Source organism: Streptomyces sp. NPDC048361 (assembly GCF_040651795.1).
GTDB lineage: Bacteria > Actinomycetota > Actinomycetes > Streptomycetales > Streptomycetaceae > Streptomyces.
On the sequence record NZ_JBEZKW010000033.1, the window covers coordinates 1 to 84,326 of the forward strand.

At 71.9% G+C, this 84,326-nt stretch carries 74 protein-coding genes and 1 pseudogene; 39 read left to right on the forward strand and 36 right to left on the reverse strand.

Translation table 11 applies throughout. From position 1 onward, the window contains the following. Positions 1–76: 76 nt before the first annotated feature. A complete protein-coding gene (locus tag AB0D31_RS19870; protein ID WP_362724578.1) occupies positions 77–1,795 on the reverse strand; it encodes a sigma-70 family RNA polymerase sigma factor in 1,719 nt (572 codons plus the stop codon). A gap of 300 nt (positions 1,796–2,095) precedes the next feature. Between AB0D31_RS19870 and AB0D31_RS19875 the strand changes: the two genes are divergently transcribed. From AB0D31_RS19875 to AB0D31_RS19895, 5 genes are all read left to right on the forward strand, one after another. Next, entirely contained in the window at positions 2,096–3,358 is a 1,263-nt protein-coding gene (locus AB0D31_RS19875) for a Dyp-type peroxidase (protein ID WP_362724581.1), read from the forward strand. Positions 3,359–3,465: 107 nt separating this feature from the next. After that, positions 3,466–4,617, forward strand: coding sequence for an FAD-dependent oxidoreductase (locus AB0D31_RS19880; protein ID WP_362724584.1), 1,152 nt, complete (start codon positions 3,466–3,468; stop codon positions 4,615–4,617). Positions 4,618–4,630: 13 nt separating this feature from the next. Next, positions 4,631–4,945 (forward strand): (2Fe-2S)-binding protein, encoded by a 315-nt coding sequence (locus tag AB0D31_RS19885; RefSeq protein ID WP_362724587.1) that lies wholly within the window; start codon positions 4,631–4,633, stop codon positions 4,943–4,945. Between the two features lie 115 nt (positions 4,946–5,060). Beyond that, positions 5,061–6,521: an NAD(P)/FAD-dependent oxidoreductase gene (locus tag AB0D31_RS19890; RefSeq protein WP_362724760.1), complete on the forward strand. Its 1,461-nt coding sequence runs from the start codon at positions 5,061–5,063 to the stop codon at positions 6,519–6,521. A 97-nt stretch (positions 6,522–6,618) separates the two neighbouring features. Continuing rightward, complete coding sequence (locus AB0D31_RS19895) at positions 6,619–7,311, forward strand: GntR family transcriptional regulator (protein ID WP_362724590.1); 693 nt, start codon at positions 6,619–6,621, stop codon at positions 7,309–7,311. An 82-nt stretch (positions 7,312–7,393) separates the two neighbouring features. Here the strand turns inward: AB0D31_RS19895 and AB0D31_RS19900 are convergent, their stop codons facing one another. From AB0D31_RS19900 to AB0D31_RS19910, 3 genes are all read right to left on the reverse strand, one after another. After that, positions 7,394–7,726: a MerR family transcriptional regulator gene (locus AB0D31_RS19900; RefSeq protein WP_362724593.1), complete on the reverse strand. Its 333-nt coding sequence runs from the start codon at positions 7,724–7,726 to the stop codon at positions 7,394–7,396. Between the two features lie 167 nt (positions 7,727–7,893). Further along, on the reverse strand, positions 7,894–8,202 hold the full coding sequence (locus AB0D31_RS19905; protein ID WP_362724596.1) for an SCO5918 family protein: 309 nt from the start codon (positions 8,200–8,202) through the stop codon (positions 7,894–7,896). Positions 8,203–8,572: 370 nt separating this feature from the next. Then, entirely contained in the window at positions 8,573–8,776 is a 204-nt protein-coding gene (locus tag AB0D31_RS19910; protein ID WP_267058905.1) for a cold-shock protein, read from the reverse strand. A gap of 330 nt (positions 8,777–9,106) precedes the next feature. Here AB0D31_RS19910 and AB0D31_RS19915 point away from each other — a divergent pair, with 330 nt between their 5' ends. Further along, a complete protein-coding gene (locus tag AB0D31_RS19915; protein ID WP_362724599.1) occupies positions 9,107–12,265 on the forward strand; it encodes a BTAD domain-containing putative transcriptional regulator in 3,159 nt (1,052 codons plus the stop codon). Here the strand turns inward: AB0D31_RS19915 and AB0D31_RS19920 are convergent. From AB0D31_RS19920 to AB0D31_RS19985, 14 genes are all read right to left on the reverse strand, one after another. Further along, complete coding sequence (locus AB0D31_RS19920; RefSeq protein ID WP_362724602.1) at positions 12,243–13,037, reverse strand: ABC transporter permease; 795 nt, start codon at positions 13,035–13,037, stop codon at positions 12,243–12,245. The genes AB0D31_RS19915 and AB0D31_RS19920 overlap by 23 nt on opposite strands. Then, positions 13,034–14,029: an ATP-binding cassette domain-containing protein gene (locus tag AB0D31_RS19925; protein ID WP_362724605.1), complete on the reverse strand. Its 996-nt coding sequence runs from the start codon at positions 14,027–14,029 to the stop codon at positions 13,034–13,036. The genes AB0D31_RS19920 and AB0D31_RS19925 overlap by 4 nt, the downstream gene beginning before the upstream one ends. A 395-nt stretch (positions 14,030–14,424) precedes the next feature. Continuing rightward, on the reverse strand, positions 14,425–14,841 hold the full coding sequence (locus tag AB0D31_RS19930; RefSeq protein ID WP_362724608.1) for a TOBE domain-containing protein: 417 nt from the start codon (positions 14,839–14,841) through the stop codon (positions 14,425–14,427). 161 nt (positions 14,842–15,002) lie between these two features. Beyond that, positions 15,003–16,106, reverse strand: a complete 1,104-nt coding sequence (gene menC, locus AB0D31_RS19935) for an o-succinylbenzoate synthase (RefSeq protein ID WP_362724763.1) — start codon at positions 16,104–16,106, stop codon at positions 15,003–15,005. A 5-nt stretch (positions 16,107–16,111) separates the two neighbouring features. Beyond that, positions 16,112–16,939, reverse strand: coding sequence for a GNAT family N-acetyltransferase (locus AB0D31_RS19940; RefSeq protein ID WP_362724766.1), 828 nt, complete (start codon positions 16,937–16,939; stop codon positions 16,112–16,114). Positions 16,940–16,947: 8 nt separating this feature from the next. Next, positions 16,948–18,030 carry a M20 family metallopeptidase gene (locus AB0D31_RS19945; RefSeq protein WP_362724769.1) on the reverse strand — a complete coding sequence of 361 codons (1,083 nt, stop codon included), beginning with the start codon at positions 18,028–18,030 and terminating at the stop codon, positions 16,948–16,950. A 240-nt stretch (positions 18,031–18,270) separates the two neighbouring features. Continuing rightward, a complete protein-coding gene (locus tag AB0D31_RS19950; RefSeq protein ID WP_362724611.1) occupies positions 18,271–19,374 on the reverse strand; it encodes a membrane dipeptidase in 1,104 nt (367 codons plus the stop codon). 74 nt (positions 19,375–19,448) lie between these two features. Then, positions 19,449–20,141, reverse strand: a complete 693-nt coding sequence (locus AB0D31_RS19955) for an ATP-binding cassette domain-containing protein (RefSeq protein WP_362724614.1) — start codon at positions 20,139–20,141, stop codon at positions 19,449–19,451. Then, positions 20,141–21,955: a dipeptide/oligopeptide/nickel ABC transporter permease/ATP-binding protein gene (locus tag AB0D31_RS19960; protein ID WP_362724617.1), complete on the reverse strand. Its 1,815-nt coding sequence runs from the start codon at positions 21,953–21,955 to the stop codon at positions 20,141–20,143. Before AB0D31_RS19960 ends, AB0D31_RS19955 begins: the two co-directional genes overlap by 1 nt. After that, complete coding sequence (locus AB0D31_RS19965; protein ID WP_362724620.1) at positions 21,955–23,037, reverse strand: ABC transporter permease; 1,083 nt, start codon at positions 23,035–23,037, stop codon at positions 21,955–21,957. The genes AB0D31_RS19960 and AB0D31_RS19965 overlap by 1 nt, the downstream gene beginning before the upstream one ends. Next, positions 23,034–24,608, reverse strand: a complete 1,575-nt coding sequence (locus AB0D31_RS19970; RefSeq protein ID WP_362724623.1) for an ABC transporter substrate-binding protein — start codon at positions 24,606–24,608, stop codon at positions 23,034–23,036. Before AB0D31_RS19970 ends, AB0D31_RS19965 begins: the two co-directional genes overlap by 4 nt. Positions 24,609–25,089: 481 nt before the next feature. Continuing rightward, positions 25,090–26,001 carry a serine hydrolase gene (locus AB0D31_RS19975; RefSeq protein ID WP_362724626.1) on the reverse strand — a complete coding sequence of 304 codons (912 nt, stop codon included), beginning with the start codon at positions 25,999–26,001 and terminating at the stop codon, positions 25,090–25,092. Further along, the gene (locus tag AB0D31_RS19980; RefSeq protein WP_362724629.1) at positions 25,998–27,047 is read right to left on the reverse strand and encodes a serine hydrolase; all 1,050 of its coding nucleotides are present in this window, start codon (positions 27,045–27,047) and stop codon (positions 25,998–26,000) included. Before AB0D31_RS19980 ends, AB0D31_RS19975 begins: the two co-directional genes overlap by 4 nt. Beyond that, positions 27,044–28,543: a serine hydrolase domain-containing protein gene (locus tag AB0D31_RS19985; protein WP_362724631.1), complete on the reverse strand. Its 1,500-nt coding sequence runs from the start codon at positions 28,541–28,543 to the stop codon at positions 27,044–27,046. Before AB0D31_RS19985 ends, AB0D31_RS19980 begins: the two co-directional genes overlap by 4 nt. Positions 28,544–28,712: 169 nt before the next feature. Between AB0D31_RS19985 and AB0D31_RS19990 the strand changes: the two genes are divergently transcribed. Further along, positions 28,713–29,300, forward strand: a complete 588-nt coding sequence (locus AB0D31_RS19990; protein ID WP_362724634.1) for an isochorismatase family protein — start codon at positions 28,713–28,715, stop codon at positions 29,298–29,300. A gap of 152 nt (positions 29,301–29,452) precedes the next feature. Here the strand turns inward: AB0D31_RS19990 and AB0D31_RS19995 are convergent, their stop codons facing one another. Both AB0D31_RS19995 and AB0D31_RS20000 read right to left on the reverse strand, forming a co-directional pair. Next, complete coding sequence (locus AB0D31_RS19995; protein WP_362724772.1) at positions 29,453–31,087, reverse strand: helix-turn-helix domain-containing protein; 1,635 nt, start codon at positions 31,085–31,087, stop codon at positions 29,453–29,455. A 64-nt stretch (positions 31,088–31,151) separates the two neighbouring features. Continuing rightward, a complete protein-coding gene (locus AB0D31_RS20000) occupies positions 31,152–31,949 on the reverse strand; it encodes an amino acid racemase (protein WP_362724637.1) in 798 nt (265 codons plus the stop codon). Between the two features lie 583 nt (positions 31,950–32,532). On the opposite strand from AB0D31_RS20000, the gene AB0D31_RS20005 reads away from it, so the two are divergent. The 6 genes and pseudogenes from AB0D31_RS20005 (at position 32,533) to AB0D31_RS20030 (ending at position 38,563) form a co-directional block, all read left to right on the forward strand. Further along, a complete protein-coding gene (locus AB0D31_RS20005) occupies positions 32,533–33,489 on the forward strand; it encodes a hypothetical protein (RefSeq protein WP_362724640.1) in 957 nt (318 codons plus the stop codon). 67 nt (positions 33,490–33,556) lie between these two features. Further along, positions 33,557–34,603, forward strand: a complete 1,047-nt coding sequence (locus AB0D31_RS20010; protein ID WP_362724642.1) for an FAD-dependent oxidoreductase — start codon at positions 33,557–33,559, stop codon at positions 34,601–34,603. A 31-nt stretch (positions 34,604–34,634) separates the two neighbouring features. Next, positions 34,635–36,434 (forward strand): carbamoyltransferase C-terminal domain-containing protein, encoded by a 1,800-nt coding sequence (locus AB0D31_RS20015; protein WP_362724645.1) that lies wholly within the window; start codon positions 34,635–34,637, stop codon positions 36,432–36,434. A 44-nt stretch (positions 36,435–36,478) separates the two neighbouring features. Then, complete coding sequence (locus AB0D31_RS20020; RefSeq protein ID WP_362724648.1) at positions 36,479–36,958, forward strand: SRPBCC family protein; 480 nt, start codon at positions 36,479–36,481, stop codon at positions 36,956–36,958. A gap of 11 nt (positions 36,959–36,969) precedes the next feature. Beyond that, positions 36,970–37,599 (forward strand): annotated as a pseudogene (locus tag AB0D31_RS20025) (histidine phosphatase family protein); the annotation flags it as partial. A 460-nt stretch (positions 37,600–38,059) separates the two neighbouring features. Beyond that, positions 38,060–38,563 (forward strand): nucleoside deaminase, encoded by a 504-nt coding sequence (locus tag AB0D31_RS20030; protein WP_362724651.1) that lies wholly within the window; start codon positions 38,060–38,062, stop codon positions 38,561–38,563. A gap of 191 nt (positions 38,564–38,754) precedes the next feature. Here the strand turns inward: AB0D31_RS20030 and xdhC are convergent, their stop codons facing one another. Genes xdhC through AB0D31_RS20045 form a run of 3 tightly spaced genes read right to left on the reverse strand, consistent with a single transcriptional unit; the run spans position 38,755 to position 43,467 of the window. Beyond that, entirely contained in the window at positions 38,755–39,564 is an 810-nt protein-coding gene (xdhC, locus tag AB0D31_RS20035; RefSeq protein WP_362724653.1) for a xanthine dehydrogenase accessory protein XdhC, read from the reverse strand. A 1-nt stretch (position 39,565) separates the two neighbouring features. Continuing rightward, positions 39,566–41,992, reverse strand: coding sequence for a xanthine dehydrogenase molybdopterin binding subunit (gene xdhB / locus AB0D31_RS20040; protein WP_362724656.1), 2,427 nt, complete (start codon positions 41,990–41,992; stop codon positions 39,566–39,568). Further along, positions 41,989–43,467, reverse strand: a complete 1,479-nt coding sequence (locus tag AB0D31_RS20045; RefSeq protein WP_362724659.1) for an FAD binding domain-containing protein — start codon at positions 43,465–43,467, stop codon at positions 41,989–41,991. The genes xdhB and AB0D31_RS20045 overlap by 4 nt, the downstream gene beginning before the upstream one ends. 531 nt (positions 43,468–43,998) lie before the next feature. On the opposite strand from AB0D31_RS20045, the gene AB0D31_RS20050 reads away from it, so the two are divergent. Further along, positions 43,999–44,904, forward strand: a complete 906-nt coding sequence (locus tag AB0D31_RS20050) for a polysaccharide deacetylase family protein (protein ID WP_362724662.1) — start codon at positions 43,999–44,001, stop codon at positions 44,902–44,904. A 132-nt stretch (positions 44,905–45,036) separates the two neighbouring features. Here AB0D31_RS20050 and AB0D31_RS20055 read toward each other — a convergent pair whose 3' ends face one another. The 11 genes from AB0D31_RS20055 to AB0D31_RS20105 form a co-directional block, all read right to left on the reverse strand. Further along, positions 45,037–45,297, reverse strand: a complete 261-nt coding sequence (locus AB0D31_RS20055; RefSeq protein WP_362724664.1) for a hypothetical protein — start codon at positions 45,295–45,297, stop codon at positions 45,037–45,039. A 113-nt stretch (positions 45,298–45,410) separates the two neighbouring features. Further along, entirely contained in the window at positions 45,411–46,685 is a 1,275-nt protein-coding gene (locus AB0D31_RS20060; protein WP_362724666.1) for a hypothetical protein, read from the reverse strand. A gap of 172 nt (positions 46,686–46,857) precedes the next feature. Continuing rightward, complete coding sequence (locus AB0D31_RS20065) at positions 46,858–48,126, reverse strand: HAMP domain-containing sensor histidine kinase (protein ID WP_362724669.1); 1,269 nt, start codon at positions 48,124–48,126, stop codon at positions 46,858–46,860. Next, positions 48,117–48,770, reverse strand: a complete 654-nt coding sequence (locus AB0D31_RS20070) for a response regulator transcription factor (protein WP_362724671.1) — start codon at positions 48,768–48,770, stop codon at positions 48,117–48,119. Before AB0D31_RS20070 ends, AB0D31_RS20065 begins: the two co-directional genes overlap by 10 nt. Positions 48,771–48,895: 125 nt before the next feature. After that, positions 48,896–49,285: a DUF2267 domain-containing protein gene (locus AB0D31_RS20075; protein WP_362724674.1), complete on the reverse strand. Its 390-nt coding sequence runs from the start codon at positions 49,283–49,285 to the stop codon at positions 48,896–48,898. A 159-nt stretch (positions 49,286–49,444) separates the two neighbouring features. After that, a complete protein-coding gene (locus AB0D31_RS20080; RefSeq protein ID WP_362724677.1) occupies positions 49,445–49,891 on the reverse strand; it encodes an Hsp20/alpha crystallin family protein in 447 nt (148 codons plus the stop codon). A gap of 479 nt (positions 49,892–50,370) precedes the next feature. Then, a complete protein-coding gene (locus tag AB0D31_RS20085; protein WP_362724680.1) occupies positions 50,371–50,532 on the reverse strand; it encodes a hydrophobic protein in 162 nt (53 codons plus the stop codon). A gap of 1,312 nt (positions 50,533–51,844) precedes the next feature. Next, positions 51,845–53,446 carry a metallophosphoesterase family protein gene (locus AB0D31_RS20090; RefSeq protein WP_362724683.1) on the reverse strand — a complete coding sequence of 534 codons (1,602 nt, stop codon included), beginning with the start codon at positions 53,444–53,446 and terminating at the stop codon, positions 51,845–51,847. Between the two features lie 310 nt (positions 53,447–53,756). Then, complete coding sequence (locus AB0D31_RS20095; RefSeq protein WP_362724686.1) at positions 53,757–53,906, reverse strand: hypothetical protein; 150 nt, start codon at positions 53,904–53,906, stop codon at positions 53,757–53,759. A gap of 246 nt (positions 53,907–54,152) precedes the next feature. Next, on the reverse strand, positions 54,153–54,908 hold the full coding sequence (locus AB0D31_RS20100; protein ID WP_362724688.1) for an anti-sigma factor: 756 nt from the start codon (positions 54,906–54,908) through the stop codon (positions 54,153–54,155). Beyond that, positions 54,905–55,489: a sigma-70 family RNA polymerase sigma factor gene (locus tag AB0D31_RS20105; protein ID WP_362724691.1), complete on the reverse strand. Its 585-nt coding sequence runs from the start codon at positions 55,487–55,489 to the stop codon at positions 54,905–54,907. The genes AB0D31_RS20100 and AB0D31_RS20105 overlap by 4 nt, the downstream gene beginning before the upstream one ends. A gap of 640 nt (positions 55,490–56,129) precedes the next feature. Here AB0D31_RS20105 and AB0D31_RS20110 point away from each other — a divergent pair. From AB0D31_RS20110 to AB0D31_RS20155, 10 genes are all read left to right on the forward strand, one after another. Further along, complete coding sequence (locus tag AB0D31_RS20110) at positions 56,130–57,731, forward strand: molybdopterin-dependent oxidoreductase (protein WP_362724694.1); 1,602 nt, start codon at positions 56,130–56,132, stop codon at positions 57,729–57,731. A gap of 96 nt (positions 57,732–57,827) precedes the next feature. Further along, positions 57,828–58,484: a fasciclin domain-containing protein gene (locus tag AB0D31_RS20115; protein ID WP_362724696.1), complete on the forward strand. Its 657-nt coding sequence runs from the start codon at positions 57,828–57,830 to the stop codon at positions 58,482–58,484. 474 nt (positions 58,485–58,958) lie between these two features. After that, on the forward strand, positions 58,959–59,540 hold the full coding sequence (locus tag AB0D31_RS20120) for a fasciclin domain-containing protein (protein ID WP_362724698.1): 582 nt from the start codon (positions 58,959–58,961) through the stop codon (positions 59,538–59,540). A gap of 207 nt (positions 59,541–59,747) precedes the next feature. Then, complete coding sequence (locus AB0D31_RS20125; protein WP_362724700.1) at positions 59,748–60,011, forward strand: hypothetical protein; 264 nt, start codon at positions 59,748–59,750, stop codon at positions 60,009–60,011. A 177-nt stretch (positions 60,012–60,188) separates the two neighbouring features. Further along, positions 60,189–62,681, forward strand: a complete 2,493-nt coding sequence (locus tag AB0D31_RS20130) for a nitrate reductase (RefSeq protein ID WP_362724703.1) — start codon at positions 60,189–60,191, stop codon at positions 62,679–62,681. Then, complete coding sequence (locus tag AB0D31_RS20135) at positions 62,678–63,169, forward strand: hypothetical protein (RefSeq protein WP_362724706.1); 492 nt, start codon at positions 62,678–62,680, stop codon at positions 63,167–63,169. The genes AB0D31_RS20130 and AB0D31_RS20135 overlap by 4 nt, the downstream gene beginning before the upstream one ends. Before the next feature lie 79 nt (positions 63,170–63,248). Then, the gene (locus AB0D31_RS20140) at positions 63,249–63,725 is read left to right on the forward strand and encodes an SDR family NAD(P)-dependent oxidoreductase (protein WP_362724709.1); all 477 of its coding nucleotides are present in this window, start codon (positions 63,249–63,251) and stop codon (positions 63,723–63,725) included. A gap of 177 nt (positions 63,726–63,902) precedes the next feature. Next, the gene (locus AB0D31_RS20145; protein WP_362724712.1) at positions 63,903–65,369 is read left to right on the forward strand and encodes an ornithine decarboxylase; all 1,467 of its coding nucleotides are present in this window, start codon (positions 63,903–63,905) and stop codon (positions 65,367–65,369) included. A 146-nt stretch (positions 65,370–65,515) separates the two neighbouring features. After that, entirely contained in the window at positions 65,516–65,674 is a 159-nt protein-coding gene (locus AB0D31_RS20150; RefSeq protein ID WP_359966748.1) for a DUF6381 family protein, read from the forward strand. Between the two features lie 36 nt (positions 65,675–65,710). Next, positions 65,711–66,805, forward strand: coding sequence for a glutamate--cysteine ligase (locus AB0D31_RS20155; RefSeq protein WP_362724715.1), 1,095 nt, complete (start codon positions 65,711–65,713; stop codon positions 66,803–66,805). Between the two features lie 91 nt (positions 66,806–66,896). On the opposite strand, the gene AB0D31_RS20160 is transcribed toward AB0D31_RS20155, so the two are convergent. Next, positions 66,897–67,223 carry an STAS domain-containing protein gene (locus AB0D31_RS20160; protein WP_362724718.1) on the reverse strand — a complete coding sequence of 109 codons (327 nt, stop codon included), beginning with the start codon at positions 67,221–67,223 and terminating at the stop codon, positions 66,897–66,899. A gap of 555 nt (positions 67,224–67,778) precedes the next feature. On the opposite strand from AB0D31_RS20160, the gene AB0D31_RS20165 reads away from it, so the two are divergent. Further along, the gene (locus AB0D31_RS20165) at positions 67,779–68,735 is read left to right on the forward strand and encodes a SigB/SigF/SigG family RNA polymerase sigma factor (RefSeq protein WP_362724721.1); all 957 of its coding nucleotides are present in this window, start codon (positions 67,779–67,781) and stop codon (positions 68,733–68,735) included. A 232-nt stretch (positions 68,736–68,967) separates the two neighbouring features. Here the strand turns inward: AB0D31_RS20165 and AB0D31_RS20170 are convergent, their stop codons facing one another. Next, positions 68,968–69,381, reverse strand: coding sequence for a hypothetical protein (locus AB0D31_RS20170; RefSeq protein WP_362724724.1), 414 nt, complete (start codon positions 69,379–69,381; stop codon positions 68,968–68,970). Between the two features lie 541 nt (positions 69,382–69,922). On the opposite strand from AB0D31_RS20170, the gene AB0D31_RS20175 reads away from it, so the two are divergent. The 14 genes from AB0D31_RS20175 to AB0D31_RS20240 all read left to right on the forward strand — a co-directional run. Continuing rightward, a complete protein-coding gene (locus AB0D31_RS20175) occupies positions 69,923–70,483 on the forward strand; it encodes a hemerythrin domain-containing protein (RefSeq protein WP_359966627.1) in 561 nt (186 codons plus the stop codon). A gap of 156 nt (positions 70,484–70,639) precedes the next feature. Beyond that, entirely contained in the window at positions 70,640–71,056 is a 417-nt protein-coding gene (locus AB0D31_RS20180) for a CBS domain-containing protein (RefSeq protein WP_362724727.1), read from the forward strand. Between the two features lie 382 nt (positions 71,057–71,438). Continuing rightward, entirely contained in the window at positions 71,439–72,698 is a 1,260-nt protein-coding gene (locus AB0D31_RS20185) for a cytochrome P450 (RefSeq protein ID WP_362724730.1), read from the forward strand. A gap of 190 nt (positions 72,699–72,888) precedes the next feature. Then, entirely contained in the window at positions 72,889–73,851 is a 963-nt protein-coding gene (locus tag AB0D31_RS20190) for an NAD-dependent epimerase/dehydratase family protein (protein WP_362724733.1), read from the forward strand. 166 nt (positions 73,852–74,017) lie between these two features. Further along, entirely contained in the window at positions 74,018–75,649 is a 1,632-nt protein-coding gene (locus AB0D31_RS20195) for a carbamoyltransferase C-terminal domain-containing protein (protein ID WP_362724736.1), read from the forward strand. 3 nt (positions 75,650–75,652) lie between these two features. Then, the gene (locus AB0D31_RS20200) at positions 75,653–76,657 is read left to right on the forward strand and encodes a glycosyltransferase (RefSeq protein ID WP_362724739.1); all 1,005 of its coding nucleotides are present in this window, start codon (positions 75,653–75,655) and stop codon (positions 76,655–76,657) included. Next, positions 76,654–77,247 (forward strand): HAD family hydrolase, encoded by a 594-nt coding sequence (locus AB0D31_RS20205; protein ID WP_362724742.1) that lies wholly within the window; start codon positions 76,654–76,656, stop codon positions 77,245–77,247. The genes AB0D31_RS20200 and AB0D31_RS20205 overlap by 4 nt, the downstream gene beginning before the upstream one ends. Further along, entirely contained in the window at positions 77,244–78,233 is a 990-nt protein-coding gene (locus AB0D31_RS20210) for a glycosyltransferase family 9 protein (RefSeq protein WP_362724745.1), read from the forward strand. The genes AB0D31_RS20205 and AB0D31_RS20210 overlap by 4 nt, the downstream gene beginning before the upstream one ends. Continuing rightward, positions 78,230–79,180, forward strand: a complete 951-nt coding sequence (locus AB0D31_RS20215; protein ID WP_359966651.1) for a glycosyltransferase — start codon at positions 78,230–78,232, stop codon at positions 79,178–79,180. Before AB0D31_RS20210 ends, AB0D31_RS20215 begins: the two co-directional genes overlap by 4 nt. Then, complete coding sequence (locus tag AB0D31_RS20220) at positions 79,177–80,394, forward strand: glycosyltransferase (protein WP_362724748.1); 1,218 nt, start codon at positions 79,177–79,179, stop codon at positions 80,392–80,394. Before AB0D31_RS20215 ends, AB0D31_RS20220 begins: the two co-directional genes overlap by 4 nt. Next, positions 80,394–80,981 carry an SIS domain-containing protein gene (locus AB0D31_RS20225; RefSeq protein ID WP_362724751.1) on the forward strand — a complete coding sequence of 196 codons (588 nt, stop codon included), beginning with the start codon at positions 80,394–80,396 and terminating at the stop codon, positions 80,979–80,981. Before AB0D31_RS20220 ends, AB0D31_RS20225 begins: the two co-directional genes overlap by 1 nt. 2 nt (positions 80,982–80,983) lie before the next feature. Continuing rightward, positions 80,984–82,402, forward strand: a complete 1,419-nt coding sequence (locus tag AB0D31_RS20230) for a PfkB family carbohydrate kinase (RefSeq protein WP_362724775.1) — start codon at positions 80,984–80,986, stop codon at positions 82,400–82,402. Positions 82,403–82,650: 248 nt separating this feature from the next. Next, a complete protein-coding gene (locus AB0D31_RS20235) occupies positions 82,651–83,652 on the forward strand; it encodes a glycosyltransferase family 9 protein (protein ID WP_362724754.1) in 1,002 nt (333 codons plus the stop codon). Further along, a partial coding sequence (locus AB0D31_RS20240) for a glycosyltransferase (protein WP_362724757.1) occupies positions 83,649–84,326 on the forward strand: 678 nt, incomplete at its 3' end. The genes AB0D31_RS20235 and AB0D31_RS20240, both read left to right, overlap by 4 nt.

Genomic DNA, 84,326 nt, shown 5'->3' on the forward strand with positions numbered 1-84,326 from the left:
CCGCCCCTCCCCGACCCTCCCCCGCCCCCGCTTCGACCCGGGCCCGCCCCCGTTCCCATACCGCCGCCCCCGCCCGCTAGCCGCGGGTCCCGAAGTCCTGCGTCCACCACGGGCCGCCCGACCCGTAGTGCACGCCTATCCCGATCTCCTTGAACCCGCAGTTCAGGATGTTTGCGCGGTGGCCGGGGCTGTTCATCCAGGAGTCCATGACGGCGGCCGCGTCGGCCTGGCCCCGCGCGATGTTCTCGCCGTACGCGCTCCACTGGTACCCCGCGGCCGTGATGCGCTCGCCGGGGCCCGCGCCACTCGGGTCGGTGTGGTCGAAGAAGTTCTGCGCCGCCATGTTCTCGGAGTGCTTGAGCGCGGCGTCGTACAGCTTGGAATTGCTGGTGAGCGCCGAACAACCCGCCTTGCTGCGCTCGGAGTTGACCAGATCGAGCACCTGCTGCACCGCGGCCGGTGTACCGGTGTCGGCGGCGCTCGGCGTCGCACGCTTCGTGCTCGGCGCGGGCTTCGGCGGGGCCGGCCGCGGCGACGGCTTGGCGGGCGCCGCCGAATGCTTCGACGGGCGGGGCGCCGGTGAACTGCTGTGCGTCTGAGGCGACTTGGAGGCCGAAGGGGTCGGCGGCAGGGGCTGGGTGCCGATGCCGTCGGCGGCCGCGTCGGTGGTGGTGGCGGGGGCGTCCGCGACGGAACGGGACGCGTCGTCACCGGAGTCCGTCACGAAGTGGTACGCCCCGCCGAGCGCGGTGACGATCGCCAGGGCGGCGATGACGGCACCGGCCCTGCGCCGCCGCCGTGCCCGCTGATCGCGCAGGTCGCGCCGGGATGCGGGGGCCCGCCGCCGGCCCGCGGCGTGCGCGCGGTGGGAGGCCCTGGGCGCGTCCGGGACGGGCTGGGCGCCGGGCTCGGTGCCGGCCTGGGCGAGGGGCTGCGTGGTCGCGTGCGCGGCGCTTTGGAAATCCGGGTTCTGCGGGCCGGGATGGTGTGGCCCGGGGCGCTGCCCGTGGAGCGCGGCGAGCAGACCGGCGGTGGTCGCGGCGACCGGGACGAGGGCGAGCCCGACGAGCAGGCCCTCCGCGGGTATGAGCCCGCTCCAGTGCCCGGCGCAGGCTCCGCAGGTGCGGGCGTGCCGGGCTATGCGCTTGCGCCACAGGGCGGACGGCACACCGTCCCAGGCGAGCGTGAGCCCGGACAGCTCGCCGCAGCGCCGGGTCCCGGCGAGCGCGCGCACCACGACCCGGGCGGTCTCCAGCTGGCCCTTCATGCGCTGGACGCGCACGGCCGCGTGCTCGGCCGACAGGTCGAGCGCGGAGGCGACCTCGCCGCGGGTGAGGACACCGGCCGCCTCCAGCCACCACAGCGACAGCAGGGCCCGGTCGTCGGTCTCCAGCCAGCGGGTGGCCTCGGTGACCTCCTTGCGCTGCCCGGACAGACCGAGCCGCACGATGGTGAGGTCGACGAAGTCCGCGCCGGGGTCGGCGACGTCGTAGGCGTCCTGGAGCCCGCCGTCGACGGGGGCGCGGCGGTGGCCCTGCCAGTAGCGGCGCACCTCGTTCATGGTCACGGCGACCAGCCACGAGCGGAACGCCGCGGGGTCGCGCAGCGAGCCGAGCCCGTCGAGCATCCGCAGCAGGCTCTCCTGCACGACGTCGTCGACGTCGGCGTGCCCGTTCAGTGCCCGGCCGACGATGTTGTAGACGAGCGGCAGATACCCGGCGACGAGCTCGTCCCGCGCCCGCTGGTCCCCGCTTCGGGCCGCGACGACCACCGCGGCTTCCTGTTCACTGATCACGCCTCGTCCACTCTCCCGGAGCACCGAACCCAACCGACCCGACACAGTGGAGACCTTCGACAAGTGGTCGGATAACAGAAAACGGATAACAGATATCGGCCGCCTTCCGTCAGACGCTGCATGCTGCCAGCCATGGGGGAGGTAACACGTGACAGGTGACGAAGCCCATATCCGTGCCCGCCGGACGGGGCACACGGGACGCCACCGGATCGGGCGGTGCGCAGCGGACCGGCGCGGCGGTCCCCCGGGTGTATCGTGCCGAGCACTTCTCTCATGAAATGTACCGTTTTGTACGACCACTTGAGTGACCCCGACCCCGACGCCGACTTCTGCTCCGGCTCCGGCTCCCGCTCCGGCTCCGACTTCGGCTCCCGCTCCGGGTTCCGGCGCCGTGCGCTCCTCGCCGGCCTCCCCGTGGCGTTCGCGCTGAGCGGGTGCGATGCCGCCGTGCCCCGCCTCCCGCGCGGGGAGCGGCCCGTCGAAGGCCCCCCGCCCGGCCCGGTGCGACAGGCCGGGGTGGTCGATCCCCCGCAGCGGCACCTGCTCTTCGTCTCCTACGACCTCACCCCGGGCACCCGGGGTGCGCCGGGCCGGGACGCGGTACGCAGGCTGCTCGCGCGGTGGAGCGAGCTGCTCGCCGGGACGGCTCCGGGACCCACCGCCACGGTGGGCATCGGGCCCGCGCTCCCGCGGCGCATCGGCACCGGGGCGCCCGAGGCGCTGCGGGAGCTGCCCGCGCCCGCGGGGGAGCACCTCGACGCGGGGCTCGGGGGCGGCGAGATCGGCGTACAGATCTGCGCGCGCGATCCCCAGAGCTGTGAGCGGCTGGCCGGGCTGCTCGCGGCCGCCGGGGCCGGTGTGCTGCGACCGCGGTGGCGCCAGAGCGCGTTCCTGCCGCCGGCGCGGGCCGGTGGTGGTGCCGGTGCCGGTGGCGGGGCGGGATCCGGTGCCGGGTCCGGGTCCGGGTCGGGGCCCGGGTCGGGGCTGTTGGCGCCGCTGCGGGACGGGGAGATCCCGCGCGACCTCCTCGGGTTCAGGCACGGCACCGCGAACCCCACGGCGGCGGAGAGCGACCGCTGGGTCTGGCTCTCGGACCGGGGGCCCTACGCCGACGGTACGTTTCTGGTCGTGCGGCGGGTGCGGCTGCGCGTGGAGGAGTTCGGACGGCTGCCCGTCGCCCGGCAGGAACAGATCATCGGGCGGCGCAAGCGGGGTGGCGAACCGCTCGGCGGGGGCCGCGAACACGACCCCGCCGACGTGAACGCCCGTACGGCGGACGGTGGTTACGTCCTGCCTGCCGACGCCCACGTTCGCCTCGCCGACCCGCGGCTCGACGGAGGTGCGCGGATGATGCGGCGCGCCTACTCCTACGAGAACAGCGCCGCCGACCGAGGGCTGTTCCTCCTGGCGTACATGAAGGATCCGGCGCTCTTCGTACGGGTGCGGCAGCGGCTCGCCGCCGGGGACGCGCTCAATCCCTATGCGGAGCAGTACGGTTCGGCGCTCTTCTACGTGCTGCCGGGGGCGAGGGCGGGGCGCCCGCTCGGCAGCACGGTCCTCTGAACACGTCCGGTCGGGCACGTGCGCACCCCGTCGGGCAGGTGCCCGCACTCCGGTCGGGCACACCCCTTGGCAGGGCTAGTGCCATGTGAAATATTACTGACGTGCCCATGAGATCCATGAGAAACACCACGGACGTCATCGTGGTGGGCGCAGGGGTCGTGGGGGCCGCCTGCGCCTACTACGCGACCCGTGCCGGTCTGCGGGTCACCGTGCTCGACCGGGGCCCGGTGGCCGGCGGAACCACGGGGTCGGGGGAGGGAAACCTCCTGGTCTCCGACAAGGAGCCCGGCCCCGAGCTCGAACTCGCCCTGCTCTCCACCCAGTTGTGGCAGGAGCTTGCCGAGCTGCTCCCGTCGCGGATCGAGTACGAACCCAAAGGCGGTCTCGTCGTCGCCCGTGACGAGACGGGGATGACCGCGCTGCGGGAGTTCGCGGCGGGCCAGACCAAGGCGGGCGTCACCACGCACGAGGTCGCGGGCGACCGGCTGCACGACCTGGAGCCGCATCTGGCGCCGGGCCTCGCAGGGGGCTTCCACTATCCACAGGATGCCCAGGTCATGCCCGCCCTCGCCGCCGCCCATCTGCTGCGCGCCTCCGGCGCCGAGGTCCGGCTCGGCCAGGAGGTCACCGCGCTGCTCACCGGCCCCGGCGGCGCGGTGACCGGGGTGCGGACCTCCCGCGAGGTGCTGTACGCACCGAACGTGGTGAACGCGGCCGGCACCTGGGGCGGTCAACTGGCCCGCCTGGCAGGCACGTTGCTCCCCGTGCTGCCACGCCGTGGCTTCGTCCTCGTGACCGAGCCGCTGCCGCGCCTGGTACGGCACAAGGTGTACGCGGCGGACTACGTCGCCGACGTGGCCAGCGACTCCGCCGCGCTCCAGACCTCCCCCGTGGTCGAGGGCACCCCGGCCGGCCCCGTCCTCATCGGGGCGAGCCGCGAGCGGGTCGGCTTCGACCGCACCCTGTCCGTCGACGCGGTGAGCCGCCTCGCGGCCGGTGCGAGCGCGCTCTTCCCGGTCCTGGCCGGGGTACGGGTGCTGCGTACGTACGCGGGCTTCCGGCCCTATCTGCCGGACCACCTCCCGGCGATCGGGCCCGATCCGCACGTGCCGGGCCTGTCGCACGCGTGCGGGCACGAGGGGGCCGGGATCGGGCTCGCCCCCGCGACGGGATGGCTCGTCGCGGAGAGCCTGTTCGGCGCCCAACTCCCGTCGTACGCGGGCGCCTTCGACCCGGGGCGGTTCGATGAGACGCGATGAGAGGAGACCCGCGGTGCGCCGAAGCCCGAGGGAGCTGGCCGGGGCGCGCCCCGGGCCGGAGTTCGAGATCACGGTCGACGGGCGCGCGGTGTCCGTGCTGCCCGGCCAGTCCGTCGCGGCCGCGCTGTGGAGCGCGGGCATCCTGGCCTGGCGCACCACGCGCGTCGGGGGCCGGCCCCGGGGGGCGTTCTGCGGGATCGGCCAGTGCTACGACTGCCTCGCGACGGTGAATGGCGTGCCCAATCGGCGGGCCTGCCTGGTGCCCGCGGCGCCCGGCGACGCGATCACCACGCAGGAGGGGGAGGGGCGTGCGGGACGTGGTGTCTGAGGGGGACAGGGGCTCCGCGGAGCCGGGATCCGCCGATACGGATTCCCTCGATACGGATTCCCTCGATACGGGTTCCGCCGATACGGGTTCCGCCGATCCGGGGGCGTACGACCTCGTGGTGGTCGGAGGCGGACCCGCCGGCCTGGCGGGAGCCGCAACCGGAGCAGAACTTGGCCTGCGCGTAGCCCTGTTGGACCTCTCCGAGCAAATCGGGGGCCAGTTCTACCGGCAGCCCGCCGTCGGCCTCGGGGCCCGGCGCCCCGAGGCGCTGCACCACGACTGGGACGCCTTCGTCGAGCTGCGCGAGCGGCTGACGGCGAACGGGAGCGGGGTCGCGCACCTCGCGCGCCATCACGTCTGGGCGATCGAGCGCCACGGCGACACCGAGTGGACCGTGCACGCCGTCACCGGTGCCGACGGCGACGGTGAGCGGCCCGTACGGGTGCGGGCGCGCGCCGTGCTGCTCGCGACCGGCGCGTGCGAACGCCAACTGCCCTTCCCTGGGTGGACGTTGCCCGGTGTGCTCGGGGCCGGCGGCGCGCAGGCCATGCTCAAGGCGGGGCTCGTGCTGCCCGGCAAGCGGATCGTCGTCGCGGGAAGCGGGCCGCTGCTGCTGGCCGTCGCCTCCTCGCTCGTCACCGCCGGCGCCGCCGTCCCCGCGGTGATCGAGGCGGCCGGCTACCTCGGCTATGCCCGCAGACCCGGCGCGCTCGCCGCCAACCCGCACAAGCTCGCCGAGGCCGCGGTGCACGGCGCGGCACTGCTACGCCACCGGGTGGCGCTGCGCACCCGCAGCGCGGTGACCGCGGTGCACGGCGCCACGCGCGTCGAGGCGGTCACCGTCACCCGGCTCGACCCGCGCTGGCGTCCGGTACCGGGCACGGAACGCGAGATCGCCTGTGACGCGCTGGCCGTCGGGCACGGCCTGGTCCCGGCGATCGATCTGGCCACCACCCTCGGCTGCGCCACCCGGCCCACCCCCGACGGCGCCCTCGCGCTCGCCCTCGACCGGCGCCAGGAGACGTCGGTACGGGGGCTGTGGGCGGCGGGTGAGCCCGGCGGTGTCGGGGGTGCGCAACTGGCGCGCGCGGAAGGCGAGTTGGCGGCCATGGCGATAGCGGCCCGACTCGGGCGCTATCCCGGACCCGGCACGCGTGTACGGCAGTTGAGGAATCGCCGGGCCCGTCTGCGCGCCTTCGCCGAGACGATGGCGGCCGCGCACGCGCCCGGACGCGGCTGGCTGGACTGGCTCCGCGACGACACCGAGGTGTGCCGCTGCGAGGAGGTGAGCGCGGGCGGGATCCGAGAGGCCGTCGAGGAGTACGGCGCCCGCGACGCCCGCACGGTGAAGCTGTTCACCCGGGCCGGCATGGGGTGGTGCCAGGGGCGGACGTGCGGCACGGCGGTGTCCTGCCTTGCCGGCGGCGCCGAACCGCCCGCGCAACGACGCCCGTTGGCGGTTCCCGTCCCGCTCGGGGTGCTGGCCTCCTTGGCTGCTCCGGCCACGCCGGACGGTCCGGAAGGGCCGGCGGGGGGAGGGGAGGCGGGGGGTGACGGCTCCGGTACGGGCGCGTAACCGTACGCGTCCGTGAGCCGCAACCGTACACAGCGCGGCCGCCTGAAAAGCAACGTGACATTGTACTCTGGTGCTCCGCTCGGTACGGAGGAACAGCATGGGGCACCTGAAGCAGAGCAAGGTCATCACCACCACCGAGCGACTGCGCGACCAGGTGGCCCACGCCCTGCGCGCGGCGCTGATCTCCGGCGAACTGCGCCCCGGCCAGGTCTACTCGGCACCCGGCCTCGCCGAAGACTTCGGCATCTCCGCGACCCCCGTACGCGAGGCCATGCTCGACCTCGCGCGGGAGGGGCTGGTGGAGCCCGTACGCAACAAGGGGTTCCGGGTCACCGAGGTCAACGAGCGCGACCTCGATCAGTACACCGAGATCCGGGCGCTGATCGAGGTCCCCATGATCGGCCGGATCACCCGCAGCGCGAACCGCGCCGACCTGGAGGCACTGCGGCCGGTCGCCGAGGAGATCGTGCGCGCCGCCCGCGACCACGACCTCATCGGGTATCTGGAGGCCGACCGCCGGTTCCATCTGTCGCTGCTCGCCCTGTCCGGGAACGAGCGTCTGGTGGAGACGGTGGGTGACCTGCGCAAGCGCTCACGTCTGTACGGTCTGACCGCGCTCGACCAGCGCGACGAGCTGATCCCCTCTGCCGAGGAGCACATCGAGCTGCTCGACCTCATGCTCGCGGGGGAGGCCAGGGCCGCCGAGAAGTGCATGACGCGTCACCTTGGGCATGTCCGCTCGCTGTGGGCCAGAAGCGAGGCGGCGTCCCCCACCCCAGCAACCCCCTAGGGGGTGTCTGACGGGCCGAGGTTGCCCATACGGGCCGGCACCGAGCACCTGAGGGGCGCGGGGAGCTGCCCGAGACGCGGGGTCAGGGCGCGGGGTCCGGGTTTGACGCTGCGCGGTACTCCGCGTTGAGCCGCTGCGCCTCCTCCAGCTGATCCTCAAGGATCACGATGCGGCAGGCCGCCTCGACCGGCGTGCCCTGGTCGACGAGCTCCCGGGCCCGCGCGGCGATCCGCAACTGGTAGCGGGAGTACCGCCGATGTCCCCCCTCCGACCGCAGCGGCGTGATGAGCCGCGCATCGCCGAGCGCCCGCAGGAACGCCGGGCTCGCGCCGATGAGTTCGGCGGCCCGACCCATCGTGTAGGCGGGGTAGTCGTCGTCGTCCAGCCGGCCGGGCAGGGGGCTATCCGCTGTCATGTCACCTCTTTGTGCAACGCGTCGAAAGGCCCGGACACCGCACGGCACCGCGCACCGAGACCCCGGGGAATTCAACACCATCGGACGGGCACGGCTGCGCGGCGCATGGCGAAGGGCCCCGCCGGTGTGTCGGCGGGGCCCGGACAGCGGTGCGGTGCGGGAGCGCGTTACGCCAGCGCGGACACGCCGAGCAGCGCGGACGCCGTTTCGAGCGGGGTCAGCGCACGCGCCGGCTCCGGCTCGGGCAGGGCCTGGCAGGTGAACCCGAGGCGGGTCATGGCCCGGGTCACTTCCTGCGCGCTGAAGTCGCGGCGGTCCTGGCGTGTGACGACCTCGCCCACCTGCTTCACCGGGTAGTGGCGGCGGCCGATGAGGACGGACTCACCCACGATGGGCTCGGGCTTGATGCCCTTCATGGAGGCCACCACCCCACTCTTGGTGAGATCGAACGGGAAGCGGGCGATGACGCAGCGCATGATGCCTCACAGAGAGCAGAAGGAATGGAATTCCCGGGGAAAAAGGGGGGTGCGGGGAAAGTCTGGGGAATGCGGGCGGGCCTGTGCGGCGTACCTCATTGGCCATAAGGATATGGGTAATGCAATGCGTGAGGGGCGGCGTGGATGCTGCTGGGGCGAGTACGGTCCGGCCCCTGCACGCCTGCCTTCCCCTGCGCGCCTGCCTTCCCTGCACGCCTGCCTTCGCGTTCCGCGGAGCGTGAACCGCTGCTCGCGGCGCGGCGCGGCGCCCGGATTGCGCGGCCATCGCCCGCTCCCGCAGGGCCGGAAATGCGACGAGCCGGGGCTCGCACCCCAAGGTGCGGGCCCCGGCTCGCAAGTGCGCGTCGCGTCAGGCGGGAACGATGTTCTCGGCCGTCGGGCCCTTCTGGCCCTGCGCGATGTCGAAGTTCACCTTCTGGCCTTCCAGAAGCTCACGGAAGCCCTGGGCGGCGATGTTCGAGTAGTGGGCGAACACGTCCGGGCCGCCACCCTCCTGCTCGATGAAGCCGAAGCCCTTTTCTGCGTTGAACCACTTCACGGTACCGGCAGCCATGTCAATCTCCTTCGGGGCATTTCCCGGAACCCACACCGTGCGGGCTCCGCGTCACTGCGATGATTACCCCGCCCGGAGAATAAATGCCCGGGACATACAAAAGAGCACCCGTCGGCACTGGGGCCGACACGGTTGCCCGAAGTTTTGGGAACCACAACTGCAACTGATATCGACCTTAGCACGGTCTCTCGTGAGGGCGCGGTAAGCAATTCCTTTCCGCCGGTCGCGTAAGAAATCCTTACGGGGCGTCGCGTCGATTTCTCTCACGGCGGAGACAGATATCTCCGACCGTCCGGGTCCGCGGGGCGCTGCGCTGACTACGCTGCACGGGTGACCACCGAGTTGACCTTGCTGACGCGTGTCGCCTACCGGGGCCGGGAAGTGACCGCGCCGCGCCTGCGCGGCCTCCTCGCGCTGCTCGCCGACGATCTGCGGGCCGGATGCAGTACCGGACGGCTCGTCGAGGGGCTGTGGACCGAGGAGTTGCCGGAGCGGCCCGGCAAGGCGGTCCAGGTGCTGGTGTCGCGGGTGCGGGCGCAGCTCGGCGCCGAGGTCATCGTCAGCACCCCGGCCGGCTATCGCCTCGCGCTCGCCGACGAGCAGGTCGACAGCTCCGCGCTGCTGTTGCACGCGGCGGCGAGCGAGGCGCGGGCCGCGGCCGGTGAGCACGAGGCGGCGCTCGCCGCGGCGGAGGCCGGGCTCGCCCTGTGGGACGGGGTCGTGGACAGCGCCGCGGGCGAGGATCTGCACGACCCGGTCGCCGCGCTGCGCCTGGCGCGCTCCGGGGCGCACGCCGCCCTGGAGCGGTCGCGGGCGCTCGCGCTGGCCCGGGTCGGCCGGCGTGCCGACGCGCTGCGCCCGCTGGTCCGCCTCGCCCGCGAGGTGCCGCGCGACGAGGAGGTACTCGCGGAGCTGCTGCGCTGCGAGGCCGCCACTACGGGGCCGGCCGCCGCGCTCACCCGCTTCGACACCTACCGGCGCGCCCTGCGCGACGAGCTGGGCGCCGACCCCGGTGGCGAACTCACCTCCGTACACCAGGAGTTGCTGCGCGGCGAGGCCCCACTGGTGCGCCACGGTGTGTTGCACGAACCCAACCCGCTGCTCGGCCGGGACACAGATGTCGCCGCTCTCACCCGGCTGTTGCGCACCGTGCGGGTCGCCACCGTCGTCGGGCCCGGCGGGCTCGGCAAGACCCGGCTCGCCCACGCCGTGGGCCGCGAGGCCGAGCAGCGGGTGGTGCACTTCGTGCCGCTGGCCGGTGTCACCGCAGACGACGACGTGGCCGCCGAGGTGGCCTCGGTGCTCGGCGCGAGCCCGGCGCGCGGCCTGGCCGGGCCCGCCGGGGTCACCGCGGGCATCGCCGGCGCGCTCGGCCCGGGCCCCGCGCTGCTCGTCCTGGACAACTGCGAGCACGTCATCCGCGGCGCCGCCGAACTCGTACGGGCCCTGGTGTCGCGCACCAAGGAGCTGCGGGTCCTCGCCACCAGCCGGGCGCCGCTCGGCCTCACCTCCGAGTCGGTGTACGCGCTGCCGGAGCTCGGTCTCGCCTCGAGCGTCGAACTGTTCCGCCAGCGGGCCCGGGCCGCGCGCCCGGACGCGGAGCTCGAAGAGCGGGCCGTCCACGAGCTGTGCCGTCAGCTCGACGGGCTGCCGCTCGCCGTGGAGCTGGCCGCGGCCCGCGTACGGGTGCTGTCGGTGCCCGAGATCGCGCGGCGCCTGGGCGACCGGTTCGCGTTGCTGCGCGGCGGGGGCCGCGACGTGCCGGAGCGCCACCGCACCCTGCGCGCCGTCGTCGAGTGGAGCTGGAACCTCCTCGAACCCGAGGCGCGGGCGGCGCTGCACGTCCTGTCGGTGTTCCCCGGCGGCTTCCGCGAGGAGGCGGCCGAGCACGTCCTCGGCGACGACGCGCTGTTCCTGCTCGAACAGCTCGCCGACCAGTCGCTGATCAAGGCGGCCGACACCCCGTCCGGGGTGCGGTTCCACATGCTGGAGACGGTCCGGGAGTTCAGCGCGGGCCGCCGCGCCGAGGCCGGGCAGGAGGAGGCCGTCGTCGACCGGTTCCTCGCCTGGGCGCGGGACTTCGGCCGGGCCCACCACGACGCCCTGTTCAGCCCCGAATCGCTGCGGTCCTGGGAACTGACCCGCGCCGAGCAGGACAACCTCTTCCTCGCGCTGCGCCACGCCGTCACCCGCGACGACGGCCCCACCCTGGCCGGCCTCACCGCGGCCCTCGCCTCGCTGTGGGCCACCGACTCCAACTACAGCCGGCTGACCGGGCTCGCCGCCGACACCGCCGGACCGCTCTCGCGCTTCCGGCCGGGCCCCGACGACATCGAGCCCGCCCGCAGCGCCGCCGTGGTGTGCACCCTCAGCCTGTTCATGGGCTACGGACCGCACGCGGTACGGCAGTTGGTGACCCTGCGCCGGCTGCCGGCCGCCGAACCGGACACCTTGGTGCGGGCCCTTGACGCGGTCCTGCGCGCCCTGCCCGAGGTGCACCCGCCGCACTACGAGCGGCTCCTGGAGCTCTGCGCATCGGACAAGCCGCTGCTCGCGGGCGTCGCCGAGTGCTTCGCCAGCTATGTGTGGGAGTACGAGCGTGACGTGGACCGCGCCCTCGCATCGGCCCGCCGGGGCCTCACCGCCCTGACCGGCCTGGGCAATCCGGCCACCGAGATGCTCGGCCACGGCCGCATCGGCGAGCTGTGCCTGCAGACCGAGCGGGGCGAGGAGGCGTACCGGCATCTGATGGCGGCGCTGGCCGTCCTGGAGCGGACCGGGGACTGGGCGGACGCGGCCGGCTGGTACGACGCGGCCGGGGTGCGCTGGGCCCTGGTTCTGGCCTGTCTGCAGCGCGGCGAGATCGACGAGGCGGAGCACTGGCTGGAGCTGGCCGCGCTCGAACAGCCGCCGGAGCCGGCCCAGGTGTTCAGCGCCGAGCTCGGCTCGCGTGCGGAGATCGCGCTGCTGCGGGGCCTGACCGAGGTCGGGCTCGGGCTGTGGCGCAAGGCGGTGGCGCAGCTGCGTGAGGCCGACGTGCTCTACCCGGACGACCCGTTCGTGGGGACGTGGTCGATGCAGATCCTGTCGACGGCCGTCGCCGCGCACGCCCGGCATGGACGCCTTGAGCTGGTGGCGGACGTTGCTGCCGAACTGCGCGCCAGAGCACAGGAGTTGCTGTCCCGCGCACCGGAGGAGGGCAGCCCCGCCGAGCTTCCGGTGTCCGGCACGATGCTGCTCGGCCTCGGCCTCGCCGAGCTGGCCGGGGGTGAGCGTTCGGGCGTACGGCTGCTCGCGCTCGCGGAGCGGATGCGGGTGCACCGGGACTTCCCGACGATGTCCGCGGCGCGGGCCCGGCAGTCCGCCGAGGACGCCGACGGGGCGGCGTACGCCGACGCGGTGTCGGAGTACGCCGCCCTGGGGCGGAACGAGTTGGAGGGGGCCGCGGCGCTGGTGCTGAGCGGCATCAGCGCTGCGGGTCGCGGTTGAACTTGGCCTTCGACCAGAAGTAGCCGAGGACGGTGAGGCCGGCGGCCCAGCCGATGGCGAGCCAGCCGTTGGCGCCGATCTCCGTGCCGAGCAGCAGCCCGCGCAGGGTCTCGATGGCCGGGGTGAACGGCTGGTACTGGGCGATCGGCTGGAACCAGCCCGGCATGGAGTGCAGCGGCACGAACGCGCTGGACAGCAGCGGCAGCAGGATCAGCGGCATCGCGTTGTTGCTGGCGGCCTCCGCGTTCGGGCTGATCAGACCCATGCCGACGGCGATCCAGGTGAGCGAGAGGGCGAAGAGCACGAGCAGTCCGAACGCCGCGAACCATTCGACGACGGTGGCGTCGGTGGAGCGGAAGCCGATGGCCACGCCGACCGCGCCGACGAGGACCACGCTCAGGATCGACTGGAGGACGCTGCCGATGACATGGCCGATGATCACCGAGCCGCGGTGGATCGCCATGGTGCGGAAGCGGGCGACGATGCCCTCGGTCATGTCGTTGGAGACGGAGATCGCGGTGCCGACCACGGTGGAGCCGATGGTCATGAGCAGCACGCCCGGCACGATGTAGGCGATGTACTTGGCCCGGTCGGGGCCGCCCGTCCCGATGCCCATGCTCATCGCGTTGCCGAAGATGTAGACGAAGAGCAGCAGCAGCATGATCGGCGTGAGCAGCAGGTTCAGGGTGAGCGAGGGGTAGCGCCGGGCGTGCAGCAGGTTGCGGCGCAGCATGGTCGAGGAGTCACGCAGGGCGAGGGAGAGGGAACTCATCGGACGGTCTCCTTCTGGGTGCCGGCGACGGCCGGGGCGGTGGTGGCGGCGTCGGTGAGGGGGTGGGCGGTGAGGGCGAAGAAGACGTCGTCGAGGTCGGGGGTGTGCACGGTCAGCTCGTCGGCCTCGATGCCGGCGGCGTCCAGCCAGTCGAGGATGGCGCGCAGCTCGCGCTGGCTGCCGCCGCTGGGAATCTGCAGGGAGAGCGACTCGTCGTCGCGGGTCGCCTCGCGCAGCCCGGTCGCCGCGTTCTCGTACGCCTCCGGGTCGGTGAAGCGGAGCCGGACGTGGCCGCCGGGCACGAGCCGCTTCAGCTCGCTCGCGGTGCCCTGCGCGACGAGCCTGCCGTCGTTCAACACCGCGATGCGGTCGGCGAGTTCATCGGCCTCGTCGAGGTACTGCGTGGTGAGGAAGACGGTCACGCCGCCCGCGACGAGGCCGCGGATGATGTTCCACATGGTGTGCCGGCTGCGCGGGTCGAGGCCGGTGGTGGGCTCGTCGAGGAAGATGATCCGGGGGCTGCCGACGAGCGTCATCGCGATGTCGAGGCGCCGGCGCATGCCGCCGGAGTAGGTGGAGGCGGGCTTCTTGGCCGCCTCGGTGAGATCGAAGCGTTCGAGGAGCTCGGTGGCGATGCGGCGGCCCTCGCGCCGGGGCAGGTGGTGCAGGTCCGCCATGAGGAGCATGTTCTCCTCGCCGGTGATCAGGTTGTCGACCGCCGAGAACTGCCCGGTGACCCCGATCGCGGCGCGGACCGCCTGGGCGTCGGTGGCCAGGTCGTGCCCGGCGACCCTGAGCTCGCCGGCGTCGGCGTGGATCAGGGTGGAGAGGATCTGCACGGCGGTGGTCTTGCCGGCGCCGTTGGGTCCGAGGAGGGAGAAGACGGTGCCGGCCGGCACGTGCAGGTCGATGCCGTCGAGGACGGTCTTGTCGCCGTAGGCCTTGCGCAGCCCGGTGGCTGAGATCGCGAGTTCCGAGGTCGTTGTCGTCATGCCGCGAAGCGTGCGGCCAAGCGGATTCAACCGGGTTTCAGCCCGGTTTCACCCGGCCCTTGGCAGGGTGCCCGGCGTGGGCATCCTGAGCCAACCCGGTCTTCGTCCACGGATCGTGCCCGCGTCTCGCGCAGTTCCCCGCGCCCCTAGGTGGGTGGGTCTTGGCAGGGTGGCACGGCTCGGCATCCTCAGCCCGTCCGGCGATTGAGGACGAGCGCCTTTCGGGCGCGGACCGGGGTCTGGGGCGGAGCCCCAGGGGCCCCGGTCTTCGGCTGCGGATCGTGCGTGGCTGGTCGCGCAGTTCCCCGCGCCCCTGGCTACTCGGCGCCGCCCGGCATGCGCATAGCCGGCCCGTCCGGCGATTGAGGACGGGCGCCCTGCGGCGCCGGGGGGCGTCAGATCGCGAGGGAGATCTCCGTGGACTTGATCAGGGCGACGACGGACGTGCCGGCCGTCAGGGACAGGTCGGCCACCGCGTCCTTGGTGATCGCGGCCGTCAGCTCCCCGCCCTCGACGTCGACCTTCACCGAAGCCATCGCGCCGCCGGTGGCGACGTCGGCGACGGTGCCGGGGATCTGGTTGCGGATGGACAGGCCCTCGACCGGCCCGGTGGCCAGGGAGACCTCGGTCGACTTGATGAGGGTCTTGACCGCGGAGCCCTCGGCGAGACCCAGCTCCTTGACGGCCTCAAGGGTGATCGCCGCGGTGATCTCCTGGCCGCCGCCCAGGCGCACCTTGACGGTCGCCATGACCTCGCCCGCGGTGACGGAGGTGACGGTGCCGGCGATCTGGTTGCGGATGCTCAGGCTCATGAAAAAACGCCTCACGTAGATGGTTCCGGTTTGTCAGGCTTTGGCCTGCAACAGGGTCCACGCTAGCGGTACCGCACGAGCCCGTTCGGCGACGCGTCGCAGGTGCCACCCTCATGCGGCGACGGGGCTCGCAGCCGCCCGGTGTCCTACAGCCGCAAGGGTCACAGGGCGAGCCACTCCGTCGACGTGGTCACCTCCTTGAGGACGTCGGGGAGCGGCTCGACGCCCAGGCCCGGGCCGGTCGGCACGGTCAGGTGGCCGTCGGCCAGGACGAACGGCTCGGTGATGTCGGTGGCGAAGTAGCGGCGGGAGCCCGAGGTGTCGCCGGGCAGCGTGAACCCGGGCAGCGCGGCGAGCGCGACGTTGGCGGCGCGTCCGATGCCGGTCTCCAGCATGCCGCCGCACCAGACGGGGATGCCGTGGGCGCGGGCGAGGTCGTGGATGCGGCGGGCCTCCAGATAGCCGCCGACGCGGGCCGGCTTGATGTTGATGACGGAGCAGGAGCCCAGCGAGATGGCGGCCGCCGCGTGCGCGGCCGACTCGATGGACTCGTCCAGGCAGATCGGCGTACGCAGCAGCCGCGCGAGCTGGGCGTGCTGCACGAAGTCGTCGTTGGCCAACGGCTGTTCGACGAGAAGCAGACCGAAGTCGTCCAGCTTCGCCAGGTGTTGGGCGTCCACCAGGGTGTAGGCGGCGTTGGCGTCGACCTGGAGCAGCAGGTCGTCCCCGAAGCGCTCCCGCACCGCGCGGACGGGCTCGACGTCCCAGCCGGGCTCGATCTTCAGCTTGATCCGTACGTAGCCCTCGGCGACATAGCCCTCGACTGCGTCGAGGAGTTCGGGGATCGAGTCCATGATGCCCACCGACACACCGCACGGCACCCGGTCGCGGGCGGCGCCCAGATAGGAGCCGAACGAGTCGCCGGTGGCGCGGAGTTGGGCGTCGAGGACGGCGCTCTCCAGGGCCGACTTCGCCATGTGGTGCCCGGTGAAGGGTTCCAGCGCGCGGCCCACGGCGGCGGCGTCCACGCCGTTCTTGGGCAGCGCCGGGACGAGGAACGTGCGCAGCACGTCCTGGGCGCCGTCGACGTACTCCGAGCAGTAACGGGGCTCGGACATCGCGGCGCACTCGGCCCAGCCCTCGCCGTCCTCGGTGACGACGCGCACGAGCAGGACGTCGCGGCTCGTCTCGACGCCGAAGGAGGTACGGAACGGCGCGACGAGCGGCATCGCGATCCGGCGCAGTTCGACGCCGGAGATCTTCACTGTGGTCACGGGGTGCTCCTGGTGGGGGCGTGGGTGGTCGTCGCGGGGGTGGGCGCGGGCGCCGTGCGGGGGCGGCGGCGGAGCACATAGCTGCGCCGGTCGTGGAGGCCGAGGACGTGGGCGCCCTCGGCGAGCAGGTCGCCGAGGGTGGCGCGCACGGCATGCCGCCAGGCCTGCGCGGCTGCGGGGTCGGTGCGGCGCAGCGCCTCGACGTCGTCGGGCAGGTCGATGAGCACGAACTCGGCGTCGCAGGCTGCCGGTTCGGGGCGCCCCGCGCGGTCGCGGAGGGCGTGGGCGGCGCCGGCGGGCCGGGGGATGCCGGCGCCGCCGGGGGCGGGTGGCGGCGCGGTGAGGTCCCAGGCGGCGAGGACCCGGTCGGACTCGTCGCCGCCGTTGATGGCGTCGTCCATCGCACCGTAGAAGGAGCGCAGGTATTCCTCGGGGCGGGCGCCGAGTTTGGTGAGGTTGAAGTGGGCGTTGCGGCGGATCAGGGGGTCGTAGGTCCACGTGATCCGCTTCAGGCCGCGGAACAGGGCCCACTGCCGCTGGTGCAGCTTGAGGGCGAGGCCCGCGCCCCGGCCGGGCAGGGCGCCCGTGATGTGGGAGTGCAGGGTGGTGCCGAGGGGCTCGCCGAAGAACGCGACGGACGCCCCCACGAGCCGGCCGTCGTCGTAGGCGCCCGCCACATAGTTCCCGGCATGGGACAGCGCGCGCATGACCTCCGCGGACATCGGCCCCTGGTCCGGTGGCGTGCCCCAGATGCCGGCGTACAGCCGGTCGACGGCGTCGAACTCCGCCGTGCTGTGCAGTTCGCGTACCTCGGGCGTGTTCACAGGAGCGTTCACAGGAGCGCTCCGACCAGGTCGGCGAGGAGCTGGGTGCGGGGCACCATGGCGGCGGTCACCACGTGCTCGTGGTCGGCGTGGGCGCCGTCGCCGACCGCGCCGAGCCCGTCGAGGGTGGGGCACCCCGCGCCGGCGGTGTAGTTGCCGTCGGACGCGCCGCCGACCGCCGCCTCCCGGAGGGCGCCGAGCCCCGTGCGGCCGGCCACCTCGCAGGCGAGCGCGAACAGGTCGTGGGAGCTCTCGGCGTCCAGGGGCGGGCGGTTGGGCCCGCCGGCCACCTCGATGCGGGCGCCCGGGTGGCGGGGCGTGAGGGCGCGCATCAGCTCGTCGACCGTCCGCTGCGCCGCCGGAGTGGGGACGCGTACGTCGATGCTCAGTTCCGCGCGGGCCGGCACGGTGTTGGTGGTGGTGCCCGCCGACATGACGGTCGGGGTGATGGTGGTGCCCGGGCCCGTGCGGGCGGTGACGGTGTCGCTCATCTCCCCCAACGCGAGGAGCTGGTGGGCGAGTTCGGTGGCCGCGTTGATGCCCTTCTCGGGTTCGAGACCGGAGTGTGCGGCGCGCCCGTGGACGGTGAGCTCGTAGTGCGAGACACCCTTGCGGACGGTCTTGAGGGCGCCCCCCGTGGCCGACGCCTCCAGGACGAGCGCGGCGCGGCAGGCGCGCGCGGACTCCTCGATGAGCTCGCGCGAGGTGTCCGAGCCGACCTCCTCGTCACCGGTGACCAGGACACAGACGCCGTCGAGGGACGGCAGCAGGGTCAGCGCGTGGAACATCTGGACCAGACCCGCCTTCATGTCGAAGACGCCGGGCCCGCGGACCACGCCCTGGTCCACCGAAAAGGGGTGCGTGGTGAGAGTGCCCATCGGCCACACCGTGTCGTGGTGGCCGAGGAGCAGGACGCGCGGAGTGCCGAAGCTCCACCGCAAATGGGTCACGCCGTCACGCACCAGGGTTTCCGGCCGGGCGCCGAGCAGCCGGCCGCCGAGGTCGGCCACGACCTGGGCGCTGCGGGCCACGGCCGCGAGGTCGGCGGAGTAGGACTCGCACGTCACGAGGGTTTCGAGGTCGGCGAGCAGGGCGTCGAGGGACAGCGGCGCCGGACGGGATGCGGGGTCGGCCTGCACGGGGGGATCCTCCAGAGGTGGGATGGCCGCCACGCTAAGCAGGCCGCCGCAGGCGGAGTTGGTGCGCGCGGCACAACATCGGGAGCGAATTCGTAGCGCGGAACGAAGCGGAACGAAGGGGAATGAAGAGGAACGAAGGGGAATGAAGAGGAGCGAAGGGTCCGGGGCAGCGGGTCGCTGTCCGGGTACGGCTCAGGCGCGGCCGCCGGGACGGCCGGCGGTCGTCCCCGTGCCGGGCCCGCCGGGACGTCCGGCGGCCGTCCCGGCGCCGGGACGGCCCATGTGGCGGTCCATCACGCGCCGCAGGTTGCCGCCAAGCACCTTGAGGACATCGTCCTCGCCGAACCCGCGCCCCACCAGAGCGCCGGTGACCAGCGGCATGCCCGCCGGGCCCTCCAGGCCGGGGAAGGAGAAGAGGGGGTCCTCGTCGTCGAGGTTCTCGCAGCACGGCGGGGTGAGGTCGTCCATGATCTCCTGGACGAAGTCGGAGCCGAGCCCGACGTGGTCGATGCCGGTGACCGACGCGATGTGCTCGATGTGGTCGGCGATCCGCTCCACGTCCACCTTGTCCTGGGCATCGGTGAGGAAGTCCGGTACGAAGTTGACACAGACCACCCCGCCGGTCGCGGCAATGCCCCGCAGATGCTCGTCGGGCAGGTTGCGGTGGTGGTCGCGCAGCGCGCGGGCGCAGGAGTGCGTGGCGAGCAGCGGCCGCGTGGCGAGCTCCAGGACGTGATCGACGCCGCTCGCCCCCAGGTGGGAGAGGTCGAAGAGCATGCCGAGGCGTTCCATCTCCGCGAGCGCCGCCACGCCGGGGACGGTCAGGCGGGAGCCGGTGGCGTCCTCGCGGCTGCCGTCGGCGAGCGGGGTGCGGCCCCAGTGGGCGATCGAGGCGACCCGTACGCCCAGCCGGAACAGCGTCGAGAACAGCTCGACACTCGCGTCCACGCCGGGGGCGCTCTCCAGGGCGAGGACGAGAGCGATCCTGCCCTGCGCGAGCGCCGCGTCGATCTCGTCGCCGTCCCGGCACAGGGCGACCTGGTCGGCATTGCCCTCGGCCAGGACATGGGCGCACTCGATCATGCGCAGGGTCTGCCGGAGGGCGCCCTCGGGCCGGTACTGGTCGTCGATGAAGACGGGCAGCACCTGGATGTCGATGCCGCCGGCGCGCAGCTGGGGCAGCCAGCGCTCGCGGGAGAAACCGGCCCAGCGCCGGTGCGGCCGGGCGGCGACGGCCATGAGGAGGTCGTTGTGGGCATCGGCGACGACGGCACGGGTGTGCAGGTCCAGGGTCACGGATACGTCCTTTCGTGCGGGCGCGGGTGCGGGCGCGGGGTCATCAACACATCGGTGGAGCAGGCACGTTGGGGTCAGGCCCGGGTCAGGGAGGGGACCGCTTCGAGCAGGGTGCGGGTGTACGGGTGGCTCGGCGCGCCGATGACGTCCTCGACGGGGCCCGTCTCCACGAGGTGGCCGTGGCGCATGACGGCGACCTCGTCGCAGACGTACCGCACGACGGCGAGGTTGTGCGAGATGAACAGCATCGTCAGACCCAGCTCGGCGCGCAGCTCGCGGATCAGGTTGAGGACGGCGCCCTGCACCGAGACGTCGAGCGCGGAGGTGATCTCGTCGGCGATCAGGACGTCCGGTTCGGCGGCGAGTGCGCGGGCGATGGCGACGCGCTGACGCTGGCCGCCGGAGAGTTCGCGGGGGTAACGGCGGGCGTGCGCGGCGGGCAGCGAGACGAGTTCCAGCAGCCGGGCCACCTCCGCGTCGCGCCGGCCCCGGTCCACCCGGGAGCCCTCGGCGATGGCGTCGCCGATCCGCATACGGGGGTTGAGGGAGGAGTACGGGTCCTGGAACACCATCTGGACGCGGCCGCGCTCGACCCCCGTCACGGTCCCGCGGTACGGGGTGAGCCCGGCGACGGCGCGCGCCAGCGTCGACTTGCCCGAGCCGGACTCGCCCACAAGACCGGTGACCGTGCCCGGCGCGACATCGAGGCTCACGCCGTCCACGGCGGTGAACGCGCCGAACCGTACGGTGAGTTCGCTGATCCGCATCATGCCTCCCAGCACGCGACGTGGTGCCCGGCGGTACGGGCGGTGAGCGGCGGCGGCGCCGAGCAGCGGTCGCCCGCGAGGGTGCAGCGGTCGGCGAACGCGCAGCCTTCGCCGATGTCGGCGGGCGAGGGCTGGCGGCCGGGGATGGTGGCGAGCGGCAGGGCGCGGTCGGTGTCCATGTCGGGCAGCGAGCCGATGAGCGCCCGGGTGTAGGGGTGGCGGGCCCGGCGCAGGGCGTCGGCGGGGAGTTCCTCGACGACACGGCCCGCGTACATCACGGCGACGCGGTCGCACACGTCGCTGACGACGGCGATGTCGTGCGAGATGAACAGGGCCCCGGCGCCGGTGGAGTCGACGACCTCGCGCAGCACGCGCAGCACCTCGCGCTGCACGGTCACATCGAGGGCGGTGGTCGGCTCGTCGGCGATGATCAGGCGGGGTGTGCCCATGAGCCCCATGGCGATGACGGCGCGCTGGCGCATGCCACCGGACAACTCGTGCGGGTACTGGCGGACCACGGCGGCCGGGTCCTTGATGTGGACGCGCCCCAGGCGTTCCACGGCCCGCGCCCGCGCCTCGGCGGGGCTCGCGCCGTCGTGCAGCGTGGCCACCTCGGTGAGCTGGCCGCCGACGCGCAGCGCCGGGTTGAGGGAGGCCGTCGGGTCCTGGAAGACCATGGCGAGCGACGAGCCGAGCAGCGCGCGGCGCTCGGCGGGGCCGAGGGCGGTGAGTTCGGTGCCGCACAGGGCGGTGCGGGCGGCGGCGACGATTCCGGGGTAGGGCACGATCTGGCCGATGGCGGCGGCCGTCATGCTCTTGCCGCTGCCCGATTCACCGACCAGGCCCACGATCTCGCCGGTCCGCACGGTCAGCGACACCGCGCGCACCGGGGTGGTCCCGCCGGGGAAGGCCACGGTGAGGTCGCGTACGTCGAGCACGGCGTCCGGGTCGGGGGCGTCGCCGGCGGGCTCGACGACCGGGGTGACGGGAGCGCCGGCCGGCTGGTCGGCGCCGGCGGCGGCCTTGGCGAAGGCGTCGCCGAGCAGCATGAAGGCGAGCCCGGCCAGGGCCACCGCGAGGGCGGGGGCGACGACGACGGCGGGGGTGACGTAGACGTGCCCGAACGCTTCGTTGAGCAGCCGCCCCCAGTCGTACGACGGTGCCTGTACGCCCATGCCGAGGAACGACATCGCGGACAGGCCGAGAAGTGAACTTCCCATTGCCTGCGCGGTGTTGAGGATCAGCGGCTCGGCGATGTTGGGCAGCAGGTGCCGGGCCAGGACGCGGTGCGGCGGTACGCCCAGCATGCGGGCGGCGGCGATGTAGTCGGCGCCCGCGACGGACGCCGTCAGGGTGTGGGTGAGGCGGGCGAACGCCGGGGCGAGGGCCACCCCGATACCGAGGACCGCGCCGCGCGCGCCGAGCCCGGTCACCACGGCGGTGAACATGGCGAGGAGCAGCGCGGGAAAGGCGACGAGCAGGTCGACGGCGGCGACGACGAGCCGGCCGGTCCGGCGCGGCAGCAGCGAGGGCAGCGCGCCGAGCAGGACACCGCCGACCGTGCCGATGAGCGTGGCGAGGAACGCGAGGCCCAGGGTGAGGCGGGTGGCGACCAGGGTGCGGGCGAGCAGATCGCGGCCGAGCGCGTCGGTGCCTAGCCAGTGGGCGGCGCCCGCGCCCTGGTTGATCCGGTCGGGGTGGATGGCGGCGGCCTGCTCCCCGAGCAGCGGCGGCGCCACGACGGCGAGCACGATCAGGGCGGCGACCAGGACGGCGGCGGCCGGCCCGGCGGGATGTCTCATCAGGCGGCGCATCAGCCCTCCTGGCGGGTGGCGGCGGACGGAGCGGACGGAGCGGAGGAGCCCGAAGTGCCTGGTGTGACCGCGGACTTGGGGTCGAGGACGCCGAGGGCGAGGTCGACGAGGAAGTTGACGACCAGGACGAGCGCCCCGTATACGAGGATCATGGCCTGGGCGACGGGATAGTCCTTCTGCGTGATCGCCTCGACGGTCCGCTGGCCGAGGCCCGGCCACGCGAAGACGTTCTCGACGAGGACGCTGCCCGTGATCAGCCCGCCGAGCAGCAGGCCGCCCATGGTCAGGGTCGCGGTCAGCGTGTTGGGCAGCAGATGACGGGCGTACAGGCGCAGCGGCGGCAGGCGTTTGGCGTGCGCGAGGCGCATGTAGTCGGTGTCGAGTTCGCGCAGGGTCTCCACCCGGGCGAGCCGGGCGATCATCGCGGCGGGCGCGATCGCGAGGGCGGTGACCGGCAGCACGTAGGAGGCCGGCCCGGTGAGTCCGGCGGGCGGCAGCAGACCGAGCCCGAGGGCGAAGACGAGCAGCAGGGCCAGACCGTACAGGTACTCCGGGATGGCGACGGCGGCGCCGGTCAGCGTGGTGAACGCGGCCTCGGTGGCGGGCCCGCGCCCCCGGTGGGTGCGGACCGCGCCCCACATACCGAGGGGGATCGCCACGGCCAGCGCGACGAACGTGGCGAGCACCGCGAGGGAGAGCGTGTTGGGCAGCCCCTGCGCGACGATGTCACCGACCGGCTGCGAGGAGAAGAATGACGTGCCGAGGTCACCGGTGACCAACTGGTGTACGTAGTGCGCGAATTGAACGGGCAGGGAGGCATCGAGGCCCATCGCGGCGCGCCGCTGGTCGACGAGTTCCTTCGGCGCGGTCGGGCCGAGCATCTGCCGCAGCGGGTCGCCCGGGATGAGGTGGATCATCGCGAACGAGGCGACGACGAGCACCGCGAGACTGACCGCGAGGCGCAGCAGGTGCCGGGTGAGGACGAGCGGGGTGAGGCGGCGGGCGCGGCGCACACGCGGTGCCGGTTCGGTGCCGGATCGGGTGCCGGGTCGCGCGGCTGTCCCTTCGGCGCGTGGCGTCACGTCGTGGCTCCCGTCATATGGATCGACGTCGGGTCGAAGAGCCCGGCGGTGATGCGGAAGGTCGCGTCGTGCGCGCCGGTGGCCAGGGTCTTGTCGACGACGGGCACCAGGTCGCGGCTGTCGAGCAGGGCGCTCTCGGCGCGCGACCACGTGCCGCACCCGGTGGAGCCCGGCAGCTTGTCGGCCCGGGCGGTGAGGTCGTCGTACGCCTTGTTCGTCAGGTGCGCGAAGTTGCCGCCGTCGGGCGTGAAGGGCCCCGAGAGCGAGCCGGTGAGCTGGGTGGGCAGGGTGACGCCGAGCGGCGCCCAGTCCACGTCCCAGTCCTGGGTGACGGACTCGACCTCGCCGTACGCGGCGTCGGACAGGGCCCGCAGCTGGACGTCGGCGCCGGCCTTCTGCCACGCCTGCGCGAGGTACTCGGCGGCGGCCGCCATGGTCTCGCCGCCGGACGTGCCGTAGATCATCCGCAGGGTGAGCTTCCGCCCGTCCTTGCGGCGTACGCCGTCACCGGAGCGGTGCCAGCCGGCGGCGTCCAGCGCGGCCTCGGCGGCCCGGGGGTCGAAGGCGGGCAGGTGTCCGGTGACGGTGTCCTCGGGGCACGGCCGGGGCTGCATCACCAGACCGGTGGGCCGGCGTCCGGTGCCGCCGGTGGCGATGGCACCGAGGTCGGTGAGGTCGACCGCCTGGAGCAGCGCGGTACGGACCGCCGGGTCCTGCCCGGGGTGGCCGGCGCCCTGGTGGAAGAAGAACTCGTGGGTGCCGTTGGGCGCCACGGTGGTCCCGATGCCGGGCACATGGGTCACCCGGGAGCGGTCGGGGCCGGCGAACTGGGCGCCGTTGAGCTGGTGCGAGAGCAGCAGATTGGCGGCGGTCGCCTCGCTCCCCACGACCTTGAGGACGACCTGGCCGGGCGCGTCGGCGGGCAGGCCCGCACCGCCGGGACCCCACGCGTACCCCTCGCGGCGGGCGAAGGTGTAGCTCTGGCCGGGCCGCGCGGACGTCAGCTGGAACGGGCCGGAGCCGGAGGTGGCGCGGGCGAGCCGCGAGCGGTCCTTGAGGCCGGCGCCGCACACCACGAAGAGATAGCGCGTGGACTGGAGGATGAACGCGAACGGCTGCGGCGTCGAGAGGGTGACCGTGCCGGCGGCGTCGTCGGCCTTCGCGGTCAGGCCCTGCGGGACGACGACACCGAGCGCGGGTGACTTGGTGGCCGGATCGGTGAGGTGGGCGACGTTGGAGGCGACGGTGCGGGGGGTCACGGGGCTGCCGTCGGCGCAGGTGACGCCGGGGCGCAGGGTGAACGTGACCGAACTCGGGGCGACGTCCCACCGGTCGGCGAGGCCGGACACCACGCGGCCGTCGGGGCCGATGTTCACGAGGGTGTCGTACGCCAGTGACAGGGCCGTGTAGGTGGTGGTGTTCTGCACCTGGGCGGGGTCGAGCAGTCCGGGATCGCTTTTGATCGCGTAACTGAAGGTGTCGCCGCCGGCCGATCCGGCTCGGCCGGTACCGCAGCCGGCCGCCAGCAGCGACACCGCGAGACAGGCGGCGATCGCGTTGGCTTTCGTCATGGGGGGCATGAGGGCTCCTCGGGGCGGATGGGTGGCCTCACCCTGACGAGTCCTGGCCGAAATTGATTCAGCCCCGCCGCCAAAGAGGGGGTGCGTGTTTGGGGCCCCGGTCCGAAACCCGGGGTGAGCGTGCGACACCGGTTCGCCTTCGGGCACGGTTCACCTTCGGGTGCGGGCCCGGTGGGGCTGGTCGCGCAGTTCCCCGCGCCCCTTGAACGGCCGTCTTTCGGGTGCGGACCGTGCCCGCGTCTCGCGCAGTTCCCCGCGCCCCTTGAACGGCCGTTTTTCGGGTGCGGACCGTGCCCGCGTCTCGCGCAGTTCCCCGCGCCCCTGGCTGATCGATGCTGGGCGCATGTGCGTCCTCAGCCCACCCCGTCCGGCTGCTCGGCGCGGGGCGGCATGGGCATCTTCAGCCCGTCCGGCGTTTGAGGACGAGCGCCCTTAAGGCGCGAACGGGGTCTGGGGCGGAGCCCCGGGGAGGTCAGCCTTGGGTACGCAAGTGGGTGACGGCGGCACGGGCGGCCTCGCCGATCACCCGGTCGGCGCGCGGCTGGCGTACATCCGGCACCGGGGTGCGCAGAAACACCCCGACCGCGTACCGCCCCCCGTCGGGGTACTCCACCACCCCTACCTCGTTCCGCACCGCGAAGTCCGTGCCGGTCTTGCCCGCCACACGTACCGCCCCGGGGAACCCGGAGACCAGCCGGTGCTGCCACACCTGCTGACCCATGAGGGCGCGCACCTCGGCACAGGCGGACGCCGGCCCCGCCTCGTCCCGCCAGATCGCGGCGAGCAGGGCCGTGACATCCCGCGGGGTGCTCGAAGGGGCGACGCCGGGGTCGTTGACGCTCAGCGCCATCAGCCGTTCCGGCGCGACTCCGGCCAGCTGCTCGTCGAGCGAGCGCGCCGGATCGAGCCCCAGCTCGCGCCGGATGCCGTCGTCGAGCGCGGCGCAGGACGCCACCCCGAAGTCCCGGTGGCCCAAGGCATCCAGGGTGGCGCGGACCCGCTCAAGCCCGACGATGTCGAGCAGCAGATCCGTGGCCGCGTTGTCGCTGATCGTCATCATCAGGAAGGCGAGGTCACGCGTGGCGGCCTCGACGTCGTACCGGCAGCCGTCGGTGGCGGCGCCCCCACCGGAGCGGTACGCGGCGCTCACCGTGTGCCGGGCCGCCGGATCGAGTGTGCCCGCCGCGACCTGACGGGCGTACTCCAGGGCGATGGGAATCTTGAACACCGAGGCCAGGACGGTGCGTTGATCGGCACGGTGGCCGAACTCGGCGCCCGAGTCGATGTCGCGTACGTGGACGAAACCGTCGACCCCGGCTTGCTCGAAGAGGGCGGTGAGCGACGCGTGGGCGAGTTCTGCGGTACCGGTCGCGGCACTGGTCATCGGGGGGTCCCCTTCCGGGAGGCGGAGGCGGAGGCGGAGGCGGAGGCTGAGGGCGAGGCTGAGACGGAGGTGACGGAGGTGAAGGAGGTGACGGCGGTGGCGGCCGTACGGGCGCGGCGCAGGTGGTCGACGGCGGCGCGGGCGGCCCGCCCGATCGCGTCGTCGGCCGCCGGATCGCGCCCGCCGAGCGTGGCGGTGCGCAAAAACACCGCCACCGCGTACCGGCCCCCGTCGGGGTACTCGACGACGGCGGCCTCGTTGAGAACTCCCCACAGCGAGCCGTTCTTCGCCGCGATCCGTACCGCGTCACCGAGGTCTCCGAACCCGGCGACCAGCCGGTGCTGTGACAGCTGATGGCTCATCAACTCCCGTACCTCGGCGCACGCTTCGGGCGGCCCCGCGCGGTCGCGCCAGATCGCGGCGAGCAGGCCGGTGATCTCACGCGGGGTGGCCGAGGCCGACCGGTGCGGGTCGAGCATGGCGAGGTTGCGGAGGCGGTCCTCGCCCACGTCGTCGAGCTGGGCGTCGAGGTCGCCGTCGGTGTCGAGCCCCAGCTCCGCCCAGACGGGGTCCCACAGCTCGCGATAGCGTCCGACGGGAATGTCGGGACACCCCAACTCCTTTGCCGTGGCCCGCACTTGCTCCGTTCCCACGATCTCCATGAGCTTGTCGGTGGCGGCGTTGTCGCTCATCGACAGCATGAAGAACGCCAGGTCGCGGGTGCTCATCGTGACGTCGTACAGACAGCTGTCGGTGCCGATGCCGCCGCCCTCGCGGTTGACCGCGGTGACGGTGTGCCGCGCCGCACGGTCCAGGACACCGGCGGCGGTCTGGCGGGCGTACGTCACGGCGACCGGGATCTTGCGGATCGACGCGACGATCACCGGCTCGTCGGCCCCCGACCCGATGTCCTCCCCGGTGTCGAGGTCGACGGCGTGCAGAAACCCGGTCACGCCGGCCTCACGGAAGATCGCGCGGAGGGCGGGGTGGGCGTGAGGGGCGTGGAGCGTGTCGTCCGCGGTCCCGGGCGGGGAGGCGGCGGTCATCGCGGGAGCTCCGTCGCGTCGAGCGCACCGGCCTGCTGTGCAACACAACCACCGGACGCAGCAGATGACTTGGGCGTGGCGCGGCCGCTGTAGTGGAGGTACGAGCGGCCGTCCGTACGGTGCTCGAAGACGACGGCACGCCACATCGGGTCGTCCGCGTCACGCCCCACGAAGGTGGTCGCGTCCACGGGGGTCAGGGTCAGGATCCGGGTGGGGGCCAGGCCCACGAGCATCCCGGTGGGCTCGGTCCGCATCCGCAGCAGACCGGCACCCTGACCGCGCCCCCCGCCCCCGCCCTCGCCCTCGAACCCGCCCTCGCCCTCACCGTCATCGGCCTCGGCCTCGACCTCCGTGACGTGGATGCGGCTGCCCGCCCGCTCGTAGACGCCGGTGAACGCCCCGGTGTCCACCCGGACCGGGCGGGCGGGCGGCGCGATCGGTTCCGGGACCGTCAACCCGTGCAAGTCCGCGAGGAGTTCGGTGATGACCCGGTGCTGGAGTTCGGCGCCGCGCCCGCCGTTGACCAGCAGCGCGACGACCGTGCCGAGGTCGGGCACCAGCCACAGGGCGGCGTGCTGGCCGATGGTGTCGCCGGTGTGGGAGACCACCTGGTGGCCGCCCCACTCGTCGAGGCACCAGCCGATGCCCCACTGGCTGCCGCCGTCGTACGGGTTGGGCAGGTCGACCTGGGCCCGCCGCATGGCGGCCGGGTCGGCGAGGAGCGCACCGGGTGTCAGATGGGCGCGCCCGAAGGCGACCACGTCGGCGGCGGTGGCGCAGATCAGCCCCGCCGGGCCGACCGACCGGGGCAGCCCCCAGGCCGGCGCGGGTACGCCCGACTCGCCGTGCCCCATCGCCGCGCCGAAGCGCAGCACGTCCTCCGGCAGCGTCCAGGTGTGCGTGAGGCCGAGCGGCGCGCAGATCTGCTCGCGCAGTGCCCGGTCCCACACGAGGCCGGTGAGCCGCTCGATCACGCGGCCCGCGATGACGAAACCGGAGTTGCAGTACGAGTGGGAATCCCCGACGGGGAAGGTCTGTTCGAGGCCGGCGCACGCGGCGACGTAACGCTCCAGACAGTCGTCGCCGCGCCCGGTGTCGAGGAAGAGGTCGCCGTCGATGCCGGAGGTGTGGGTGAGCAGGTGGCGCAGGGTGATGCGGGCGGACGCGTCGGGGTCGCCGACCGCGAAGCCGGGGAGGATGTCGACGACCCGGGTGTCCAGGGCCACCGTCCCCCGCTCGATCAGGAGCATGAGCTGGGTGGCCGTCCACACCTTGGTGACGGACCCGATCTGGAACAGCGAATCGGTGCGGACGGGGGCGCCGGTCGCCGTGTTGAGGACACCGGTCGCGTAGCTGTCCACGCGGCCGGCGTGGGCGACGGCGAGGCTCGCGCCGGGCACGTCGCACGCGGCGGCGAGCTCCGCGAGACGCGTGGTCCAGCGGTCGGTGTCGGCTGGGGGTGCGGCCAGGTCCGGTCGTACCAGGTCCGGGTTCACCGGCGTCCTCCCTCGGCTCCATCGGGTAGGGCGCCAGCGTGGCACGTACACCCGCGCCGTTCTTGGTCCACGCGTACGAAGGGGCAGGTCACGGCTTGGTCGGGCGGACGACTTGCCGGGGCGGCTCCGTTTCTAGGGTGGCCGCACCGCGACGTACGAGGAGACGGACATGCCCCTGCTGGACCGCGACGACTGCACCCTGGTGATCATCGATGTGCAGAGCGACTTCTATCCGCGGCGCCGCGTCGACGTGGACCGCGACCGCTTCGAGGAGATGGTGCGGCGCATCGCGTGGCTGACCGGTGTGGCGGACCGCCTCTCCCTTCCCGTGGTGGTCACCGAGGAGGACCCCGCGACCAGCGGCCACACCGTCGCGCCGATCCGCGAGGCGCTCCCCGCCCAGGCCGTGACGCTGCCCAAGAACGCGTTCTCCGTCTGGGACAACCCGGATATCGCCGCCGCCCTGGACGCCACCGGCCGCTCAACCGCGGTCCTCGTCGGCATCGAGACGGACATCTGCGTCGCCCACTCCGCGATCCAGCTGCACCACGCGGGCAAGCGGGTCGCCGTCGTGGACGACGCCACGTACTCGCCGGGCCCGGCCCACGAGCGCGGACTGCGGCGCCTGGCCGCCCGCGGCATCGAGACGCTCTCCGCGAAGGAAGTGTTCTACGACTGGGTGCGCACCATCGAGCGCGCGAACACCTTCCACGACACCCACGCGGACTTGACGGTGCCGCCGGGCGTACGGCTGTGAACGCGGCCGGGGTGTGAGCCGGGGGGGTGAGCCGGGGGGTGTCCGGGCGGGGCGGGGGACCGTCCGGACACCCCAGCCGGCCGGGGGCCGTCCGGACACCCCCCGGCGGCCGGGGACCCGCCTGGCCTCGGCAGGCCTCGCTGTCGTACGCGTCAGGCCTCGCCGTCGTACAGGCCCATCAGCCGCAGCTCCAGCATCGCGGCGAACCGTGCGGCGGGGTCGCCGAGGTCGATCCGGCCGACTTCGGCGACCCGGCGGATCCGGTAGCGGAAGGTGTTGGGGTGGACGAAGACGCTCGCCGACGCGGTGATCACATCGCCGAACGCGTCGAGCCACGCCCGCAGCGTCTCGACGAGGTGGGCGTTGTGGCGGCTGTCGTACGCCACCAACTGGGCGATGGATCCGGAGAGTTCGTCCCGGTTGGCGAGGGCGAGGTCCCGCATCTCGATCAGGAGCGCGTCGATGTAGACGTCCCCGATCGCGGCGACCCGGCGCGTGGTGGAGCCGGCGGACAGGACGCGCAGGGCGCGGTCGGCGTTGGTGCGGGAGCGGGCGAGGGCGGCGGGCTCGGGGGCGAGGGAGCCGATCCCGACGGCCGCTCCGGTGCGGTTGCCGGTGCGTTCCAGGAAGTTCGACGCCACCTGGAGGGCCCGCTCGCGCGCGGTCGCCGGGTCGCCCGCGACGGGGAAGAGGGCGTACGCCACATCGCCGAGCAGGGCGACCGCGGAGCGCGGCTGCACCGCGGTGAGGTGGACGGCGAGCGCGCTCGCCAGGCGCTGGCGTTCGGCGGTGACCTGGGCGTGGTCGGTGTCCGCGAGCGGTTCGAGGCCGAGCGCCATGACCAGGAGGGGCCCGTCGGCGAGCCCGAGCCGGCCGAGCGCCTCGACGGCGCCGGAGCCGCCTTCGAGTGCGGTGGTCACGAGGTCGGCGCGGAGCCGGTTCTCGGCGTCGGTGCCGGCGCGGAAGCGCAGCATGTGCAGCGCGACCAGCTTGGCGGCCTCCTGGAACGCCTCCTCCCGTTCGGGGGTGAGAGGCGTGCGCACCGCGGCCCAGACCGAGCCGAGGATCTCGTCACCGGCGCGCACCGCGATCGCGACGCGGGGCAGCGCGACCTCGTCGCCCAGCGTGGGCGGCGGGATGTGCACCGGCTTGTCGCTGCGGTACAACTCCCTGAAGACGCCGTGTTCCTCGTGGATGCGCAGATAGCGTTCGGGCACGCGGCGGGCGAGGATGCTGGCGACGCGGGGGGCGTCCGCCTCGTCCTGGCGGCCGGAGAAGGCCAGGATGCGCGAGCGGCGGTCCTCGATGGTGATGGGGGCGTCGAGAAGGGTGGCGATCGCGTTGGCCAGCGCGAACAGGTCGCCCGACGGCACCCCGCCGAGGGTCTGCTCGCCGGCCTCTCCGACATCGCCCTCCGACAGCAACGTCCGTAGCATGGCGGCTAGTTGGGCCCATGAGGCGCCCCGCGTGAGGGCGAGCAGGGCGATGCCGGACTCGGCGGCCGCGGCGCCCAGGGTGCCGTCGTCCTCGACGGGTCCGCGCACCACGAGCGCGGCGGCGCCCAGCCGGCCGAGCTCGCTCAGGAGCCGGCGGATCTCGTCGCCGCCGTGCACCCCGACGCCGAGCACGATGGCCCGCTCCGGGTAGTGCTGCTCGTCGTGCGGATCGTGGATGCCGACGCCGCCGAGCTCGGCCGCGGTCCCGGGATCGCCGTGCAGCAGATCGAGGAGGGTGGGGCCGAGATCTTCGAGCACCCGGCTCAGGCTCCGGGCGGGGTGCGTCGACATGTGCCTGATCATCTCCGCAGGTTAGGACCGGCGCGGCGGTACGCGTCCGTAGCTGTGCACGAGATTACGTCGCCGCCCCCGTACCCCGGAACGAACCACTCCGGCAAGGATCACCGCAGTCGCCCCGTTCCGGAGCGGGTCGCCACAGCCGATCGAGGGCCCGCTCGACGAGCGCCTCGGCGGAGTCGACGACGGGAAGCACCCGGGCGGCGGCGCGGGCGACCAGCGGGATCTCGGTGCAGGCGGCGACGGCCACCTGCGCGCCGCGTTCCTTGAGCGCCTCGGCCGCCGTGGCGATCCAGCGCTCGGGCCCGTCGTCACCGCCGTCCGCGAGGTGTGCCCCCGCCTTGACGGCGCGGATCGCGGGGTCGACGTACGCCCGCTGAACGTCGTCGGGCACCTGCACGACGCCGAGTCCGAGCCGCTGGCCCGCCTGCTCGTACAGGCGTGCCATGCGGGTGCCGCGGGTGGCCAGCACGCCCACGCGCCGCACGTCGGGCCCGCTCCGGGCGGCCCGGCGCAGGGCCGCATCGATCATGTCGAGGATGTCGGCGCCGGTCGCCCCGGCGATCTGTTCGGCATAGGCGTGGGCGGTGTTGCACGGCACCGCGATGCAGGTGGCGCCGGCCTGCTGGAGCCAGCGGGCGCCCGCCACGAGCGCGGGCAGGGGCGAGGGCCCCTCGCCGAGGAGCGCGCTGGTGCGGTCGGGGACGGTGGGGTCGGCCCAGATGAGGACGGGCAGGTGCCCCTGGTCGGCGTCGGCGGGGGTCCGCTCGACGAGCGTGCGGTAGAACGCGGCGGTGGCCAGCGGCCCCATCCCGCCCAGAATCCCCAGCGTGGGGCGCCCCCGTCGTACAGCCATGCCGCCGCCCTCCGCCGCGTTCCCCGGTCGGGCCGATCCTGCGGCACGGAGCGCTCCGGGGGGTCGTCCCGCCCGCCAAAAGCAGAGCCCGCCTTTGGGACCGGGCTCCCGACCGGTGGACGACGGACGCGAGGGGTCAGGGATCCGGACGCGCCGGGGTGCTCGCCGACGCCCCCGCGTACCGGACCGCAACCCTCCGCAACCGCCCCCCACGTCTCATCCTGGGCCACGGCCGTCAGCCGGACGGCCGCCCGTCCGCCGCGAGGTGGGCCATCACCCTCCACCCGGCCACGAGTGCGCCCGCATGGCTGGTTACCGCCGCCCTGTTCGCCCTGGCGCCGGCCCTGTTGGGGACGAAGGAGCGCGCCTGACGGCACGACGGACGGGACCGGAGCCGGGAAACGGCCCGGTCACGCTCGTTTGGGATGCCACACACAACCCGCCCGAGCTGCGGTTCCGTAGAAAGATACAAACTGCGGAGCTCAGGGAGATCGCGGGTTCATGTCTTCAACGCCTGGCCGGATCACGGTGGTTGGCGATGTACTCCTCGGACAGCAAGCCGCACCGACGAACGGGGAAAGCCTTGTCCGAGAAGTACGAAAAGCTGTCGGATCGTCAGATTGAGATCTCCTGGCCCGACTTGGGCCTCACGGTCACCGCCGACCTGGACGACCGCAACCCGGCCCTCGCCGACGCCCTGTGGGATTCGCTGCCCTACCAGAGCCTCCAGGGCCACGCGCTCATCGCGGGCGAGCACCTCTACCACGTATCGCCGATACCGGCCCTGCTGCACACCCCGCACGATCTGCGCATCCCCGACCGGCGCGAAGCGCCCAACGGCACGGTGTTCTGCTCGGGGTTGCAGCACCTCGGCATCAAGTACGGCACGCTGACCGAGCCGATGCCCGCCACCCCCGTCGGCCAGGTCCGCGAGGCCGACATGCCCGCGCTGCTCGAAGCCGGCGCCGCGATCTGGGAGGCCGTGTACTCCACGAAGAAGCAGATCGTCGCCGAGGTCCGCCGCGCCGGCGAGCAGGGCGGCCACCGCATCCCCGAGCTGCCCGCCGCCACCGCGGACGCCGCCCGCCTGATCGCCGACATTCACGCCGAGACCGAGAAGATCTGGCTGGAACCGCCCGTCGAGCTCGACGGCCTGCACCGCGGCGTCATCCCCTCGCAGGCCGGCAATTTCGGCACCGTCCTGCCCACGCTGCTCTTCGTCAACGGCGAGACCCGGCCGCTGGGTTACGCGGCGTACGGCGGCATCGTGCGCGGTGTCGTGCAGGGCATGGAGCTGGACTCCCTCAAGCACATGACGCGCCTCATGGTCGGCGTGCCCGCCGAGTTCCTCGGCTACTGCGGCCTGGAGCAGCTGTGGGCGTTCACCCAGCGCTTCCTCGCCATCCTCGACGGCCTCGACCGGGACGACTTCTACGCCGTCGCCAGCCAGATGGCGCTCTACATCAACTGTCTCGGCGGCTGGAACCTCCAGCTCTACCCCTGGGAGACCGGCGACCACCTGCGTCAGCAGGCCGCCTGAGACGGCGCGCGGCCCGGCCGCCCCGGCACTGGCCCCGTCCCATGGACCCCCATCACAGGAGAAGAACTTGAGCGCCCTGCCCGCCCGCGCCGACGCCGTCGTCATCGGCGGGGGAGTCATCGGAACCTCAGCGGCGTACCACCTCGCCGAAGCCGGCGTGGACACCGTGCTGCTGGAGCGCGGAGGCCTCGGCGGCGGAGCGTCCGCGCACACCGCGGGCATGATCCGCACCTACTTCCCGGGCGACCCCCGCACCGGCGCGATGGCCGTACGGAGTGTGCACGCGTACCGCGAGTTCGCCCGGCACACCGAGACCCCCCTCGCCATGAAACGACTCGGGTTCATGGCGCTGTTCACCGAAGAGCAGCAGATCGCTGACTTCGAGCAAGGGCTCCAGGCCCAGCGCGCCGTCGGCGTCGAGGTCGGCCTGATCAGCGCCCGCGAGGCGGCCGAACGCAACCCGCTGATCAACGAACGCGCCGTCCTCGCCGCCGCCTGGTCACCCCAGGCGTACGACGTGCAAGGCCTCGACATCGTCCGCGGATACGCGGCCGGCGCCCGCAACCACGGCGCCCGCCTGTTCACCCACACCCCCGTCCTGCGCATCGACGACGACAACACCCTGCACACCCCGCGAGGCGCCATCACGGCGGACACCGTGGTGTGCACGGCCGGGCCGTGGGCCGGCGAGGTGGCCGCCATGGCCTCCATCGACCTGCCGCTGACACCCCGTTCGATGGAGATGCTCTTCACCGACGAAGTCCCGTCCGGTCAGGGCGAGTTGCCCATGACCATGCACGCCACCTCGGGGCTGCGGATCCGGTCGTGGAAGGGCCGCGTCCTGCTCGCCATGGGCGCACCCCGACCCGGCGAGGAGCGCGCGGCCTGGCTCGGCCGTATCTCCGGCCACCTCGGCACCCTGTTCCCCGCGCTGGACGGCATCGGCCTGCACCGAGCCTGGTCGGGCGATTTCGACGCCAGCCCCAACAACACCGCCTTCATCGGCGCCGACCCCGCCCGCCGCTTCCTGTACGCGGCCGGATTCACCGGCGCGGGCCTGTGCCAGGCACCCGCGGCCGGGGAGCACCTTCGCGACCTGCTGATCGTCAAGTAGTCCCACGCCAGGCACAACAGGAAGGAACGCAGTGATCGTTCTGGGCTGCAACGGTTTCAGCCGGGTCTCGGAGTTCTTCTCCGAACGCTTCGGCGCGACCGGCATCAACAAGCACTACCTCCTGGGCCACGACGCCGCCGCCGCGCTCCTGGTGGACGGCCGCCTCGTCGCCGCGGTGGAGGAGGAGCGCCTCAACCGGGAGAAGAAGACCACCGACTTCCCCGAGAACGCCGTCGACTGGTGTCTGAAGGAAGCCGGGCTCACGTTCGACGACGTCGATCTGTTCGCCTTCCCCTGGAACTGGTCCCCCCAGGTGCTCGCCGAGATCGCCGACGGCATCGACGCCGCACCGCTCCCCGAGGACGCCAAGCCCCAACTCATCGGCAACATGCGGGACTTGTACGAGCAGGTCGTCGGTCACGACGCGATCCTCGCGGACTTCGAGGCCCGCACCGGGTACCGACCCGACCCGGCCAAGGTCCGTTTCGTACCGCACCACTTGGCGCACGCCACGACCGGCTACTACCTCGCCGGGATGAAGGACGCCGCGTTCCTCGTCAGCGACGGCCGCGCCGAGCGCTTCTCGACCCTGACGGGCGAGATCCGCGACGGCCGGATCACCGTCTTCGACGACACCGTCACGGGCGCCGAGCACTCCATGGGCACGATGTTCTCCGCCATCACCCGCTTCCTCGGCTTCGTCCCCAACAACGACGAATACAAGGTGATGGGCCTGGCCGGATACACCGGCCCGCCGACGCCGAACCCGTTCGTCGACGACCTCCTGCGCCTGCACGACGACGGCCGGTACTCCTTCACCAAGCCGCTGCGGACCGACGACGTACACAGCCACGACGCCCTGTTCGAGGAGTACTTCGGGCCCTTCGAGGACACCCTCGCCTACACGGCCCGGGTCTCGGCGGCCGCGCAGGAGATGCTGAACGTGGCCACCGCCCACCAGGTCCGTCACCTGGAACGGCGCTCCGACCTCGACCTGCTCCTCTTCGAGGGCGGTGTCGCCCTGAACTGCCTCAACAACACCCCGCTCTTCGAGGGCTCCCGCTTCGCGGACATGCAGGTCAGCTTCGGCGCCTCCGACACCGGCATCACCATCGGCGCCGCCGCCCACGCCTGGCTGAACGATCCCGGCACCGGCCGCGCACAGATCGCCGCCGCCGCCGCGCCCGTCAGCCCCTACACGGGCCCGTCGTTCGGCGAGGCCGCGATCGAGGAGGCCCTCGCGGAGTTCGCGGGCCGGGTGAGCGTGACGCGGCTCGGCGACGACGAGGTCGTCGACCATGTGGCGAAGCTCCTGACGGAGAAGGTCGTCATCGGCTGGTTCGACGGGCGCGTCGAGCACGGGCCGCGGGCGCTGGGCCACCGCAGCATCCTCGCCAACCCCGGCTTCACCGACATCAAGGACATCATCAACACGCGGGTCAAGCACCGGGAGCCGTTCCGCCCGTTCGCGCCGCTCGTCCTGGAGGAACAGGCGCCGAAGATCTTCGACCTGGGGCGCAAGACCAGCTCCCCGTACATGACGTTCGTCTTCCCGGTCCGCGAGGAGTACCGCGACCGTATCCCCGGCGCCGTGCACGTGGACGGCACCTCCCGCATCCAGACCCTCACCGACGAGGGCACCCCGCGGCTCACGGCGCTGCTGCGCAGGTTCATCGAGCTGACCGATGTGCCCTGCCTGATCAACACCTCGTTCAACGTGGCGGGCGAGCCCATCGTGTGCACGCCCACCGACGCCCTGAACTGCTTCCTGGGCACCGAGATCGACTATCTGGTCCTCGGCAACCACCTCGTCACCAAGACGACCGCGTAACCACCGTCAACCAACCAACCAGCACTCTGCGAAAGGGGCACTCCGTGCCGATCCAGCGCAAGCACACCATGTACCACTCGACCATCCTCGACGCCGACCCGGACACCGTGTGGGCGACCGTCCGTGACGCCATGCAGATCCTGGACATCGTCTCGCCGGGCGACCTCGACATCCACCGCGACGTCACCTGGACCGAGGGCGGCTCGGTCGACACCGTCCCGGCCCGCTACGACTTCAAGCTGACCCTGAACGGCCGTCTCGTCCAGCAGGAGATCGCGGCCCGCGACGAGATCAACCGGACCCAGTCCTACCGCGCCGTCGCCCCCACCAGCGGTGTCGCCCGTTACGAGGCCACCATCCGCGTCTTCGCCATCACCAACGACCCCGACCGCAGCTTCTTCGACTGGTCGCGGGTCCTGGACATAGCCGAGGACGCCGACGAGAAGGTCGTCGAGGCGATCATCGACGTCATGGAGAAGCAGACCGACGCCGTACGCGACCACTTCGCGAAGTCCGCGCAGTGAGCGGGGTGACGACGCTCGTACTGGTGCGGCACGGCGAGACCCCGCTCACCCCGCACGGGCGGCTGTCCGGCAGCGGAGGAACCGACCCCGGGCTCTCCCCGGTCGGCCGCCGCCAGGTCCTGGCGACGGCGGAGGCCCTCGCCGGCCGCGACGGCATCGAAGCGGTCGTCACCTCACCCATGCGGCGCTGCCGCGAGACCGCCGCGCCCGTGGCCGCGCGGCTCGGGCTGAGCGCCCGTACCGACCGGGACTTGCGGGAAGCGGATTTCGGGTCCTGGGAGGGGCTGACCTTCGGAGAAGTCCGCGAGCGCCACCCGGACGACCTGAGCGCATGGCTCGCCTCGCCCGAGGTCGCGCCCACGGGCGGGGGCGAGACCATGCAGGAGGTCACCTGGCGGGCCACCGCCGCACGCAAGCGCCTCATCGCCCGGTACGCGGGCGCCACGGTCGTGGTCGTCTCGCACGTCGGGCCGCTCAGGACCCTGATCCGCCTCGCGCTCCAGGCGCCGCCGCACAGCCTGTTCCGTATGGACCTCGCAGCCGCCTCGCTGTCGACGGTGACGTACGACGAGGACGGCACCGCCACGGTGCGGGGCCTCAACGACACCCACCACCTGGACGACCCCCACCGCGTGGCTTGAACCGGACGGTGTGCAGCGGCGCCATCGCGGTGATCGCGGGGAGGCCACACGGTGGGGGCGGGGCGGGGGAGGGGCGGGCCACACAGCGCGCCACACAGCAGGACGCATCCTGATTCGCGCCTGCAAAGCAAGGGCTCGGCTCTCGTGCGACTCTACAAGTTCACCGAGCTGACCAGCCAAGTCCTTCATGGGTTCGGTGACTTTCCGTGAAACGGCCTGGCGGATGTACTTGCGATATTCCCGTTAACAGCACGTGAACACGGCCCGGAAAGGACGGTGCGGCTGCTCATGCCCACCCCGATCCCGTCCGGGTCTTCGCGTGCAGGGCTGACTGGAACCCGTCGTGCCAAGTGCGTGGTGTCGGCGAGCCGCCTACTCTTTTCGGCCCCAGTCGCGCCGATCTCCCGTGTGTGTGACGCACACGCGGGGGCTCCCCACAGTCAGTGACAAAGGAGAGACCATGACCGTGCAGACGCACGAAACGAGCATCCAGGAGCTGGAGCGCACGTGGATGGACCAGGCCATCGGCCTCGCCACCACCAGCGTGCACAACGGCGGCGGTCCGTTCGGCGCACTGATCGCCAAGGGCGGTGAGGTCGTCGCGATCGGGAACAACAACGTGACCTCGCACCTCGACCCGACCGCGCACGGCGAGGTCACCGCGATCCGTGCGGCCTGCCAGGAGCTGGGCTCGTTCTCGCTGGAGGGCTGCACCCTGGTCACCTCGTGCGAGCCCTGCCCGATGTGTCTCTCCTCCGCTCTGTGGGCCCGGGTCGACCGGGTCATCTTCGCGGCCGACCGCGACGACGCCGCGGTTGCCGGCTTCGACGACCGCAAGTTCTACGACCTCTTCGAGAAGCGGCCCGCGGAGCTGTGGCCGCTGGTGATCGAGCGCGTGGAGATGGCGAACCGTACGGCGCCGTTCGACGCGTGGGTCGCCAAGACGGACCGCATCGACTACTGAGTCACTGAGTGATCGACTGCGATCGACCACTGAGTCTCTGATTCTCTGAGCACCACCGAAAGGGCCCCCTCGCTCGCGTGAGCGTGGGGGCCCTTTCGGTGTCCCGGACTTGAGGGCTCGGACCGGCGGAAAGGCGGCCCCCCGGCCGCCCTTCCGTCAGTCGTCAGCCGACACCCGTCAGCCGGCACCCATCAGTCGACTTCGTGCTCGAACGTACGCAGCAGGTCCGCGGCGACGCTCACGGCGATCGTCGCGGGCTCCTTGCCGGTGACGTCGGCCAGGCCGATCGGCGTCTTGATCCGGTCGATGGTGGCGTCGTCGTGACCGCCCTCGGTGGAGAGCCGCTTGCGGAACCGCACCCACTTGGCTGCCGACCCGATCAGCCCGATCGAGCCGAGGTGATCGGTGCGCAGGGCCGCGTCGCAGAGCGCCGCGTCCTCGGCGTGGTCGTGCGTCATGATCAGCACATGGGTGCCGCGCGGCAGCTCGTCGAGTACCTCCTCGGGCAGCAGCGGCGTGTGGTGCACATGCACCTGGGCCACCGCGTCCCCGAGGACGTCGAGCCGCTCCTCGGTGAGCATGTCGGCGCGGGAGTCGATGAGATGCAGATCGAGGTCCTGGCGGGCCAGGATGCGCGCCAGTTCAAGCCCGACGTGTCCGACGCCGAACAGCGCCACCGCCCGTACCACCGGCAGGGGTTCGAGCAGGACCGACACCGTGCCGCCGCAGCACTGAACGCCGTGCTGGTTGGTCACCTTGTCGTTCAGGGCGAAGTCGATCAGCTCCGGCTCCGGCTTGGACGCGTCCAGCATCTCCCGGGCCCGGTCGATCGCGACGGCTTCCACATTGCCGCCACCGATCGAGCCCCACGTCCGCCGATGCCCCACCACCAGCTTGGCGCCGGCGTCGCGTGGGGCATGGCCGCGCACGGTCGCGACGGTCACGAGGACGCCGGCTTCCCGGCGTGCCCGCAAACGTCCGACCGCGGCGACCCAGGTCATGTCAGGCACCGCTCATCGCTGCGGCGCCGGTCCGGACCTTGCCGTTGGAGGCGTGGCCGTTCACGGCGGAACCGTTGAGCGCGGGCTGGTTCGCGGAGGCCTTGCGGACCTCCTCGATCGCCCAGTACACCGCTTCCGGGGTCGCGGGCGAGGCCAGATCGACACTGGTCCCGCTCGGCCCGAACGCGGCGGCGGCCTGACGCAGCGCCTCGCGCACCGAGAACGCCAGCATCAGCGGAGGCTCGCCCACGGCCTTGGAGCCGTACACGGCGCCCTCTTCGGTGGCGTTCTCCATCAGCGTGACGTTGAACTCCTCGGGCATCTCCGAGAAGCTCGGCAGCTTGTACGTGCTGGCCGCCTGCGTCTGGAGCCGGCCGCGGTGCGGGCCGTCGCTGGTGTCCCAGCGCAGGTCCTCCAGGGTCAGCCAGCCGGCGCCCTGCACGAAGCCGCCCTCGACCTGACCGATGTCGATCATCGGGGAGAGGCTGTCGCCGACGTCGTGGACGATGTCCACGCGCCGGATGCGGTACGCGCCGGTGAAGCCGTCCACCTCGACCTCGGTCGCGGCGGCACCGTTGGCGAAGTACTTGAACGGGGTGCCGCGGAAAGACTTGGCGTCCCAGTGCAGCCCCTCGGTCCGGTAGAAGCCGGCCGCGGAGAGCTGGACGCGCTGGAAGTACGCGGCGTGCACCAGGTCGTCCCAGGCCAGTTCCTTGTCGCTGCCCAGGACCCGGGCGACGCCCTCGACGATGCGGACGTCGGAGGGGTTGCCGCCGAGCTGGGTGCCGGCCACCTGGTGCAGCCGCTCGCGCAGCTGCTCACAGGCGTTCTTGATCGCGCCGCCGTTGAGGTCGGCGCCCGAACTCGCCGCGGTGGCCGAGGTGTTGGGCACCTTGTCGGTACGCGTCGGGGCGAGCCGCACCTTGTGCAGCGGGATGCCGAGGGTGGTCGCGGCCACCTGCATCATCTTGGTGTGCAGGCCCTGGCCCATCTCGGTGCCGCCGTGGTTGATCAGGACGGAGCCGTCCTTGTAGATCAGGACCAGTGCGCCGCCCTGGTTGAAGGCGGTGAGGTTGAACGAGATGCCGAACTTGATGCCGGTGAGGGCGATGGCCCGCTTGGTGTTCGGGTGCGCGGCGTTGAAGGCGGCGATCTCGCGCTTGCGGTCGGCGAGGGAGCCGTCCTCCTTCACCTGCTCCCACACGGCGGAGATCCGGTCGGCCTGGGTGACGAGCTGGCCGTACGGCGTGGTCTGGCCGCGGCCCGGCTGGTAGAAGTTGCGCTCGCGCAACTCCATGGCGTCCATGCCGAGTTGAGGCGCGACACGGCCCAGGATGTCCTCGATCACCAGCATGCCCTGGGGGCCGCCGAAGCCGCGGAAGGCCGTGTTGGAGACCGTGTTGGTCTTCGCGATGCGGCCGGCGACGCGGGCGTTGGGGATCCAGTACGTGTTGTCGATGTGGCACAGCGCGCGGGCGAGCACCGGCTCCGACAGGTCCAGGCTCCAGCCGCCGTCGGCGGTCAGGGTGGCGTCGAGGGCCTGGATGCGGCCTTCGGCGTCGAACCCGATCTTCCAGGAGGAGTGGAAGCCGTGGCGCTTGCCGGACATTGTCAGGTCCTGCGTCCGGTTGAGGCGGAAGCGGACCGGGCGGCCGGTGAGCTTGGCGCCGAGCGCGGCGATGGCGGCGAAGCCGTGCGGCTGCATCTCCTTGCCGCCGAAGCCGCCGCCCATGCGCAGACACTGCACGGTGACTTCGTTGGCGGGGATGCCCAGGATGTGGGAGACGATCTCCTGGGTCTCCGAGGGGTGCTGGGTGCTGCTCTGGATGAACAGCTGCCCGTTCTCGTCGACCAGGGCGAGCGCGGCGTGCGTCTCCAGGTAGAAGTGCTCCTGGCCGGAGAAGGTGAACTCGCCGGTGAAGACGTGCGCGGACTCCGCGAAGCCGGCGTCGACGTCACCGGTTTCCATCAGCGGGCGGGCGCCGTGGAAGGACTCCGCCTCGATCGCCTCGGCGACGGTGACCAGGGCGGGCAGCTCGTCCAGCTCGACCTCGACGGCGGCGGCGCCGAGCCGGGCCGCCTCCAGGGTCTCGCCGAGCACCCACGCCACCGCGTGGCCGTGGAACATGACCTCGTCGGGGAAGAGCGGCTCGTCGTGCTTCATGCCGGCGTCGTTGACGCCCGGCACGTCGGCGCCGGTCAGCACGCGCACCACGCCGGGCACGGCGAGCGCGGGCTCGGTGCGCAGGGCGGTGATCCTGCCGTGCGCCTTCATGACCTGCACCGGGTACGCGTGGAGCACGTCCTTGGTGCGGTAGATCAGGTCGTCGGTGTAGAGCGCGGTGCCGGTGACGTGCAGCGTGGCGCTCTCGTGCGGCATGGAGACGCCGACGACGGGCTTCTCCGGGAGTTCGGAAAGATGGCTCATGACGAAACCGCCTCGGTGGTTTGCGCGTACAGCTTGTGCAGGCTCTGGCCGAGCATCGCGGAACGGTAGAGGGAGCTGGCACGGTGATCGCTCATCGGCGTGCCCTCGCCGCGCAGTACTCGCGCCGCGGCGTCGACGGTCTCCGCCGTCCACGGCCGGCCTTCGAGGGCCGCCTCGGTGGCGAGGGAGCGGATCGGGGTCGCGGCCACGCCGCCCAGGCCGATGCGGGCCTTGGTGACGACGCCGTCCTCGATGTCGAGGGCGAAGGCGACGGCGACGCTGGAGATGTCGTCGAAGCGGCGCTTGGCGATCTTGTGGAAGGCGGTGACCTTCGACAGCGGCGTCGGGATGCGTACCGCGCGGATCAGTTCGTCGGGGCGGCGCACGCTCTGCCGGTAGCCGGTGAAGTACTCCGCGAGCGGCACCTCGCGCTCGCCGTCGGCGTCCGCGAGGATCAGCGACGCTTCGAGCGCCAGCAGGACCGGCGGGCTGTCGCCGATGGGGGAGCCGGTACCGAGGTTGCCGCCGAAGGTCGCGCTGTTGCGGATGAGCCGCGAGGCGAACTGCGGGAACAGTGCGGCGAGCAGCGGGACGCTGCCGTCGAGGCGCCGCTCGATCTCGGTGAGCGCCTGCGCGGCACCGATGAGGATGTGGTCGGACTCGACGCGCAGTTCGCGCAGTTCGGGCAGCCGATCGATCGCGACGACGAGCTTGTCGCGGCGCGAGCGGATGTTGACCTCGACGCCGTAGTCGGTGCTTCCGGCGACCGGCACCGCGTCGGGGCGCTCACGCAGCAGGCGGGTCGCCTCGGCGAGGGTGTCGGGCCGTACGAAGGTGGCCTCGCCCTGGGTGTACTCGGTGGTCGCGGGCGCGGGCGGCGCCTGGTCGCGGCGCTGGGCCAGCGGGTCGTCGTCGGTGGGCTCACCGACGGCGTACGCGGCGTCGCGGATCGGGCGGTAGCCGGTGCAGCGGCACAGGTTTCCGCTCAGCGAGTGCAGGTCGAACCCGTTGGGCCCGTGCTCGTGGTCGCCCGCGGCGGCCTCGGTCTCGCCGGCCGGCGTCTCGTGCGCGCAGCGGTCGGGGCGGTAGTACTCCGAGGCCATGCTGCAGATGAAGCCGGGGGTGCAGTAACCGCACTGCGAGCCGCCGCGGACCGCCATCTCCTCCTGCACGGGGTGCAGGACGGGCGCCGCGCCGGGCTCGCCCACGGTCGCGAGGCCCTCGGAGGTGATGACCTCCTGGCCGTCGAGAGCGGCGGCCGGAACCAGGCAGGCGTTGACCGCGACCCAGTCCGTCGGCTTGTTCACGCCGGGACGCGCCACCAGGACCGAACAGGCGCCGCACTCACCCTCGGCGCAGCCCTCCTTGGAGCCGGTGAGGCCGCGCTCGCGCAGGAAGTCGAGCACCGTGGTGTGGGGCGCGGCGGGGGCGAGCGGGGTTTCTTTCCCGTTGACGGTGATACGCGCCGCTACCATGGCACGTCCTCGTTTCGGCGCATGGTGCATCGGACTATCTGAGTAGCCATGTCAGGAGCTTTCTCTCTTCGGTGGCGCAACGCCGGAACTCGGAGCGCGGCGCGACAGATCGGCGCGCGGCGGCAACGTGCCTAAGCGGTGGAACAGCGTGCCTAAGCGGAGGTGGAGACGCAGAGATGCCCGGGAGCCGTGATCGGCAAGCCGGGAAAAGGGCTGGTCAGCAGCCGTGTGCTACACGGCCGGGGGCCCAGGCGACCTGGTGGGCGAGGCGCAGCAGACCGGAGATGGTTGACATCCGACGTCGCCTCCTTCTGTATATTTCACCAGGGTCGTTACGCTCGAAGTTACGTCGCCCTAGTGCATCGGTCAAGGCTCGAATCCCGAACTGTTATTACTGTTGCTCCCGGTGCGCCCGGAGGGTGCGGGTTCGTCACTTCTTGCATAGTTGCTCTCGCCCTATGTGTGTAACCGGCGCCTCCGGCTGGTGCGGCATCGCGGCGTGGAATGCGCGGCCCGCTACGTTCCGGACGTATGGCCCCCACCTTCTTCCGCCGTCGTACGGTGCCCCTCGGGACGCCGCTCGCCCTGGCCGCGACCGTGCTGGCGACGGCCGTCGCCGTACTCGCACTGCCCGGACCGGTCGGCACCGCGCTCGCCACGTCGCGGTACGCCACACCGCCGCTCTCCACGTCGTCGTACGCGGCCACGACGGCCGGTTCGGCTCCGTCCGCCACCCTGCAGTCCGGCCCCCCGTCGTCCGGCGCGCTGCGAGCCGGCACCGTCCACGCGCCCGTCGAGAAGCTGTACGGCGCCGAGATCCGGCAGATGCCCACCACCGCCCACACCGTGGCGCTCACCTTCAACGCCGCCTGGGACGAGCAGGGCCTCGCCACCGTCCTGGAAGTGCTGCGCCAGCAGGACGCCCCGGCGACCTTCTTCCTCACCGGCCACTTCGCGGAACGCCACCCCGCCGCCGCCCGCAGCATCGCGGCTGCGCGCCAGGGCATCGCCAACCACTCCTACAGCCATGCCCCGTTCGGCCGGCTCGCCCCCGCGGAACGGGCCGAGGAGATCACCCGCGCCGACCGGGCCATCCGCAAGGCCACCGGCATCGTGCCCCTGCCCTTCTTCCGCTTCCCCTACGGAGAGACCACGCCCGAGCAGATCGCCGAGGTGAACCGGCTCGGGTACGCCGACATCGAGTGGACCACCGACACCACCGGCTACAAGGGCACCGCCACCGGCATGACCGTCCAGAAGGCCGTCAAGCGGGCCATCGACGCGCTGCGTCCCGGCGCGATCATCCAGATGCACGTCGGCTCGCTCGACGGCCAGGGTGCCGTCCTCGACGCGCAGGCCCTTGCGCAGATCATCGACGCGGTCAGAACGCACGGCTACACGATCACGAGCCTGAACACGCTCCTGGCTCCGGCCTGACCTCCTGACCCGCGGCGTCGACGAGGCGGAGTGAGCACCGCCCTCAGCGTCAGGCGTGCCGCGGCTGCCGTGGTGCGTACGTCCGCGTGGGCGGCGCCTGACCGTGCCGGTCAGCCATGGCCGTCGGGACCTTCAACGGTTGCCTTCAGGGACTGCCGCACGTCTGCGCGCGAAGAGACTGTCCGTCAGACCGGCGCCGGTTTTCTGGAGCAGGCTGTAGGCGAGTACGGGCAGGAGGACCTGGGGGTGGGTGGGCAACTGGGTGGACGCGAGGACGGCGCCGGCGCTGCTGTTGTTCATGCCGGTGGCGAACGTGAGGGCGACGGTGTCCCCGTGGGCGGCGCGGAGGACTTTGGCCAGGGCCCAGCCGATGGCGAAGGAGGCGGCGCACATCACGGCGGCGGTGAGCGCCGGCGGGCGCTCCTGTGGTGGGGCGGGGCGGGTCCGGACGCAGAGGGGTCTGTCCGCGCCCGGGTTGACGACAGCCGGCTGCGAGCTGCGGTCTGTCAGCCCAGGTCCGTCAGGAGGGCGTTGAGTTCGCTCTCCTGCTGCGCCGGGGACATGGGCGGGTTCGAGTGGTCGATGCCGAAGGTCTTGAGCACTTGGTCCATCTGGGCGTCGACGGAGGTCCAGCCGGTGTCGTCCAGCGGCTGGAGCGCGTCCTGGTCGGCGTCCCACAGGTCACGCAGTGACTGGGCGGCCGCGTGAGCACCGGCCGCGTCCCCCGCGCGCGCGTCCTTGAGCGAGGTGGATGCGAGGGTGCGCAGCGCGCCGACCTTCGCGGGCGGGAAGTTCTTCACCGCCTGGCCCGGGGCCAGCTGGACGGCGGAGGTGGTGTCGGTCTCCGGCGCCGGTCCCACGTGCGGCTGGCTGTGGGCCCAGCTCAGCAGGGCCGCGGTGGCGACGGCCAGTACTCCGAAGCCGGCCAGCGCGATGCGTTCCCTGCGCGGGTCGCCGGTGCCCTGTGCGGCATGGGTCGCCTCGCGGGTCTCGGTGACGTCCGCGCGCGTCACCGTCAGGTAGACCACCGTCGCCGTGATGAGGCCGAGGAAGATCAGGCTGGTGGTGAAGGTGCCCAGCGCGAGACCGGTCGGATCGCCGGGGTTCTGGGCGACCTTCGGGGAGGCGAGCCAGTCGCCGATGTTCGCGCCCAGCGGGCGGGTCAGGATGTAGGCGAGCCAGAAGGACAGCACCGGGTTGGCGCCGAACCGCCACAGCCCCGTGATCGCCGCGATGAGGCCGAGCGGCAGCAGCACCGAGACGGCCGGGCTCCAGCCGGTCAGCTCCAGGGTCCAGTCGCCGGTCGCGGTGCCGAGCGCGAAGGTGACCAGGACGGTCAGCCAGTAGAACGACTCGCGCGGGAGCGTGGTGACCGAGTGGATCGACAGCGTGCGCTCGCGCAGCCACCAGACGCCGAAGACCACGGCGAGCAGCACCGAGAAGACCGCCGAGCTGATCCACAGCGGCACGTTCAGCTGGTCGGTCAGGATGTCGGTGTACAAGGTGCCCGTGACGCTGACAACGACCACGGTCAGCCAGTAGGGGAACGGGACGTACCGCTTCAGCCGCAGCTGGACGGCGAGGACCACCACGAAGACCGCGGTGAAGATCCAGGCCGTGTTCACCAGGCCGACGCCCAGCTGCGTGTTGATCCAGTCGGCGAAGCTCTCACCGACCGTCGTGCACAGGACCTTGATCACCCAGAACCAGATGGTGACCTCGGGGACCTTGTTGAGCATGAGCCGCCCGCGGCGCGTGCGTGCTTCGGTTGTCGTTGTCATGCGGGGAGGTTTACGCCGGGAACCTGCAAGCAACCTGACTACGCGGGTCACGTCAGTAACGCGGGGGCCTGCGAGCGGCGGGACCGCACGGGCGTGTCCGTGAGGCGGGGGCCTGCGAGCGGCGGGACCGCACGGGTCACGTCGGGTACGTGGGGACCTGCGAGCAGTGGGGCTACGTAACCGCTTCGGCGGCCGGGAGCGTCATCTCGATGTGACCGCGGCCGTCCGCGATCGCGCGGACCTCCACCCCGGCGGAGGCGGCGATGCGCCGCACCACGGGCAGTCCGAGCCCGTACCCGTCGCCGCCGGTCACCCCCGCTTCGAAGACCCGGTCCACCTCCGCGGGATCGAACCCGGGGCCGTCGTCCAGGACATCGACCACGACCGTTCCACCCCGGACGCGCGCGGTGACCCACACGCGCGACCGCGCGTGCCGCAGACCGTTGTCCAGGAGGGGTGCCAGCAGCGACACGACGACGTCGGACGCCACGGCCACCTCGGTCTTCGCGGGAAGACCGACCTCGACGGGGCGTCCGGCGATCGCCTGCCGCGTCGCCGAGCGCAGATCACACCGGGTGCCGGTGTCCGTCCGTGCGCGTGCGGCACGCAGCAGCGTCGTGATCGCCGCATCGAGGCGGTCGACCTCGTTCAGCACCGCCTCCGGCGCCACCGGCTCGCCGGACAGCTGGGCGAGCTGCGCCTCGCCCCGCAGCACCGTGAGCGGTGTCCGCAGCTCGTGGGCGATCTCGTCGGTGAGCCGGCGCTCGTCCGTCAACGCGTTGTCGACGCGCTCCAGGAGGCGGTCCAGGGTCTGTCCCAGCTCCCCGAACTCATCACGTGGGACTCCGAGGTCGAAGCGGCGCCCGGGTTGGTGATGGCCCCAGTCGTCGGCCAGGGCGACCATCTCGTGCACGACGCGCAGCGCGCGCCGCACCACGAGGTGGGCGACACCGCCGGCGAGGAGGACGGCGATGCCACCCAGCAACAGCGACAACGTCAGGCTGTGCTGCTCCGAGGTCTCGTACGGCGTGAGGTCCACCCGGACGACCACCATGGCGTGGTGCCCGTCGACCGGGATCTCCCGCGCGTACAGGAGGTAGTGCCCGACGGTCGCCGTCTGTGAGCGTCCTGAGCCGGCCAGCGCCTCGACGCGTTCGACCATGCTGCCCGGAACGTTCCCGTCGATCAGACGGCCGTCGGCATAGACCCAGGCCACCTCGTCCAGTGCCTCGCTGCTGTTCTCCGTCAGCACGACACGGCCGCCCACGGTGGTGACGTTGGCCGCGATCACGTCGGCGCGCGTACGCGCCAGATCGTGGGCGTCGGCGTCCGTGACCCGGCTCAGCAGCACGTGCGAGACCACGACCAGGATCGCGACCACGGCGGTCGCGGTCAGCACCGTGAGCGCGACGACCCGCCTGCGGAAGCCCGTCACTGCCATCGGTAGCCCACACCGCGGACGGTCGCCAGCCGCTCGGCCACACCCAGCGGACCGAGCTTGGACCGCAATCGGCGTACGAAGGAGTCGAGGGTGTTGTCGCTGACCTGCGCACCGTGCGGCCAGCCCGCGGCGACGAGGGCGTGACGGCGTACCGCGTCGCCCTGCGAGGCGATCAGGCGGCCCAGCAGCCGGAACTCCGTCGGGGTCAGACTCTCGCTCGCCGCGCCGTAGGTCACCACGTGCTTCGCCGGATCCAGGACGACCTCGCAGGGGACGGACGCCACGGTGGCCCGGCGCAGCAGCGCCCGGACGCGGACCAGCAGCTCCGGGATGTCGAAGGGTTTGGTCATGTAGTCGTCGGCACCGGCCTCGAAGCCGCCCACCTTGTGGTGGAGACCGTCCAGGGCGGTGAGCATCAACACCGGCACATCGACGCCCCGCGCCCGAAGGGCCAGGCAGACATCGCGCCCGTCGGCGTCCGGGAGCCCAAGGTCCAGGACGACCAGGTCGGGCGCCGGAGCGAGCTGCCGCAGCAGACTTCCGGCCGTGGCGGCGACGCCGACGGTGTGGCCGTCGTGCTCCAGGGCGCGCTTGAGGATGCCGCGGACCGCCGCGTCGTCTTCGCACACCATGATGAAAGCCACGCGCCGACCTTAGCCGCGCCGGTGGGCGGAGGTGCCGGGCGAGGTGACCCTCCCCGTCAGGCCATGTCAGGGAATGGAGTGCGGTCCGCCTGCGGGGTTCAGGTGGGTTGGCCGCCTGCCGGGGTTCAGGTGTGCTGGGGGTGGCCGAAGAGGAGGTCGTACCCCGGGGGGAGCTGAAGCAGCATGCGGTTGGTGAGCTCTTCGCCGGCCGCGTCGGCGGCCACGCTCAGTACCGCGCTGACATCCCAGGCGGCGGTCTGCTCGGTGGCTCCCTCGATCCACGCCGCGGCCGCCCGCAGGAACCGCTCCGGTGGAAGCGGCTCGGTGGCCTGCAAGGGGTTGAGGAGGATCAGGGCGAAGGTCTCGGGGAGCCGGGCCGCCAGCTCGGCCCGGACTTCACCGACGAGGTGGGCGCCCAGGAGCGCCAGTACCGTGCGCGCGGCACGCTCGGCTTCCTGCGCCGTGGCGTACTGGCCGCGTTCCTGTACTTGGCCGAGAAATGCTTCCCAACGCATGGCCACCCACCTTCCGCATCGGGATGTGAGGAGGAGAGGAATGGGGACGACGAGTACGGGGCGGGGGAAAGGGTGAGGGGGGACTGCCCGTCCCCCGCCGGGTTCGCGAACCCGCCGGCTGCGCGAACCCGTCGGTTGCGCGAACGAGGACCGCGCTTGTCAGCCGCTGATCTGCCGGTGTCCGGACTGTCCGCCGACCGCGATCTTGCGGGGCTTGGCGCGCTCGGCGATCGGGATGCGCAGGGTCAGCACCCCTGCCTCGTAATCGGCCTTGATCCGCTCGGTGTCGAGGGTGTCGGCGAGCACCAGCTGGCGCGAGAAGACACCCAGCGGCCGCTCGGAGAGCTCCATCTGTACGTCGCCCTCTACGTCGTCCGTCCTCGCGGCGGGGCGGCGCTCGGCCTTGACGGTGAGCATGTTCCGCTCCACGTCGATGTCGATCGCGTCCTCCGCGACGCCGGGCAGGTCGAGGGCGATCACGTACTCCTCACCCTCGCGGTAAGCGTCCATCGGCATCGTCGAGGGCCTGGACCACGTGCCGGTCACGCCGGTCAACTGCTGGGCGAGACGGTCGAGTTCGCGGAAGGGGTCGGTGCGCATCAACATCGCGAAAACACCTCCATCGGTCGGGCAGTACCTGCCAATGCGCTGTGTCTGCCACCGTTGTAGCACGTCATCGGGGGGACGACAAGTAGTCTCGTCATCCAAAGGATGACGCCCGGACTCACCCCCATTCGGCACCTGGCTGGGGCGCCGAGAAGGCGGCTGACGGTGCGCCCCGGGAAGCAGAGCCCCTTTCGCGCCGAGCTCACCCAGCTCACCCCCTGCGCGCGGCGTGACGAAGGCCGCGGCGACGGTTTCCTGGAGGCGTGGTTCCGATATGCGGAGGCCGACGCCGCGGCCATTGGGTTCTGCTACCCGGGAATCGGCGCACAACCCACGCCCCGCGAATTCCGTAATCGACATCAGGGCATGCGATGCGATTCCGTAGTGAATACCAGGGCATGCGAGTGGGGGCTTTCCCGCCCTGCTTCGGGCGGGAAAGCCCCCACGTGTCGAGCATGTGTGAAGCCAGCGGCCAGCGGCTACCAGCGGTACCAGCGCGCGCTTCCGCCCTTGGGGCGGGCGATGAACCCGACCAGCCAGACGACGAGCACGATCACGGCGATCCACCACAGGGCCTTCAGGGCGAAGCCCGCACCGAAGAGGATCAAAGCCAGCAGAAGTACGAGAAGCAGGGGAACCATAGTTATCAACCTCCGAGCCATCGAATGCCCCGCTGCGGTGCGCTTACACAGCTCCGACGCAACTGTTCGCAGAATTCTCGACGGGGCAATCGTCTTTCCCCTTTCGCCCCTTTCTGCCGGGGAGGGTGGCGCGGCTGAGTGGTGCGGCCCTGGCTGCATGGCTACCGACTTCCGCGCCAGCGGGGCGAGAAGGTGACGGCGAGAAGGTGAGGAGGCGGGGCACGGCCTCCGCCGGGCCGGGTGTGCGAGGGCGCCGCGGGGCGCGCCCGGGTCGCGTGTCGTGTCCCGGCGACCCGTCGCCGAGAGCACGCTCTCGGGCGAGGCCATCCGTCGAAGCCGATTACTTCGCCCCCGGGAGCTCAAAAATCTACTCTGGCTGGAGTAGACATTGAGGTGTGGCGTGGGTATGGTTCCTGTCGTAGCCAAGAAGGACGCAGAGCCCGGCAGGGATGAACTGCCGGTCGGTAGTAACGCAGTTGTAGTACGCAGGACGGTGCGGTGGCGGAGTTCGGAAGCCAGGGTGGTTGCAGGACGGCGACGGGACTGGCCACCGCACCGGGCGGCCCGCAGTGATCAGGGGCGGCCATCGGTGGTACTGCGGTCAACGCAGTGGCAGTACGCAGTGGCAGTACCAAGTGGAGTGCAGTTCGCGGTGCACAGCAGTGAAGTAGTGAGCGGTACCTCGGTGAAGGCGTCGGCTGCGGGCGCGCGCATCGGGAAGTTCGGCAGTGGGGTTCCAAGCCAGAGCAGACGCAGGACGGGCAACGGGGCTGGCTGTCGAAGCGTGGCGCCGACACGGGCCACGGAGCGGTTCGCATCACACGCGGTACGCGGTTGAGCAGTACGCGGACGCGACGCGGTTACCAGGTAAGAAGTTGATCAAGAGGGAAAGAACGGAGGAGCCCACGCCATCAGGATCGCCCGGGCGATGTACGGGCCCGGGTACCGCAGGACATCGATAGTGAGGTGGTCTCCGGTCACGCAACCGCGATCCCCGCATGCCCCATCCTCTGCCGGATGGACATGTGGACACAGGAGGCCGGCGCAGTACCAGGGCCGGCAGATGGTGTAGCAGTTCCTTCGGGGCCCGGGTGCCATACGCACCCGGGCCCCTCCAGCACGATCCCGAGAAACGGCCCGCGCGTTTTTGCGGTGCGGCCTGGCCGCTCCGCTCGGTCGACGGCGCGGAACCGCTCCTGCGGGGAGGCCGGCGGGGAGGGAAGTCCCTTCATCGCTCCGGCCGCAGTGCCTCCCCGAAGACCCCGAAGACTCCCGTGCAGGCCACCGGTCCCGTGAGGCCCTACCGGTCCCGTCAGGCCCGACCGGCCGCGCGGCCGGCCGGAACCGTGACGTCCGCAGGGCGGTCGTGGGTGGTCCAGCCGTCGCGGCGGTTGCGGTAGACGGTGAAGCGGTCGAAGAGGACGGGCGTCGGGAACGGGTTCGCGGTCGTCGCCTCCTGGGAGTGGTAGTAGCTCACGCTGATGCTGGTACGTCCGCCGGGCAGGTGGCCGGGATCGACGTCGAAGACCGCCACGCCGTAGGGGTGGGCGGTGTCGGGGTCGCGTACCGCCGACCACGTGGCTTTCTCCTTGGCGTCCGGATCGGCCTTGAACGGCAGGCGCTTGGTCCGCACGAACGCGTCCGGGACTCCGCTGCCGTCCGTGTCACCGAGATAGGTGTCGTCGTGCGAAGCCGTTCCGCCGCCCCCGAGAATCAGGTGGACCGTGCCCCTGGAGCTGTCGATCTCACGGAGCCCGTCGTCGACGACGCTGGGCCGCAGCAGGCTGCCGGGGTCGGTGCCGCGTACGGGATGGGTGCGCTCGTAGTCGTGGTCGTGGCCGCACAGGACGAGATCGACCGCGTACCGGTCGAACAGGGGGAGGAGCTGTTCGCGGATGCCGATGTCGCCGCCATGGCTGGCGGCCGAGGAGGACATCGCGAACTGGTGCATGGACACGACGATCCAGTCCACCTCGCGACCCGCGCGGGCATGCGCCAACACCCTTTCCAGCCACCGCAGTTGGGCGCCCTCACTGTATCCGCTGATGTAGACGGACCGGCCGGTGGCCGGGTCGATGCTGGCGTCGTCCTCGATCGCGATGTCGTTGCCGTCGACCGAGAGGAACAACACCGAGCCGACCTGGAAGCTGTACCAGTTGCCGCAGTGGTCACGGGTGTGGTTGTCCGGCAGGTCGAACCGGGTGTGGTACGAGGCGTACCCCAACTCGCCGCCCCCTGCCTCGACTTCGTGATTCCCGGGCGCCGGCATCCAGGGGCGGTTGCGCGCCGACACCGACATGTTGTTCATGAACGCGTCCCAGCACTGCGGCTGACGGTCCTGGTTGTTGTTGGCGTACGCCAGGTCACCGTTGAGGAGGTGGAAGAGCGGGTCGAACCGCTCGACCTGGCGCACCGCGGCCGCGCCGTGGAGGGCGGACTTGCTCCAGGAGGCCGACCCCGTGCCCAGGTCGCCGAAGCTGGTGAACCGGAACGCCGCACGCTCACGGCCGGGTGCGGTACGGAAGGTCCCGCGGACGGGCGCGGCTCCGTCGTGGACGATCTCGTAGACGTAGGCGGTGTCGGGGTGCAGGCCGTGCAGCCTCGTGCGGTGGGTGTAGGTCTCGACCTTGTTCAGCCCGTCGACGTAGGTTCGGGTGTCGGCCCGGTAGGTGTGGCCGAAACCACCGCGGGCCGTGCCGAGCCTGAGCCGGGGCCGCCGCACCGAACCGGCGCTCGCCCAGGAGACCGTCATCTCGCGCGAGGGCTCGTTGCCGTACTGGAGGTGCACCTGCTCGGGGCCGGGGGTGCCTGCGACGGCAGGCTGGCTCCACAGCAGCGCGGAGGCGGGCACCCCCGCCAGCGCGCCGGCGGCTGCCGTGGTCCTGAGAACGGTTCTGCGCGAGGGATGGGTCACTGCGGCCTCCTGGGTCCCGGAAATCGTCCGGAGACTGACAGCGGGGGCCGACATCCCGACCAGCACGGGAGGGACGGACGGCGAACAGCATGTGAACGCGCTTGACGGACGGCCCATCAGGCCATCGGGCCCCCGGGCCGACGCGCCGCGCCGCGCACGCAGCGGCGCGCGCGGGCTTACTCTTCGACCACGATCTCCGTCGCATGGGGTGGCACGGCTTGGCGACGCCGGTTGAGGCAGGAGCTCGGACGTACCCGCGTCACGTACGCGGGGCATCGACAACGGTCGTCCGCCTGCGGGGCGGTGGACCTCAGTGGGCGGATGCGCCGAACTCGGCATGCTGGGTACGCCGTGCGAACTCCAGGTCATCGCCCGGTTCGCGGACAGGAGGCGGAAAGACAAGCCGGCGCGCTTCCTCGCGCGCATGGGCCATGAGGGCCCGGAACTCTTCGTCCGTCATGGAGATCGCCGCCTCTCGACCCGGCCGCGCATCGGGGGCCTCATAAGGGGTTCGTCGCGCAGTGCGATGCGGCTTGCTCGCCTCAGGCGATCTGTACCGGCGTCTCGACGCGGGGTGCGATGACCAGGAGCGCCGTACCGTCGTAGCGCGCTCGGCCGAGGGGCCATGGACGAGCCGCTGCCGGCAGGACCGTTGGCGAGGCCCTGAACGCGATAGCCCGGGGGAGATCCATGTCCGGGCTGGGGTTCAGGCGCGGGGGATGGTCATGAGGGCGAGGGGGGTGGTGGTGGGCTGGGGGGAGCCGCCTGCCGGCTCTACGGTGATGCCCATGCCGGTCGCATGGTCGAGGGGGCCGGACAGCAGGACTGCTTCGGTGGGCCGGGTAGGGTTCATCAGGCCGGCCGATCGCATGGTGCCGGCGTCGTCGTACCAGAGCTGGTAGACCTTGCCGGCGGGGGGCCGCGAGAGCCCGGAGGCCAGGAACACCGCCTGGTTGCGGCTGCGGGCCACGACGAGAGTGCCGGTGGCGTTGCCCTTGAGCTGCCCGCTGGTCGCCTTGGCGTCGGGGGCCGCGAGGACGCCGGTCAACTGCTGGGACTGCTGCCGTTCCGCTTGTGCCTGGACGCGTGCCGTCTCGGCCTGTTGGTGCTGCCAGACGGCGATCCCGCCGGATCCGACGGCCGCCGCCAGGCAGGCGGCCAGCGCGAACCGGAGTGCGGTGTGCCTGCGGTCGGCGCGCCGTGGGGACCGGCCCACAGGTCTGGTGCGAGGCGGGTCCTGGCGGACGGTGGTGATCCTGCGGAGCACGTTCGCCTTCAGCGCGGCCGGCGGCAGTGTGGTCATAGCGAGCCCCAAACGTGCTGCGGTAGCGGCGAGTTCGCGGACTTCCTGGGCGCAGGACTCGCACGCGGCGAGGTGGCACTCGAACTCCTCGCGTTCTTCGTCGTTGAGCGCGTGCAGCGCGTAGGCGCCGGTGAGCGTGTGCAGGTCGGCGTTGGTCACGCGGTCACCCCCAGGCAGTCGCGCAGCCGGATCAGTCCGTCGCGCAGGCGGGTCTTGATGGTGCCGAGCGGCACGGACAGCAGTTCGCTCACCTCGCGATAGGTCAGCCCCCGGTAGTAGGCGAGGGTGACCGACTCCCGCTGCAACTCCGTCAGGGTACGAAGGCAGCGGCGTACCGTTTCGCGCTCCAGACGGGTCTCCACCTCTTCGCTGACCTCGTCGAACGCGGGTGTCTGGGCGAGCAGGGCGGCCTTGTTGTCCCGTTCGGCCGACGCCTGGGCTGAACGGACCCGGTCCACGGCCCGGCGGTGCGCCAGGGTGAGTACCCAGTTCATGACGCCTCCACGCTCGGGCTCGTAGCGGGCCGCCGTACGCCACACGTCGACCAGCACCTCCTGCGCCACCTCCTCCGACTGGGCCGGATCGCGCAGCACGCTGCGCACCAGGCCGAAGACGGGCCCGATGACCGCGTCGTACACCGAGGAGAACGCCTGCTCGTCGCCGCGCGCGCTCCTGGCCAGGAGTTCGGGCAGGTCGGGGCCGGCCTGGCGTGCCCTGCTGATGTGCACGGTCTCTTTCACCCGGCGATCCTCCCGGAGGTTCGTGGTTACGAGCGTGATTCGGAGCCGGAGGGTCGGCGGATTGGTCCGCGAGGCCACGGGGTCGGGGCTGTGACCTGGTGGATGCGTGACCTGGCAGCAGGAACGTCAGCGCTGCCTGCGAGGAGGCCTGGGGTGCGATCGGCGCCGCCCCGGCGGCCGGCCTCTCCGCTGGGCGCGTGCCTCGCCCTCCTCGCCGGCCGGCCTCTCCGCTGGGCGCGTGCCTCGCCCTCCTCGCCGGCCGGCCTCTCCGCTGGGCGCGTGCCTCGCCCTCCTCGCCGGCCGGCCTCTCCGCTGGGCGCGTGCCCCGGCCTCCTCGCCGGCCGGCCTCTCCGCTGGGCGCGTGCCCCGGCCTCCTCGCCGGCCGCGGCCTCTCCGTTGGGCGCGGGCCTCGCCCAACTCAGTGAAGCAGGCGGCGTGCCTCGCCGCGTCACACGTCGAGCAGCCCCAGCGTCAGGACGGACAACTGTCGTCATACGCCGATGCGGCGGCGGCATCTCCCCGTTGGCCTGGCGTGATGCGTGCCGGGCCGCTCTTGACGCTCCGTCAGCCACCTGTGTGGGGCAACTCGTTGGAGTGAGCGACCAATCCCGCCGCCCATCGGCTCCGAACAGGAGCCGTGATGAAACTTCTGAGCAGGGGCGTCCGCCTTCCGCTCGCAGCCCTTTCCGGACTGCTCGCCGGCCTGGCCGCGCTGGCCGTCGCCGAGTTGGTCTCGGCCGCGGTACGGCCCGAGTCCGGACCGGTGATCGCGGTGGGCGGTGCGGCCATCGACCGCACGCCGCCCGCACTGAAGGACTGGGCGATCCGTCACTTCGGGACCAATGACAAGCTCGTCCTCCAGCTCGGCATCCTTGCCGTCCTGGCCCTGCTGGCCCTGGTGCTGGGCGTCCTGGCGCTGCGCTTTCGCCGTATCGGTGCCGCCGGGGTGCTCCTGTTCGGTGTCGTGGGAGCACTGGCCGCGACCGGCCGCCCCGACTCGACGAGCGCGGCCGACGCGCTGCCATCGGTGGTTGGTTGTCTGGTCGGGGCGGCTCTGCTGTATCTGCTGATCGGCCGCCTCACCCCACCCCACCGCACCGCGGTGGGCACGGAGGACGCTCCCGAAGGGCAAGCCACCCCGGCGCCCGACGGCTGGGACCGGCGCGGATTCGTCATCGCCGCGAGCGCCGCCGCAGCCGCCTCGGCCGGCGCGGGCCTGCTCGGCAGGTCACTGAACAGTTCCAGCGGTCAGGGAGCGGTCGCCTCCCGCACCAAGGTGCTGCTGCCGAGCCCCGCATCCGCGGCCCGGCCGATCCCGTCGGGTGCTGCCCTGCACATCCCGGGCATCAGCCCGTTCGTCACCCCGAACGGCGATTTCTACCGCGTCGACACCGCTCTGGTGATCCCCAAAGTCGACGCCACCTCCTGGCGGATGAAGATCCACGGCAAGGGCGTCAGCGTCCCCCTCACCCTCACCTTCCAAGATCTGCTCAAGCGCCGGCTGATGGAGCGGGACATCACGTTGGCCTGTGTGTCCAACGAAGTCGGCGGCCCCTACGTGGGCAACGCCCGCTGGATCGGGGTGCCGCTCGCCGACCTCCTCAAGGAGGCGGGGGTGCGGCCGCCGTCGCGGGGCGGGCCGGCCGATCAGCTGGTGGCGCGCTCGGTCGACGGCATGACGATCGGCACTCCGGTCGAGGACATCATGGACGGCCGCGACGCGATGCTCGCCGTCGGTATGAACGGCGAACCCCTGCCGTTCGTGCACGGCTTTCCGGTCCGCATGGTGGTCCCGGGCCTGTACGGCTACGTCTCGGCGTGCAAGTGGCTCCAAGACCTGGAGCTGACCACGTTCGACGCGTACGACTCGTACTGGGTCAAGCGGTCCTGGGCGAAGAAGGCGCCGATCAAGACCGAGTCCCGCATCGACACTCCGAAACCGTTCGCCCGCCCGAAGGCAGGCACGGTGATGATCGCCGGCGTCGCCTGGGCGCAGCACCGCGGGATCGACCGGGTCGAGGTACGGGTCGACGACGGCCCCTGGACGCGGGCCGACCTCGCCACCGAGGACACCACGGACACCTGGCGCCAGTGGTCCCTGCCCTGGAAGGCCACCTCCGGCGGACACACCCTGACGGTCCGGGCCACCGACCGTACCGGCCTGACACAGACCGAACAGCGCACACCCACCATCCCGGACGGTGCCAGCGGCTGGCACTCGGTGGTGATCACCGTGGACTGAGCGACCACTCACTTCCAGAGCCACCCCCGGCACGCGGGGCCGGACGGCCCGTCCGGCATCGCCACATCCGTCTCACATCACCTCACAGGAGAAGTCATGAACAACACTCTGCGTTTCCGTCGCTCCGCGATCGCGGTCACCGCTGCCGCCGTCCTGCCCTTCGCGCTGAGCGCCTGCGGGGGCGACAGCGGCAGCAGCAAGAAGGACAGTGCTTCCTCGCCTTCGGAGGCCGCACCGCCGGCATCGCAGTCGTCGGCCGGCGGCGATGCTTCGATGACGGACAAGCCCTTTGGTGCGGCGTGCGCGTCGGTGCCGAAGGACGGTGCGGGTTCGTTCGACGGTATGGCCAAGGACCCGGTCGCCACCGCGGCCTCCAACAACCCGGCGCTCTCCACGCTGGTGGCCGCAGTCAAGAAGGCCGGCCTGGTCGACACCCTCAACAACGCCCAGAACATTACGGTGTTCGCACCCACCAACGACGCCTTCGCGAAGATCCCGAAGGCCGACCTGGACAAGGTCCTCAATGACAAGGCCACCCTCACCAAGATCCTCACGTACCACGTGGTGGGCCAGAAGCTCACGCCCCAGCAGCTGGAGAACGGCTCCTTCGACACCCTGGAGAAGGGGAAGGTCAGCACGTCCGGCTCGGGCACGGCGTACAAGGTCAACGACAGCGCGAACGTGGTCTGCGGCAACGTACCCACCGCCAACGCCACGGTCTACATCGTCGACACGGTCCTCATGCCCAAGTAGTCCTCATGCCCAAGTAGTCCTCATGCCCAAGTAAGCCAGGACGGCCCCTGGTGGCCCGGGCCACTGGCGACGGGAGGGTGCAGGCCCCTCAGGAGAAGCGGCCTGCTCCTCCCCTCTCTCCGGTCTCTCCGGTCTCTCCGGCTCCGGTCGCTCACTGACGGAAGCGGTATCGATCCGTACCGCCGGTGATGCGTAGGCATGTGTCAGCCGGATGGGGGGTGCCGCGTGTGGCAAGCGTCGGCCGAGACATCCGAACGGCCGCCGGCGATCACCGCGCCAGAAAGTCACCCGCGCCAGAGAGTCACCAGAGACGCCAATCCGGCCCACGGGTGCGCGCCGAATACCCAGTGAGGCATGTGACAGAACACGAGCTACGTCTCGACGCTCCCGGCACCGGGCGCCTGACGGCATCCGGTCACCGGGCACCTCCTTCCGAAGGAGGCGGTCCATGCCGCGAACCCGGAGGAACGAGTCATGAACAGCATCCGGATCAGGCGCTCGGCGCTCATCGGTGCCGTCGCTGTGGCGTTCCCGCTCTCTCTCGCAGTGCTGCCTCTCACGGCATCCGCCGACAGCATGCCCGGCCCCTTCGGGCCGGCCTGCATGAGCGTGCCCAAGCAGGGAGCCGGCAGTTTCAGCGGAATGGCCAAGGACCCCGTCGCCACTGCCGCATCGCACAACCCGGCACTGTCCACCCTCGTCGCTGCCGTGAAGAAGGCAGGTCTCGTGGACACGCTGAACAACGCGAAGAACATCACTGTCTTCGCTCCGTCGAACGATGCGTTCAGCAAGATCCCCAAGAGCACGCTCGACAAGGCAATGAACGACAAGGCTCAGCTCACCAAGATCCTCACCTACCACGTGGTGGGCCAGAAGATCACGCCCGATCAGCTGTCCCACGGCAGCTTCAAGTCCCTTGAGGGGGCGACCCTCACCACCTCCGGCTCGGGCTCGGCCTACAAGGTCAATGGCGGCGCCCACATCGTGTGCGGCAACGTCCCCACCGCCAACGCCACGGTGTACATCATCGACAGCGTTCTCATGCCCTCCTCGTGAGGGAAGGGCGGACACGTGGGCCGCTCTCCTGGAACGGAGTGGGCCACAAACATGGGCCGTCCGCCGGAATTGCCCTCGCCAACAAACAAGGCCCCGGTCGCTGACCAGGGCCTTTGTCGTGGAGCGAGTGACGGGAATCGAACCCGCGCTCCACGCTTGGGAATCAACGGGTTCTGTGGGGCCCAGCATGCGGCCTGATCTGCGCAAATGGAGTGCGAGCTCGTCGGCCACGGTCTGGGCGAGCGGGATCACCGGCGGCCGGGCGTCGGCGCCGGAGTGGCAGGACACCAGGCGTACCGGCTGGCCGGCCTTGTACTCGGGGTTATTGCGGATCGCGTCCACGACGTGGTGCGGGTTGACCTCGAAGTCGGTCAAGTTCTTGCCGGCGGCGTTCAGGCGCCCGGCAGCGAAGACGCCCTTGTCGGTGCCGTGCACGATCACGTCGTGCACTCCGGCCACTGTCAGCCGTAACTGGCCACGGTCGTGCACCAACGTCACTTGCCACTTCTGAGGTGTCTTCTTGCTCCATGTGGACGCTCTGCGAGCCGCCACCGCGGCCGGACAAGGCGTCCTGGGGCCCAGGTGGGGTACTGGTGCGAAAGGCGTCGACTCGCACGGGGTCGGCGGCGGCAATGCTGGGAGGCACGCGTGGAGGCTTCGGTGGACCGGATCGCGGAGCCGTGGGGTGCCCGTACGCCCTACGCCCGGCGCGCGCCCTGGCCGGTGCGCGTCGACACGTATCTCGCCGACGGGACGACAGCAGCGGACGTGCAGCAGTGGGTGCGGGCGGCCTCGATCCTGCATTCCGACGGGGACGCGATGGACATCGCCGTGCGCGACGGGCGCATGGTCGGGGTGCGCGGACGGGCGGACGACCGTGTGAACCACGGCCGGCTCGGGCCGAAGGACCTGTTCGGCTGGCAGGCCAACGCCTCCACGGACCGGCTCACCCGGCCGCTGGTGCGGGAGAACGGGCAGCTGGTCGAGACCGACTGGGCCACGGCCATGGACCGGATCGTCTCCCGCTCCAAGGACCTGCTGCGGGAGAACGGGCCCGGCTCGATCGGGTTCTACACCTCGGGCCAGCTGTTCTTGGAGGAGTACTACACACTGGCGGTGCTGGCCCGGGCGGGCATCGGAACGAACCACCTCGACGGCAACACCCGGATGTGCACCTCGACCGCGGCGGAGGCCCTCAAAGAGACCTTCGGCTGCGACGGCCAGCCCGGCAGTTACGACGACATCGACCACGCCGATGTGATCGCGCTGTTCGGCCACAACATCGCCGAGACCCAGCCCGTGCAGTGGATGCGCATCCTCGACCGCCTCGAAGGGGGCGACCCGCCCCGGCTGCTCTGCGTGGACCCGCGGCCCACCGCCGTCGCCCGCAAGGCCGCCGTACACCTGGCGCCGCGCGGCGGCACGAACCTCGCGCTGCTCAACGCGCTCCTGCACGAGATCATCCGCACCGACCGGATCGACCACGACTACATCGAGGCCCACACGGTCGGCTTCGAGGAACTCAAGACGCAGGTCAAGGAGTGCACCCCGGCCTGGGCCGCCGCCATCTGCGACGTCCCGGCCGCCCGTATCGAGGAGGCGGCCGAACTCCTGGGCGGCGCCGAACGTCTCCTGTCCACGGTGCTCCAGGGCGTGTACCAGTCCCACCAGGCGACCGCCTCCGCCGTGCAGGTCAACAACCTGCACCTCATCCGGGGCATGCTGGGCCGCCCCGGGGCGGGCGTGCTCCAGATGAACGGCCAGCCGACCGCGCAGAACACACGTGAGTGCGGAGCCAACGGTGACCTGCCGGGCTTCCGCAACTGGCAGAACGACGAACACGTCGCCGACCTCGCCTCGGTGTGGAATGTCGAGCCGTCGCAGATTCCGCATTACGCGCCGCCGACGCACGCCATGCAGATCTTCCGCTACGCCGAGCAGGGCTCCCTGCGCATGCTGTGGATCAGCGGCACCAACCCGGCCGTGTCCCTGCCCGAACTCGCCCGCATCCGCTCGATCCTGGCCCAGGAGCGGCTGTTCGTCGTGGCGCAGGACCTGTTCCTGACCGAGACGGCTCAGCTCGCCGATGTGGTGCTGCCCGCCGCGACCTGGGGCGAGAAGACCGGCACGTTCACGAATGCCGACCGCACGGTGCATCTCTCCGAGAAGGCCGTCGAGCCACCGGGTGACGCCAAACCGGACCTCGACATCTTCCTCGACTACGCGGCGCGCATGGACTTTCGCGACAAGGACGACGACCCGCTGGTCCACTGGCACGATCCCGAGTCGGCGTTCGAGGCGTGGAAGCGGTGCAGCGCGGGCCGTCCGTGCGACTACACCGGCCTGACGTACGAAAAACTGCGCGGCCCCAGCGGCATCCAGTGGCCCTGCAACGACCAGGCCCCCGACGGAACCGAACGCCTCTACACCGACGGCATCAGCTGGGCCGACCCGGACTACTGCGAGGCATACGGCAAGGACCTGGAGACCGGCGCCGCACAGGAGCCGGTGGAGTACCGCTCGTTGAACCCGGACGGCAAGGCGATGATCAAAGCTGCCTCCTACACTCCCCCGCACGAGCAGCCCGACGACCGTTACCCCTTCCACCTCACCACGGGCCGGACGATCTACCACTTCCACACCCGCACGAAGACGGCCCGCGCCCCGCAGTTGAACGGCGCGGCGCCGGAGGTGTGGGTCGAGGTGTCGTCCTTCGACGCCGGTGAACTGGGCCTGGCGGAAGGGGATTTGGCGGAGGTCTCGTCCCCGCGCGGCTCAGTGCGGGCCCGGGTGCGGGTCACGGACATCCGCCGAGGTCTGTTGTTCGTGCCGTTCCACTACGGCTACTGGGACACCGAAGCCGGCTCCGGCCCCGACGAGAAGACACCCGGGCGGGCCGCGAACGAGGCGACCATCACCGACTGGGACCCGGCCTCCAAGCAGCCCCTGTTCAAGACGGCCGCCGCCGCGCTGGCCCTCGTCGAACGCGGCGACGGAAGGGCGGCTCCGGCGCCGACCACCACCGCCTCCGCACCGGCCCGTGGCGCAGGGAGCCTGCCGCCCACGACAGGCGGCGGCGCCGCCCAGGCCACGCAGTCGGGCGACGGCAGTTGGAGCACCCGAGGGGAGAACGGCCGGTGAACGGCATCACGTTGACGTTGCGCGCGCTGCACCACGGCGAGCAGCACCTGGCGAAGGAGCTGCTCGCCGCGGCCGAACGCCACCGCACGGAACACGAAGTGCACCATGTGGCAACGGACTTGGCGCGCTGGTCCGCCCAGCACGTCGAGCGCATCGCCGACACCGCCGGCCACTACGACCTGGAACTGGACGAAGCGCCCTCCACATCTCACTCCGGCTTCATCTCGACGCTGCGGGAAAAGGTCGCCGAGACGGTGGGGCGCCGGCCGGAACCCGGGCTGCTGTTGCTGCGTGATCTGCGTGAGCTGCACCTGGCCGCGGCGGAGAACTCCCTGCACTGGGAGATGCTGGCCCAGACGGCACAGGCGGCCAAGGACCAACGGCTCCTCTCGCTCGCCTCCGCCTGCCACCCCCAGACGCTGCGGCAGATGCGCTGGACGAACACCATGATCAAAAATCTGTGCCCGCAAGTCCTGTCCAGCCTGTGACCTGCCCGATGCGGGCACTCGGCTTCGGCCGGCCGCGCGGGCTGGTACGTCGCACCGGTCACGGGTTACCTGTCGGCACATGAACGACAGCGAACCGCTGGCCCTCGTCACAGGCGCCTCAAGCGGCATCGGATTCGAACTGGCCAAGCAATTCGCCCGGAACGGTTTCGTTCTCCTGCTGACCGCAGAGGACGATGAGCTGGACATCGCGGCGGACGAGATCCGCGCCGAAGGGGCGCGAGTGGAGACCGTGCGGGTCGATCTTGCTGAACCCGGCGGGGTGGACCGCCTGTACGCCGCCGTCACGTCGATGGCGGGCATGGAGGACACCAAGCTCGGCCGGCAGGACAAGGACGACCCCGCCCAGGTCGCCAAGGACGGCTTCGAGGCCCTCATGAGCGGCAGGACGAAGAGCGTGGCGGGCTCGCTCAAGACCAAGGCCCAGGAGATGGCGAACAAGGTCCTCCCGGACAGCGCCAAGGCCGCCGCGCACCGGAAGATGGCCGAACCGGGGTCGGGCGGGTCAGGCGACGACGGCCCGCCCGAGCGCCCCTGAGGACGCGCCCCACCCCCATGGACAGCGAGCCGCCAGGCGGCGCCGCGGCGAGCCGCGCCTCTGTCCTTCGGGTGCTCCGGCCGGCTGGAGCACCCGGCGCGGCGGCTGCTCACCTGACTGGGCCTGCCGGGTCCCGTACCCGGTTTCTGGCTCGGCGGCCCGGGGCACTTGGCCCTCATGGACCACTCGAAGGCGCCCGTGCTGGAAGCGTTGACGGCCTATCACGAGAGCGGGCAGAAGCCGTTCACGCCGCCCGGGCACAAACAGGCCCGGGGCGCGGACCCGCGGGTCCGGTCGGTGCTCGGAGACGCTGTGTTCTCCTCGGACGTGCTGGCGACCTCCGGGCTCGATGACCGCCGCTCCTCCCACGGGGTGCTGGAAGAGGCCCAGGAGCTCATGGCCGACGCCGTCGGCGCCCAGCACACCTTCTTCTCGACGTGCGGCAGCTCCCTGTCGGTGAAGTCCGCGATGTTGTCGGTCGCGGGGCCGCACGAAAAGCTTCTGGTCGGACGGGACGCCCACAAGTCCGTCGTGTCCGGGCTGATCCTCTCCGGCATCGAACCGGTGTGGGTGGAGCCGCAGTGGGACGCCGAACGTCACTTGGCGCACCCGCCGTCCGCGGAGGCTTTCGCTGCCGCGTTCCGGGAACACCCCGACGCGCGCGGGGTCCTGGTGACCAGTCCCACGCCGTATGGGACGTGCTCCGACCTCGGAGCCATCGCCGAGGTGTGCCACGCGCTGGGCAAGCCGGTCATCGTGGACGAGGCGTGGGGAGCCCACCTGCCCTTCCATGCCGATCTGCCGACGTGGGCGATGGACGCCGGGGCGGACGTCTGTGTGACATCCGTCCACAAGATGGGCTCCGGGCTCGAACAGGGCTCGGTGTTCCACCTTCAGGGAGATCTCGTCAAGCCGGAGGTGCTGAAGAGCCGGGAAGACCTCCTCGGCACCACGAGCCCCTCCGTGCTCATCTACGCGGCGCTGGACGGCTGGCGCCGACAGATGGTCGAGCACGGCAAAACCCTGTACGACGACGCCCTGGCACTCGCCCAGGACGTGCGGTCGCAGATCTCCGCGATCGACGGTTTGCACGTCCACGGCAGGGACGATTTCTGCGGGCCCGGACGGTCGGCCGACATGGACCCGCTCCAGATCATCATCGACATCGCCGCCCTGGGAACCACCGGGTACCGCGCTGCCGACTGGATCCGGGAGCACCACCACATCAACCTGCACCTCTCCGACCACCGCCGTATCAGCGCCCAGCTCACCCACGCGGACGACGAAGCCACGACGGCCGAACTCATCAAGGCGCTGCGGGATCTCGCCTCCCGTGCCGCTGATCTCCGCCCCGCGCCCCGGGTCGAGGTCCCGCCGCCCGGCAGGCTTCGGCTGGAGCAGAGCATGCTTCCGCGTGACGCGTTCTTCGGACGCACGGAGCAGATCCCCTGGGAGCGCGCGGAAGGCAGGATCAGCGCTGAGATGCTGACGCCGTATCCGCCGGGCATCCCTGCCGTACTCCCGGGTGAGCGCCTGAACGCCGATGTCCTGACGTACCTGCGGACCGGCGTCGACGCCGGCATGGTCGTGCCGGACGCCGTCGACAAGGACGTCAAGACCGTGCGCGTCGTGGCACGGGACTGACGGGTCCGGCCATGCAGGTCAGCGCGGCATCGGTCCGGCAGGCCATCCGCAGCCCCCGGCGTGCGTGAGCCAGCGGGACGTGCTTCGCTGAAGGGCCCTCCTTTGCAGATCGGGAGAGCGACGTGTCTGTGAACAGTGAGCAAGAGATGGCCGACCGGGGCGTCCGGCTTCGTGAGCGGGCGGAAGAGCTGGAGATGGCTGCCCAGCGCACGACCGACGCCGAGCACCGGCAGCGGCTGAGGGAGAAGGCTCGGCGGCTGCGCGAGCGGGCGGAAGGCAGCGACAGAAGTGCGGCTGTGCGGTAATTGCCGGAGCCGGGCTTGACGGAGGGGCTGAGTGAAGTGATCAGTCTCGGTGTCGAGGAAGAGTACGTGTTGATCGATCCCCTCACCGGCGTGCCCGTGGCGCTGTCCGAGGAGGTACGGGGAGCGGTCGGGCTGGGGTGGTTCGCGGATGAGGACGAGGTCCAGCCGGAACTCCTTCAGGCACAGGTGGAAGCGGCGACGCCGGTATGTGAGGACTTGACGGAGCTGGGCGGTCACCTTCTTCGTCTGCGGCACGCGCTGGGGGCCGCCGCCGAGCGGAACGGGTGCCGTCTGGCCGCGGTGGCGACGGCGCCGTTGGCTTGCCCCGGTCGGCAGGTCCCCGTCACCGCCGAACCGCGATACCGGCGCATGCGCAAGCAGGCGGGCACTCTGGTGGACGAGCAACTCATCAACGGGATGCACGTCCATGTGGGGATGCCCGACCGCGCCACCGCCGTCGGGGTGCTCAACAGGATCCGGGTATGGCTCCCCACGCTGCTTGCCATGTCAGCGAACTCGCCCCTGTGGCAGGGCAGCGACACCCGGTTCGCGAGCTGGCGCACGCTCGTGTTCAACCGCTGGCCCGTGAGCGGTCCGCCGCCTCTCTTCACGGACGTCGCGGACTACGACCAGCGCATCGCCGCTCTCGTCAGCTCCGGGGTGATCATGGACACGGGCCAGTTGTACTGGGACGCCCGCCTGTCCGAGCGTTACCCCACCGTCGAAGTGCGGTGTCTGGACGTGCAGCTCGGCGTGGAGGACGCGGTCATGCTCGCCGGAATCGTCCGCGCTCTGGCCGCCACCGCCATAGACGCGTACGGACGAGAGGAACCGGTGCCCGCGTGCACGCCCGAGCAGCTGCAGGCGGCGACGTGGCAAGCGGCCCGCTACGGCCTGGGCGGCACGCTCATGCACCCGCGCGGCGATGCCCGGCCGGCGGCAGAGGTGGTGGCGCGGCTGCTGGACCACATCACCCCTGCCCTGACGGCTTGCGGGGACGACCGTTACGTGCTTCCCGCCGTGCAGCGCCTCTTGCGGGTGGGAACCGGAGCCGAGCGCCAGCGCCGGGCCCGCGCCCAGGACGGCCCGCGCAGCCTGATCGACCTCATGACCGAAAGCACCGCCAGTTGACTTGACCGGCCGTCGAACGGAACGATGCCCACCGCCAGGGCGGCCGTCGCGGCCCCGGATGTTGAGGACGTGAAGGCGGTTCCCAGGCGTCTCAGGTGCAAGCCGCCGCTACGCTGGGAGCGAGGGTGAACAGGCCGCTCGTGCCCGTCAGGGCCAGCAGGATGCCGACCTCGCGCTGTACCGGACCGGCCAGGACCAAGTGGTGATCCTTGCGTGCGTCCAGAAGCACGTTCAGCAGGGACGTGTCCGCGAATGTCACGCCGGCGACGTCCACGACGGTGCGTCGCACGGCGTCGTCACCAGCCGCCTTCTCCAGGGCCCGGCGTACAGGCCCGACGGTGTCCACATCGAACTCCCCGGCCAAGCGGAGGATGGCCGCGCCTGAGCGGGCCGACGCGGCAAGGCGATTCCGATGCATGACGATCCTCCTCGCGTACGAGGGCGCTGATGCGGCGGCTGGACAGGGCCGGAAGCGACGTGTCCCGAACGTGTCCCGGAGACCGTGGAAGCCGACGCGGCTCAGGAACGATTTTCCCATCTGAGCGACTCCAGAACCAGTGTCTTGGATGGTCGCGCATGAGTGGACTCACCCGGCCTGCCTCGCCGTCGGCGCGGTATCGATGGCGTCCCTGCGCAGTCGGCGAGGTGGTCGCCGTTCCGTCCGGCCGGTGCACATGTCTCATGGGAGCCGACCGCAGGAGCCCTCAACGGAGGTGTGTGCCCGGACGAGGGCCCCTGCGGTGTCCCGGGGGCGAACATCACACCAAACGAGGACAGTCCGGAACGGGTTACGCGCGGTTGCCCACGCTGCTGAAACCCCGCACGCGCCCCGGCTGTTTGCCGCGGAGTGGCACGGGCAGGCGCCGATTGTGCTTCAGACCGGGGGCACGCCCGCAGGACCCGTCCGCGGGCCGAGCGCATGGTGCCCGGACGGTGTGGCCAGGGCCTGTGCCGCCACGAGAGGAGTTCGGTCATGCCTGCCACCACCCGACCCCGCGCGGCCGACGCGCACCGCCCCAGGAACCGCGGTGACGCACCCGACACGGCGGCCGCCTTCGCCCGGCTGGCCGCCCTTGACGCGGGCGCGGAACGTGAGGCGCTGCGCGAGGCTCTGGTGCGTCAGTGGATGCCGATGGCCCGGCGTCTGGCGCTCAAGTACCGCGACCGCGGCGCGGAGACGGAAGACCTGTACCAGGTCGCGGCAGTGGGGCTGCTCAAAGCGGTGGACCGCTACGAGGCGGCGAAAGGTGCGTTCGAAGCCTACGCGGTACCGACGATCAACGGAGAGCTCAAGCGGTACTTCCGCGATCATCTCTGGGCCGTCCACGTCCCGCGCCGGGTTCAGGAGTTGCGCAACACGGTCCGCATCGCGCGTCGCGAACTGATGACGCTCCGGCCGGGGGAGCCGACGGTCCCCGAGCTCGCCGATCACTGCGGTCTGGCGGAAGACGATGTCCACGACGGTCTGCGAGCACTCGAGTCGTTCAGCAGTCTGTCCCTGGAAGCCCGTCCCCGTCATGAAGGCGGGGACGGGCAAGGCCCGGCGCCGGCCGACACCCTCGGTGTCCCCGAGGCGGGCTTCGACATCGTCGTGGACCGCGAGGCGGTGAAACCAGCTCTGAGGGCGCTGCCCGAACGCGAACTGAGGATCCTGCACATGCGGTTCTTCAAGGACATGACGCAGAAGCAGATCGCCCAGGAACTCGGCATCTCCCAAATGCACGTGTCGCGCCTGCTCGCCAGCACCTGCACCCGCATAAGGCAGCAGACCCTGGGAAGCGCCGCGAACCGGCTCGACGCCCAGGCCGGCGTCACGATCACGCGCGGCCACCCGCATCGGTCGGGTCAGCGGCAACCGCCCCGCCGAGGGCTCGGTACGACAGTGACGCCTGGCCCGTCCCCGACCGCTCATCGCGCTCGCGCTTCATAAGCGGCCGGGCTTCGTGGATAACCCAGCCATGGGGGACTCGGCGCTTCACTACCTGGGCTGGGTCGGCGCTCACGGCCCCTGACCTGTCGCGCGATGAAGCTGCGCTCAGGCAGGGCGAGGCGTGGGGCGTCGCGGCAGCACAGCGGTCGGCGGGATCGGCCTCAGAGGTCGATGCACGGGCAGCCGGGGCAAAGAGCTCAGCCGGGTCCGTGGCTCGGCTGAGCGAAGGGCTCTACTCGCTGGAGGTCTGCCGTCCGCCGCCGCGGGTGACCTTGGAGCCGAGCGGGCACACCAGAACGCCTCTGGCTCCGTTTCCGGTCGTCACCTGATCGGTTACATAGCGGGTGCCGTTCGAGCAGTCGAGCCAGATGTCGAAGGAGACAGGTCCAGTGCAGTCGACCGAGAACTCCGGCCCCGTGTGGTGGACGTTGTAGCACCTGAGGCGGTTTCCTCGCGGCGGGACAGGGTCGGTGGCGTGACCGTCCGGTTCGAGTTCCCCGGTGTCCACATGGGCCGTCTTGAGATCCGTGAGCGTGTAGAGGCCGGGGCCCACGGTCGGCGAAGCCGCGCCCGCCAGTCCCTGTCCCGCGCCGAGAGCGAGCACCGTGGCCGCCGCGAGGGTGGCCAGCGTCTTGCTGAACTTCACGCTTTCCCCATTTCTGCCCCGGCCCAGAGAAACGTTTCCCGTACGAGGCGTACGGAATGTCCGGGTGCTCAAGGAGCTTCCGGGGTAATGCGGAGTTGGGCAATGGCGCACATAAGGGGCGCGTTGCACGCCCTGTTGAGGGAACTCGCCCCGGCTTGGGGAAAATCGTTCTTTCAGACGCCTCCAGAGTCGGAATCATTCATTCCGTTGCCGCGATGGGGGAGCGGGGCCGGTCGGGAATGCCTCCGACGCGCTCCCCTCAGAGGGTTTCAGCCATCACTGGACGGATCCAGAGGAGGGCGGATGCACCGGTATGCGGCGCTGGAAGCGAAGGGCCCTGTGCCTGGCGCCGCCGGCCCGACGTCGCGGCGGCGCCGGTTGCCGACATCCCGCGGCGCCGTCGGACGCGCTCGCACGGCACCGGAACCGCGCACGGCGAAATAGGCGCGTTAGTCCGGCAAAGAGGCGGGAACCCATGCACCGAGGAGGACGCGAGAGGAAAGCACTCGGGGACCGATCGATCCGAAAGGAACACGCCCTTATGGGACACGGCGGAAACGTCATTGAGGAACTGAAGGCGGACCATCGCGAGGTGGAGGACCTGTTCGACCAGATCGAGGCCCTGCCCCTGCATGACGACAAGCGCCGGCACATCGCCGACCGGTTCACGATCGAGCTGGTCCGGCACGCGGTGGCGGAGGAGATGTACCTCTACCCCGCCGTTCGCGAGCACGTACCCGGTGGGGAAGCTCTGGCGGACAGGGAGATCAAGGATCACGCGACCGTCGAGCAACTCCTGAAGGACCTGGAGAAGGCCGACGTCGGCGATGCCCGCTTCGACAGCCTGGTGCAGCAGCTGATCCGCGAGGTCAGCGCGCATGTCGCGGACGAGGAGCAACACCTGTTCCCCGCTCTGGCCGGCGCCGTGTCCACAGAGGTGCTCGATGAACTCGGCGACAAGATCCGGACTGCCAAGAAGCTGGCCCCCACGCGTCCGCACCCGGGCGCGCCCGACACGCCGCCCGGCAACAAGCTCCTCGCGCCCGGAGCGGGCCTCGTCGACCGGGCCCGCGACTTCGTCACCGGGCGCGGCAAAGACTGAGCGGGCGCTCGCGGTCGCTGGGCAACCGGCTGACAGCTGCGGGGCGTCCGCGTGGGAGCTTGTTCATCCCCACCGTGCAGAAGTACGCAAGGTATTGACCGGTCCGGGGGCGAAGACCGGGCCGGTCACCCATTCCCATGAGAACGGAGCAATGACATGACCAGCGCACGCGAGATCATGACCGGCGGCGCCGAATGCGTCGGGGCCGAGGAAACGGTGGCCGAGGCGGCCCGCAAGATGGCCCAGCTCGGCGTGGGGGCCCTGCCGATCTGCGGTACCGATCAGCGACTCAAGGGCATGCTCACGGACCGCGACATCGTCGTCAAGGTTCTCGCCAAGGGCCTGGATCCCGCCGACACGAAGGCAGGTGACCTCGCACAGGGTGAGGCGGTCACCATTGGCGCCGACGACGACGCCGCGGAAATCCTGCGCACCATGACGGCGCACAAGGTGCGTCGGCTCCCTGTCATCGACGGGCACGACTTGGTCGGTGTCGTCGCCCAGGCCGATGTCGCCCGCGCGCTGCCCGACCCGCAGGTCGGAGACCTCCTCCAGGCGCTCTCCACCGACTGACGACGAGTCGAAGCCCGTCGGAGTGCACGCACGTGCACGCACGTCGGCGCTTCGTGGCGCGATCACGGCCGGATCGTGCCTGGCATCCCCCATCCCGCATCCCTGCTGCTCAGTCCTGAAGATCGGCTGTCGGAACAGCCGTGATCGGGGCCGGGCAGCCGGTGCGCGCCTTCAGGACACGGCTTCGGACACGAGGGTGTCGAGCCGGATGCCCATCGGGAAGGCAGAGTCCGGCGTGAGCCCCAGTGCCGGGACGTGAGCGCGCGGTCAGCAACTATTGGCAGCGTGGTTGATCCCGTCGCACGGCCATCCGTTTTCAGCCCATTACGGGCCCTTTCGGTGTCCCATGCGTACCGCCCGTATGCGTGGGAACCTGCCGACTATGGACGTATCGACCACTCCTTTGATCGACCGTTCCCTTTCGGCTTTCGCCCGGGGTTACACCTGGCTGCCCGGCCTGCTCGGCGGGCGCTCCGGTGGCGTGGCGCGCACGCGGGTGCTGGGCAAGCCGGCTCTCGTCGTGCGGGGGCCGGAGGCAGTGCGCTTCTTCTACGACGAGCGCAACGTGCGTCGGAGCGGCGCGCTCCCGGGGCCGGTGCTGAGCACCTTGTTCGGCCATGACGCCGTTCACACCCTCGACGGCGACGCCCACCGTGCGCGCAAGGAGTTCTTCCTGCCGTTGCTCGACCCCGGGCGGATCGCCGGTCTCGTCGAACATGTCAGCGCGGCGTGGGACGACGCCGCACGCGAGTGGAGCAAGCAGGGACGGGTGGTTCTGTTCGATGCGGCGAGCGTGGTGCTCACTCGTGGCGTGTGCGACTGGGCCGGCATCCGGCTCGACGGGGACTCCGCGGTGGCGGAACTGGCACGCGACCTGGTGGCCATGGTGGACGGCTTCGCCACCGCCGGGCCACGGCACTTCCGGGCCAGGCGCGCTCGCAGCCGTCAGGAGCAGGACTTCACCCGGCTGGTCGAGGACGTCCGCGCGGGGCGTGCCACCGCCCCCCAGGGGTCGGTGCTCGCCGCCGTGTGCGCGCACCGCGAAAGCACCGGCGAGCTGCTGCATCCGCACACGGCGGCCGTCGAATTGCTGAACGTCATCCGGCCCACCGTCGCCATCAGTTGGTTCGTCGCCTACGCCGCCCATGCGCTGCATCTGCATCTGACGCCGCGCCGGCGAGACCGACTCCGTGACGGCGACATTCCGTACGCCGCCGCGTTCGCGCACGAGGTACGCCGTTTCTACCCCTTCGCGCCCTACCTCGGAGGTCTTGCCGTACGGGATCTGTCCTGGCGGGACGTGGCGGTGCCGGCCGGCGCGATGGTGCTGCTCGACGTCTTCGGGCAGAACCACGACGACGCGCTGTGGGGAGATCCGCATGTGTTCCGTCCGGAGCGGTTCCTTGAACACCCCGTCGAACGTGACGAGTTGATCCCCCAGGGCGGCGGCGAGCCGCGCACCGGCCATCGCTGCCCCGGCGAGGGCCTGACCATCGGACTTCTTGAAGCGCTCGCGATGCGTCTGGCGGACCTGGAGTACACGGTGCCGGACCAGGACCTGAAGATTTCCCTGCACCGCATCCCGGCGCGGGTGCGCAGCGGCTTCGCCGTGGAGCAGGTGAGGGTGACGGGCGCGACCTGAGGGGCCCGGCGCTGTTGGGACGTCCTGACAGGCCCGGGCCGGACCGGCGGCTTGGCCGGCCGCGTACCCACACGGCGTGCGCCGCCGGGCAGCGGCGCACGCGCGGCCCCCGACTGGCTGCCTCGCATACGACACGTCATCCTGGTTACTCAGCGGACACGAGTGAATCCAGTGAGTAAGGAGCGTCCCCATGAGCGGACACACCTGGCGCCGGGCCCTGATAACCGGCGGCGCCGGATTCGTGGGGTCCCACCTCTGTGACCGGCTGCTGGAAGCGGGATGCGAGGTGGTGTGCCTCGACAACCTGGCCACCGGCTCGACCGACAACGTGGCTGAGCTCCAACGACACGGCGCCTTCCGTTTCGTGTGCGGCGACGCCACCGATCCCACGGTCTGGGAGCAGTTGCCCGGCCGTTTCGACCTGGTGCTGCACTTCGCCTGCCCCGCCTCCCCGGCCGACTACCTGCGGCTGCCGCTGGAGACGCTGGAGGTCGGCAGCAACGGCACTCGGTTCGCCTTGGAGCGGGCCCACGCCGACGGTGCCCGGTTCGTTCTCGCCTCCACGTCCGAGGTCTACGGCGATCCTCTGGAGCACCCTCAGCGCGAGACGTACTGGGGCAACGTCAACCCGATCGGGCCGCGCAGCGTCTACGACGAGTCCAAGCGGTACGCCGAAGCACTCGTCACCGCTCACCGCCAGGTGCACGGTACGAACACGGCCGTCGTCCGCATCTTCAACACGTACGGCCCCCGCATGCGCGCCGGTGACGGCCGCGCCGTACCCACCTTCATCGCTCAGGCTCTGGACGGCGCGCCCCTCACCGTCGCCGGTGACGGCGGCCAGACCCGGTCGCTGTGTTTCGTCGAGGACACCGTGGACGGTGTCCTCGCGCTGGCCGCCTCGGCGGAGAGCGGCCCGATCAACATCGGCGGCGCCGAAGAGATCACCATGCTGGAACTCGCCCGCCACATCATCGAGATCACCGGCTCCGCCTCCCGCGTCCGCTTCGTCGAGCGCCCCGTCGACGACCCGTGCCGACGGCGCGCCGACACCACGCTCGCCCGCGAGCGGCTCGGCTGGGAACCGGTGGTGGGCTGGGCGGAGGGCCTGAAACGGACGGTGAGCTGGTTCTCCCGGTCTGTCAGCGCCTGAAGCGGCCGACATCGCGAGAGCACCACCCCGGCATCCCCGGCCCGGCTCGCCGAGAGCCACACACGGGATGCCCACCGCGCGGCAGTTGTCTTCACGTGTTTGAGGCAACCGCTCCGTGGGACCTGTGGGGCGCACGCGCCCCCGAACGCCGCCAGGGACGGACATCATGCGCATTCTTGGTATCAACGCCTTGTTCCACGACCCCGCCGCAGCTCTGGTGGTGGACGGCCGCACAGTCGCCGCGGCCGAGGAGGAACGCTTCAGCCGCCGCAAACACGGCAAGCGGCCTCTGCCCTTCTCCGCTTGGGAACTGCCCGAACTCTCCGCCCGCTGGTGCCTTGAGTACGCCGGCATCCGGCCGGAGGAACTGGACGCGGTCACCTACTCCTATGACCCCAAGCTCGCGCGGCCCGCCGCCGACCTGGGCCTGGACGACCCCTGGGATCCGCTGCGCCAGGACTACGCCCGCCAGGCGCCGGGGTTTCTCGCCGAGGCCCTGCCCGGCCTCGACCCCGAGCAGGTCGTCTTCGTACCGCACCACGTGGCGCACGCCGCCTCGGCGGGGCGGGCAGCGCCGCACCCCGACAGCGCGGTCCTGGTCCTGGACGGCCGCGGTGAGTGCGCCTCCCACCTGGCGGGCCGTTACAACGACGGCAAGCTCGACACGCTCTTCACCCAGCCGCTGCCCCATTCGCTCGGCCTGTTGTACGAGGACCTGACCCAGCACCTGGGATTTCTGCGCAGCAGCGACGAGTACAAGGTGATGGCGCTCGCTTCCTACGGCAAGCCGCGCTTCCTGGCCCGCCTGCGTGAACACGTCCACGCCACCGGCGACGGGGGCTTTCGCACCCACGGCGTCGACTGGTCCGCCCTGGCACCGGCGCGCGGCAAGAACGAGCCGTGGACCAACGACCACGCCGACCTGGCCGCGAGCACTCAGGCCGTCCTGGAGGAAGTCCTGCTGGAACTGGTGCACTGGCTGCACCGCGAGGCGGGCGGCGAGGCCCTGGCCCTGGCCGGTGGGGTCGCCCTCAACTGCGTCGCCAACTCCAAGATCGCGGCGAAGGGCCCGTACCGCCATGTGTGGGTGCAACCCGCCGCCGGTGACGCCGGGACCGCCCTCGGTGGCGCCCTGCACCTGGCGGAGAACCCGGAGCCGATGGCCGGCGCCGATCTCGGCCGAGGCTGGAGCGACCAGGAGATCCGGGCCTGGCTGGAGGGGGCCGGGGTCCCCTACGAGGAACCGGACGACATCGCCGAGGTGGTGGCCGAGGAACTGGCGCGTGATGGGGTGGTCGCCTGGTTCCAGGGCCGCAGCGAGTACGGGCCGCGCGCCCTGGGACACCGCTCCCTGATGGCTCACCCGGGCCGCGCGGAGAACCTGGAACGGCTCAACCGGGTGAAGGGCCGTGAGGAGTTCCGGCCGGTCGCGCCCATGGTGCTCGCCGAGCGCGCGCACGAGCTGTTCACCGGCCCGCTGCCGAGCCCGTACATGCTGTTCGTGCACGATGTGGCGCGCGAGTGGCGGGACCGTATTCCGGCCGTCGTCCACGTCGACGGCACCGCCCGCATCCAGACGGTCGACGCCGGCCAGGAGCCGCTCGTCGCGCGCATGCTGGCCGGGTTCGAACGGTGTACCGGGCTGCCGGTCGTGGTCAACACGAGCCTCAACACCGCCGGTCGGCCCATGGTCGACGACCCGCGCGACGCCCTGGAGTGCTTCGGCTCCGCACCCGTCGACCTCCTCGCCATCGGCCCCTTCGCGGTGCGCCGGGGCGCGGTGTACGGGAGGGCCTGACGTATGACCGCCTACGCCGTCGTCATCCCTACGCTGGTGCGTGACACGCTCGCCGACTGTCTCGCCGCGCTCGCCGCCGCCGCAGGCCCGAAGCCCCAGGAGATCGTCCTCGTCGACGACCGGCCCGGGTCCGCGCCGGACCTCGGCGCGCTGGAGCACCCGCTGAGCGTCCTCGGTGATCTGCGCGAGCGCACGTTGGTGATCCACAGCGGTGGACGCGGTCCCGCAGCCGCCCGCAACACCGGGCTGCGCGCGGCCACCGCCCCCTGGATCGCCTTCCTCGACGACGATGTGCAGGTCGGGCCGCACTGGTGCGAGCAACTGGCCCAGGATCTCGCCGAGGCGGCCCCGGACACCGGAGCGGTCCAGGGCGTCATCGCCGTACCGCTGCCCGGCGAGCGCCGGCCCACCGACTGGGAGCGCGGCACCGCCGGACTGGCCCGGGCCCGCTGGATCACCGCCGACATGGCGTTGCGCGCCGAGACGCTGAAGCGGGTCGGCGGCTTCGACGAGCGCTTTCGCCGGGCCTTCCGCGAGGACGCCGACCTCGCGCTGCGCGTCCTGGACGACCGGTGGCGCATCGAGCAGGGGCGGCGCACCACCAAGCACCCGGTGCGGCCCGCCGACCGCTGGGTTTCGCTGCGGGCCCAGCGCGGCAACGCCGACGACGCCCTCATGCGGCGCTTGCACGGGCCCGACTGGTGGCACCGGGCCGCCGCGCCGCGCGGGCGCCTGTACCACCACCTCGCGATCACGGCCGCAGCCGCGGCGGCGTGCGCGCTGGCCGCGACCGGGCGCCGCCGGGCCGCCGCGACCGCCGCGCTCGGCTGGGCCGCCGCCACCGGAGAGTTCGCCTGGGCACGCATCGCGCCCGGACCGCGCAGCCGCCACGAGGTCGAGACCATGCTCGCCACCAGCGTGCTCATTCCGCCCGCCGCCACCTGGTACTGGCTCAGCGGTCTGTGGCGCCATCGCGACGCGGCGCCGCACCGGGCGGTGGCGCCGTGAACGAGATCGACCTCGTGCTCTTCGACCGGGACGGCACCCTCGTCCACGACGTCCCCTACAACGGCGATCCCGACCGGGTCCGCCCGGTCGACACCGCCCGCGAGGCGCTGGGCCTGTTGCGGGACCGGTCCATCGCCACCGGCGTGGTCACCAACCAGTCCGGCGTCGCACGCGGGCTGCTCAGCGCCGACGACGTCCGCCGCGTCAACGAACGCATCGACGAACTGATCGGCCCCTTCGACGTATGGGCCGTCTGCCCGCACGGTCCCGACGACGGGTGCCGCTGCCGCAAACCGCGGCCCGGCATGATCGAGTGGGCCGCCGGCCGGCTCGGAATCCCGCCCGGGCGGACCGCGGTGATCGGTGACATCGGCGCCGACGTCGAGGCCGCACGCCGGGCCGGCGCACTGGGCGTCCTCGTGCCCACCCCGGTGACCCGGCCGCAGGAGATCGCCGCCGCCGCGCACGTGGCCCCCGACCTGGCCCGCGCCGTGCGGGCGGTGCTGTCGGGCCGGCTGCGAGTCACCCGCGGCCGCGCCGCGGAACGGATTACCGGGGCCGCCCGCGACCGTGCGGGGAGGGTCCGATGAAGGCCCTGGTCACTCGCCTGGACAGCTTCGGTGACGTGCTGCTCGCCGGGCCCGCGATCCGCGCCGTCGCCGCTCGCGCCGACCATGTCACCGTCCTGTGCGGGCCGGTCGGCGCCCATGCGGCGCGCCTGCTGCCGGGCGTGGACGACATCCTCGTGTGGGACGCCCCCTGGGTGGGCTTCTCGCCCCCGCCGGTGGGCCGTGGCGAGGTCGAGCAACTCATCGAGACGATCGACGCCGACGCCGCCCTGATCCTGACCTCCTTCCACCAGTCCCCCCTGCCCGCGGCGTTGCTGCTGCGCCTGGCCGGGGTGGCGTACATCGCCGCGGACAGCGTGGACTACCCCGGTTCACTGCTCGACGTACGCCATCAGCGCGCGCCGCACGCCCATGAGGCGCAGGCCGCGCTCGACCTCGCCGAGGCCGCCGGGTTCCCCTGCCCGGACGACGGCCGGCTGCGTGTACTCGACCCGCCTTCCACGATGGCATTGACCGGCCCCGATCCGTATGTGGTGCTGCACCCGGGAGCCAGTGTTCCGGCCCGGGCCTGGAGCCCGCGACGGTGTGCCGAGGCGGTGCGCGAGCTCGCGGCGGCCGGCCACCGGGTCGTGGTCACCGGCGGGAAGGGCGAGCGCGAACTGACCGCGTACGTCGCGGGCGAGTACGCGCTCGACCTCGGCGGCCGTACCGACGCGGCCGCACTCTGCGGGGTGCTGGCCAGGGCCCGGGCCGTCGTCACCGGCAACACCGGGCCCGCGCACCTCGCCGCCGCCGTCGCCACCCCCGTGGTCTGCCTGTTCGCCCCGGTCGTCCCCGCCGAGCGCTGGCGCCCCTACGGCGTCCCCCACATCCTGCTCGGTGACCAGGGCGCCCCCTGCGCGGACAGCCGAGCCCGGCAGTGCCCGGTGCCCGGCCACCCGTGTCTGGATTCGGTCTCCGCGCAGGACGTGGTGACCGCCGTAGAGAAAGTGATGGTCGCGGAATGAGGATCCTCATCTGGCATGTGCACGGCTCCTGGACGACCGCGTTCGTGCAGGGCCCACACACCTACGTCGTCCCGGTCACCCCCGACCGGGACGCCGACGGGCTCGGCCGTGCCCGCACGTTCGATTGGCCGGACAGCGTGATCGAAGTTCCGCCGGAGCGGCTGCGGGACGCGGACATCGACCTGGTGATCCTCCAACGGCCGCATGAGTACGCCCTGGTGGAGCAGTGGCTGGGCCGCCGCCCGCCGATGGTGTACCTGGAGCACAATGCCCCGCACGGTGATGTTCCGGACACCCGTCATCCGGTCGCGGACCTGCCGGGCGTGCCGCTCGTCCACGTCACCCACTTCAACCGCCTGATGTGGGACGCCGGGCGCGCCGAGACCACCGTCATCGAACACGGCATCGTCGACCCCGGGCCGCTGTGGACCGGCGAGATCCCGAACGCCGCCGTCGTCGTCAACGAGCCGGTGCGGCGCGGCCGGACGACGGGCACCGATCTGCTGGCGACGTTCGCACAGGCCGCCCCCCTCGACGTCTTCGGCATGAAGACCGACGGGCTCGCCGGCCACCTCGGCCTCGCGCCCGAGCGCTGCCGCTCCCACGAGCTCCCCCAGCGCGAGCTGCACGCGGCGATGGCCAGGCGCCGCCTCTACCTCCACCCCATCCGCTGGACCTCGCTGGGCCTGTCGCTGCTTGAGGCCATGCACCTGGGCATGCCCGTGGTGGCCCTCGCCACCACGGAGGTCACCGAGGCCGTGCCCGCCGGCGCGGGGGTGGTGTCCAACCGGATGGACGTACTGACCGAGGCCGTCGGCGACTTCATCGCCGACCCGCAGTACGCCCGCACGATCGGTGAGGGCGCCCGCGCCGCGGCGCTCGCCCGCTACGGCCTGTCCCGCTTCCTGGACGACTGGGAGCGGCTGCTGAAGGAGGTGACCCGATGAGGATCGCCATGGTGTCCGAGCACGCGAGCCCGCTCGCCGCGCTCGGCGGTGTCGACGCCGGCGGACAGAACGTGTACGTCGCCCGCCTCTCGGAGGAACTGGCGCGGCGCGGCCACGACGTGACCGTCTACACCCGCCGTGACGCCGCCGACCTGCCCGACCGGGCGCCGCTGCCCGGTGGCGCCGTCGTCGAACACGTCCCCGCCGGGCCCTGCGAGGTCCTGCCCAAGGACGACCTGTTCCCGCACATGCCCGCCTTCGGCGCGTACCTGTCACGGGCCTGGGGGCGCGAGCGGCCCGACGTGGCGCACGCCCACTTCTGGATGTCCGGCATGGCCGCCCAGCTCGGAGCGGCCGCGTACGGCGTTCCGGTCGTCCAGACGTTCCACGCCCTGGGCACCGTCAAGCGGCGCCATCAGGGCCCGGACGACACCAGTCCGGGCGAACGCGTCGGCATCGAGCGGCAGATCGGCCGCACCTGCGAGCGCGTGCTCGCGACCTGCGGCGACGAGGTCCAGGAGCTCGCCGCCATGGGGGTTCCCGTGGGCCGGGTGTCCGTGGTGCCGTGCGGGGTCGACGCCCAGCAGTTCCGCCCCCTGGCGGACACCGCCGACGCCCCGGCCCGTGGGCAGCGCCACCGGTTGCTCGCCTGTGGCCGCCTCGTCCCGCGCAAGGGCTACGACCAGGCCATCCGCGCCCTCGCGCTGATCCCGGACACCGAACTCCTCATCGCCGGGGGGCCGCCCCCCGACCAACTGGACACGGAGCCCGAGGCCGCGCGGCTGCGCCGCCTGGCCGAAGCGGAAGGCGTCGCCGACCGGGTGCGGCTGCTCGGCGCCGTCGACCCGCGCCGGATGCCCGCCCTGATGAACAGCTCCGACCTGGTCCTGTGCACCCCGGTGTACGAGCCCTTCGGCATCGTCCCCCTGGAGGCCATGGCCTGCGGGACACCGGTGGTCGCCACGGATGTCGGCGGCCACAAGGACAGCGTCGCCGACGGGCACACCGGCCGTCTCGTGCCGCCGGGCGAGACGGCCGCGATCGCCGACGCCGTCCGTGAGCTGCTGGGACACGAAGCCCGGCTGCGCCGCTACGGAGAGGCGGGACGCGAGCGCGTGCTGGCCCGCTTCACCTGGCAGCGCGTCGCGGACGGAGTGGAACAGGTCTACCGGCGTATCGCCCTGGGCCAGGAACTGCGTACGGAGGTCGCCTGATGAGCACCCACGCCGAATCGTCCGTCACCGCGCACTGCGACGAACTCCTCGACGCCATGGCCGGCTTTCGCAAACGGGCCCACCTCACCGAGCGGTGGGGCGAACGACTGGCCGCCGTCCTCAGCGGCGGTGGCCGGCTCCTGGCGGCCGGCAACGGTGGCAGCGCCGCACAGGCCCAGCACCTGACGGCCGAACTCGTCGGCCGTTACCGCGACGACCGGCCGCCGTTCTCCGCGCTCGCTCTGCACACCGACACCTCCAGCACCACCGCGATCGCCAACGACTACGGCGTCGACGCGGTGTTCGCACGCCAGGTAAGCGCCCACGGACGGCCCGGTGATGTGCTGATGCTGCTCTCCACCAGCGGCGCCAGCGCCAACCTGCTGTCCGCCGCCGACGCCGGACGCGCGGCGGGGATGAGCGTATGGGCGCTGACCGGCGCTGCCCCGAACCCGCTGGTCGCGGGCAGCGACGAGGCGCTGTGCGTGCCGGGGGCCTCCACCGCGACCGTCCAGGAACTCCATCTGGTGGCGGTGCACATGGTGTGCGCGGCGTTCGACGCGGCGATCGAGAGGAACGGGAGGTGACCATGGTCGGCGCCCGCTCCGGCAAGGCCCCTCTGGTGGTGGTCGGTGACGCCCTGCTCGACCGCGATCTGGCCGGTACCGCCGACCGGCTGGCCCCCGACGCGCCCGTGCCGGTGGTCACCGAACGGTCGTGCCGGGCGCGGCCGGGCGGAGCCGCCCTCGCGGCCCGCCTCGCGGCCGACGACGGCCGGGACGTCACGCTCATCACCGGCCTGGGCGACGACCCGGCGAGCGAGGAGCTGCGCCGGCTGCTCGACGGCCGGGTGCGGATCATCGGGCTGCCGCTGACCGGCGCGCTGGCGGAGAAGACCCGGGTGCTGGCGCAGGACCGGCCGGTCGTGCGGCTCGACCGCGGTGACGGCCGCGTCCGCGCCGCGACGGACGCGGCCCGCGAGGCGGTCCGTTCGGCGCGGGCGGTGCTGGTCTCCGACTACGGCCGTGGCGCCGCCGACTCCTTGCGGGACGTACTGACAGAACGCCCCCCGGTGGTCTGGGACCCGCACCCGCGCGGCGGGCCACCGGTACCGGGGACCCGCCTGGTGACGCCGGCGCGGTCGGAGGCCCAGGCGTTCGTGTCGGCCGCAGGGCTCGACGCCACCGGCCCGGCGGGCAACGGCCTGCAAGCGGTCGCCGCCCAGGCGACGGCACTCGTACGGCACTGGGGTGCCGCCTGCGTCGTGGTGACGCTCGGCGCGCGCGGCGCGCTGCTGTCCTACGGCGAACAGCCCCTGTTCGTCCCGGCGCCCGCTGTGCACCACGGTGACGCCTGCGGTGCGGGTGACCGGTTCGCGGCCACGGCGGCCGGCCTGCTGGCCGATGGAACGCTCGTCGGCGAGGCGGTCGAGGGCGCCGTGGCGGCAGCGACCGCGTTCGTCGCCCGAGGTGGCGCGGGGGCGGTGAGCGACGGCGCGTCGCCCGCGACAAGCTTCCGGCCGGCCGGCGAGAAGCCCCACGACGTCGCCGACGCCCCGGACCCGCAAGCCGTGATCGCCCGGACCCGCGCCGCCGGAGGCACCGTCGTCGCCGCCGGCGGCTGCTTCGACCTGCTGCACGCCGGACATGTCGGGCTGCTCCAGGCGGCCCGGGGCATCGGCGACTGCCTGGTGGTGTGCCTCAACTCCGACGCCTCGGTACGACGCCGCAAGGGTGCGGACCGCCCCAGGAACCCGCTCGCCGACCGGGTACGAGTGCTGTGCGCGCTGGCGTGCGTCGACGCGGTGGCCGTCTTCGAGGAGGACACTCCCGAACGGCTCCTTGCCGAGCTGCGCCCCGACATCTGGGTCAAGGGCGGCGACTACTCCGGCGCCGAGCTGCCCGAGGCCGCTCTGCTGGAGGAGTGGGGCGGGCAGGTGCTGCTGCTGCCCTACCTGGACGGCCGGTCCTCGACCGCGCTTCTGGCCCCGGCGACGGAGGGCCGATGACGGTGGACCGCGCTGCCGGCCCGGACGTCGGAGGGCCGATGACGGTGGACCGCGCTCCCGGCCCGGACGGCGGAGGGCCGATGACGGTGGACCGCGCTCCCGGCCCGGGCGTCGGAGGGCCGATGACGTCCGACCGCGCTTCTGGCCCCCGCGACGGAGGGCCGATGACGGTGGACCGCGCTCCCGGCCCGGGCGTCGGAGGGCCGATGACGTCCGACCGCGCTTCTGGCCCGGGCGTCGGAGGGCCGATGACGTCCGACCGCGCTGCCGGCCCGGACGGCGCGGCGCGGCCGGTCACGCGCCCGCGACTCCTGGTGCTGCGCGCCCTGGGCCTCGGCGACCTCCTCGCCGGCGTTCCGGCGCTGCGCGCCCTGCGCAGGGCCCTGCCCGAACACGAACTGGTCCTGGCCGCCCCCGCCGAACTCGCGCCGGTGGCCGCGGCGACGGGAGCCGTCGACCGGCTGCTGCCCGCCTGCGCTCCGGATCGCGCCGTCCCCTCCGCCCTCGACTGGGACGGGCCGCCACCCGACATCGCCGTGGACCTGCACGGCAACGGACCGCCCAGCCACCGACTGCTCCAACTCCTGCGCCCACGCCGCCTGTTCGCCTTCGCCCACCCGGAGACCCCCGAGATCGACGGGCCGCGCTGGCGGGCCGAGGAACACGAGCGGGCCCGCTGGTGCCGCTTCCTGGAGTTCTACGGCATCCCCGCCGACCCCGCCGATCTGCTGCTGCCCCGGCCGCCGGCCCCCTCGCCCGCGCCGGGAGCCGTTGTGGTGCACCCGGGCGCCGGCGCGCCCTCCCGGTGCTGGCCGGTCGACCGCTACGCCGCCGTCGCCGTAGCGCTGCGCGAGCGCGGCCACCGCGTGGTGGTCACCGGAGGGGCCAAAGAGGACGGCCTCGTGGCCCGCCTCGCCAAGCAGGCGCGCCTGCCCGACACCGACACCTTCGGCGGGGGCCTGCCCTTCGGGCGCCTCGACGCGCTGGTCGCCGGCGCCCGCGCGGTGCTCAGCGGTGACACCGGCATCGCGCACCTCGCCGTCGCCCACGCCACTCCCACCGTCACCCTGTTCGGCCCCGTCGCACCGAGCCGCTGGGGCCCACCGCCCGACCCGCGCCACCGCGTGGTGTGGCGCCCGCACCCGGGCGCGGAAGGCGACCCGCACGGCGTACGCACCGACCCGGCGCTCCTGCGCATCAGCACCGAGGACGTCCTGCACGCCCTCGGCCAACTCCCCCTCGCCTCATGAACCGCACCCCCACGACAGGCGTCGTCATCGCCACCCGCGACCGCGCCGACAGCTTGGCGCGCACCCTGCGCCACCTGCTCGACCTCCCCGACCGGCCCGAGATCCTCGTCGTCGACAACGCCTCCACCGACGACACCCGCACCCGGCTGGCCCGCGACTTCCCCCAGGTCGAAGTGCTGCCCCTGGCCTCCAACCAGGGCGCCCTCGCCCGCAATCTCGGCGTACGCGCGCTGCGCACCCCGTACGTGGCGTTCAGCGACGACGACTCCTGGTGGGCGCCCGGCGCCCTGGACCGCGCGGCCGAGCTGATGGACAGTCACCCGCGGCTGGGCTTGATCTCCGCCCGTACGCTGGTCGGCCCCGCCGAGGAGCCCGACCCGCTCAACGACGTCCTCGCCGCCTCCCCGCTGGGCCCGGCCCACGACCTGCCGGGCACCCAGGTCCTGGGCTTCCTCGCCTGTGCCTGCGTCGTGCGGCGAACCGCTTTCCTCGACGCGGGCGGCTTCCACGACCTGCTGTTCTTCGGCGCGGAGGAAACCCTGCTCGCCTACGACCTGGCCGCGCACGGCTGGGGGGTCACCCACTGCCCCGACGTCGTCGCCCACCACCACCCCGACCCGGCGCCGCGCGACGGCCGTTCGGTCAGGGTCCTGCGCAACGAACTGCTCACTGCC

Bases quoted from the DNA above. Each gene is read 5' to 3' on its own strand.
- AB0D31_RS20045 (WP_362724659.1), bottom strand. From the start codon at position 43,467: ATGGTAGCGGCGCGTATCACCGTCAACGGGAAAGAAACCCCGCTCGCC.
- AB0D31_RS20185 (WP_362724730.1), top strand. From the start codon at position 71,439: ATGGACGTATCGACCACTCCTTTGATCGACCGTTCCCTTTCGGCTTTC.
- AB0D31_RS20125 (WP_362724700.1), top strand. From the start codon at position 59,748: ATGGAGTGCGAGCTCGTCGGCCACGGTCTGGGCGAGCGGGATCACCGG.
- AB0D31_RS20160 (WP_362724718.1), bottom strand. From the start codon at position 67,223: ATGCATCGGAATCGCCTTGCCGCGTCGGCCCGCTCAGGCGCGGCCATC.
- AB0D31_RS20110 (WP_362724694.1), top strand. From the start codon at position 56,130: ATGAAACTTCTGAGCAGGGGCGTCCGCCTTCCGCTCGCAGCCCTTTCC.
- AB0D31_RS20175 (WP_359966627.1), top strand. From the start codon at position 69,923: ATGGGACACGGCGGAAACGTCATTGAGGAACTGAAGGCGGACCATCGC.
- AB0D31_RS20115 (WP_362724696.1), top strand. From the start codon at position 57,828: ATGAACAACACTCTGCGTTTCCGTCGCTCCGCGATCGCGGTCACCGCT.
- AB0D31_RS19980 (WP_362724629.1), bottom strand. From the start codon at position 27,047: ATGACCGCCGCCTCCCCGCCCGGGACCGCGGACGACACGCTCCACGCC.
- AB0D31_RS20180 (WP_362724727.1), top strand. From the start codon at position 70,640: ATGACCAGCGCACGCGAGATCATGACCGGCGGCGCCGAATGCGTCGGG.
- AB0D31_RS20150 (WP_359966748.1), top strand. From the start codon at position 65,516: ATGGCCGACCGGGGCGTCCGGCTTCGTGAGCGGGCGGAAGAGCTGGAG.
- xdhC (WP_362724653.1), bottom strand. From the start codon at position 39,564: ATGACCTGGGTCGCCGCGGTCGGACGTTTGCGGGCACGCCGGGAAGCC.
- AB0D31_RS20220 (WP_362724748.1), top strand. From the start codon at position 79,177: ATGAGGATCGCCATGGTGTCCGAGCACGCGAGCCCGCTCGCCGCGCTC.
- AB0D31_RS20140 (WP_362724709.1), top strand. From the start codon at position 63,249: ATGAACGACAGCGAACCGCTGGCCCTCGTCACAGGCGCCTCAAGCGGC.
- AB0D31_RS19990 (WP_362724634.1), top strand. From the start codon at position 28,713: ATGCCCCTGCTGGACCGCGACGACTGCACCCTGGTGATCATCGATGTG.
- xdhB (WP_362724656.1), bottom strand. From the start codon at position 41,992: ATGAGCCATCTTTCCGAACTCCCGGAGAAGCCCGTCGTCGGCGTCTCC.
- AB0D31_RS19905 (WP_362724596.1), bottom strand. From the start codon at position 8,202: ATGCGCTGCGTCATCGCCCGCTTCCCGTTCGATCTCACCAAGAGTGGG.
- AB0D31_RS19880 (WP_362724584.1), top strand. From the start codon at position 3,466: ATGAGATCCATGAGAAACACCACGGACGTCATCGTGGTGGGCGCAGGG.
- AB0D31_RS19900 (WP_362724593.1), bottom strand. From the start codon at position 7,726: ATGACAGCGGATAGCCCCCTGCCCGGCCGGCTGGACGACGACGACTAC.
- AB0D31_RS20030 (WP_362724651.1), top strand. From the start codon at position 38,060: ATGACCGTGCAGACGCACGAAACGAGCATCCAGGAGCTGGAGCGCACG.
- AB0D31_RS19895 (WP_362724590.1), top strand. From the start codon at position 6,619: ATGGGGCACCTGAAGCAGAGCAAGGTCATCACCACCACCGAGCGACTG.
- AB0D31_RS20120 (WP_362724698.1), top strand. From the start codon at position 58,959: ATGAACAGCATCCGGATCAGGCGCTCGGCGCTCATCGGTGCCGTCGCT.
- AB0D31_RS19995 (WP_362724772.1), bottom strand. From the start codon at position 31,087: ATGTCGACGCACCCCGCCCGGAGCCTGAGCCGGGTGCTCGAAGATCTC.
- AB0D31_RS20085 (WP_362724680.1), bottom strand. From the start codon at position 50,532: ATGGTTCCCCTGCTTCTCGTACTTCTGCTGGCTTTGATCCTCTTCGGT.
- AB0D31_RS20050 (WP_362724662.1), top strand. From the start codon at position 43,999: ATGGCCCCCACCTTCTTCCGCCGTCGTACGGTGCCCCTCGGGACGCCG.
- AB0D31_RS19975 (WP_362724626.1), bottom strand. From the start codon at position 26,001: ATGACCAGTGCCGCGACCGGTACCGCAGAACTCGCCCACGCGTCGCTC.
- AB0D31_RS19925 (WP_362724605.1), bottom strand. From the start codon at position 14,029: ATGACGACAACGACCTCGGAACTCGCGATCTCAGCCACCGGGCTGCGC.
- AB0D31_RS20165 (WP_362724721.1), top strand. From the start codon at position 67,779: ATGCCTGCCACCACCCGACCCCGCGCGGCCGACGCGCACCGCCCCAGG.
- AB0D31_RS20210 (WP_362724745.1), top strand. From the start codon at position 77,244: ATGAAGGCCCTGGTCACTCGCCTGGACAGCTTCGGTGACGTGCTGCTC.
- AB0D31_RS19930 (WP_362724608.1), bottom strand. From the start codon at position 14,841: ATGAGCCTGAGCATCCGCAACCAGATCGCCGGCACCGTCACCTCCGTC.
- AB0D31_RS19955 (WP_362724614.1), bottom strand. From the start codon at position 20,141: ATGCGGATCAGCGAACTCACCGTACGGTTCGGCGCGTTCACCGCCGTG.
- AB0D31_RS20195 (WP_362724736.1), top strand. From the start codon at position 74,018: ATGCGCATTCTTGGTATCAACGCCTTGTTCCACGACCCCGCCGCAGCT.
- AB0D31_RS20000 (WP_362724637.1), bottom strand. From the start codon at position 31,949: ATGGCTGTACGACGGGGGCGCCCCACGCTGGGGATTCTGGGCGGGATG.
- AB0D31_RS20225 (WP_362724751.1), top strand. From the start codon at position 80,394: ATGAGCACCCACGCCGAATCGTCCGTCACCGCGCACTGCGACGAACTC.
- AB0D31_RS19920 (WP_362724602.1), bottom strand. From the start codon at position 13,037: ATGAGTTCCCTCTCCCTCGCCCTGCGTGACTCCTCGACCATGCTGCGC.
- AB0D31_RS20235 (WP_362724754.1), top strand. From the start codon at position 82,651: ATGACGTCCGACCGCGCTGCCGGCCCGGACGGCGCGGCGCGGCCGGTC.
- AB0D31_RS20145 (WP_362724712.1), top strand. From the start codon at position 63,903: ATGGACCACTCGAAGGCGCCCGTGCTGGAAGCGTTGACGGCCTATCAC.
- AB0D31_RS20095 (WP_362724686.1), bottom strand. From the start codon at position 53,906: ATGACGGACGAAGAGTTCCGGGCCCTCATGGCCCATGCGCGCGAGGAA.
- AB0D31_RS20215 (WP_359966651.1), top strand. From the start codon at position 78,230: ATGAGGATCCTCATCTGGCATGTGCACGGCTCCTGGACGACCGCGTTC.
- AB0D31_RS20065 (WP_362724669.1), bottom strand. From the start codon at position 48,126: ATGGCAGTGACGGGCTTCCGCAGGCGGGTCGTCGCGCTCACGGTGCTG.
- AB0D31_RS19960 (WP_362724617.1), bottom strand. From the start codon at position 21,955: ATGCGCCGCCTGATGAGACATCCCGCCGGGCCGGCCGCCGCCGTCCTG.
- AB0D31_RS20060 (WP_362724666.1), bottom strand. From the start codon at position 46,685: ATGACAACGACAACCGAAGCACGCACGCGCCGCGGGCGGCTCATGCTC.
- AB0D31_RS20055 (WP_362724664.1), bottom strand. From the start codon at position 45,297: ATGTGCGCCGCCTCCTTCGCCATCGGCTGGGCCCTGGCCAAAGTCCTC.
- AB0D31_RS19910 (WP_267058905.1), bottom strand. From the start codon at position 8,776: ATGGCTGCCGGTACCGTGAAGTGGTTCAACGCAGAAAAGGGCTTCGGC.
- AB0D31_RS20200 (WP_362724739.1), top strand. From the start codon at position 75,653: ATGACCGCCTACGCCGTCGTCATCCCTACGCTGGTGCGTGACACGCTC.
- AB0D31_RS20080 (WP_362724677.1), bottom strand. From the start codon at position 49,891: ATGTTGATGCGCACCGACCCCTTCCGCGAACTCGACCGTCTCGCCCAG.
- AB0D31_RS20230 (WP_362724775.1), top strand. From the start codon at position 80,984: ATGGTCGGCGCCCGCTCCGGCAAGGCCCCTCTGGTGGTGGTCGGTGAC.
- AB0D31_RS20190 (WP_362724733.1), top strand. From the start codon at position 72,889: ATGAGCGGACACACCTGGCGCCGGGCCCTGATAACCGGCGGCGCCGGA.
- AB0D31_RS19970 (WP_362724623.1), bottom strand. From the start codon at position 24,608: ATGACGAAAGCCAACGCGATCGCCGCCTGTCTCGCGGTGTCGCTGCTG.
- AB0D31_RS20075 (WP_362724674.1), bottom strand. From the start codon at position 49,285: ATGCGTTGGGAAGCATTTCTCGGCCAAGTACAGGAACGCGGCCAGTAC.